This is a genomic window from Streptomyces sp. P6-2-1 (assembly GCF_050613165.1).
Classification (GTDB): Bacteria; Actinomycetota; Actinomycetes; order Streptomycetales; family Streptomycetaceae; genus Streptomyces.
In genome coordinates this window covers 6,988,030-7,101,154 of sequence record NZ_CP192513.1, presented here as the reverse complement: position 1 = coordinate 7,101,154, position 113,125 = coordinate 6,988,030, and the positions used below count along the sequence as shown (strand labels likewise).

Genomic DNA, 113,125 nt, shown 5'->3' with positions numbered 1-113,125 from the left:
GCGACGGCGCTCGCGGGCGGACTCGCGTGGCTCGTGATGGCGGGCACGTACCTCCCGATGCTGCGCTACTACCGGCAGCCGTGGTGGCTCGCGCCGCTGCTCCCGGTGACGGCCTTCCTGTACCTCCTGATGACGGTGGACTCGGCGGTGCAGCACTACCGGGGTCGTGGCGCGGCGTGGAAGGGCCGGACGTACGCGGCGCCGGAGCCGGTGGACGCGCGCGAGGGCTGAACTCCCCGTCCGTGGCGGCGCGTCCTGCCCTCGTCCGTACACGGCCCGCGAGCCGGTCGAAAGGCGTCCCGCACGCGGGCTCACGGACGGGTGGCCGCCTGCGGGAACCGGGGCTCCGGAAGGGGTCGGCGAGGCGCCGGGCAAACCCCGGGTAACCCCGTGGGAACATGCAATTCACGTTAATTTTCGGCAATCTGATGACCGTTTTGGTCGCCTTCGATCGCATTGCGGGCAGGGACCCGACAGGGACGCACAAAACAACCGTCTTATCGGTCTCCCCAACCAGCACATCGTGGGCTTAACTTATGTGCCATGACCTCCCCCCGCCCCACCTACGGCAGCGGCTACTATTCCGCGCCGTCTTTCCCGGACACTCCGATCTACGACTCGCTCGTAGCGGAGCGGGGCACACCGCAGATCGCGCCGATCCGGGTGCCGTCCCTGTACGAGCCGAGCGGGAGTTCCCTGCCCGCGCTCCCCCCGGCGCTGCCCGCCCTCCCGGCCGCGCCCGCCCCCGTACCCCCGCCTCCCCCGGCGTACTACGGCCAGCCGCCGCAGCAGCAGCCGGCGCCGCAGCAGCCCGCGCCGCAGCCGTACATCCCGCAGCAGCCCGCGCCGCAGCGCGGCGGCTACCCGGGGGTCCCGCAACAGGGCGGCTACCGGCCGGCGCCGCAGCCCGCGACGGGGTACGAGGCGATGCGCCCCGCGGCCCCGCGCCCGCCGCAGCCCGCCCCCGCCCCGTACCAGGACCCGTACCAGAGCGGCCCCTACCGGCCGTACTGAGCGCGGCGACCGCCGCCACCGTCCGGGAAGCGCGACGCCCGGCACCGTTCCGCCCCCACGGCGCGCGGTGCCGGGCGTCGCGCGTACGGCGCCGCGGTGAACGGGCGTCGCACGGCGGAGGAAGGCGCGCCGCACGGCGGGCGGACAGCGTGCCGCCCGGCCGGGGATCACGCCCCGCCCGGTGGGAAAATGACCCTCATGCCCGCAGTCTCGCTCGTCTCCGTCCATGTCCACCCGCTCAAGGCCGCCCGTGCCCTCGATCTCCCCGAGGCGGTCGTGGAGCCCTGGGGGCTCGCCGGTGACCGCCGCTGGATGCTCGTGGACGACGAGGCCCGTCAGCTGACCCAGCGTGAGGAACCGCGCCTCGCGCTGCTCGACGTGCGACGGGCGGACGGCGGGGGCCTCGTGCTGAGCGCGCCGGGCCGCACCCCCTGCCACGTCCCGGTCCCTGCCGCGGACAGCGTCGTCGTGCAGCTGTTCCGGAACAAGGTCGAGGTCGTCCCGGCCGCGGCCGTCGCGTCCGCGTGGTGCACCGCGTACCTCGGCCGCCTCGTGCGGCTCGTCCACCTCGCCGCGCCCGCGACGGCACGTCCCGTGGACCCGGCGTACGCGCGGCCCGGCGAGACCGTGAGCCTCGCGGACGGCTACCCGCTGCTGCTCACGAGCCTGTCCTCGCTGGACGCGCTCAACTCCCTCATCGCCACGGACGGGCTGAGCGCCGAAGGCCCGGTACCGATGAGCAGATTCCGGCCCAATCTCGTCGTCTCGGGTGCGGCACCGTGGGCGGAGGACGGCTGGGGCCGGGTGCGGATCGGCGAGGTCCTCTTCCGGGTGACGAAGCCGTGCGGGCGCTGCGTCGTGACGACCGTCGACCAGGACAAGGGCGTGCGCGGCAAGGAGCCGCTGCGGACCCTGGCGCGGCACCGCAGGAGGGGGGGAAAGGCGATGTTCGGCATGAACCTCGTTCCGGAGTCGGCCGGTTCGGTACGGGTCGGTGACCGGCTGACGGTGGTCGAGGCGGGCGGCGCCGAGACGGTCGCATAGCCTGCTGCCCGCCGGGAACGGGTACGGCGGGACGAGACCGCGGGGGCGGGGAAGGGGGGGGCACGTCGTGCGAGCCGTGTTCGGGCTGTGGGCCTGGCGGCACAATCCGCTGTGGCGCACGAGCGACCGGGTCGAGGGCTGGGCGGGCCTGACCACCGTCGTGCTGCTCCTCGTCCTCGTCCCGTTCGCCGGGGCGCAGGCGGCGCTGCACACACGCACGGCGCTCCTGCGGACCGTGGAGGAACAGCGCCACGACCGGGTGCGGGTGAGTGCGACGGTGCTGAGCCCGGAGCGCGGCACGCGCTTCGACACCGATCCCGAGACCGGCCCCGGCCGGGTCGGCGAGGTCCGGGTACGGGCCGCGTGGACGGGCCCGGACGGGGTGCGCCGCACCGGGCTCGCCAACGCCACGCTGTCGGCGCCGCGCAAGGGCGACACCTTCCCCGTGTGGACGGACGCGCGAGGCCGCCTGATGCCGCGTCCGCTCGACGCGGCGAGCGCCGACGCGCACGCCCTTCTCGCGGGCGTGGGGGCGGGCACCGCGGCCGTCGTACTCCTGGAGGGCGGGCGGCGGGTCCTGGTATGGCGGCTGCGGCGGGCCAGGCTCGTGGCCTGGGAACGCGAGTGGCGGCGCACGGGCCCCGACTGGGGGCGCGCGGGCACCGGGAGCTGACGGGGCGCACGCCCTGCCGAGCCCGGGCACGTGCCGGTGGCCCGGGGCAGGACACGGTCAACTCCCGCTGTCCGCACACGCTACGGTGGACCGCGCGCCGTCCGCAGGACACGCGTCATACTTCCCGCGTACGCACGAGGTGGGGGCACAGCAGCACATGGCACAGGGCACGGTCCAGGTGACGCACACCGGTACGTCGCGGTGGCGGCGCCGCACGGGCGAGTACGCCTCGCTCTCCGCCGCCCTGGAGGCCGCGGGGGACGGCGACGTCCTCAGCATCGGTCCGGGCACGTACCGGGAGAACCTCGTGGTGCGGCAGGCGGTGACGCTGCGCGCCGTGGACAACGCGGCGGGCCCGGTCAGGATCGCGCCCACGGACGGCATCCCGCTCACCGTGCGCGGCGCCGCGCTCGTCCAGGGGCTGCACATCGAGGGGCAGGACTCTGCCGTACCCGCCGTGCTCGTCGAGGACAGCGCGCCCGAGCTGGAGGGCCTGCGGATCATGACGCGGTCCGCCGTCGGCCTGGAGGTGCGCGGCGGGGCACGGCCCACCGTCCGTGCCGTCACGGTCGACAACGCGGGCGGCCTCGGGATCGCCGTGCTCGCCGGGGCGAGCGGCATCTTCGAGGACTGCGAGGTCGTCGCCGCGGGGCAGTCGGGCATCGTCGTACGGGACGGGGCGCACCCGCGTCTGGAGCGCTGCCGGGTGCACCACGCCTCGGGGGCGGGCTTCGCCGTGACGGGTGAGGGCAGCGGCCTGGAGGCGATCGGCTGCGAGGTCTACGAGATCAAGGGCTCGGCGCTCCAGCTCAGCCAGCGCGGCACCGCCCACCTGACGGACTGCGCGCTGCACCGTACGACGGCGAACGGCGTCACGCTCGACACGGACGCGGTGCTCACGCTCGCCGACTGCCGCCTGCACGACATCCCGGAGAACGCGGTGGACCTGCGCTCGCGCTCGGTCCTCACGCTGACCCGCTCCTCCGTCAGCCGCTTCGGGCGCAACGGGCTCTCGGTGTGGGACCCGGGTACGCGCGTGGACGCCAACCAGTGCGAGATCCACGAGTCGACCGGCGACTACCCGGCGGTGTGGGTGAGCGACGGCGCGACGGCGGTGCTCGACTCCTGCCGGGTGCACGACGTGCCGGACGCGCTCTTCGTCCTGGACCGTGGTTCGCGCGTCGACGTCGTGGACAGCGATCTCGCACAGGTGCGCAACACGGCGGTCTCGGTGAGCGACGGGGCGATCGCCCAGCTCGACGACTGCCGGATCACCAAGGCGTCGACGGGGGCGTGGTTCCGCGACCACGGCAGCGGCGGCACGCTGAGCGGCTGCACGGTCACGGACGTGCAGACCGGCGTCATCGTCACGAAGGGCGCCGATCCCGCGGTGGAGCGGTGCACCGTGGCGGGGGCCGCCGAGTCCGGGTTCTACGTCTCGGCCGACGGGCGCGGCACGTTCACCTCGTGCAAGGTGAGCGACAGCGCGGGGTACGGCTTCCACCTCATCGGCGGCGACCGCACGACGCTGCGCCGCTGCCGCACCGAGCGGTGCGCGCGCGGCGGTTACGAGATCGCGGAGGGCAGCGGGGGCAGCCCGGTCGTCGAGGACTGCGCGAGCGACGAGAGCGCGGCGGCCCCGGCAGCGCCCGCCGCGACGACTCCCGTACTGCCGCCGGTGGGCGGCGAGACGCGCGTACGCGAGACGGCCCCCGTCGGGCTGCTCGGCGGCGTACCCGCACCGCGTCAGGAGACGGCGGGGACCGTCGCGGACGAGAAACCCGCGCGCTCGCCCGAGGACGTGCTCGCGGCGCTGGACGCGCTCGTGGGGCTCGACAGCGTCAAGCGCGAGGTGCGCGCGATGACGGACATGATCGAGGTCGGCAGACGGCGCCAGGCCGCCGGGCTCAAGGCGGCATCGGCCCGCCGCCACCTCGTCTTCACCGGCTCACCGGGTACGGGCAAGACGACGGTGGCGCGCCTGTACGCGGAGATCCTCGTGGCGCTCGGGGTCCTGGAGAAGGGACACCTCGTGGAGGTCTCCCGCGTGGACCTGGTCGGCGAGCACATCGGCTCGACGGCGATCCGCACCCAGGAGGCGTTCGGGCGGGCGAAGGGCGGGGTGCTCTTCATCGACGAGGCGTACGCGCTCTCCCCGGAGGACTCCGGGCGCGATTTCGGGCGCGAGGCGATCGACACGCTGGTCAAGCTCATGGAGGACCAGCGGGACGAGGTCGTCGTCATCGTCGCCGGCTACACGGCCGAGATGGAACGCTTCCTCGCGGTCAACCCGGGTGTGGCCTCCCGCTTCTCGCGGACGATCACCTTCGGCGACTACGGCCCTGAGGAACTGCTGCGGATCGTGGAGCAGCAGGCCGAGGAGCACGAGTACGAGCTGGCGGACGGCACCGGGGAGGCGCTCCTGAAGTACTTCACCGCGATCCCCAAGGACGCCGGTTTCGGCAACGGCCGCACGGCCCGGCAGACCTTCGAGGCGATGGTCGAACGCCACGCGGGCCGGGTGGCCCAGCTCCCCAGCCCGGACAAGGCGGACCTGACCCTGCTGTACCCGGAGGATCTGCCGGAACTGGGGTGAGGGCCCGCGGGCAGGTGGTCGGAAGCTGACGGACGGGTGCGCGTGCGTGTCCGCGTCGTGCGTCACGCAACGCTCGTGGACACCCTCGTCCTCGTCTCCGCGGCCGCCACTGGGCCACACCACCAGGAGGAATCAGTGTCCAACTCCCGACTGCGCACCCCCGAGGAGAAACTCGCCGAGGCGAAAGAGCTGTCGAGCCTCCCGCGCATCGTCGTGATCTGCGGCTCCACCCGTTTCATGACCGAGATGAACGAGGCCGACCTGCGGGAGACCGCCGCCGGGAAGATCGTCGTCAAACCGGCCTGTGACATGAAGGCGCCGCACGAACTGTGGTCCGATCCCGCCGATGCCGAGGCGCTGAAGGCTCGACTCGACGATCTGCACCGGGCGAAGATCCGGCTCGCCGATGAGGTGCTCGTCGTCGGCGACTACGTCGGGGACAGCACCCGGGCCGAAATCGCCTACGCCCGGGCGCTGGGCAGGCCCGTACGGTTCACGCATCCCGGGGTCGACCCGGGCACCTGACCGCTCCCGGCGGGCGGGGCGGACCGGGTGTTCAGGTCCCGGCCGCCCCTCCGCCGGGCTTCGCGCCCTCGGCCTGCGTCCGCGTGCGGTCGGGCTGGCGCGGGACGGGGCCGGTGGGGCGGAGGCGCTGGAGCAGGGCGGTGCGGGCCTCGGCGAAGGCGGGGTCGCAGGGGTAGTCACCGTGGCCGTGGATGGGGGGCGGGAGGGGTTCGTCGGGGGTGCGGCCGTAGACGAGGGGGTCGTGGAGGGGGGTGTGGTCGACGTCGGGGACGCGGACCGGACCGCCGATGGGGTCGGTGGCGCGGTAGAGGTTGGTCCACTGGGCGACGTCGGTACGGAGCCCGGCGAGGGCCGTGGGGCCGAAGTGGGCGGGGAACCAGCGGCCGTAGAGGCGTTCGAGGGGGGAGCCGTAGGTGAGCAGGGCGATCCTGCCGCGTGCCCGCGGCGGCAGTTGCCAGGCGGCAGCGGCGGCGAGCACGCTGCCCTGGGAGTGGCCGGAGAGGACGAGTCGGCCGCCCGTGCGGGCGGTCCACGTCGCCATGCGCCACGTGAGGTCGGGGACGGCCCGCTCGGCGTAGCAGGGCGGCGCGAAGGGGTGCGCCGCACGCGGCCAGAACGTGCCGACGTCCCACAGGATGCCGATCGTGCGGCGGGCGTGCGGATCGCGGTAGGCGCGGCGGCCGAAGGCGAGGAAGAGGAGCGCGGCGAGGCCGGTGAGCCAGGAGCCGAGCGCCTGGCAGGTCTGCGCGAGACCGTGCACGGCGGCGGGCAGTCCGCTCGTCGCCTCGCCCGGCACCTCGCCGCTCGTCCAGGCGCCGACGAGCGCCGCGGCGCCGAGAAGGAGGGTCCCTGCCGCGCCGAGGCCGAGCAGGGCGGGAGCGCGGTCGGTGAGCGCGGCGGCGGCGCGGGTCAGGGCGATCGCGCGCGTACGGGCCTCGTCGTGCCGTACGCCGGGGTAGTCCGCGTCGACCCGCGCGGCCTCGGCACGCGCGCGGCGCCACGTGGCGATGCCGAGCCGGGCGGCGAGCAGGAGCAGGAGGAGCAGCATCGGCGGAAGCACGGCGGCCTGCCAGGAGAGCAGGACGGGCGGTCCCGCCAGCGGGCTCGCGCCTTCGCCCGGGGTCGCGGGGCCGTCGAGCCAGTCGGCGACGCGCTGGGCGAGACCGCCGGTGAGGACACCGCCGAGGGCGCAGGCGAGGAGGGCGGTCGCGGGGCCGCCGTAGCCGCTCAGCGCGGTGCGCGAGTCGGGGGCGCTGCGGTGGAGGAGGGCGGCGACGACGGCGAGGGCGAGGACGAGGAGCCCTTGGGTGAGGGTCAGGACGCGGAAGAGCGCGTCGCCGGGGAGGGTTCCTGCGGAGCGGTCGGCGGGGCGGTCGGCGAGGGCGTAGCCGAGGGTGGCGAGGAGGAGGGCGAGGGCGGCGAGCGGGAGGGCGCGGACGGTGAGGCGGTCGAAGGCGAGGTCGACGCGCCGCTCGCTGCGGCCCCTTCGGCAGACGGCGGCGAGGACGACGGCGCCGAGGGCGACGTACAGGGCGCACAGGAGGCGCCCGGCCAGGACGGGCCCGTCGTGCGCGGCGTCCTGCGCGGTGACGGCGGTGCCGACCCCGGCCGCGATGGTGAGGAGGGCGGCGGCGGTGTGGGCGGCGCGCAGCCTGGCGACGATGCGGCGGCCGTACCAGAACCCGGGGCGGGCCAGGGCCGGCGTGTCACGCGGGACCTTCGCGCCCCGGGCCGTGGGGGTCGCGGCGGCCGCGTGGCCGGTGCGCGCGGAGTCGTTGTCGTGCTCGGCGTGGTCGGGGTCGTCCGTCGTGGGAAGGGGCCGCTGGTTCTCGTACGCGCTCCATGTCTTGTGCGCGAGGAACCACAGGAGCAGCACGAGCGCGGCGGGGACGAGCGCGGCGAGGGCGAGGCGGCGGCCCGGCTGGGTCCACCAGTCGCCCGGTGAGGTGTGCGGGGAGAGGAAGCCGAGCCAGGCCCGGCCCTCGGCGCAGGCGGCGGTGCCCGCGCACTGCCAGGCGGTGAGGTCCAGGGCGACTTCGCAGGCGGCGGCGACAAGGAGGACGGTGAGGCTGAGGCCGATGAGGCGGACGAGAGCCCCGTAGAGGCGCACGAGGCGCGGGCGGCGCAGGGCGCGCGGACGCATCCAGTGCGCGAGGTTGACGATCATGAAGGGCAGGAGGAGGAGCCACAGGGCGCGGCTCGCGTCACCGGAGGTGAGGTCGCACCAGACGTACGCCTCCTGGACCGGTGCGTCCTCGCCGGACCCGGCGGCCTTCGGCGCGTCCTCGCGGGCACGTTCGTCCTCGCGCGCGGGCGGCGTCTCGCGCGCGGGCGGCGTCTCGCGCGCGGGCGGCGTCTCGCGCGCGGGCGGCGCGTCCTTCGCCCGGCGGTAGAGGGCTGCCGTGTCGTCACCTGCGACGCGGACCGTGTGCGGATCGTCGAGCATCTCGGCGGGGGTGGTGCCCCCGACTCCGTGGACCAGCAGTTCGAGGGCGGGCTGCTCCCCCGGGGCGGACTGCACGCGCGGTTCTCCCTGTGAACGGACGGACGGGCGGGGCGGGTTCTCGTACGGGCGGGTTCTCGTACGGGGCGGGTGGTGCGCTCGGCGTACCGTACCGCCCGAGGCTGTCATGTCCCGTACGAGCATGGCGGGGCGGGGGCGTGCCCGGAAGGGGTCCGGCGCAGAGTCCCCCGGTCGGGTGAAGAGCGGAGGGGAACAGGCCCGCCGGGGTGGGGGTCCCGACGTGGGAGGATGGCGGGGGCGCGACGGAGGGGGCGGGACGCGCCGGGGCACGGCGGGGGCGCCCCCACGCTCCGTCGCGCGGGGCGGAGCCGGGCGCGGGACCACAGCAGCGGAAGGACCGGGCGGACGTGAGCGAGAACCTGAACCTCCTCGCCGAACAGCGCCGGGCCGTCATCCTCGACGAGGTGCGGCGGCGCGGCGGAGTACGGGTCAACGAGCTGACGAAGCGGCTCGGCGTCTCGGACATGACGGTGCGCAGGGATCTCGACGCGCTCGCCCGGCAGGGGGCGGTGGAGAAGGTGCACGGCGGGGCGGTGCCGCCGGCCGAGGCGAGCAGTCACGAGCCGGGCTTCGAGGCGAAGTCGGGCCGGGAACAGGGTGCCAAGGAGAACATCGCGCGCGTCGCCGCCGAACTCGTCACCCCCGGTACCGCGATCGCGCTCTCGGGCGGCACGACGACCTACGCGCTCGCGCAGCGGCTCGTCGAGGTGGCGGAGCTGACGGTGGTGACGAACTCGGTCCGGGTCGCTGATGTCTTCCACCGGGCGCAGGAGGGGTGGCAGGGGCGGGCGACGGTCGTGCTGACCGGTGGGGTGCGTACGCCGTCGGACTCGCTCGTGGGCCCGGTCGCCGATGCCGCGATCGCCTCCCTCCACTTCGATCTGCTCTTCCTCGGCGTGCACGGCATATCCGGGCGCGCGGGACTGTCGACGCCGAACCTCGCGGAGGCGGAGACGAACCGGCGGCTCGTGGCGGCGGCGCGGCGTGTCATCGTCGTCGCTGACCACACCAAGTGGGGGACGGTGGGCCTGAGTTCCTTCGCACCACTGAGCGCGGTGGACACGGTGGTGACGGACGAGGGGCTGCCGGACGAGGCGCGCGAGGAGTTGGCGGAGCGGGTGGAATCGGTACTGGTCGCGGGCACGCCGCCTCCGGCCTGAGCCCCTGCGGGCGCGGCCGCCCCCACCCGTTGGGGAAGACGCCGCTCAGCTCGCGGGGCCGCCCGGCCACGTACCGCTCGCCAGGAACGTCTCCAGGGTCGCGGTGTACGGGGTGATGTCGAGCCCCTGCGCGGCCAGCCACTCGTCCGCGTAGTACTTGTCGAGATACCGCTCGCCCGGGTCGCACAGGAGCGTGACGACGCTGCCCCGTTCGCCGTGCGCGACCATCTCAGCGACGATGCGCAGGGCGCTCCACAGCCCGGTCCCCGTGGAACCGCCCGCCTTGCGGCCGAGGACACGTTCGAGGAAGCGCACGGCGGCGATGCTCGCGGCGTCGGGGACCTTCATCATGCGGTCGACGGCGCCGGGCACGAAGCTCGGTTCCATGCGCGGGCGGCCGATGCCCTCGATGCGCGAGGCGCGGTCGCTCACCGCGTCCGGGTCGCGGTGGGTCCAGCCCTCGTAGAAACAGGAGAAGTCGGGGTCGGCGACGCAGACCCGGGTGTCGTAGCGCATGTAGTGGACGTAGCGGCCGAGGGTCGCCGAGGTGCCGCCCGTGCCCGCCGTGGCGACGATCCAGGCGGGTTCGGGGTAGCGCTCCTCGCGCAGTTGCTGGTAGATCGACTCGGCGATGTTGTTGTTGCCGCGCCAGTCGGTCGCGCGTTCCGCGTACGTGAACTGGTCCATGTAGTGGCCGCCGGTCTCGGCCGCGAGGCGGGCGGATTCCGCGTAGACCGTCCGGGGGTCGTCGACGAAGTGGCAGCGGCCGCCCTGGAACTCGATGAGCCGGCACTTCTCGCGGCTCGTGGTGCGGGGCATGACGGCGATGAAGGGAACGCCGATGAGGCGGGCGAAGTACGCCTCGGAGACCGCGGTGGAGCCGCTGGACGCCTCGACGACGGGGGCGCCCGGCCTGATCCAGCCGTTGCACAGCGCGTAGAGGAAGAGCGAGCGGGCGAGGCGGTGCTTGAGGCTCCCCGTGGGGTGCGTCGACTCGTCCTTGAGGTAGAGGTGCACGTCCCAGTGGGCGGGGAGCGGGAAGCGGAGCAGGTGGGTGTCGGCGCTGCGGTTGGCGTCGGCCTGCACCTGCCGGACGGCTTCCTTGAGCCAGGCGCGGTAGGAGGGGTCACTCCGGTCGGCGTCGAGAGTGCGGGCCGGGGCGTCGGGCGTGGACGCCGGGGCCTCGGGGGTGTGCGCCGGGGGGCCGGGGCGGTTCTGCTCGGGGGTGGGCACGACGCCGCTCCTGGGGAAATGGGCGCGGGAGGCCGCGCGCGGGCTGATGGGGCCCGATCCTAGACCCCCTCGCACCACTTCTCACCTGCATAAACACCTCTTTGAGCGACCGAAGCACGGGCTTGGGGGCACACGGTCTGCGGGCGGGAGCACGACGGGCTCACGAGGACGTCCGCAGTGCGCGCCGGGGCTCGCTCCACCCCGTACACATGCGCCCGCGCGCGCCTCCACCAGGGGTCCCGGGCCCTGGTGCGGGGCCCCTGGGCCGTGCAGACTGCACCACGGACGCGCGCCCCGTGGCCACAGCCGACGGGGGTCGCCGCGCGTGACGCGGGAGGCGTGTGGTGGTACGGGCCGTGGCGACGAGTTGCGGGGTCCGCTGCCCCGGGTCACCCTGGACTCACCTCACTCTGGGTCAACCGGCGATGACGCTGTGAACCAGCCGCCGTACCGGTCCCCCTGTACGTCGGCGGGAGTGGGAACCGCCGGCCGCGAGCATCGTCTTCTTCCGGACTCACCTCGGGGAGTGACAGCCGTGATCAGCCAGCCCAGCAGGCACTGCGCGGTGGAGCTTCAGGCCCTGCCGTCGCGGATCGGCCAGGTCCGCAGAATCGTGTCCGCCCAGTTGCGTTACTGGCACCTCGACGCCTTGATCGACCAGGCGACGCTCGGGGTGACCGAATTGCTCACCAACGTGCACCGGCACGCGGAGCCCGACAAGACGTGTGCCGTGGAGATCGAGTTCCTGCTCGGGGTGCTCACCGTCTCGGTGCGTGATCGCGACCCGAAGGTGCCTCAGCTGCGGCGCGCCCCTGACACGGAGACGTGCGGACGCGGCCTCGCGCTGGTCGCGGCCGTGAGCGAGAGCTGGGGCGTGCGCCCCGACGAGCGCGGCAAGGTCGTGTGGTTCACGCTCGCGGCCGCCGACGAGGGGGCGCCGGTCCCCGCGGTGGCTCCGCGCCACCCGTACGGGGCGGGCGCGGAGCCGTTCGCGGAGGTACGGGCGGAGGAGCACGCCGCACGGCGGAGCATGCGGGCGGCCGCGCTGGGGTGAGCGCGGCAGGCCGGGAACCGTCGAGGGGCCGAGGGGCGGGTCAGCCGGACGCCGCCTTCCCGCCCAGCGGAGCCCGACGCGGCGACACCCTGCGGCGGCTGATCCGCCAGCCCTCCGCGGTGCGCACGACCGTGTCGTGGTAGGTGACGGAGCCGCAGGAACCGTCCGCCAAGACGCCCAGTCCCTTGGAACGGGCCTCCACCCGGCCGTCCGGCGCCACCGTGACGACGATGTTGGTGACGTGGTGCGCGACGGGGTTGCCCTCTCCCCGTGCCCATGCGGCGTCCCGGAAGGCGGTGATCCCGGTCAGCGACTCGCCGCCGAAGTCGGTGAGGTCGTAGACCACGTCGGCCGTGAACAACTCCTCCAAACGGTCCAGGCTGCCCTCGTCGACGAGGTGACCGTGCAGGGAGATCAGTTCGGTGATGGCCAGGCGGTCTTCCAGTGCGAGTGACACAGGACTCCTCTCCGGTCAGGGCTCCCTCCGGCCCGAGCCGAAGAGCGCCGGACCGGTAGCGATGCGGCGTCGGCACGGCTCCGCTCCGCCACCGCTGCTCGGGTACCGGGGCGGGGCCGTGGAGATCGTGATGGTCCCTTACCGAGGACCAGCCTGCCACCGACTTCGTGTCCCCGTACCCCGATGTGCCCCGGTCCCCGCCTTCGGCGCCCCGGCCCGCTCCCCGGACGGTCAGCCGCCCAGGGCGGTGAGCGGGTCGTCGAGGACCGGTTGCCACGCGAGTTCGGCGGCGCCGACGAGGCTGCCGCGGTCGAGCGCGGTGGCGAGGACGGGGACGCTGCCGCTGCGGCCCCACAGGCTCCGGTCGGCGACGACGGCGTGGAGGCGGTCGGGCGCCGCGGTGAGAAGGGTGCGGTGGAGGCCGCCGAGGAGGATGCGGTCGGGGTTGAGGATGTTGACGAGGCCCGCGAGACCGAGGCCGAGGCGGTCGGTGAGCATCTCGACGGCGGCGCGCACGGCGGGCTCCTCGCCGTGCGCGGTGATGAGGTCCTGGGCCTCTTTGAGCTGCGAGTCGCCCGGGGTCCTGCCGAGGGCGAGGAGGAAGGCGCGCGGGTCGGTCTCGACGTCGAGGCAGCCCCGCGATCCGCAGTAGCAGGGGTGTCCCCCGGGGCGTACGACGAGGTGTCCGACCTCCAGGGCGAGTCCCGAACCGCCGGTGTGCGGGCGCCCGTCGACGACGAGGGCACCGCCCACGCCGCGGTGCCCGGTCGCGACGACGAGCAGGTGGCGCGCGCCGCGCCCGGCACCGTGGCGGTGCTCGGCGAGTGCCATCAGGTTGATGTCGTTGCCCGCGAAGGCGGGGACGTCGAGTCCGGCGGCGCGGACCTGCGCGGCGAAGATGTCGCGTACGGGGGCGCCCGCGGGCCAGGCGACGTGCAAGGGGTTGAGCGCCGTGCCCTCGGGTTCGGCGACGGCGGACGGCACGGCGAGCCCCGCGCCCACGCAGCGCCGGCCGGTCTCGCGCAGCAGGGCGAGGCCCGCGGCGACGACGGAGCCGAGCACGTCGGCGGGATCGGCGCCGACCATCGCGCACCCGGGCGAGGTCGCGACGAGCTGCCCGCCCAGGCCGACGAGAGCGGCACGGTAGCCGTCCGCGTGCACCTGCGCGGCGAGGACGACGGGGCCCTCGGGGTCCAGCGCGAGCCGGTGCGAGGGGCGGCCGTGCGAGCCTGCCGGGGCGGCGGGACGCGCGTCGACCCTGATCAGACCGAGGGACTCCAGCTCGGCGGCCACGGCGCCCGCGGTGGCGCGCGTGACACCGAGCGCGGAGGTGAGGACGGCGCGGGTGGGGGCGCGCCCGGTGTGGACGAGTTCGAGCGCGGGCCCGAGCGCGCCGCGACCGCGTTCGAGACGGGTGCGCTCCCCCCGTGCCCGCTCCGCCGGGGTCCGTCCCCGCGCGGTGAGTTCCCCCGGGGCCCGCTCCCGCGCCGCGCGCTCCTCCGGAGTCCGCTCGCCCCGGGTACGGTCCACGGCCGCACCGTCGACCCGCACGCTGTCCGGGGTGCGGGCCCCTGCCTCCTTGCCGTTCATGTCGGCGAGTCTGTCATGCCCCGTCACCCGCGCACCGCGCCCCACCTGTGCCGCTCCGTGCCGCGCTCACCCGGGCAGGCCCGTCATGCGCAGCGTGATGTTGAGCCGTCCCCGGGCCAGTCCGTCGCCCGGGTCCCCCGTGCCGGGACGGACCTTGGGGACGCCGTGGTACGCGAAGCGGGAGGGGCCGCCGAAGACGAGGAGGTCCCCGGACTCCAGCTCGACGTCCTGCCACGGCCTGCCCCGCGTCTCGGTGTTGCCCAGGCGGAAGACGCACGTGTCCCCCAGGCTCAGGGAGACGACGGGCGCGGAGGCGCGCTCCTCCTTGTCCTGGTGCATCCCCATCGTGGCCCCCGGTCCGTAGAAGTTGACGAGGGCGACGTCGGGCTCGAAGCGCGTGGCGGCCTCCTCGTCGTCGTACGCGGCGGCGATCGCGCGCCTGCCCAGGTCGCCGAGCCAGCCGGGCAGCGGGAGGACCGGGGCGCCGTTGACGTCGTCCGCGGTGCGGCTGTACCGGTACGGAATCCAGTGGCGGCCGAGGCAGAGGCTGTCCACCGACATGACGCCTCCGCGCGGCAGCCGCGCCTTGCGCATCGGCACGGGCCCCCGCGCCCAGTCCCTGCATGCCTCGACGAGCGCGCGGCGCCGCTCGGGCGGCAGCCAGTCGGGCACGTGGACGGCGCCCGGGGCGAGCGTGGTGCGAAAGCGCGGCAGGAGCGTGGCCATGCCGTCCATGCTCGCACCCGGGTACGACAACGAGCCGGGCCCGCGAGGGGCGAGAGGGGGCACGGCGCCCTCGTACCGCCGGCCCTTGTTCGCGCCCCCGATGCGCCCCCTCCTCCCCCTTGTGAGCCGTCCGCACCCCCCGTACGCTGATTTTGTGTCGCTCCTGAACAAAGTAGGCCGCGCGCGTTCCGGCCGCCCGCGCCCCGTCATCGCCGACGGCTCCCCCGGCTCGCTGCTGCGGCTGCGCGCCGCGATCACCGTCTTCTTCGCGCTCGACGGCTTCGTCTTCGCGGGCTGGGTGGTGCGCATCCCTGCCATCAAGGAGCAGACGCACGCCTCGGCGAGCGCGCTCGGTCTCGCCCTGCTCGGCGTCTCGGCGGGCGCGATCGTGACGATGGCGCTCGTGGGGCGCGCGTGCGGGCACTTCGGGAACCACCCCGTCACGGCCGCGTGCGCGGTGCTCGTCTCACTCGCGATCGCGCTGCCGCCGCACATGCACACGGCGTGGTCGCTCGGTGCCGTCCTGCTGGTCTTCGGGATCGGGTACGGGGGGATCAACGTCGCGATGAACAGCGCGGCCGTGGACCTCGTGAACGCGCTCGGACGCCCCGTCATGCCGAGTTTCCACGCCGCCTTCAGTCTCGGCGGGATGCTCGGCGCGGGCCTGGGCGGTCTCGTCGCCTCGCACCTCTCCCCCTCCTGGCACCTCGCGATGCTCGCGCTGATCGGCCTCCTCGTCACCGCGGCGACCACCCCGGCCCTGCTGCGCCACCGCGCCCCGGGCACCCCGGCCCCGTCCCGCCTCGCCGAACCCGCTCCCGGCGCCGGCCTGCCGGAGCCGACCGGCGGCGGGGCGGCGGCGAAGGCGCCCGCGCGCGGCAGGATCACGGGCGTCGTCGTCATCCTCGGCGTGGTCGCGCTCTGCTCCTCGTACGGGGAGGGCGCGATGGCCGACTGGGGCGCGCTCCACCTCGACCAGGACCTGGACGCGAGCGCGGGCACGGCCTCGGCGGGGTACTCGCTCTTCGCGCTCGCCATGATGACGGGGCGGCTCTCGGGCACGGTGCTCCTCGAACGGCTGGGCCCGACCGTCACCGTCGTCGGCGGCGCCTTCGTCTCCGCGGCGGGGATGCTGATAGCCGCGCTCGCACCGACGCTGTGGCTGGCGCTGGTCGGATTCACCGTCATGGGCCTCGGGGTCGCGAACATCTTCCCCGCCACGATCGGCCGCGCGGGCACCATCGCGGGTCCGCAGGGCGTGGCGACCGCGTCGACGCTGGGCTACGGCGGTCTGCTCCTCGGACCCCCTGTCATCGGTTTCATGGCCGACTGGTTCTCGCTGCCGACCGCGCTGCTCAGCGTCTCGGTCCTGGCGGCGCTGGCGGGCGTCGTCGCGTGGACGACGCGACGGGCGGGCGAGCCCCGTACGGGGCGCGAAGACGCGGCGGCCGCGGAGACGGCCTGAGCCGCGGGGCCGCCGCGAAGGGCTCCGGGCCCCGTCGGAGGCACGAGGCCGTAGCGGGCCGGCCCTTGGACCGGCGGGCTATCCCGAGGAAGCCGCTGGGACGGACCCGGCCGAGGTGTACCTGCGGTGCGCGGGGCGGTGCGCCGCGTACGAGACGCGCGCCGGAGCCCTCGCCGGGGACGGCGGCGCGCTGACGCTCCCGGCGAACCGCCGCCCCACAGGCACCGATCGTGTTCCTCGGTGTGCCGGGGCCGCTCACGCCCGTCGACGCGGGTGCGTCAACGGGGCTCGGCCTCTGCCCGGACCGCCGCGACGAGCGGGGCGGGGCTCGGACCGCCGGGCGGCACCGGTGTCGTCCCGGGCCGCGCGGCGGCGGACCCCGTACCGCTGTCCGAGAGGCGGCCGGGCGCGTGGGCGCGGTCCTGAGGGGGCTCGGCGTCGTCGCGGACGCGCGCGGGCAGGAGTGCCTGGTGCGGCCGGGCAGGCAGGGCGCCGGTCCGGCGGCGGAACGCGAGGGCGGTCCCGCGCGAGGAGCCGCCGCTGCCGCGCCTCGGGGGCCCGCGCGCGTCGGTGCGGGAACTCATCGCCGCCGTGCCCGCGGGCGCGCCACCGGTCGTCCGGCCTGCCGCCCGCAGAGCGGGCGGAGCTTCACCGCGCCGACGCGGGAACCGGGCCGCCGTCGGTGTCCGGCCAGGCGCCGGGCATGCTCGCCGGGGTGGACAGCGGTCTTCCCGCTGCCCCGTCTCCGGTGGGCATCGCGTCGGAACGGGAGCCGCCGCGGGGCGAAGGCGGCCCGGGCCTCGCGCGGGGGCTCCGTACGAGAGCGCCTCCGTTCGCGCGCCCCGACGCCTTCTCGTACGGGGGCGTCCCGGCCCCTTTCCCTGCGGGAGGGGCCGGGACGCCCGGCGTCGTGTCAGCCGCGGGCCCCCGCCCCCGTGCCGTCCGGGGTCTCCTCGGCCGCCGTGTCGGCGGCCGGGCTCGGCTCGCTGCCCGAGGCGGAGGCGCCACGCTTGCGCGGCTGCGGGTCCAGGCGCTGGAGGGCGCGGTTGGCGAGCGGGTGGTTGCGGACCAGCTCGGCGAGGGTGAGGGAGCCGCGTGTGATGCGCGCGAAAGCGCTCCACGCGGGGCGGACGGTGGTGAGGGCGGTGTGGAAGAGGCCGGGGCGCCGCTCGAAGATGCCGAGCAGACGCTGGCCGACCGCCATCTCGACGCCGAGGCCCGCCTTGATGGCGAAGGCGTAGTTGAGGGCCTGGCGGCGGGCGTCGACCGCGTCGTGCGCCTCGGAGACGCGTACCGCCCATTCGCCCGCGAGACGGCCCGAGCGCAGCGCGAAGGAGATGCCCTCGCGGGTCCACGGCTCCAGGAGCCCGGCCGCGTCCCCTGCGACGAGGACACGGCCGCGCGAGAGCGGCGAGTCCTCGGTGCGGCAGCGCGTCAGGTGGCCGCTGGAGACCTTCGGTTCGAAGCCGGAGAGCCCGAGACGGGCGACGAAGTCCTCCAGGTACCGCTTGGTCGCCGCGCCCTCACCGCGCGCGGAGATGACGCCGACCGTGAGGGTGTCCCCCTTGGGGAAGACCCAGCCGTAACTGCCGGGCAGGGGGCCCCAGTCGATGTGCACCCGGCCCTTCCAGTCGGCGGCGACGGTCTCGGGCACCGGGATTTCCAGTTCGAGGCCGAGGTCCACCTGGTCGAGTTTGACGCCGACGTGCGCTCCTATCCGGCCCGCGCTGCCGTCCGCGCCGACGACGGCCCGCGCGAGCAACGTCTCGCCGCCCTGGAGGACGAGGGCGACCGTGCGCCGGTCGGGCACCGCAGGGCCGTGCTGCTCGACGCGCTGCACGACCGCTCCGGTGCGCAGTTCGGCGCCCGCCTCCTGCGCGGCCTCGACGAGCTTGAGGTCGAACTCGGGCCTGTTGACGAGGCCGAAGAGCATGTGCCTGGCCTTGCGCGTGCGCTGGTACTTGCCGTCGAGGCTGAAGGTGACGGCGTGCACCCTGTCCTGGAGCGGCAGGTCGAAGCCCGGTGGCAGGCTGTCCCTGGACGGGCCGATGATGCCGCCGCCACACGTCTTGTACCTCGGCAGCTCCGCCTTTTCGAGGAGCAGGACGCGCCGCCCCGTGACGGCCGCCGCGTAGGCCGCCGAGGCTCCGGCGGGACCCGCGCCGACCACCACCACGTCCCACACCCGTGAGGTGGCCGCCGAGTCCTGAGCTGTGTTGTCGCTGCTCACGATGTGCTTCCGCTCCCCATCCCGCTGTTGACTGCTGTGCGTGACCCCGGTTTCCCGGGGCATCCTACGGCCGGGCGGCAGGTGGTCCGGCTGTGGGAGTATCGAGAGATCGTTCGCTGTGCACACACTCGCGCGCGAGCCCTGTACCCGCTACAACGTCGCAGCCCCCTGGAGGGTGCCCATGTCGCCGAATCCGCTCGCGGAATCCGTCGCTTCCCTGATGCCGCACGCCCGGGAGGAACTGGCGCGGTTGGTGGCTTTCCGGTCGGTGGCGGACTTCGAGCAGTTCCCGCGCTCCGAGTCGGAGGGCGCGGCCAGCTGGGTCGCGGACGCGCTGCGCGCGGAGGGCTTCGACGACGTCGCCCTTCTCGACACGCCGGACGGTACGCAGTCGGTGTACGGCAGGCTCGCGGGCCCCGAGGGCGCGCCGACGGTGCTGCTCTACGCGCACTACGACGTGCAGCCGCCGCTCGACGAGGAGGCGTGGCGGACGCCGCCCTTCGAGCTGACGGAGCGCGAGGGGCGCTGGTACGGGCGCGGCACGGCCGACTGCAAGGGCGGTGTCCTCATGCACCTCCTCGCGCTGCGCGCGCTCCAGGCGAACGGCGGCGTGCCCGTCACGGTGAAGGTCATCGCCGAGGGCTCCGAGGAGCAGGGCACGGGCGGCCTGGAGCGCTACGCGGAGGAGCACCCCGAGCTGCTGCGCGCCGACGCGATCGTCATCGGCGACTCCGGGAACTTCCGGGTGGGCCTGCCGACCGTGACGACGACGCTGCGCGGCATGACGATGGTGCGGATCTCGGTCGACACGCTGGCGGGGAACCTGCACTCGGGCCAGTTCGGCGGGGCCGCGCCCGACGCGCTCGCGGCGCTCGTGCGCGTACTGGACTCGCTGCGGGCCGAGGACGGCTCGACGGCCGTCGACGGGCTCGAAGCGGACGCCGAGTGGGACGGGCTCCAGTACGCGGAGGAGGACTTCCGCGCGGACGCGAAGGTCCTCGACGGCGTGGAGCTGATCGGTTCGGGGACGGTTTCCGACCGTATCTGGGCGCGCCCTGCCGTGACGGTGCTGGGCATCGACTGCCCGTCGGTCGCGGGTGCCACCCCGTCCGTGCAGGCGGCGGCGCGTGCGCTGGTGAATCTGCGCGTGGCGCCCGGGCAGGACACCGTGAAGGCGACGGAGCTGCTGAGGGCGCACATCGAGCGGCACACGCCGTGGGGCGCGCGCGTGGCGGTGGAGCAGGTCGGCCAGGGCCAGCCGTTCCGCGCGGACACGACGAGCCCGGCGTACGGGGCGATGGCGCGCGCGATGGCCGTCGCGTACCCGGGCGAGGAGATGCAGTACGCGGGGCAGGGCGGCTCGATCCCGCTGTGCAACACCCTGGCGGGGCTGTACCCGGAGGCGGAGATCCTGCTCATCGGGCTGAGCGAGCCCGAGGCACAGATCCACGCGCCCAACGAGAGCGTGTCGCCCGAGGAGCTGGAGCGGCTCGCGGTCGCTGAGGCGGTCTTCCTGACGGAGTACGCGACGAGCGGACGCTGAGGAGTACGGGGCGGGGGGCCACGCGCGCGCCGAGCCGCGCCGCTCGCGCACGTGACGGGCGGCCCGCCCACGTGACGGGCCGTGCCGCCGGGGCACGGCGCCGCGCCTTTGGGTGCCCGTGCCCGGCGCTCAGCCCTGAGCGTAGCGGCGTGTGAAGCGGGTCCGGGCCGCGCACGCTCCGGGCATGGAGATCTTGACGGTACGGCCCGGCTTGCATGTCTTCCGCTTCCCCGTGGGACAGGCATACCTGTGGCACGGAAGGGACGAGGACGACACGCTGACCCTGGTGGACGCGGGGCCGGTGGGCGCGGGTGAGGAGATCGCGGGGGGCATACGGGGGCTGGGGCTCGATCCCGCCCGTCTTGCGCGCGTCGTGCTGACGCACGCGCACGAGGACCACAGCGGCGGAGCGGCTGAACTGGCCCGCGCCTACGGGGCCGAGGTGGTCGCACACCGCTGGGAGGCCCCGTACGTACGCCAGGAGACGCCCTTGCCGCCGCCGGACCTGACCGAGGAGGAGCTGCCCCTCTGGGAGGCGACGCGGGGTCTGCCGCCCGCGCCACCGACGCGAGTGGACCGGCTGGTGGAGGACGGCGACCCGCTTCCTTTCGGCGGCGGCGCACGGATCGTGCACACACCGGGCCACACCCCGGGCAGCGTCGCGGTCCATCTTCCCCTGCACGGCGTCCTGTTCACGGGGGACACGGTGGCGGTGACGGACCGGGTGCGCCTCGGGGTCTTCTCCATCGACCGCGAGGCCGCCCGCGCCTCGCTCCGCCGCCTCGCGGTCCTGGGCCCGAGCGTGCTGTGTCCGGGGCACGGCGAGACGGTGACGGAGGACGCGGCGGCCGCGCTGGTGTACGCGGCGGAGCGGGACGGGGGGTTGTAGGCGGGGCGGGGGTGCAGGCGGGGCGGGGGCGACGCACGGCGGCGGCGCGGAGGCGATGCCGGCCCGGTGAGCCGCTTGCCGCCGTACCTGCGGACATCCGGGCGGGGAGCCGTTCCCCGGCTCAGTCGGGCAGCGGTGTCCCCCGCTCCAGGTAGGCGATCGTCCCCGTGCGCCGCGCGCGCAGGGCCCACCGGAGGCGCGCGTAGCGGACGGGGGGCAGGAGCTTCGCCGCTTCCTCCTCCGTGACGAAGCGCCAGTCGCGCAGTTCCGGGCCGGGGAGGGCCAGTGAGGCGTGCGCCGCGTCGGGGAGGCGGCCGCCGTCGAAGAGGAGACGCATCCCGCCGAAGGCGGGGGGTACCGGGGGTTCCCAGTCGACGACGAGGAGGCGGAGCGTGCCGCGCAGGCGGATGCCCGTCTCCTCCACGACTTCGCGCAGCCCCGCGAGCGAGGGTGCCTCGCCGCGTTCGACGACGCCGCCGGGGAACTCCCACCCGGGTTTGTACGTCGGGTCGACGAGGAGGAAGCGGCCGGTCTCGTCGAAGAGGAGCACTCCCGCCGCGAGTGTCTCCGCCGTGGGCTCGGCCGTCTGCACGATCGGGCAGGCGGGCAGGGCACCGGAGGCGAGCAGCCCCGCGAGCGCCTCGGCGGTGGGGCGGGGGCCGCGCGCGTCGGCGGGAAGCGGGTGCGCGTCGGCGGCGAGCCACTCGGCGAGCGCGGTCGCATAGGCGGTGTCGGCGGAGCCGATGACGCTCGCGGGGCGGGTACGGGTCGCCGTGACGGCGAGGTGGTCCCCCTGCGCCGCCTCGACCCGTACCGCCTCCGTACGCACCGGTTCCGCCCATGCGTGCAGGATCGTTTCGTCAGCCTCGATCCGCACATGGTGCACAGCGATCGCGCGCGAGGCGAGGCGACCGAAGAGGTGGTCGCGCCGCTCCTGCGCGTACAGCGGGAGCGGCACCACGAGCGCGCCGCCCACCTCGTCGAGCAGCGCGGCCGCCGTCTCGACGAACAGGCGGCGCCACAACGGCAGGTCGAGCGGGTCGCTCCCCTCGGGCGGCGGCACCGGGAGCCGCGCGAGGAGGTCGCGCGGGTCGAACAGCGTGCTGTCCGGGAGCACGGCGCACACCTCGCGGGCGACGGCCCGCACCGCCGCACCCGACGCCCCGTTGATCCAGACGATCACGGTCCCCCCTCTCTTCGTGGCCCCCTGTGGCTTGCCCGGTCCGCACAGGAACGAAAACCCCCGGGGGCGCGAGCCTCCCCGCGGGGGCACACGAGGGCGGGTGACGATCCGTTTCGGGGGCATACGCCTTGGCACGGACGAACGAGATCGGCTGGAGCGGGTGGAGGTGCGCCATGACGCACGCACAGGTACTGGAGCGTTTCCCCGCGGGCGGCCCGCGCGGCAGCTGGCCGGCGGAGGAGCGGGCGGCGCGGGAACGGGCGGCGGGCAGGGCGGCGACGGTCGTCATGGACCTCGCGTCGGACGACTACCTCGTGGTGGTCGAGACGGACGAAACGACCGGGAAGCTCGCGGCCTGACGGGCGCCACGGGCCGGAGGGACGCGTGGGGCCACGGCATGGACGGGTGCGGCCCCAGGGGGCGTGAAGCGGCGCGCGAGGTGCGAGTGGAAGCGCGGGGGCGCACCGGCGCACGCGGTGGGGCGCTCGGGGAGCGCAGGGCGTGTGCCCTGGTCGGCGCGGTGGTCAGGACCGTATCGCGTGTCCCACGGGAGACGGATGTTTTCCCCGATATCGCCCGAACGGCCCTCACGCACGGCAATCTGTCCCTCGCGGACTGTTCCCTTTCAACGCGAGGACGCACCATGTCTCAGGTTCCCGACGCGCCCCTTGGCATCGGCACCGGCCCGCTCAGCGCAGCGCTTCAGGAGGAACTCGCCCATCTGTGGCGGGACCTCGACGACGCGCGGCACGGAGCCGTCAACGGGTACTGGTCGATGCGCTGCGACTGGCTCGTGAGCCGTATCAAGCGGATCACGCCGCTCGTCGGCCCGACCCCCTATCAGCACATCCAGACCCCGCTCCTGGAGCAGGGCATCTACCAGCGCGTGCACGCCGAACTGGGGATGCCCGCGCCGGTGGACATGGACGAGGTGGCGGCCCGTCACGACACGGAGGAGGCGCTGCCGGCGAGCACGCGCTGACCGGGCCGGGCCCCCGGCGTCCCGACCGCACGTCGAAGCGTCTCTCGTCGTCCTGTCGAGGCATGCTTCGACGTCCGGTCGAGTCATGTTCGGCGCGGCCTCCGGCACGGCCCGGCCCACTTCCCGGTGCGGGTCCCGTCGGCATCCGTACGGGACCCGGCCGCGTTGCGGTGCGGGTTCGCCCCGGGCGGGACGGGTCCGCTCAGGCGGGACGGGTCCGCTCAGGCCGCCCCCGTCCCACTCCCTTCGAAAGGCCCCTGCGGGGCGAGGTGGCGCAGCGCGCCCGCCGCCGCGCCCACGAGGCCCGCGTCCGTGCCCATCTGCGCGGGGACGACCTCCAGGCCCTGGACGAAGGAGAGCGTCGCGTACTCCTTGAGCGCGGCGCGCAGCGGGGTGAAGAGCAGGTCCCCCGACTTCGCCACGCCGCCGCCGATGACGGCGATGTCGATCTCGACGAGCGTCGCCGTCGCGGCGATCCCCGCGGCGAGCGCCTGCGCCGCGCGGTCGAAGGAGGCCCGGGCCACGCGGTCGCCCGCACGCGCCGCCGCAGCGACCCCGGCGGCGGTCGCGTCCCCGTCGGCCCCCGGCTCCCAGCCGTCCGCGAGAGCACGCCGGGCGATGTTCGGGCCGCTCGCGATGCGCTCGACGCAGCCCCTGCCACCGCACGGGCACAGGTCCCCGTCGAGGTCGACGCTGATGTGACCGATGTGCCCCGAGTTCCCCGTGGGCCCCGGGCGCACCTGGCCGCCGAGAACGAGTCCGCCGCCCACTCCGGTCGAGACGACCATGCACAGCGCGTTGTCGTGGCCGCGCGCCGCACCCTGCCAGTGCTCGGCCGCCGCGATCGCGACGCCGTCCCCGACGAGGCTCACCGGGAGGTCCCCCGTCACCTCGCGGACGCGCTCGACGAGCGGGAAGCCGCGCCAGGCGGCGACGTTGACAGGGCTGACGGTGCCCTCGCTCGCGTCCACGGGCCCCGCACTGCCGATCCCGACCGCCCGCACCGCGTCCCAGTCGGAGGCGTTCCTGAGTTCGCCGAGAACCCCGGACACGGCACCCATGACCGTCTCGCCGTCCTCCTTGGCGAGCGTCGGCCGCTGCGCGCGGGCGAGGATGCTCCCCCGCCCGTCGATCAGGGCGCCGGCGATCTTGGTGCCGCCGATATCGAGTGCGGCGACGAGGTCCGTGTGCATAGGAGTCCGTATCTTCCTGGTGAAAGCGAGGAGACAGGGCGAGGGTCATTCTGTCCCCGATCATTCTCTCCCCGGACTGACAACGTTGTCTAGGTTCTATGCTCAACGCCACGGACTCCCGACCAGACAGGACCCTCTCGTGGCACAGACCGCCCGCCGACCTGCCCCGCGCTACGGCAACCGCCCGACGATGAAGGATGTCGCGGCCCGGGCGGGCGTGGGACTCAAGACGGTCTCGCGCGTGGTGAACGACGAGCCGGGCGTCACCCCGGACACCGAGCGACGGGTGCGCGAGGCGATCGCGGCGCTCGGTTTCCGCAGGAACGACAGCGCGCGGGTGCTGCGCAAGGGCCGCACGGCGAGCGTCGGTCTCATCCTGGAGGATCTCGCCGACCCCTTCTACGGACCGCTGAGCCGCGCGGTGGAGGAGGTGGCGCGCGCCCACGGCGCCCTGCTCATCAACGGGTCGAGCGCCGAGGACCCGGAACGGGAGCGGGAACTCGCGCTCGCGCTGTGCGCGCGGCGCGTGGACGGACTCGTCGTCATTCCGGCGGGTGACGACCACCGTTACCTCCAGCCGGAGATCGCGGCGGGGATGGCGGCGGTCTTCGTGGACCGCCCGGCGGGCGGCATCGAGGCGGACGTCGTGCTGTCGGACAGTTTCGGTGGGGCCCGCGACGGAGTACGGCACCTGCTCGCGCACGGGCACAGGCGCGTCGGCTTCATCGGCGACATGCCCCGTATCCACACCGCGGCCGAGCGTTTGCGCGGCTACCGCGCCGCGCTCGCCGAGGCGGGGATCACGCCCGACCCGGAGTGGGTCTCGCTGGGTGTGACCGATCCGGGGCGGGTAAGGGACGCGGCGCACGCGATGCTCGCGGGGCCCGAGCCCGTGACAGCGGTCTTCGCGGGGAACAACCGCGTGACGGTGACGGTGGTCCGGGTCCTGGCGGAGCACGTGCGCCCGGTGGCGCTCGTCGGCTTCGACGATTTCGAGCTGGCCGACCTGCTCGATCCCGGGGTCACGGTCGTGGCACAGGACGCCGCCCAGCTCGGGCGCACGGCGGCACAACGCCTCTTCGGCCGTCTCGACGGCGCGGCCCACGAGGCCGAGCGCTTCATCCTGCCGACGCGGCTCATCCCGCGCGGCTCGGGCGAGCTGCCTCCGGCGGTCTGAGGAAGTCTCATCCTTGAGTAGAGGGTGACTCTTCCCGCGTACGCCCCGCGAAGGCTTCGATGCGCTCCCTCTCCAGTCCGGTGCGCGTGGTGATCTCGTCGCTGCCGAGCGCTTCGCAGTCGGCGCCACGCAGGAGGTGGCTCGCGAGCGCGCGGGCGGTCGCGGGTTCGTCGAGGACGTCACCGCCGCTGCGGGCCGCGTAGGCGGCGAGGCGGTCGGCGGCGCGTTCCCAGTCGGCGCGATAGAAGGCGTAGACCGCCGCGTAGCGGGTCGGCAGGTGGGCGGGGTGCATGTCCCAGCCCTGGTAGTAGGCGCGGGCCAGTGCGCGCGTCACGAGGCGGTGGTGCAGGCGCCAGGCGGCGTGCACCTGCTCCGTGGGCCCGACGGGGAGCACGTTGGTGGAGCCGTCCGAGAGCCGCACACCCGTTCCCGCGGCGGCGAGTTGCATGACGGCCTTCGCGTGGTCGGCCGCCGGGTGGTCGGGGGCCTGGTGCGCGGCACTGACGCCGAGGGCGGCGCTGTAGTCGAAGGTGCCGTAGTGCAGCGCCGTGACGCGGCCCTGCCCGGCGTCGATCATGCGGGCGACGGTCGCGGCGCCGTCGGGGCCGAGCACGGCCTGCGCGGTCTCGATCTGGATCTCGAAGCCGATGCCGCCGGGTGCGAGTCCCCTGGCCTCCTCGAAGGCACCGAGGAGGCGCGCCACAGCGGTGACCTGGGGCGCGTACGTGACCTTCGGCAGCGTCAGGACGAGGCGTGCGGGCAGGCGGGGCGCGGCGTCGAGCAGCGCGGTGAGGAAGAGGTCGAGCGTACGGATGCCCCGCTCGCGCACGGCGGCCTCCATGCACTTGATCCTGATGCCGAGCCAGGCGGGGACGCGCGCGGGATCGGGATCGGCGCAGGCAGCGGCGACCAGGCGCGCCGCGCGCACCGCGTCGGCGTCCTCCTCGGCGTCGGGCCGCACCCCGTACCCGTCCTCGAAGTCGATCCGCAGGTCCTCGACGGGCTCACCGCGCAGTTTGGCGCGCACGCGCGGGTACACCTCCGCCGCGAGCGCGGGGGCGAGGCCCACGGCGGCGGCGAGCGAGGCGGCGTCCGGCGCGTGCGCGTCGAGCGCGGCGAGCGCTTCGTCGCCCCACGTACGGACGGTGTCCGCCCCGAAAGCGTCGGCAGGCACGTACACGGTGTGCACGGGCTGCCGGGTGCCGGGGTCGCCCGGGTAGCGCCTCGCCAGTTCGGCGTCGACAGGCGCGAGGAGGTCCGCGACCTCCTTCGCCGCGTGCGGGCCGAGCGTGCCGCGTACCGGCTCCTGCGGGTTCATGCGGCTGCCTCCCGTGCTCAACAATCCGTTGAGGGAAGGTAAGCGTGCCCGTACGAGGGCGTCAACGGCACACCGCGCGGCGGGTCCGTGGGCCACGGGGACGGCCCCGTGTCCGCCGGGGGGGCGGGACGCGGGGCCGTGGTCGCTCGTGCGAGAAGGTGTCAGCCCTTGCGGGCGTTGACCTCTTCGGTGAGCTGGGGCACGACGTTGAAGAGATCACCGACCACGCCGTAATCCACCAGCTCGAAGATCGGGGCCTCCTCATCCTTGTTGATCGCCACGATCGTCTTCGACGTCTGCATCCCCGCACGATGCTGAATCGCACCCGAAATACCCGAAGCGATATACAACTGCGGAGACACCGTCTTACCGGTCTGACCGACCTGGTTGGCGTGCGGATACCAACCCGCGTCCACCGCCGCACGCGACGCACCCACCGCCGCGCCCAGGGAGTCCGCCAGGGCCTCGATCAGGGCGAAGTTCTCCGCACCGTTCACCCCACGACCACCCGAGACCACGATCGCCGCCTCCGTCAGCTCCGGACGCCCCGACGACTCACGCGCCGTCCGCGACGTCACCCGCGTCCCCGACGCCGCCTCCGAGAACGACACCACCAGCTCCTCGACCACCCCAGCAGCCGCAACCGCCTCCACCGGCGCCGAGTTCGGCTTCACCGTGATCACCGGAATACCCCGGGACACCCTCGACTTCGTCGTGAACGACGCCGCGAACACCGACTGCGTCGCCACCGGACCATCCGCACCCGCCTCGACGTCCACCGCGTCCGTGATCAGACCCGAACCGATCCGCAGCGCCACACGCGCCGCGATCTCCTTGCCCTCAGCCGACGACGACACCAGCACAGCCACCGGAGACACCGCTTCCACCGCGGCCTGGAGCGCGTCCACCTTCGGCACGACGAGGTAGTCCGCGTACTCCGCCGCCTCCGACGTCAGCACCCGCGCCGCACCATGCTCACCCAGCACACCCGCCGTCTGCCCGGCACCCGCACCCAGCGCGACCGCGACCGGCTCACCCAGACGACGCGCCAGCGTCAGCAACTCCAACGTGGGCTTGCGCACCGCGCCATCCACGTGATCGACGTAAACAACAACTTCAGCCATGACAACGCTCCAGCCAGAGAGAGGGATTTCGAGAAGGGCTCAACAGAAGGGCTCAGATGAACTTCTGGCCCGCGAGGAACTCGGCCAGCCGCTTGCCACCCTCACCCTCGTCCGTCACGATCGTCCCCGCCGAACGCGCCGGACGCGCCGCCGCCTCCTCCACCCTCGACCACGAACCCCCGAGACCGACCTCGCCCGCCTCGACCTGAAGATCCTCCAGATCCCAGGACTCCACCGGCTTCTTCTTCGCCGCCATAATCCCCTTGAACGACGGATACCGCGCCTCACCCGACTGGTCCGTCACCGACACGACCGCCGGGAGCTGCGCCTCCAGCAGCTCCGACGCCGCGTCACCATCACGACGGCCCCTCACCACACCGCCCTCGACCGACACCTCGGACAACAACGTCACCTGCGGAACCCCCAGCCGCTCCGAGAGCAACGCCGGAAGCACACCCATCGTCCCGTCCGTCGACGCCATCCCGCACACCACCAGGTCGAACCCGGCCTTCTCGACCGCCTTCGCCAGCACCAGCGACGTGCCGAACACATCCGTGCCGTGCAAGTCGTCGTCCTCGACATGAATGCCCTTGTCCGCACCCATCGACAACGCCTTGCGCAACGCGTCCTTCGCGTCCTCCGGACCCACCGTCAACACCGTGATCTCCGCGTCACCAGCCGCGTCCGCGATCTGAAGCGCCTGCTCCACCGCGTACTCGTCCAACTCCGACAACAGACCGTCCACATCCTCACGGTCCAACGTCAGGTCATCGGCGAAACGCCGGTCACCCGTCGCGTCCGGCACGTACTTCACACAGACAACGATCCTCAAGCTCACGCCGGCTCTCCTACTGCATCGTCGGTTACTCGGCTGCGTCCTGCCCGCAGCATAGGCGCCTGAAGTGGCGAATCCCGGCTGGGGCGGCGGGCGCTCCGACCGAAATATTACTCACCAGTAGTACACAAAGAGCCTGCCCGCTGAGCAAGCGCTTTGTGCTGTGACCTTGCCAACGCCGCCCCGGCACCACGCCGCCGCCGCGCCGTGTCCGTACCGGCGCCGCGCCGACGCCACCCGAAGGGAAGATCCCGGCTCAGAACATCCGGGCGAGCGCAGTGAGGACCTGGTCGCGGTGCGGGGCGCCGCTCGCGCGGCGCACCTCGTGGCCGGTCGCGTCGAGGAAGAGGACGGTGGGGGTCGCCTCGATCCCCGCCGCCCGGACGAGGGCGAGGTGGTCCTCGGCGTCGATCTCCACGTGGGCGACGCCGGGGACGAGCCCGGCGACCTGGTCCAGCACGCGGCGGGTCGCCCGGCAGGGCTGGCAGAAGGCGGTCGAGAACTGCACCAGCGTGGCCCGCTCCCCCAGTCCCTCGCCCCCCAGCGCCCCACTCGCGAGCAACCGGGCCCAGTCCGGCGCCGACCCGTCCCCCGCAGCGCTCTCCGCCACGGCGCCGTCCCCCGCCTCCGTCACGCCTTCACCGTCCCGCTCCCGCACGTGTCTCGCGCCGCCTTCCCTCGTCATGAGCGTCATGAGCCTCTGCCCCGCCTGTCACTTTCTCAGCACCCGTCCCGTGCGGCCGATTCCCGGCCCTCGGGAACACTTCCGTCCCCGCGTGTCGCGCATGGCGCCGCGCGTTCGGGGAAAGGCAGGGGAAGGGCCCGATGGCCGGGGCGGAGTCCGGGTTCCCGGAGCGGACGTGACGTGAATCTCCCGCGGTTCGGGCACCAGGGCTGGCTCCTCGTTCGTTCATCGGGCACGATCTGCGCAATGCCGCAAACCTACGGCTGCGTAACTTCACGCCGGACCGCTCGTCCCCGGGGGCCGGCAGAGATGAAGGGTCCTCGCCACACATGGCAGAGCTCGTCTACCGTCCGGTCATCGGTCTCATGCGCACGATGTTCGCGGCGCTCGACCTCAAAATCGACTGCAAGGGCTCGGAGAACATTCCCCGGACCGGTGGCGCGGTCCTCGTCAGCAACCACATCAGCTACCTCGACTTCATCTTCGACGGCCTCGCCGCGCTGCCGCAGAAGCGGCTGGTGCGGTTCATGGCCAAGGAGTCGGTCTTCCAGAACAAGATCTCCGGACCGCTCATGCGCGGGATGAAGCACATCCCCGTCGACCGCAAGCAGGGCGAGAACGCGTACGCGCACGCGCTGGACTCGCTGCGCGCCGGAGAGGTCGTGGGGGTCTTCCCCGAGGCCACCATCTCGCCGTCGTTCACGCTCAAGTCCTTCAAGACCGGTGCCGTGCGGCTCGCCCAGGAGGCCGGGGTGCCGCTCGTGCCGATGGCCCTGTGGGGGACGCAGCGGATGTGGACGAAGGGGCGGCCGCGCAACCTGAAGCGGTCCCACCTCCCCATCACGATGCGCGTCGGGGAGCGCTTCCACGCTCCCGCCGACCAGTACGCGGGCACGCTGACGCGCCGCCTGCGCGAGCACGTGCAGGAGCTGCTGGAAGCGGCGCAGCGCGCCTACCCGGTGCGGCCGAAGGGCCCCGAGGACAGCTGGTGGATGCCGGCACACCTCGGCGGCAGCGCCCCGACGGCGGCCGAGGTGGCGAAGGCCGAGGCCCGCTGAGCGCCGCGCGGCGCCGTCGTCCCCGTACCACCGCTCGGTACGGGCGAAAGCGGAGCCGCGTACGAGAGAACGGCCTGACCCCCGACGTGGGGGTCAGGCCGTTCTCCGTGGTCGCACCGGGGTGCGCGGGTCAGCGCGTCATCTCCTCGCGCAGCGCCGCGAGGAAGCCGTCCACGTCGTCCTCGGTCGTGTCGAAGGCGCACATCCAGCGGACGGAGCCCGCGGCCTCGTCCCAGTAGTAGAAGCGGTAGCGCTTCTGGAGGCGTTCGGTGACCTCGTGCGGGAGGCGGGCGAAGACGCCGTTGGCCTGGACGGGGTAGAGGATCTCGACGCCGTCGATCTCGCGCACTCCGGCGGCGAGGCGCTGGGCCATCGCGTTGGCGTGCGCGGCGGAGCGCAGCCACAGGCCGTCGGCGAGAAGCGCCTCGAACTGGGCGGAGACGAAGCGCATCTTCGAGGCGAGCTGCATCGAGAGCTTACGCAGGTGCTTCATGTGGCGGATGCCGTCGGGGTCGATGACCACGACGGCCTCGCCGAAGACCATGCCGTTCTTCGTGCCGCCGAAGGAGAGCAGGTCGACACCCGCGTCCGTCGTGAACGCCTTGACCGGGGCGCCGAGCGCCGCCGCCGCGTTGGCGAGGCGGGAGCCGTCGAGGTGGACCTTCATGCCGCGCTCGTGGGCGTGCGCGCAGATCGCGGCGATCTCCTCGGGCGTGTAGAGCGTGCCCAGCTCGGTGGACTGGGTGATCGAGACGGCCTGCGGCATCGCGCGGTGCTCGTCGTCCCAGCCGTACGCCTCGCGGTCGATCAGCTCGGGGGTGAGCTTGCCGTCCGGGGTCGGCACCGTGAGGAGCTTGAGTGAGCCGACGCGCTCGGGCGCCCCGCCCTCGTCCACGTGGATGTGCGCGGAGTCGGCGCAGACGACGGCGCCCCAGCGGTCGGTGAGGGCCTGGAGGGAGACGACGTTGGCGCCGGTCCCGTTGAACACGGGGAACGCCTCGGCGCGGGGGCCGAAGAGGTCTCTGATGATCACCTGGAGGTGTGCGGTGTAGGCGTCGCCGCCGTACGCCACCTGGTGCCCGCCGTTGGCGACGGCGAGCGCGGCGAGCACCTCGGGGTGTGCGCCCGCGTAGTTGTCGCTGGCGAAGCCGCGTATCGCGGGGTCGTGGTGGCGGCGGGTCGCTGTGCCCGCCTCGGTCAGGGCTTCTTGGTCAGCCACAGGCGCTGTCCGTTCACTTCCTGTGCGGGGCGGTCCCAGACGCCTGCCACGGCCTCGGCGAGGTCCTTGACGTCCGTGAAGCCCGAGAACTTCGCGCTGGGGCGTTCGGTGCGCATCGCCTCGTTCACCAGCGCCTTCACCACCAGGATGGCAGCCGCGGCGTTCGGCCCGGCCTCGCCCCCCGCCTTGCGGAAGGAGTCGGCGAGCGCGAGGGTCCACGCCTCGGCGGCTGCCTTGGCGGCCGCGTAGCAGGCGTTGCCCGATGTGGGCCTGGAGGCACCGGCGGCGCTGATGAGGACGTAGCGTCCCCGGTCGCTGCGGCGCAGGGCCTCGTCGAAGGCGAGTGAGGTGTTCTGGACGGTGCGGATCAGGAGCTTCTCCAGGAAGTCCCAGTCGGCGAGGTCGGTGGTGTCGAAGGAGGAGGAGCCGCGCCAGCCGCCGACGAGGTGGACGAGGCCGTCGATGCGGCCGAATTCCTTCTGGATGCCCTCGGCCCACGCGGTCGTCGCCGGGCCGTCCAGCAGGTCGACGGTGTCGGCGGTGACCGTGGCCCCGCCGTGGGCGTAGCGGGCCGCGTCGACGCCCACGGCGAGGCGTTCCGGGTCGGCGTCGGCGCCGACCACGATGGCGCCCGCCTGCGCGAGGCGGAGCAGGGTCGCGTGGCCCGCGGGCCCGCCCGCTCCGGCCACCGCGATGACGGCGCCCTCCAGCGAACCGTTCCCGGTGCTGTTCCCGATACCGTCCATGCCGGTCACCTCCAGGCCGTCCTCACTCATGCGGCGGCGCCTTCCGTGCTCGTCGCCGTGATGCCGCGGGTCGAGGCGATCACGCGCTTGAGCTTCTTGGAAAGGGCCTCGTAGAACATGCTGAGCGGAAACTCGTCGGGAAGCACGTCGTCGACGAGTTTGCGCGGGGGCAGCGACAGGTCGAGGGCGTCCGGGCCCTTGGCCCAGCGCGAGCCGGGGTGCGGGGCGAGGTAGCGCGAGACCAGCTCGTACCCGGCGAACCAGTGGACGAGCTTGGGGCGGTCGATGCCGTCCCTGTAGAGGGTCTCTATCTCGGTGCACAGGGCGTTGGTGACCTGCGGCGCCCGTTCCCAGTCGATCTTGAGCTTGTTGTCGGTCCAGCGCACGACGTCGTGCTTGTGGAGGTACGCGAAGAGGAGCTGGCCGCCGAGGCCGTCGTAGTTGCGCTGCCGCTCGCCCGTGACGGGGAAACGGAACATGCGGTCGAAGAGGACGGCGGTCTGCACGTCACGTGCCTGGGCGACCCCGTCGGCCTCCAGGGCGACGGCCTCCTTGAAGGCGGTCAGGTCGCAGCGCAGCTCTTCGAGCCCGTACATCCAGAACGGCTGCCGCTGCTTGATCATGAACGGGTCGAAGGGCAGGTCGCCGTGGCTGTGGGTGCGGTCGTGGACCATGTCCCACAGGACGAAGGCCTCCTGGCAGCGGTCCTGGTCGGCGAGGAGGGCGCGGACGTCGTCGGGCAGTTCGATGCCGAGGACGTCGACGGCGGCCTCGCTCACGCGGCGGAAGCGGGCGGCCTCGCGGTCGCAGAAGATGCCGCCCCAGGTGAAGCGCTCGGGGGCCTCGCGGACGGCGATCGTCTCGGGGAAGAGGACGGCCGAGTTGGTGTCGTAGCCGGCCGTGAAGTCCTCGAAGGTGATGCCGCAGAAGAGCGGGTTGTCATAGCGGGTGCGCTCAAGGTCGGCGAGCCACTCGGGCCAGACCATGCGCAGGGCGACGGCCTCGAAGTTGCGGTCCGGGTTGCCGTTCTGCGTGTACATGGGGAAGACGACGAGGTGTTCGAGGCCGTCCTCGCGGCGCGCCGCGGGCTGGAAGGCGAGCAGCGAGTCGAGGAAGTCGGGCACCTGGAAGCCGTCGTCGGCCCAGCCGCGCAGGTCCTTGACGAGCGCGGTGAGGTAGGCGGCGTCGTGCGGCACGCGGGGCGCCAGCTCCTCGATCGCCCGCACCATGTCGTCGACGGCCGCGCGGACGTGCTCGGCGCGGGGCGCTTCCTCGGCGTCGAAGTCGACCGAGCCGTCCTTGCGCTGCCAGGGGCGGATGCGCTCGACGGCGTCCTTCAGACGGCTCCAGGCAGGCTGGTCGGCGAGCCGTTCACCGGAAGCCTTGCGCCCTCCCTCGGTCGCCCGCTCAAGAATCTCCGTCATGCCACACCCTCCACAGAAGAAACCGCTGTACTCACCACCGTAGGGGGCCGAACGGGACCTCCACAAGGTCACCCCGGGAAATAATCCCGTCCACACGGCCGTCCGCCGATGTTTTTCCGGCGACCTCAGGGTTCATACGCGCGTTCCGTCAGTTTTCCGCCGTATACATGTCTCCGGCTCCACCCTGGTCGCTTCCGCCGGTACGGGGGCCGGGCGGCCCGGCGTCAAGGGCGGTACGGGACGCGCCCACGTACGGGCGAGGTCACGGCTCGCACCCCCGTGGCGGCGGTACGACGCACGGCGACGCACCCGTGCCGTACGCCCCGGAGGCCCCCTTGACCCGCCGCACCCTCGTCCTCAGCGCCGTCGTGACCGGTGTCCTGCTCGGCATCAGCGGACTCGACGCGCACGGACGCGCCGCCTCCCCGCCACCCGCCCGTTACGCGCCAGGGCCTAGGGTCGAGCGGGACGCCCGTACGGACAGCAGGGCGGCGTCCCGCAGCGAGCGCCAAGCGCCTGAACGGAAAGCGAGTCCACCGTGTCCTTCCTCGCCATCGGCCATCGCGGAGTGATGGGCGTCGAGCCGGAGAACACCCTCCGCTCCTTCGTCCGCGCCGAGCGGGAGGGGGTCGACCTCGTCGAACTCGACCTGCACCTGAGCAAGGACGGGGCGCTCGTCGTGATGCACGACGCGGAGGTGGACCGCACCACGGACGGCAGCGGGCGCATCGCCGAGCGGACCCTGGACGAGCTGCGAGCGCTCGACGCGGGGCTCGGCGAGCGCGTACCGGTCTTCGAGGAGGCGCTCGACGTGCTGCACGGGCCGCTCCAGGCCGAGATCAAGGACGTCGCCGCCGCCCAGGCGCTCGCGGACGTGATGCACGCGCGGGGCCTCGTGGAGCGCGTCGAGGTGATCTCCTTCCACGACGAGGCGCTCGTGGAGATCTCGCGCCTCGTGCCCGGGGTGCGGACGTGCCTCGTGGCGAGCCGCTTCGGGCCCGAGGTCGTGGAGCGGGCGACGGCGTGCGGGGCGATGGGACTCGTGCTGAACATCCGGCGGCTGACGGTGGAGACCGTGGAGCGGGCGCGCGAGGCGGGGCTGCGGGTCACGGCGTGGACCGTGAACACGCCGGAGCGTTTCGCGCTCGCCCGCGCGCTCGGGCTCGACGGTGTGACGACGGACGAGCCGGAGATCGTGCGGGAGGCGCACAAGGCGGCCTGAGCGGCCCCGGGTGGTACGGGACGGGGGCGGCCCACGCGCGTGGCGCGCCGCCCCCGTACCGGGCCCGCGGTTCAGACCAGCGGCTTGACCAGCAGCTCGAAGGCGAGCCCCGCCCGCTTCGGGACCCCGAAGCGCTCGTCGTCGTACGGGAAGGGCGTCAGCTCGCCGGTACGGCGGTAGCCGCGCCGCTCGTAGTAGGCGATGAGTTCCTCGCGCGCCGAGATCACCGTCATGTGCATCTCGGTGACGCCCCAGTCCTCGCGCGCGATGCGCTCGGCCTCGGCGAGCACGGCCTTGCCGAGGCCCGCGCCCTGGAGCCCGGGGCGGACGGCGAACATGCCGAAGTAGCCGTGCCCCTCCTGGCGGGCCACCTGGCAGCACGCGACGAGTTCGCCGTCGCGCTCGACGGCGAGGAGCAGCGTGCCCGGCGTCTCCATGACCTCGCGCAGCGACTCCGGGTCGGTGCGCTGCCCTTCGAGGAGGTGCGCCTCCGTGGTCCAGCCCGTCCGGCTGCTGTCGCCCCGGTAGGCGGACTCGACGAGCGCCACGAGGGCGGGGACATCGGCGGGCCCCGAGGGGCGGAAGGCGAGACCGGCGGGTGCGGGAAGGGTCGTCATGACGGGCTGGCCTTTCGGGGCGGAGGTACCGGGAGGTGGCGGCGGTACGCGGACGGGGCGCCGTCCAGGGTAACGAGCCAGGGTCTGGGCGTACCGGGCGCCCGAACGGCGGTCCCGCCGGCCCGTACCGCGGCCACGCGGACCCGTGGCGCCGCCCCTCGTCACCCCTCCACCGCCACTCCGCGCGACATCACCCGATCGGAGCGATACGGTCGAAAAGTCATAAATGGGACGTACGCCACACCGGCGCCGTCGTCGTTGACGCGCGCCGCTCGCTCGTCCCGGCTCTCGCTCGCCCTCGAAGGGGATGTCATGAGCACAACTGCCACCCGGGACGCGCCCCCGGCCACGAGGGGCCACCGGGCCTCCCTCGCCGTCGATCCGCACGCACTCGCCGCCGAGTTCTTCGGCACCCTGGCGCTGGTGTTCTTCGCGGTGGGCGTGGCGATCTTCGCCAAGCCCTTCGTGGGGGTGCTCGGCATCGCGCTGGCCTTCGGCTTCGTCCTGCTCGCCCTCGTGTACGCGATCGGCCCGGTCTCGGGCTGCCACGTCAACCCGGCGGTCACGCTCGGGATGGTGCTCGGCAAGCGGATCTCGCCGCTGACCGGCATCTGCTACTGGGTGATGCAGCTCGCCGGTGGTGCCGCTGGTGCCGCGCTCCTGGCCTGGCTCGCGAACTCGGTACCGATCTTCAAGGCGGACGGGCGCGGGTCCTTCGGGACCGACGGGTACGGGGCGAACTCCCTCGTGCACATCTCGGCGGGCGGCGCCTTCCTCGCCGAGACGATCCTCACCGCGCTGCTCGTCTTCGTCGTGCTGTGCACGACGCACGGCAAGGGCGCCAAGGGCCCGGCGGGGATGGCGATCGGTCTGAGCCTCGCGGTGATCCACCTGCTCGGCATCCCGCTCACGGGGACCTCGGTCAACCCGGCGCGGGCGCTCGGTCCCGCGATCTTCGCGGACAACAACGCGATGAGCCAGGTGTGGCTCTTCCTCGTCGCCCCGCTCGCGGGCGCGGTGATCGCGGTGGTGGTGCACTTCCTGACGCACGGGCTGCCGGCCGAGCACGAGGCGGGGAGCCCGCCGGTACCGGCCACCGAGAGCCCCTCCGGCTCCCCCGCGGGTGCGGCGGGCGCGGCGGAGACCGAGGCGGAGCGTCGCGACAAGGACCTGGAGTGAGGCACACGCGCGCCGGTGCGGCGCACGGGCGGGAGGGCCCGCTTCCCGAGGGGAGGCGGGTCCTCCCGTGCGTCCACGCCGTCAGTCCCCCGCGGCCCGCGCCGGGGCCCTGAGCGGCGCCGCGGGGCGCAGCGCCGTGATCGCGAGGGTCACGAGGAGGTTCGCCACGAAGGCTATGAGGCCTCCGTTGACGCCGTGCCAGGGGTCGTGGTCCGTGGCCCACAGGAGCGTCATGACCGCGAGTCCGACGAACATGCCGCTGACGGCCGCGCTCTTGCCGAGCCGGGGCCAGAAGAGTGCGAGCAGCGCCGTGGGCACGAGCTGGGCGATGCCCTCGTACGACAGGACCGAGAGTTCCACGAGCGTGCTCGGGTGGATGAGGGCGCCGAGGAGGGCGAGCAGCCCGGCGAGGAGGCAGACGAGCTGCGAGAGGGTCTTGGCGCGCTGGTCGGCGCGCGTGGCCTCGGCCTCGTCGCGGTGGCGCAGCGGGTGGCGCGGGTCGGCGCCGTTGCCGCCGCCGAGGACGGTGCGGCCCCACAGGGTGCCGATGGACAGCATGAAGACGCTCATCGGCACGATCGCCGACAGCGCGCCCGCGACGCCGATGACGGCGACGGCCCCGGCCGGGAGCGAGTCGGTGACGAGCCGGTAGAGGGCCAGGTCGGGGTTGCCGAGCTGCGGCAGCGCGAAGAGCGCGACCGCGCCGACCGTCATGGGGATGAAGAGCAGCAGCTGGTACCAGGGCAGCAGGATCGAGTTGCGCCGCAGGGCGTTGGCGCTGCCCGCGCTGAGGTAACCGGAGACCGTGGTCGGGAAGACGGTGATCGTGACGGCGTTGAGGAGCACCGTGCTGATGAACCACGCGGCGCCCTTGCCGCCCGACGCGTGCCCGGGGAAGGTGAGCCACTCGGGCTTCTCCGCGACCATGCGGTCGAGGAGGTGGCCCACGCCGTCGGTGTAGTGGGCGGGGATGTAGACGAGCAGGAAGACGACGCTGCCGATGACGAGCACATCCTTGAAGACGCTCACCCACGCCGAGCCGCGCAGCCCCGAGACGAGGACGAACAGCTCGGCGACGACGAAGGAGACGACGGCGGCGACCTTGAGGTCGACGCTGCCGTACGTCATGGCGTTGACGACGACGCCCATGCCCTGGATCTGCACCTGGATGTACGGCACCAGGAAGACGGTCGCGACGAGGGCGACGAGGATGCCGAGCGGGCGGGAGCGGAAGCGGTGCTCGGCGATGTCGGCGATCGAGACGAGGCGGTGGCGGCCCGCGTAGGTCCACAGCGCGGGGCCCGCGAGGTACGCGACGGCGAAACCGACTGTCAGGTAGGCGACGAGATAGAGGATCGGCGAGCCCATCGAGTACGTCCACCCGGCGGTGCCGAGGAACGAGAAGCTCGTGTACGTCTCACCCGCCATGAGGACCCAGACGAAGAGGACGCCGAGGCCGCGCCCGGACAGGGACCACTCGGCGAGGCCCTTGGCGCGTCCGCGCGCGCTCCACAGACCGATGAGGACGGTGGCGAGCATGGCGAGGCCGAAGACGGTGGTGGCGAGGACCGCGGAGCCGCTCATGGCCTGCGCCCTTCCGTGCCGGGGTCGCCCGCGAGCGGCTCGGGGGCGTCGGCGCGGTAGACGGGGTCGAGACGGGCGGTGAGCCAGATGACGAGGGGGCTCAGGAACGTGGCACCGATGACCCAGGCCCACAGGAAGGGCAGGCCGAGGACGCGCGGTTCGACGCGGTTGGCGACGAGTGGGGCGAGGACGTAGAGCAGGGCGGGCACGAGCAGCAGCCACAGTGCGGGACGGCGCACGCGGGCGGTCTCGGGCGCCTCGTCAGGAGGTGCGGGGGGCATGGGGATCGGGGTCCTTCGTCGGCGGGCCTGCGGGGGTGTGACGGCCTCGCGGGGAGCGGGGCCGGGCGTACTCTTCCCCGGCGCGGGGGCGGGGTCAACCCGACGATCTTGGCCCGGCGGTCTTGGTACGGGGCGGCGGCTCAGCCGTCCGGTGTCCAGCCGCTCGCCCGCACCACCTCGGCGGCGATGTCCGGCACGGACCGGCCGTCGGTCGCGATCCGCACCGTGCCCGCGGGGGCCTGTGCGTCCAGGCGGCGCGCCATGCGCAGGCTGCGCTCGATGTGCGCCCCGGCCTGGGAACCGGCCTCGCGCGCGGTGAGCCGCTCGCGCACGGTGGACTCGGTGGCGGTGAGGAGGACCAGGGTGGTCCTGACCTCGTCGCCGCGCATGGCCCGTACGAGCATGGGTGCTTCGATGACGCTCACGGTGTTCGTGTAGATCAGGCGGCGCCGGCCGAGAGCCGCGTAGTTCGCCCAGACGGCGGCGGTGTTGCGCTCGGTGACGGCGGAGCGGTGCGGGTCGTCGGCGGGGGCGGGGTGGATCTGGTCCATGCAGTCGCCCTCGATGAGGCAGTGGGCCGCCCCCGCCTCGCGCAGGAGGACGGAGACCTCCTGCCCGACGCTGGTCTTGCCGACACCCGCGCCGCCGCCGATGAGGAGGAGTTCGTACGTGATCACGGCGGGCCACTCTCGCAGACCCGTCCCCGTGCGTCAGCCGGTTTTCCGGCCCCGGCTCAGTAGCGGGGTCCGCCCAGGCGCCCTTCGAGCTGGCCGAGGAGTTCGCCGAGCAGTCCCACGAGCCGCTCGCGCTCGTCGTGCGGCAGTCCGCTCAGGACGGTGGACTCGAAGGCGAGCTGGTCGGGCAGGAGGTCGTCGACGAGCGCGGCGCCCGCCCCGGTGAGCGTGACGCGGCTGACCCGCCGGTCGTGCGGGTCGGTCCTGCGCTCGACGAGGCCGCGTTCCTGAAGCCTGCGCAGCCGCTTGGTGACGGCCGCGCCCGACGAGTACGTCTCGCGGGCCAGCTCACCGGGGGTCAGTTCGTCGCCGGTGCGGCGCAGCGCGCCGAGCACGTCGAACTCGGCGCGGCTGAGCCCGCCGCGCCGCAGCGGCGCGTCCTCGGCCTGCTGGAGGAGGGCGGCGCAGCGATTGACCCGGCCGATCAGCTCCATCGGCGCGGTGTCGATGCCGGGGTGCACCGAGCGCCACTGCCGTACGACGGTGGCCACCGAGTCGTGGTGAGCGCCCGTGGGGGCCGCGGGCGGGTCGTTCGCCGTGGTCATACCGGTGTGTCCTCCTCGTGGGACCGCTCGTGGGGTACGGGCCGCGGGTCCTGGGGGGCGGGCCGCCGGGCGAGCAGGCCCTGCCGTGTCACTGTCGCCGCGAGCGTACGGTGTCCCGCGCGCTCGGCGTCGAGCACCCGCCGTTCGGGCACCGCGCGCTGCCACCACTCACCCGCGGCCGTGTCGGCCGCCGCGCGCAGCGCGACGAGCGTGGCGGCGAGGCGGCGGCGCGCCCGCTCCAGGTCGACGGCGCTCGCCCCCGTACGGGCCAGGAGCGCGTCGGTCTCCTCGCGCACCGCTTCGGCCCCGGCGAGCGAGCGCTCCAGTGCGGCGCTCGCGCGGCGGTTGGTGACGAAGAAGGCGACGACGAGGCCGACGACGGCGCCGACGACGGTGTCGCGTACGCGGTCGCCGACGAGCGGGCCGGTGCCGTGGTTGCCGCCGAACTCGCCGATCAGGAGTGCCATCGGGGTCACGCAGAGGGTGCCGAGCCAGTAGTTGCGCGGCATGAGGGCTTCCGCGCCGAAGGCCAGGACGATGATCAGGACGACGATCGCGGCCGGTGTCGCGTGGGCGAGGGGCGCGATCAGGGCGAAGACGCCGACGCCGACGACGTTGCCCACGGTGCGCTGGATCGCGCGGGTCCAGCTGAGGGTCACGTTGATCTGGAAGATCGCGACGGCGGTGACGATCGCCCAGTACGGGCGGTCGCTGCCGAGTCCCCGGGCGAGGAGCCCGGCGAGGAGCGAGCCGAGGAAGGCGCGGGCCATGACGGGGAGCAGCGGGGAGCCGGGGGCGAAGGCGCGCAGGACGGGGTGGGCGGCGCGCGGGCGGCGGGCGCGCTCGATGTCGATGCCGGCCAGTTCCTGGAGAGCGGCCTCATCGAGGTCGGTGGGCCGGGGCAGTGGCCCGGTGCCGCGTATCCCGCCCGCCTGTTCCCTCAGGAGCGCGGCGTCCGCCTCGTGCGGCGCGGCGAGCGCGGTCTCGGCGCGGACGAGGAGTCGTTCGAGGTCGCGGCGTACGGGGGTGCGGCGGCCTGTCGCGTAGAGGGACTGCCAGCCGGCGTGGAGCGCGGTGACGGCGGCGGCCCGGGCGCGGTCGCGCGCGGGGGTCGCGCCGGTTTCGGCCGGGGTCGTGAGGAAGGCGGCGACGGCTTCGAGCGCGCGGGCCGTGGCGCGGCGCTCGGGTCCTGTGGGGCGCAGGAGTGCGGGGGCCATCGTGACGCACCAGGAGAGCGCGGCCGCGCCGACGGTCAGGGCGAGGTGTCCGGGGATCGCGGCGAAGGTCTGCGGCACGAAGAGGGTCGCCGAGCTGACGAACGCGAAGATGACGGGTCCTGGGGCTCCGATGCCGGTGCTCTCGCACAGGGTCTTCTGGACGGCGGCCATCGCGGCACCGACCGCGATGAGCAGCGGGACCGAGCTTGTCGCGGCGGAGGTGACCATCGCGAGGGCGACTCCGGCGACCATGCCGAGGATGACCCAGAGGACGGCGCGGGCGCGGCGCGCGTAGGGGAGGTGGTGGCCGTAGAGGGCGCACAGGGAACCGGCCATCGTGTAGGCGGCGAGGTCGAGCCGGTCGAGGGCGAGGAGGGTGAAGAGCGGGATGATCGCGGCCGATGAGGCGCCGGTGGCGGGCTTGAACCACATGTCGTTGAGCCCGCCGACGCGGAGCGCGCCGGCGAGGGGGAGTTTCCTCGCGCGGGGTCCTGGCGCCGGACGCGTGGCCGGGTGCTGCCCGGTGGGGGTGGAGGGGACGGGGCGGGGACGACTCATGACCACAAGCTTAGCAAGTGTTTTACTAGTAAATGATTACGGCACGGAGTGCCAGTCTCGCGGCCCGCTCGGGGCACTCCCCGCACCCCGTCACGGCGGGAGTGCCGGACGACCGGGGCCCAACACCCCCGAAAATCACTCGTAGGGGCCGGGGTTTCCCCAGTTGAGCGCGCCGAAGTTAGGATGAGCCTTGTGTCCTACGAGCTGACCCTCAGTGCCCAGACTCTTCGTGCCGTGCCCTTCGGCACCCGGGTGGGGGCTGCCGCCGAGGCCGGCTTCCAGGGCCTCGGCCTGTCCGTGGAGCAGTACAGGGACGCGCTGGAGGCCGGCTGGACCGATCGCAGGATGGTCGACCTGCTCGCCGCGCGCGGCCTGCGCGTGACGGAGATCGAGTTGCTCACCGCCTGGGGCGGGGGCGCCGACCGGCGGGCCAGGGAGGACGACCTGCTCGCGCGACGGCTCGTCGCGCTGTTCCGTCCCGAACGCGTCCACGCCACGGTCTTCGCCGCGCGCCCGCTCGACGAGCTGGCCGCCGGTTTCGCCCGCGTGTGCCGCGAGGCCGCGGCGAGCGGGGCGCGCGCCGCGCTCGAGTTCCTCCCGTACGCGGGTGTCCCGACGATCGGCGCGGCCTGGGAGATCGTCGACGCGGCGGGGGACGCGAACGGTGGCGTCCTCGTCGACTGCTGGCACTGGGCGCGCTCCGGCGCGACCGCAGCCGACCTGGCCCCCGTCCCGGCGGAGCGGATCATCGCCGTCCAGCTCGCCGACGCGCTGCGCACCCCGCTGCGCGACCCCCGCTACGAGGCCCGCCACCACCGGCTCCTGCCGGGCGAGGGCGGCGGACACGTGGCGGGCATGCTCGACACGCTGCGCGCGCACGGCGTACGGGCCTCGCTCGCCGCCGAGGTCGTCTCGGACATGCTCGACGTCCAGGACCCCCGTCTCACGGCGCGCCAGGTCCACCGCGCCTGCGTCGGCGTCCTGGAGGAGGCCGATTTCCCTGGCCTCCCCGTCGACGGCGTCCCCGCCCACTCCCCCGCCCCACCGGCAGACGACCCCGCCCCTGCGGGTCCCCCCGCGCCCGCGCCGCACGGCCGCCGCCGGATGCCCGGGGCGCTCTGAGCGGGAGATCCCCGGACCCGTGGCGCGCGCACGGCACGGATCACGTTCCGCCCACCGCGCCACGCGCCCCCTCGCACTCCCCCGTGTACCTCCGTGCGACCCCTTGGGTGCCGCCTGCCGTGGGCAGGTCCTCCGCGTCACGACTCTCGGCTCCTGACGCTCTCGACGGGGAGGTTCGCCGTGCACGCTCCGGGACCGGCCGCCTGGCTGCTCGTCGCGCTGTGCGCGGCCACCTCGGCGTACTGCCTCCTGCGGATGCGCGATCCGGCTCAGGGCGTGCGGGGCACGGCGGGCGGGGAAGCGCTCATGGGGTTCGCGATGGCGGTCATGGCGGTGCCCGCGGCCGTGCTCGAACCACCGGCGTGGGCCTGGCTCTGCTACACGGTCGTCTTCGGGGCCGCCGCGCTGCGCGCGCTGTGGGCGGCACGCGCGGGCTCGGCCCACCACGTGCACCACCTCGTCGGCACCCTCGCCATGATCTACATGGCCTGGGCGATGGCGAGCGCCCCCGCCGGGCACGCGGGCCACGGCGGCGGGCACGTCCCCGGCGGTGTCCCCCTCGTCACCGGGCTCCTGCTCGCCTACTACGCGGTGTACATGCTCTGGACCGGCGCCCGTCTCGTCCCCGCCGGTGGCCCAGCGGGCCCCGCGCCCACCCACTGGACGGGCCGCACCGAGGTCGTACGGGCCTGCCGGCTCGCGATGGCGACGGGGATGCTCGCGATGCTGCTCGCGGTGTGAGCCCGTACGGCGCGTCGGCCGCGCGGGCCCGGGGTGCGGGGCCGTACGGCGCGTGGACGGGTGAGCACGGAGTGCGGGGCCGTACGGCGCGTCGACCGGGTGAGCACGGAGCGTGCGCGACGGGTGGCGGAACCGGGGGTGTCCGTGGCGTGCGTCACTTGCCATGAAAGCCTGTATCTTCCGAACCGGCCGCCCCCATAGGCTGGACGCATGATGGTCCCGGTGGCCCTGCTCGTGCTCGGCGCGCTCACCGCTGTGCTCGCACCCCGCGTGATCGCCCGTGTCCCGTGGACGGACCGCGAGCCGATCGTGGCGCTGTGGCTGTGGCAGTGCGTCGTGGGGGGCGTGCTCATGTGCTGCGCCCTCGCGATGGCGCTCAGCGCCGCGGCGGCCTGGAAGGCGGTGCGCGGGCAGCTCTTCGCCTCCGCGCCGCACGGGGTGATCGACGCCTACGCGCTCGGCACCACGGGCCCCTGGGCGGGGGCGACCGCGCTCGTTCTCGCGGCGGGCGGGGCCTGGACGGCGGCGATGCTGACCCGGGAGATCCGCGAGAGCAGGCGGCGACGGCGCGCCGAGCGCGCGGCGCTGCGGACGCGCTCGCCGCGGCTGCCCGGCGAGGGCCCCGCCAAGGAGCGGCTGCGGGTCCTTGAGGGCGAGAAGCCGGAGGCGTGGTGGCTGCCCGGCACTCCCCCGCAACTCGTCATCACCACCGCGGCGCTGCGCCGCCTGGAGGGCCGCAAGCTCGACGCGGTCCTCGCCCACGAACTCGGCCACGCGCACGCGCGCCACGACTGGCTCCTGTACTGCTCGGGGGCGCTCGCCAGAGGATTTCCGCAGGTCCCCGTCTTCGCCGCGTTCCGCGACGAGATGCACAGACTCGTCGAGCTGGCGGCCGACGACGTCGCCTCGCGCCGCTTCGGCCGGCTGACCACGGCGCTCGCGCTCGTCGAGCTGAACGAGGACCGGGGCGTCTTCGGCCCGGCGCCCACGCCGCACGCCGACGTGCCCCGCCGCGTCGACCGGCTCCTGGAGGCCCACCCGCGCCTGACGGCCGGGCGCCGGCTCCAGTGGACGGCAGCGGGCGCGCTCGTCCCGCTCGTCCCCGTCCTCGTGGCGCTCGTCCCCGGCCTGCGCGCGCTCGGCTGAGGCGAGGGGGGGCGAGGGGTACGGGCCGTAGGCTCTGCGGACGTACGGGCCGCACGGTTCCCGCACGCCGGGCACACGTGGTGCGTGTCCCGATCCGCAGCCGCCCACCGAGGAACCCCTATGGCTCCAGCGACCGCCCGCACCCGGCCGGGGCACGGGACGCCCACGCGAGCACGCGGGCGCAGGGACACGACCGCCTTCGTCCTCGGCGTGCTCTCGGCGCTGCTCCTCGCGCTCGTCGCCGCCTCGTGGCGGCCGCTGGTCTCGCTCGATTCCTCGCTCGCCCGCTCCGCGCACCGCGCCGCCGTGCGGGACGGGGCGTTGACGCACACGTGCCGGGTGCTGAGCGACTGGGTGTGGGACCCGTGGACGTTCCGGCTGCTCGCCGCGCTCCTCGTGGTGTGGCTGCTGGGCCGCGGGGCGCGGGAACGCGCCGTGCGGATCGCGGTGGTGTGTCTCGCGGGCACGGCGCTCCAGCAGTTGATCAAGGCGGCCGTGGGCCGGGAGCGCCCGGTGTGGCCTGACCCGGTGGACTCGGCATCCTTCGCCGCGTACCCCTCGGGCCACGCGCTGACGGCGACGGTGGTGAGCGGGCTCCTGTGGTGGGTGCTGCGGGGCTACGGGGTGCCGCGTCCGTTGCTGGGGGCGGTGGGCGCGGTGCTCGTGGTGAGCGTGGCCGGGGTGGGGCTGACGCGGGTGTGGCTCGGGGTGCACTGGCCGAGTGATGTGGTGGGCGGCTGGCTGCTGGGGGCACTGCTCGTCGTGCTGGGGACACGGGGGTGGCGCGGGCGGGGGTCGCCTTGACCGGGTCCCGGGTCGCCCCGAGGATCTTCGTATGACGATCAAGACGGTCCTTTTCGACTTCTCCGGCACGCTGTTGCGCATCGAGTCCGCCGAGGAGTGGCTGCGCGGGGCGCTCGCCGCGACGGGGCACGTCCTGCCGGAGGCGCGACTCGTGGAGCTGGCGGCCGCGCTGGAGCGGGTGGGGGCACAACCGGGCGGCGCTCCGGGCGCGCCGGTGCGGTTCCCCGACGCGCACACGGCGGAGCTGTGGCCCGTACGGGACGAGAGCGCGGCGGCGCACCGGGCGGCGTACACGGGGCTGTCCCGGCACGTACCGCTGCCGGACGACGCGCTGCACGAGGAGCTGTACGCGCGGCACATGCGGCCCGAGGGCTGGCGGCCCTACCCGGACGCGCACGACGTCCTCGCGGGGCTGCGGGCGCGGGGGGTCCGGGTCGGTGTGGTGAGCAACGTCGGCTGGGACATCCGCCCGGTCTTCCGGGCGCACGGCCTGGACGCCTTCGTGGACGCGTACACGCTCTCGTTCGAGCACGGGGTGCAGAAGCCGGACGCGCGCCTCTTCGCGACGGCGTGCGCGGTACTCGGCGCGAGCGGCCCCGAGACGCTCATGGTGGGCGACAGCCGCGAGGCCGACGGCGGCGCGACCGCCCTCGGCTGCGCGGTCCACTTCGTCGACCACCTCCCGGTGACGGCCCGCCCGGCGGGACTGCGTCCGGTGCTGGGGCTGGTGGACGCGGGGGCCTGAGGAACGGCGGCCAGCAGCACCACGGAGGAATCCCCTCGCGCTAGCCGAAGTCCGAGCTGCCGTCAGTGAGACAGCAGTTTTTCACCATTTCGGTCGGTGAGTAGGTGCTCCAGGCAACTGTGGCCGACGGGGAGGGGTTGTTCATTTCGCCCCCCAGCCATCGGTCATCTTTCCTGCCCATCGGAGTCCCTATGAGCCACCTGCCGCCCGAGACGCACGCGCCCGTCCCGTCCACGCCGCCCGTCGGCCGACCCGGCTGGACCCGCAAGCGCGTCCTCCTCCCCGCCGCCGCAGTCGTGTTCCTCGCCGGAATCGGCATCGGGGGCTCCGGCGGTGGAGCGGACGAAGCGAAGACCACGTCGGACGCCAAGCCCGCTCCCACCGTGACCGTGACGAAGGCCTCGGAAGGCGGAACGAAGTCAGGGAGCGGTGACGCGGAGAAGGCGGGCACGGAGAGGGCGGGCGCGCCGGAGGAGGCCACCGCGAGGAAGAACGTTGACGAGGTCGTCTTCAAGGTGTGGGGCAGCGCCCCCTCCGGCGCCAACATCACCTACGGCAGCGACGGCGAGAACATCGAGGGCCACGGACTGCCGCTGACAAAGACACTCCCCTTCAAGGGCGATGCCCTGTATTACGTGGTCACCGCCCAGTTGGCCGGCGGTGGCGACATCCACTGCTCGGTGACGGTTGCCGGGAAGACGAAGCAAGGACACGCGCAGGGCGGCTACAACATCTGTTCCGCCCAGCTCGGCGGAGGTCCGCTCGGGGGCTGGAGCTAGCCGCCCGAGACCACTCCACGGTGGTGGCCCGCGCCGAGGACGCGGGCCACCACCCATACCGTTCGAAGGACGGCGGGGATCACCGGGGATGAGCCGGCCACATCCGCGACTCAGTCGAAGTAGTCCGGCTGGGTCTGGACGTTCAGTTCGCTGACCTTGATCTTCTTGGCGGGGTCGGTGCGGCGGTCGGTGATCTTGAGGACGTCGAAGCCCTTCTCGATGTCGTTCGAGTAGATCAGGCCGTTGTAGTAGTACGCGGACCAGGAGCCGCCCAGCGCGAGCTGGTCGGTGCTGAGCGGGCCGCGCTCGAAGTAGGCGATCTCCTGGGGCTTGCGGGAGTTGGTGAAGGCCCAGACGGAGACGCCGCCCTGGTACCAGGCCTGGACCATGAGGTCCTTGCCCTTGACCGGGATGAGCGAGCCGTTGTGCGCGACGCAGTTCTCGGTGTCGGCCTGGTGGCGCGGGATCTTGTAGTAGGAGCGGAAGACGAGCTTGCGCTTGTCGCCCTTGCCGACGATGTCGTAGATGCCGTCGGCACCCTTGTCAGGACCGACCTCCGCGTTGCAGGTGGCCGCGCCGCCGCCGCCGAGTTCGTCGGTGAAGACGACCTTGTCGGCCTTCTGGTTGAAGGTGGCGGAGTGCCAGAACGCGAAGTTCTTGTTGTCCTGGACCCGGTCGATGACCCGCGGCTTCGCCGGGTTCTTGATGTCGAGCAGGATGCCGTCACCCATGCAGGCCCCTGCGGCGAGGTCCTTCGAGGGCAGCGTGGTGATGTCGTGGCAGCCCGTCGTGGCCGAGACGCCCGGGTTGACGGGGCTGCCCGGGTTGCCGCCGTCCGGGAAGAGGACGGGGAAGTCGATGACCTTCGCCTGCTGCGGCGCCTTGCGCGGCACCTTGATGACGGAGATCCCGTCGTGCGGCGGCTGGCAGTCCGGGAAGCTGGCGCTCGGCGAGTACGAGGACACGTACACGTACACGTCCTTGCGCTCGGGGACGAGCGTGTGGGTGTGCGAGCCGCAGGCGGTCTCGACGGAAGCGACGTACTCGGGGTGCCGCACGTCGCTGATGTCGAAGACCTTGATGCCCTCCCACGAGGACTTCTCGGTCGCGGGCTGCGTCGTGCTGTTGCAGGAGTCGTCGCTGCGCGAGGAGTCCGTGGACAGGAAGAGCAGGTCACCGGAGACGGAGATGTCGTTCTGCGAGCCGGGGCACAGGACCTGCGTGACGGTGCGCGGCTTCTTCGGGTTGCTCAGGTCGAAGACGCGGAAGCCGTCGTAGTTTCCCGCGAAGGCGTACTTGCCCTGGAAGGCGAGGTCGGAGTTGGTACCGGCCAGCGCGTCCTTGGGGGTGTTGCTGAGGTGCTCGATGTTACGGGAGTGGACTATCTCGTCCTGGCCCGGTATCTCGCCCGTGGCCACGTCCTTCTTGGCGGACGCGGCGGCTTGGGAGCCGGCCGCCGTGCGGGACGCGCTCTCGTCGCCTGGCCCCGGCGTCGCGGCCGCGGGGCTCACGGCGAGCAGCGCGGCGAGCAGTCCCGCCGCCGCGGCGCCGACGCCGAGGCGTCTGCGCCGGGTGTGGGGGTGGTTGGACAGGGTCACTGCTTCCTCTTCTCCCTCTTCTCCGTTCGCCCACCGCGGCGGTCCCGCACTGACGGTGCGTGATCTCCGCGGTGGGCGAACGGAGTTGAATGGTTCGGGGACTGATCGAAGTATGGTGCTCCTCATGCACATATCAAGAGCGGGTAACAGGATCGTCATGGAATCTTCTGGTTCTCCTGGTGTCCGATGGGGCGTGTGGGGCCTGCGGGGTGTGCTCCCGCTGGCCCTGTGCCTGGGACTCGCGGCGTGCGGAGGGGGAGGTCAGGAGCCCGATGGCGGGGTGAAGGACCCGAAGGCGTCGGCCAGTTCGGTGATCGCGCCGGGGAAGCCCGGGGAACCGGCGAAAACGCTGTCACCCAAGGAAGCGGAATCGGCCAAGAAGGAGGACGACCGGCCCAACACGGCCGACTTCCGCTACGTGGCGATGATGACCACGCATCACGCGCAGGCGATCGAGATGAGCAGGCTCGCGCCGGACCGGGCGTCCTCGGCGGGGCTGAAGGCACTGGCCGAGCGGATCGCGGACACGCAGGGCCCGGAGATCGACGCGATGAAGGGCTGGCAGGCCACGTACGACCCGAAGGGGACCCGTGCTCCGCGGCACGAGCACGGCGCGATGCCCGGCATGGCGACGAAAGCACAGCTCGCTCAGTTGAAGGCGGCGCGCGGCGAGGACTTCGACCGGCTCTTCCTGCGGCTCATGACGAAGCACCACGAGGGCGCGATCGACATGGCGGGGGACGTCCTCGCGGGCGGCAACAACCTGCGGGTCGAGGAGATGGCGAACGACGTGGTGGCACAGCAGAGCAGCGAGATCCATCGCATGGAGGCGCTGGCGAAGGACTGAGCGGGTCGCTCGCGAAGGCACGAGGGGGCCGGCGGGCCGAGCGGGGAGCGGGGCGTCGGCGGGACCGAACCGTGGCCCGCCAGGGCGCGAGGACACGGCGGCAAGCGGCAGGCGGCGAGCGGTAGACGGCAAACAGCAAGCGGCAGGCGGCAAGCGGCAAGCGGCAGGCGGCAGGCGGCAGGCGACGAGAGCCGGGGGCGGGGGCGGGGAAACGGCACGGAAACCCCGCGGACATCAACAGAATGTTTAAGTTCCCTACGGTTCCAGCCAGTTGAACCGTCCCCCACACTCTGCCCTGTCCCCGTCCGCGCGGGCCCGTACCGGTCCGCCGTTCCCCAGGAGTGCCCATGCCGAGCGCACCACCGGCCGCCGCGCGGCCCGCGAAGGCCGTTCACCCCGTGGACGAAGTACCGCCGCCCGTCCAGCTCTTCGCCTTCGGGCTCCAGCACGTGCTCGCGATGTACGCGGGCGCGGTCGCCGTCCCGCTGATCGTGGGCGGGGCGATGAAGCTGCCGCCCGCCGATCTCGCGTACCTCATCACCGCCGATCTGCTCATATCCGGGATCGCGACGCTCATCCAGTGCGTGGGTGTGTGGCGGTTCGGGGTGCGTCTGCCGCTCATGCAGGGCTGTACGTTCGCCGCCGTCGCGCCGATGGTGCTCATCGGTACGGGCTCGGGCGGTCTCCCCGCGATCTACGGCGCGGTGATCGTCGCCGGACTCGCGATGGTGCTGCTCGCGCCGGTCTTCGGACGGCTGCTGCGTTTCTTCCCGCCGCTCGTGACGGGCACGGTCATCCTCGTCATCGGTCTCTCGCTCATGCCGGTCGCGGGGGCGTGGGTCGCCGGTGGCGAGGGCGCCAAGGACTTCGGCGCGCCGAAGAACCTCGCGCTCGCCCTCTTCGTACTGCTCGTCGTGATCGGCGTGCAGCGGTTCGCACCGGCGTTCCTGAGCCGGATCGCCGTGCTCGTCGGGATCGTCGTGGGCGTCCTGGTCGCCATCCCCTTCGGGTTCACGGACTTCGGTGGGGTCGGTGACGCGGACTGGGCGGGGATCAGCACCCCGTTCCACTTCGGCGCGCCCACCTTCGAGGCGGGCGCGATCGTCTCGCTGCTCATCGTCTCGCTCGTGTCGATGACCGAGACCTCGGGGGACATCATCGCGGTCGGCGAGATGACGGGCCGCAGGGCGGAGCCCGCCACGCTCGCCGACGGGCTGCGCGCGGACGGGCTCTCGACGGTGCTCGGCGGTGTCTTCAACACCTTCCCGTACACGGCCTTCGCGCAGAACGTGGGGCTCGTGGGGATGACGCGGGTGCGCAGTCGCTGGGTCGTCGCGGCGGCGGGCGGGATGCTCGTCCTGCTCGGGCTGCTGCCGAAGCTCGGCGCGGTGGTCGCCGCCGTGCCCGCGCCGGTGCTCGGCGGGGCGGGGCTCGTGATGTTCGGCACGGTCGCGGCGAGCGGGCTGCGCACGCTCGCCGAGGTCGACTTCAAGGGCAACCACAACCTCACCGTGGTCGCGGTCGCGCTCGCGGTGGGGCTGCTCCCGGTGGGCGTGCCGACGGTCTACGACCGCTTCCCCGACTGGTTCCAGACGGTCATGCACAGCGGGATCAGCGCGGGGTGCCTCACCGCGCTCGTCCTGAACCTTCTCTTCAACCACCTGCCGGGCGGAGGGCGGTCGCCCCATGCCCCTGAGCCGGCGGCCGGCGAGCCCGCCGAAGCCGCGGCGGACGGACTCGCGAAAGCCTCAGCGGACGGGCTCGCCGAGTCGCCCGGCCTCGCGGGCGGCGGCGTCGAGGACGTGGTCGAGAAGCCCGGGGAAGAGCGCGTCTAGGTCGTCCCTGCGCAGCCCGTTGAGCTTCGCCGTACCCCGGTAGACCTGGCGCACCACTCCGCTCTCGCGCAGGACGCGGAAGTGGTGCGTCGAGGTCGATTTGGTGACCGGGAGGGGGAACTCGGAGCAGTTCAGCTCCCGCTCCCGCGCGGCGAGTTCGCGCACGATGCGCAGCCGCAGCGGGTCGGCGAGCGCGTGGAGCACCGCGTCGAGCCGGATGTCGGCGCGCTCGGGGTGCGGCAGGTCGCGGCTTCCGGCGGCGGGGGTCGTCACTGCGGACTCCAGGCGGTGGCTGAACGGGGCGGGCACGGTACGGGCGGGCGTCGGGTGGCCCATCGTACGACGCGTGCCGGTGCCGCTCCCCTGCTGACGGGGGCGGCACCGGCACGCGCGGCCACCGGGCCGGGGGCGCGCGAGTGGCCTCAGTAGGCGCGGTGGTAGGGCTGCGCCACGTACGGCTGCTCGCCGAGTTCCGTCGCGGCGTGCGCGGCGAAGTACGGGTCGCGCAGGAGTTCGCGGCCGAGGAGGATCGCGTCGGCCTGGCCGTCGGCGAGGATCTTCTCGGCCTGGCGGGCCTCCGTGATGAGCCCGACGGCGGCGGCCGCGAGGTCCGTCTCGTTCTTGACCCGCTCGGCGAAACGCACCTGGTAGCCGGGGCCGGCCGCGATCGGCGCGGTGGGCGAGATGCCGCCGGTGGAGACGTCGAGGAGGTCGACGCCGTGCTCCTTGAGGGTGCGGGAGAAGGCGACGGTCTCGTCGGCCGTCCAGCCGGTGCGCGGGTCCGCGGGGTCCTCCTCGAACCAGTCGCTGGCCGAGATCCGGAAGAGCAGCGGCAGTTCCTCGGGCCACACGGCGCGTACGGCGTCGACGACCTCGCGCGCGAAACGGGTGCGGTTCTCGTAGGAGCCGCCGTAGGCGTCGGTGCGGTGGTTGCTGTACGGGGAGAGGAACTGGTGGATGAGGTAGCCGTGGGCGCCGTGGATCTCGACGGTACGGAACCCGGCGTCGAGCGCGCGGCGCGCGGCCTCCGCGAACTGGCCGACGATCTCGCGGATGCCGTCCTCGGTCAGCTCCGCGGGAACGGTGTGGGCGTCCGTGAAGGCGAGCGGGCTCGGCGCGACGGGCGTCCAGCCGTGCTCGGCGCCGACGGGGATCGGGGCGCCGCGGTCGACCCACGTGCGCTCCGTCGAGGCCTTGCGCCCGGCGTGGGCGAGCTGCACCCCCGAGAGCGCGCCCTGCTCGTCGAGGAAGCGCGTGATGCGGCGGAAGCCTTCGACCTGGGCGTCGTTCCACAGCCCGAGGTCGTACGGACTGATGCGGCCCTCGGGACTGACGCTTGTCGCCTCGGTGATGATGAGCCCGGTGCCGCCCACGGCGCGCGCGGCGAGGTGCTGGAAGTGCCAGTCGGTCGGCACTCCGCGCTCGGGCCCGTCCGGAGCGGCGCTGTACTGGCACATGGCCGCCATCCAGAGCCGGTTGCGTGCGGTCAGCGAACGAAGGGCGTAGGGCTCGAAGAGCGCGCTCACGCGGTTCCCCTCTCCTCGTGAAGTGGTGAAGTGGTGGGGTGGTGAAGTGGTGGGGTGACGCGGTCGTGGTGGAGCGACGCGGCGACCTGGGCGAGCATAGTACGAACACTCTCGTAATACGAATGTTCTCGTACGAAGGGCCCCGGGAACGTGCTCCGGCGGGGGCCCGGCGTCGCCGCTTAGCCTGGGGGCATGGACGGTACCGGTACGCACCAGACCGACTCCGATGGGCTCGTCCGGGCGCTGCGCGAACGGGCCGTCGTCCTGGACGGCGGCCTCTCGAACGAGCTGGAGGCCGCCGGGCACGGCCTCGCGGACGCGCTGTGGTCGGCGCGGCTGCTGCGCGACGAGCCCGCCGCGCTCACCGAGGCGCACCGCGCCTACGCGGAGGCGGGCGCGGAGATCGCGACGACGGCGAGCTACCAGGCGAGCTTCGAAGGCTTCGCACGCCACGGGATCGACGCGGCGCGCACGCGCGAACTGCTCGCGCTGTCGGTGACGGCCGCGCGCGCGTCCGGGAGCAGGTGGGTCGCGGCCTCGGTGGGGCCGTACGGAGCGATGCTGGCGGACGGCTCGGAGTACCGGGGGCGGTACGGCGTGAGCCGGGCGGAGCTGGAACGCTTCCACGGGCCGCGTGTCGATGCCCTGCTCGCCGCCGGGCCCGACGTTCTCGCGCTGGAGACCGTCCCGGACGCCGAGGAGGCCCGGGCACTGCTCGCCGTGGTGCGCGGGTGCGGGGTGCCCGTGTGGCTCTCGTACAGCGTGGCGGGCGGCAGAACCCGGGCGGGGCAGCCGCTCGACGCGGCCTTCGGGCTCGCGGCGGACGCGGACGAGGTGGTCGCGGTGGGGGTCAACTGCTGCGAGCCGCTGGAGGTGACGGACGCGGTGCGCACGGCGGTCGCCGCGAGCGGGAGGCCGGGCGTCGCGTACCCGAACAGCGGGGAGCGCTGGGACGCGCACGCGCGCGGCTGGCGCAGCGACCCGAGCTTCGTGCCCGGCCTGGCCGCCGAGTGGTACGCGGCGGGGGCGCGGCTCATCGGCGGGTGCTGCCGGGTCGGGCCCGGCGAGATCGGGGGCGTCGCTGACGTCCTGCGCGCAGGAGCGTGAGTCCTGCGACGAGGCTCACGAGACCGCCGGCGAGGAAGGTGGCGCGTACCCCGGCGCGGGCGAGGACGAGCCCGCCGAGCGCGGCGCCCGCGGCGATGCCCGCGTTGTAGGCGCCCGAGTTGGCGGCGAGCGCGAGGTCGGTGCGGCGGGGCGCGTAGCGCAGCATGGCGTTCTGCGCGGCGAGGAAGACCGGGCCGAGCGCGAGGCCCAGCAGGGCGAGGAAGCACACCGCGAGGACCTGGTGGCGGGCGGCGGCGGAGAGCCCGATGAGCGCGGCGGACTGTGTCACGACGGCGGTGGTGAGCGCGGCCCAGGGGAAGCGGTCGAGGAAGGGGCCCGTGGCGGCCACCCCGGCGAGGCAGCCCAGACCGAGGCAGAGGAGCAGGACGCTCACCGTGCCCGGGGCGAAGCCGCTCTCGGTGCCGAGGAGCGCGACGACGTACGTGAATCCGGCGAAGCCACCGGTCGCGGAGAGCGCGACGGCGACGAGTACGGTGCCGAACCGGCGCGCGTCGGGCTCGCTCGCGTAGGCGGCGGGGGCGGATTCGGGCGCGGCGGTGGGCAGCAGCGCCGCGATCGGCAGCAGTGCCACGAGGGCGAGAACGGCGAGCAGCCCGAAGGGGAGCCGCCAGTCGCCGTGCCGCCCGACCCACGTCCCCGCGGGCACCCCGAGGACGAGTGCGAGGGAGCCGGCGACCGACACGGTCCCGAGCACGCGCCCCCGTACCCGCGGCGCGAAGAGCCCGACGGCGACCTGTCCGAGCACGGCCCAGAAGAGGGCTTGCGCGAGCGCGGTGACGAGCCGTGCCGCGAGGAGCGGAAGGTAGGCGGGCGCCCACGCGGCGGCGAGGCTGGAGACGAGGAGGGCGACGAGGACGCCGGTGAGGAGGTGGCGGCGGGGGACGGCGCGGGTGAGATGGGCGAGCGGCACGGAGACGGCCGCGACAGTGAACCCGTAGCAGGAGACGAGCAGGCCGACCGCCCACAACGGCACGTCGAGACCGCTCGCGATCCGGCCGAGCAGCCCGACGGGCAGGTTCTCGGCCGTGTTGAAGCCGAAGGCGGCGAGCATGAGCCCGAGGAGCACGGCGGGAGCGCGCCACCGGCCTTCCGCGAAGACGTTCACGGGGCCACACCACACGCCGTGCCGGGAGGGGCGCAAACGGTTTCCGCGCCCCTCGTCGCCGGCTCCCTCGCGGGCTACGGCAGGCGCCAGTCCACGGGCTGGGCGCCCTGCTTGAGGAGCAGGTCATTGGCGCGGCTGAAGGGGCGGGAGCCGAAGAAGCCGCGGTCGGCGGACATCGGCGAGGGGTGCGCGGACTCGATGGCCGGGTAGTCGCCGAGGTGCGGGCGCAGATTGCGGGCGTCGCGGCCCCACAGGATGGACACGAGCGGCTTGCCGCGCGCGACGAGGGCGCGGATCGCCTGCTCGGTGACCTCCTCCCAGCCCTTGCCCCGGTGTGCGGCCGGGCTGCCGGGAGCGGTCGTGAGTGCCCTGTTGAGGAGCAGGACGCCCTGCCTGGTCCACGGCGTGAGGTCGCCGTTGGAGGGCTGCGGGACGCCCAGGTCGGCCTGGAGTTCGCGGTAGATGTTGACCAGCGAGCCCGGCAGGCGCCGCACGTCGGGGGCGACGGCGAAGCTCAGGCCGATCGCCATGCCGGGGGTCGGGTACGGGTCCTGACCGACGATCAGCACCTTGACGTCGTCCAGTGGCTGCTGGAACGCGCGGAGGATGTTCTTCCCCGCGGGGAGGTACGTGCGGCCCGCGGCGATCTCGGCGCGGAGGAAGTCCCCCATCGCGGCGATGCGCCCGGCGACCGGGGCGAGGGCATCGGCCCAGCCCGCTTCGACGACTTCGTTCAAGGGTTGTGCTGGCACGGCGTCACTCTATCGGCGCAGTGACGTACGTCCCAATCCGGGCTCCGCGTCCTGCTCCCCGGCGGGGGCGTCCCGCGCGCGGAGGGCTAGGCTGCCGCCCGCCCCGTCCCCAGCCGAGGAGATCCGCTCATGCCGCCGTACGACAGCACAGGCCGCGAGCCCGTCGTGGTGGGCGTCGACTCGGGTGGTTCCGGGGTCCGCTTCGCGGTGGCAGGGGGCCCGTACAGGGAGCCGAGGGTGCTCGTCTCGCGCGTACCCGTACGGACGGGGCCCGAGGGGATCTCGGCGGCGCACCTGCTCGAACAGCTCCTGCCCGCGGTGCGCGGCGCACTGCCCGAGGGGGCGCGGCCCGCCGCGCTCGTGGTGGGGGCCGCGGGGATGGCGACGCTCGGCGCCGACCTGCGGGGCGTGCTTCCCGGGGCGCTCGCCGATGCGCTCGGGCTGCCCGTGCTCGGGCTCGCCTCGGACGCGGCGACGGCCTACGCCGGGGCGCTCGGGCAGCGGGCGGGCGCGGTCGTCGCCGCCGGTACGGGGATGATCGCGCTCGGCACCGATCTGCGGGCCTGGCACCGCGCCGACGGCTGGGGGCACCTGCTCGGGGACGCGGGGAGCGGGGCGTGGATCGGGCGGGCCGGGCTCGACGCAGCCCTGCGCGCGCTCGACGGGCGGCCCGGGGGCTCGGCGGTGCTGCGGCGCCGGGCCGAGGCCGAGTTCGGGGCGCTGCCGGGGCTGCCGGCGCTGCTGTACCCGCGTACCGACCGAGCGGCGGTCCTCGCCTCCTTCGCGCCGCAGGTCGCGGCCGCGGCGGGCGAGGACGGCGATCCCGTGGCGACGGAGGTGCTGCGCGAGGCGGCGGGCCACATCGCGGCCTCCGCCGCGGCCGTCTGCCCTGCGGACGGCGTCGTCGCGCTCACCGGCGGCCTGTTCCGGACGGGTGCGCCCCTGCTCGGACCGCTCGACGCGGAACTGGCCCGCGTCCTGCCGGAAGCGGCGCGGGTGCCCGCGGCGGGCGATCCGCTGGACGGGGCCCTGCTGCTCGCGCGGGCCCTCGCGGGCGATGGCCTTCGACTGCCCGTGGACGACACGCACCTGACGGTGCGCCGGGCGAGCGCCTGAGCCCTCGCGGGCCGTACCCGAGGGGGCCGCGCGGCGCCAAGGACGAGGGAAGAAAGGGCAGGACACCGGCCCGTTCCCGTACCGACCGGAAAAATACGGACGGATACCGCGCACGCTCCCCCTGCCCGAACGACGAGCCGGTGGAAACCAGTACCATGCGGCGCCATGAGCACCCCCTCTGGGCCCGCATCCGGCCTGCCCGTACGCATGCCCCGTCCGCGCCAGTCGGGACGGCACCGCCGTCCCGAACCGGTGGTGGCGCCCGACAACGCCCCCGCCCTCGTCCTGGCCGTGCCAGGGACGCCGGGCAAGGAGGTCCGGCAGCTGGCGGACGAGGTCACCAGCATCGCCCGTTCCGAGCTGCCGGGACTCGACGCGCACGTCGGCTACCTCGACAGCGAGGAGACCGATCCGATCCAGGCCGAGTACCCGCAGTTGAGCGCCGTGCTCGCGCACGTCTCCGCGCAGCGCGCCGAGCGCCGCGCGCGGGCCGCCGAGGCGGGCGCCGACGTGCCCGCCGACGACGGCCCCGCCGCCGTCGTGGTGCCGCTGCTCGCGGGGCCCGACAGCGCTCTCCTGCGCCGCGTGCGGCAGGCGGTGAACGACAGCCGCGCGGTCGCCGAGCTGACCGCCGTGCTCGGCCCGCACCCGCTGCTCGCCGAGGCCCTGCACGTACGCCTCTCCGAGGCCGGTCTCGCGCGCGCCGACCGCGCGCGCCTGTTCACCGTGGCGACGGCGGCCGACGGCATCATCCTCGCCTCGGTGGGCGGGGACGAGGCCGTGCAGGCGGCCGGGATCACCGGCATGCTGCTGGCCGCGCGGCTCGCCGTGCCGGTCATGGCGGCGGCGCTGGACCAGGAGGGCGAGATCGCGGCGAAGGCCCGTGAGCTGCGCGAGGCCGGGGCGACCCAGCTGGCGCTGGCCCCGTACCTCGTCGGGCCCGAGCTGGACGAGGGCCTGCTGCGCGGCGCCGCCGAGGAGGCAGAGTGCCCTGCGGCCGAGCCGCTCGGCGCCTACCCGGCGATCGGCAAGCTCGTCGTCGACAAGTACACGGACGCGCTGGGCATCAACCAGGCCCGCCCCCAGGGCTTCCCGCAGCACTGACCCGCAAGGGCCCCCTGTCCGCCCGTCCGCCCCGTTGCCGCCCCGCGCGGCACGTGCTCATCCATCAGGGCCCGCTCCTGGCGTCGTACGCGCCGGAGCGGGCCCTGCGGTGTGTGCGGGTGGGCGGGGTGCGGTCGGCCGACGCCGGGCGGCCCCGTGCCCGGCGTGCTGCCTCAGGCGAAGACGACGCAGGAGGCGGCGGGCACCGCGACGGAGCCGGTCTCGCGGAGCAGCCCGGTGTCGGGGTCGACGGCGAAGCAGGTGACGTTGCCGCTGTGCTCGTTGGCCGTGTAGAGGAAGCGGCCGCTGGGGTGCACGGCGAGGTCGCGCGGCCAGGTGCCGCCGCACGGCACGGTGGTCACGAGACGTGCCTCGTCGCCCGCGAGCGCGAAGACCGAGACGACGTCCTCGCCGCGCACGCCGGCCCACAGCCAGCGTCCGTCGGGCGAGACCCGTACTCCGGAGCCGTAGGCGTCGCCCTGTGGCGCGAGCGGAAGGAGCGCGCTCTCCATGACCGCCTTGAGCGTGCCCTCCTCCGCGTCCCAGCGGCACACCGTGAGGGTGGGTGACAGTTCGTTGAGGAGGTACAGGTGTCCCCCGTCCGGGTGGAAGGCGAGGTGCCGGGGGCCCGAGCCCGGGCGCAGCGCGAACTCGCGGTGCACGACGGGAGCGCCGTCCACGAGCTTCAGGACGCGCACCGAGTCGGTGCCGAGGTCGACGGTGACCGCCCAGCGGCCCGACGGGTCGGGCAGCACCTGGTGGGCGTGCGGCTCCTGCTGGCGCTGCGGGTGCGGGCCCGAGCCCTTGTGCGTGAGGACCCCCGAGACGGGTCCGAGGCCGCCGTCGGCGCGGACGGGGAGCGCGGAGACGCTGCCGGAGTCGTAGTTCGCGGTCAGGAGGTGCCCGTCGTACAGCGACAGGTGCGTGGGGCCTTCACCGCGTACGGGGACGGGCGGGCCGAGCGGCACGGGCGCGTCCCCCGTGACGTCGAGCGCGACGGCGGCGCCCTCGCTCGTCTCGCTGACCGCGTAGAGCCGCTCCCCCCTCGCGTCGAGCGCGAGGAAGGAGGGATCGGGGACCGTCCCGGTGACGCTCCGCACGGTGAGCGCTCCGGTCTCCGCGTCCACCTCGGCACGCGTGATGCCCTGGCCGCCCCCGGCCGTGAATGATCCGATGTACGCCCGCGCGGCCCACGTACCGTCCACTGTTCCACCCCTCTTGACCCGGCGAACGCCCCCCTCCGGGACGCCCCGGGCGACGGTAGCAGCCGGGGGCGCGAGGGTCGGCGCTGGTGAGGGAAGGGATGCGGCGGGTACGTGGCGGGGCGCCGTCGTGCGGGACGCGGACCCGCCCGCTCGGGGCGACCGGCGGCCCCGGCCCGTACGGGAGGACCGCCGCGCGGGGCCCCGCACACAATCCCTCCCCAAACCGGCTCTCCGCCTGAGCCGCGGTCAAGGGCATACTGTTTCCCGTACAGCACAGGTGTACGACCACCCCTCAGCGGTCACACGACCAGCACGGAAGCCGCGCGGGCCTCCACGACGGAAAGGCGGCGATGGCCGTGACTCTTCTCGGCGTGATCCTCGTCGTCCTCGGGGCATGGCTGCTCGCCTCGCTGGTGCTCGGCCTCGTCCTCGCCCGGCACACCCACCGCGGTCTGCGCCGCAGGCTCGGCGCCGCTCGCGGGCTCGTGATGGTGAAGGTCCCCGACGCGGCCCCCGAGCGGACCGCCGGCCGCGCGCACCAGCCCCCGGCGACCACGGGGCGCGGCACCCGCTGACCTGCCTTCCCCCTGTCGTGCCGCCGCGTGGGGTCGCCTGATGACGAACCGCTTGATCGACCGGGCGCCCGGCGGGCTCACCTCGCGTGCGCGGCTCTTCGTCGCGACCCACGGCGTCCGGCTGGACGTCCGGCCGGTGGAGGGCAACCGGCAGTGGTGGCGCGAGCGTGGCGTACCCACCGAGGTGGTCGACCGCATGGCGGCGTACCAGGACAGGTGGGGCGGCGTGGTCCTGCCGCCCGCGCCGGAGTACGACGGCGGCCCGCGGTACTTCGATCCCGACGTCCCCGAAGCCGACGGGAGCGGCTGGTGGTTCGAGGCCGGGACGCAGCGCACGGCCGTCCCGTATTCCTTCCTGATCGCGCCGGACGGCGCCTTCGGCATCCAGGCGGAGCGCTGGGCGCCGCTTCACGCGAGCGTCGATGGCTGGGTCGAAGCGCTGGCGCTCGCCCAGCACGCGGCCGCGCACGCCAAGCGGATCACGCGGTTCACCGGTGACGAGGCCGAGGGGGTGGCGCTCGACGACTGCGAACCCGTGCGCGAGGTACAGGGGCTCGCCGACACCTGGTGGCGGGGACCCGACCGCCTCGTGGCCGTCCACAGGGGCGAGGCGGTCGCTCTCGACTTCCCGCGCGGGCGCGTCGCACGGGTCTACTCGGGGCTGGACGACTGGGGGCTGTACGGAGGCGTCCGTCCCGACGCGGGCTGAAACCCGCAAAGTCGCCCACTCCGTTCACTTCAGCAAATGGCCATGAAGCACCTCGCACACCCCACCGAGGCCGTCCGCACCCGGCGACACCGGCCCCTCACAGCCCGCACGCCCCGCACCCCCGCCCCCTTCCCTCGCACTCGCGAACGCCGCGCCCCTGAACGACCTCGCACACCCGATGTCCTGACCCCGCCTCACCCTCTCCCCCACCCAGGTCACCGTTCCCAACCGTCAGGTCCTGAACGTGGCCTCTTCGTGACCCCCCGGCTACCAAAGCGAGGCCATCGGCCGCAGCGGACGGCGTGAGCTGGGCTTTCCGGGCCGCACAGGGCCCCGTACGGCCCCCGCGGGACCCGAATCGGACCCCTGCGCGACATACGCCGGCAACAGAACCGACTTCATCTCTTGACAGGCCGCCAGCCCAGGCAGCACCCTTCCGGCATCAGCACGTGGGAACGCTCCCACGTCGGGCGTGGGAGCGCTCCTCCGGTGAGCCGCACGCATTCGCGCAGCTCGGCACGCCCGGCGGCCCGCTTCACCACCCGCTCCCACACGCCGCTTTCTCGACCCGGCACCGTTGCCGGAACCTAGGAGTAGTGGAATGCGCATTACCCGCACGGCCCCGGGCCGCGCCAGGAAGAGCGTGGTCCTCGCGACCACGACCCTGACGGCCTGTGCCCTCGTACTGACCGGTTGCAGCGACGACTCCGACTCCTCGGACAAGGCGTCCGACGGGGCGATCACCCTGACCGTCGCCGACTACGGCCAGTTCGGGTACAAGGAGGCGAAGCTCTTCGACGAGTACCACAAGCTCCACCCGAACATCACGGTCAAGGAAGACACCACGGCCAACGAGGCGGACTACTACCCGAAGCTGCTCCAGCAGCTCAACAGCAACAGTGGTCTCGGCGACGTGGTCGGCGTCGAGGTGGGGCGCATCAAGGAGGTCACGGACACCCAGGCGGACAAGTTCGTCGACCTCAGCAAGTCGATCAACGTCGACGACTGGGTCTCCTGGAAGGAGAAGCAGGCCACGGCGAAGGACGGCGCGGTGATCGGCGCCGGCACCGACATCGGCCCGATGTCGTTGTGCTACCGCAGGGACCTCTTCGAGCAGGCCGGGCTGCCCGCCGACCGCGAGACCGTGGCCAGGGCCGTCGCCGGTGGCTGGGAGGACTACATCAAGCTCGGCCAGGAGTACCAGCAGAAGGCGCCCAAGGGCACGTACTTCATGGACTCGGCGAGCGCCATGTTCAACGCCGTCGTCTCCTCGAACGCCGAGCAGTACTACGACAAGAGCGGCAAGGCGATCTACAAGGACAGCGCCAGCGTCAAGCAGGGCTGGAACCTGGCCGCCGAGGTCGCCGACAAGAAGCTGAGCCAGGGACTCGCGCAGTTCCAGGACCCGTGGACGGCCGCATTGCGCAAGGGCACGATCGCCACCGTGGCCTGCCCCGCGTGGATGGCCGCGCAGATCTCGACGAACTCCGGTGACGCCTTCAAGGGCAAGTGGGACATCGCCAAGGCGCCGGGCGACACGGCGGCCAACTGGGGCGGTTCCTTCCTGAGCGTCCCCAAGGGCGGCAAGCACGTCAAGGAGGCCACCGCGCTCCTGAAGTGGCTGACCGCGCCCGAGCAGCAGGCGAAGACCTTCAAGGCCGTCGGCATCTTCCCGTCGAACAAGAAGGCGTACGACATCGCCGACGTGAAGAGCGCGACGCTGCCGTACTTCAACAACGCGCCGATCGGTGAGATCTACGCCGCCGAGGCGCAGGCCATCCCCGAGGCCGTCCTCGGTGCGAAGGACGCCTCCATCAAGGACGAGATCTCGAAGCAGATCAACAACATGGAGCAGCGCGGCACCAAGCCGGCGGACGCCTGGAAGGCGGCCACCCAGACCATCGACAAGTCGATCGGCTGACGGCCCGCCCGGGGTGGCCCGCCGCGCGGCGGGCCACCCCGGGCGCCCCCTTTCCCCGTCCGTCCGTCCTTGAAGGAAAGGACAACCGTGGCCACCTCAACCCCCACCAGGCCGTCCGCCACTCCCCCGCCCCGAGCGGGGGACGAGGCACGCGCCGAGGCACGCCGCCGGCTGCGCAGCCGGTTGTGGCGCCTGGACGACAAGGCGTCCCCGTACGCCTACATCGCCCCGTTCTTCCTCGTCTTCGCCGCCTTCGGGCTCTACCCGCTGCTCTACACCGGCTGGATCGCGCTGCACCGCGTCGAGCTGACCGGGCTCGACCAGTCCACCTGGATCGGGCTCGACAACTTCCGGCGCGTGCTCGGGGACGGCGAGTTCTGGGACGCGGTCGCGAACACCTTCGTCATCGGCGTCATCTCGACCGTGCCGCAGCTCCTCGTGGCGCTCGGTCTCGCGCACCTGCTCAACTACCGGCTGCGCGCCTCGACGTTCTGGCGCACGGTGATCCTCACCCCGTACGCGACCTCGGTCGCCACGGCGGCGCTCGTCTTCGCGCTCGTCTTCCGCCCCGACGGCGGCCTGCTCAACTACCTGCTGCACTTCGTGGGCCTGGGCGACACCAACTGGGCCAACGGCCACTGGACATCGAAGATCGCCATCTCGGTCATCGTCATCTGGCGCTGGACGGGCTACAACGCGCTCATCTACCTCGCCGCGATGCAGGCCGTGCCCAACGACCTCTACGAGGCGGCATCGATCGACGGGGCCTCGCGCTGGCAGCAGTTCCGCAAGGTGACGATCCCCTCGCTGCGCCCGACGATCCTCTTCACCATCGTCATCTCGACGATCGGCTCGATGCAGCTCTTCGGGGAACCGCTGCTCCTGGAGGGCGGCACGCTCGGCTCCACAGGGGGCAGTGAGCACCAGTACGAGACGCTGAGCATCTACCTCTACAACTACGGCTGGAAGCTCGGCCACCTCGGCCCGGCGGCCGCCGTGGCCTGGTCGATGCTCGGCCTGCTGCTGCTGATCGCGCTGATCCAGTGGCTGATCGGCCGCTTCCTGCGCAAGAGCGCGGGCTGAGAGGGAGCGAATCCATGACCACGACCACACCCACTCCTTCCGTGCTCGCCCCTGGGAGCGCCGGCACCCCCGCGCCCCCAGGACCCGAGACCTCCGGCAAGAGCCGCTTCCGGATCGGCGCGGGCGAGCAGCTGCGCGGCGGCCCGTTCACGTACCTCGCCCTCGTGGTGGTCGGCCTGCTCTCCGTCTTCCCGCTGTACTGGACGCTGGTGGCCGCCTCGCACGATCAGCAGCGGGTGCTCGACAGCCCGCCGCCGTTCCTGCCGGGCGGCCGCCTGTGGCACAACCTCCAGGCGGCCTGGGAGCAGGCCAACCTCGGCAAGGCGCTCGTGAACACGCTCATCGTCGCGGGCTGCATCACCGTGGCGACGCTGTTCTTCTGCACGCTGGCCGGCTACGCCTTCGCCAAGCTGCGCTTCCGCGGCCGCGGAGTCCTCATGACCGCCGTGATCGCGACCCTCACCATCCCGCCGCAGCTCAGCGTCGTCCCGCTGTTCATGCTGATGTCGGACATCGGCTGGGGCGGGAAGCTGCCCTCGGTCATCTTCCCGACGCTCGTGAGCGCCTTCGGCGTCTTCTTCATGCGGCAGTACCTGATCGAGGCGCTGCCGTACGAGCTGATCGAGGCCGCCAAGGTCGACGGTGCGAACAATCTGCGGATTGTACGAAGTGTCGTCCTTCCCGCCGCGCGGCCCGCCATGATGGTGCTCGGCATGCTCACCTTCGTGCAGGCGTGGAACGACTTCTTCTGGCCCTTCCTCGCCCTCAACCAGGCCAATCCGACGGTCCAGGTGGCGCTGGGCCAGCTCAGCGCCTCGTACACACCCGACCAGTCGATCGTGATGGCGGGGGCGCTCATCAGCACCCTGCCGCTGATCGTGGTGTTCATCGTGTTCGGCAAGCAGATCGTGGGCGGCATCATGGCCGGCGCGGTCAAGGGCTGAGCCTCTTCCTCCTTTCCCCTCCACATCATGGGAGCGCTCTCATATGACCGCTGTACGATCCGAGTCCGGCTCTCGGCCGGGCGCGACGCCCGCTGTCTCGCCCGCCGTGTCCCCCACCGGCTTCCCCGCCGGTTTCCTGTGGGGCGCCGCCACCGCCTCCTACCAGGTGGAGGGGGCCGCGGCAGTGAACGGCAGGACCCCTTCGATCTGGGACACCTTCAGCCACACCCCCGGCAAGGTGCGCAACGGCGACACCGGTGACATCGCGGCCGACCACTACCACAGGTACCGCGAGGACGTCGCGCTCATGAAGGAGCTGGGGCTCGGCGCGTACCGGTTCTCGGTCTCCTGGTCGCGCGTGCAGCCCACCGGGCGCGGCCCGGCCGTAGAGCGGGGGCTCGACTTCTACCGGCGCCTCGTGGACTCGCTCCTGGAGGCCGGGATCGCGCCGGTGGCGACGCTCTACCACTGGGACCTCCCGCAGGAGCTGGAGGACGCGGGCGGGTGGCCGCTGCGCGACACCGCCGAGCGTTTCGCGGAGTACGCGGCACTCGTGGCGGGCGCGCTCGGCGACCGCGTGAAGATGTGGACGACGCTCAACGAGCCCTGGTGCTCGGCGTTCCTCGGCTACGGCTCCGGGGTGCACGCTCCCGGGCGTACGGAGGCGGCGGCGACGCTGCGCGCCGCGCACCACCTCAACCTCGCGCACGGCAAGGGCGTTCAGGTGCTGCGCGGGCTGCTGCCCGCGGACGCGCAGACCTCGATCACGCTCAATCTGCACCAGGTGCGCCCGCTCACCACGAGCCCCGAGGACGCGGACGCGGCGCGGCGGATCGACGAGGTGGGCAACCGGATCTTCACCGGGCCCTTGCTCGACGGCGGTTACCCGGAGGACCTGCGGCGGCGCACCGCGCCGCTCGTGGACTGGGACCAGCTCGTCAGGCCGGGCGACCTGGAGACGATCGCGACACCGTTCGACGTGCTCGGCGTCAACTACTACACGCCGACGATCGTGTCCGCCTCGGACGGCGCGGGCGACGCGCGCGACGACGGGCACGGGGCGAGCGACCACTCGCCGTGGACCGGTTCCGAGGACGTCGCCTTCCACCTCGCCCCCGGCGCGCGCACGGCGATGAACTGGGCGGTGGACGCCTCGGGCCTGCACACGCTGCTGACGCAGCTCCACGAGGAACACCCCGAGCTGCCGCTCATGGTGACCGAGAACGGCGCGGCGTTCGACGACTACGTCTCGCCCGAGGGACGGGTCGACGACCCGGAGCGCATCGCGTACCTGCACTCCCACCTGGAGGCGGTGCGGCAGGCGGTCGCGGACGGCGCGGACGTGCGCGGCTACTTCCTGTGGTCGCTGCTCGACAACTTCGAGTGGTCCTACGGGTACGCGAAGCGCTTCGGCGCGGTGTACGTGGACTACGCCTCGCAGCGGCGCATCCCGAAGGCGAGCGCCCGCTGGTACGCGGAGGTGATCCGGCGCGGCGGGCTGCCGGACTGAGGCCGAAGGGCCGCGAGGCCACCTGGCCGGGGGCCGGGACGGAGCGGGCGGGCGCCGTGGGGGTCGCCCGCCCGCTCCCCGGAGCAGGGGCGGGCGTCACGTGGGGGCGCCCGCCCCTCTTCCGTACGTGCGCCGGCTCTTGGTACGGGCCGGGCTCCTGCTTCTCGGCGGGGACGCGGCCGCGCTCAGCTCGCCGGGCACCCCCGTACGGTGTCCCGCGAGGCGTCGTCGATCAGGGCGCGCTGGGCGGCGCGGACCGTGGCGACGTCGGCTTTCATGACGGTGCGGTCGTAGGTCATGAGGCCGTTCAGTTCGCCTTCGACGTCGGCGATCTGGGTGTAGACGGCGCCGTTGCTGCCCTTGCAGGCGAGGGCGTGGACCTCGTCGATCTTCTTCAGGTACTCATCGGTGTACGCCTCCTTCTCGACGCCGATGTAGCTCTGCTGGACCGGCCAGGCATGGCCCGGTACGGCGAGTCCGAGGCCGCCGTACTCGCCGCTGACGAGGGCGCGGGTGCCGTCGGGTGCGGGGAGGTCGGGGCTCGGGTAGCCGTGCGCGTCGGCGATGTCGCCGTTGCCGCCGTCGACGGCGCCGCAGCAGTTGAGTCCGCTCATGTTGTTGACGAGGCGGCTCGGGTCCCACTTCTTCGCCTGGTCGGCGACGCGGGCCTGGTCGTACTGGCCCCAGCCCTCGTTGAAGGTGACCCACATGATGACCGAGGGGCTGCTCGCGTGCTGGTCGATCATCTGCTTCATCTCGTGCTCGTACTCGGCCTTCTCGCTCGCGTTGTCGGGCACGGCGGACATGGCCGGCATGTCCTGCCACACGAGGAGGCCGAGCGTGTCGGCCCAGTAGAACCAGCGGTCGGGCTCGACCTTGATGTGCTTGCGCACCGAGTTGAAGCCGAGGTTCTTGTGCTGGACGAGGTCGTACTTGAGGGCCTCGTCGGTGGGCGCGGTGTGCAGGCCGTCCGGCCAGAAGCCCTGGTCGAGGGTGGCCATCAGGAAGACGGGCTTGCCGTTGAGCACGGTGCGCGGAGTGCCGTCGACGTTCTGGACGGCGATGTCCCGCATACCGAAGTAGCTGCCGACGCGGTCGTTCCCCGTGGTGACCTCCAGGCGGTAGAGGTGGGGGTCGTCGGGTGACCACAGGTGCGGGTTCTTGACGGGGAGCCGGAGCGTGGTCCCGGTGCGGCCGTGGACGGTGGCGACCTTGCGCTTGCCGTCGTAGGCGGTCGCGGTCACGGGGAGTCCCGCGCGGGTGCCGTTGACGTCGACGGCGAGACGCTCGTTCTTCACGTCGGGCGTGAGCTTGAGCGAGTCGGTGTGCTCGGCCGCGACGGGCTCCATCCAGACGGTCTGCCAGATGCCGGAGCTGGGCGTGTACCAGATGCCGCTGGGGTCGAGGCGCTGCTTGCCGACGGGCGGGTTCTCACCGTTCTTCGCGTCGGTCGGGTCGTGGACGCCGACGACCAGTTCCTGGGTGCGGCCGGGCTTGAGCGCGTCCGTGACGTCCGCCGAGAAGCGGTCGTAGCCGCCCTTGTGGCTCGTCACCTTGTGCCCGTTGACCCAGATGTCGGCCTGCCAGTCGACGGCGTCGAAGTTGAGCTGGAGCCGCTGGTCGCGTCCGACCTTCCAGTTCGCCGGCACGGTGAAGGTGCGCCGGTACCACATGCGGTCCTCGTGGCGCTCGATGCCGGAGAGCCGCGACTCGATCGGGTAGGGGACGAGGACGCGCTCGGCGAGGTTCTTGCCGAGCGGCGGGGCCTCGCCCTCCTTTGCCGCGGCGAACTGCCAGGTGCCGTTGAGGTTCTGCCAGCGGTCGCGGGTGAGCTGGGGGCGCGGGTACTCGGGGTGCGCGTTCTTCGGGCCGACGTCCTTGGCCCAGCGGGTGCTGAGCTGGTACGTGGACTCGTTGGCGCCACCCGCCCAGAAGGCGCCGATCGCGGTGCCCCCGCCGTCGGCCTTCGTGCGCAGGCCGCCCTCGCCGTCGTAGCGCACGTCGACGGAGCCGCCCGCCCCGACGACGGGTTCCTTGAGCGACACGAGGAGTTTCGCCGGGTCGGCGGGGTCCTTGCGGACGGCGCCGAGGGGCCAGTCGGCGCCGCCGATGTTGGCGCTGAGGTGCTGGGCCACGGTGCTCGGCGGGGTGGCGAGGGAGTGGGGGAAGCCGAGTGCGAGGGTGCGGCCGGTGCTGGTGACGGTCGCCGATGTGGCGCCGTCGTAGGCCCAGTTCTCGGGGGTGAGGAAGGCGGACGGCGGGACGGGGGCCCGGGTGCCGCCGGGCGGGGTCCAGGAGAAGTGGAGGTTCGAGCCGCCCTCGTGCTCGAAGTACTCCAGCTTGATGTCGTACGCCTTGCCCGCTTCCAGTGTGACGGGCCGGGAGACCTGCTCCTTGTCCCAGTCGTCGACCCAGTGGTCGATGACGAGTGCGTCGCCGACCCAGAGCCGGAATCCGTTGTCGCCCTTGATCTGGAAGGTGTGCTCGCCGCTCCGCTCGGGGACGAGGCGGCCCGTCCAGCGGACGCTGACGTCGTCGGCCTGTCCTGTGGCCTGTTGCAGGCGGGACTCCAGGCTGTCGAAGTCGAGCGAGGGGTCGAAGGCGGTGGCCTTGAGCTGGGCGAAGTCGAAGGCGCCGGGGGCGGACTGGGTGTAATAGTCGCCCCGGAGGCCGTGCAGTGCCGCCGGGTCGGCGGTGCTGCTTTCCTGGGATGTGGAGGTGGGGTGGGGGGTGAGGGTGCCTGCCGCTGAGAGAGTGCTCCCGGCGCCCGCCGCGCTCGCGGTGGGTGTCGCCGACAGTCCGGCGACGCCCAGCAGCGCCGCTGCGCACAGGGCGAGGGACGAGAGTCTTCTGCGGTTGCGCACGTGCTCCTCCTTCTTGCCGTGAGGCATTGCCACGGGGGACCTCGTCCAAGGTCTCCCGATGTCATGTCGAGGAAGGGTGGCGGCTCGCCGCTCCAGTCTGTACAACGTTGCAAGGAGCGGCAGTTGGCATGAGAGCACGCCCTCTCGCCTACTGTCCAGGGTCATGACGGACGCGCCCGGTGCCGGACGCGGAGTGAAAGCGGAGGGGTTTTCGTGCGGGTGAGCCTCAAGGACGTCGCGCAACTGGCGGGCGTGTCGATCAAGACCGTCTCGAACGTGGTCAACCACTACGAGCACGTCACGCCGGCCATGCGGGAGCGGGTCCAGCGGGCCATCGACGAACTGGGGTACCGCCCCAATCTGACCGCCCGCAACCTGCGCAAGGGCCGGACGGGGATCATCGCGCTCGCGGTGCCCGAGCTGGGCAATCCCTATTTCGCCGAGCTGGCGGGGGAGGTGATCGACGCGGCCGCCGAGCACGAGCTGACGGTCCTGCTCGACCACACGCGGGGCGAGCGCGAACGCGAGGTGCTGGTCAGCCAGGGTTTCCGGGCGCGGGTCATCGACGGGCTGATCCTCTCGCCGCTGGAGCTGGAGCCCGAGGATCTCGCGGCCAGGGCGGACGACGTGCCGCTGGTGCTGCTCGGGGAGCGGGAGTACGCGCTGCCGTACCCGCACATCGCGATCGACAACGTGGCGGCGGCGCGTTGCGCCGTGCGGCACCTGATCCGCCTCGGCCGGACGCGGATCGCCTTTCTCGGGGCACGTACGGATTCCCCGAACAGGCCCGCCCAGCTGCGGCTTCAGGGCTGGCGCGAGGAGCTGAAGGCGGCCGGGCTCGAAGGCGGGGAGCGGCTCGCCGCGCCGACCGGGGGCTGGGACCGCGGTGACGGGGCCGAGGGCATGGCGCGGCTGCTCGACTCGGGGACGCGCCCTGACGCGGTGTTCGCTTACAACGATCTGGTAGCGGTGGGCGCGATGCGGGTGCTGCACGAGCGGGGCCTGCGGGTCCCGTGGGACGTGGCGGTCGTCGGCTTCGACGACGTGCCCGAGTCGCGGTACGGCGCCGTGACGCTCACGACGATCTCGCCGGACAAGAAGGCCATCGCGCGACTCGCCGTGTCCTCGCTGGTCAGCTCGCTGGAGCGGGCAGCGGCGCGGCGCGGGGGCACGGACGGGGACGCGCCGCCCGAGCAGCAGCCGTCCGTTCTCGCCCCCTTCCGCCTCCTGGAGCGCGAGAGCACACTCGGACGGCGCTGAGCGCAGCCCGCGGGGCGCCCCGTCCCGGCACCTTGGCCGGGAGGGGTTTACAGCCACCTTCCAACGATGTAAAAACCAGACGCACAAGCGGAGTCGGCCCCGCGAGGGGCCGACCGCAGTACGACCACGTTCCTTTCCCTTGTGCCCGTGTGCTCGCACGGGTCCGTGCCGCTACGGGAGAACACCATGAAGTCGTCCGCGTACCACCGCACCACCCTCAAGGCCCTCGTGGCCGTCTCCCTGACCGCGAGTCTCGCCCTCGCCACCGGCTGCGCGAAGTCGGAGGACGACGACAGCGGCTCGAAGGACAAGACCTCGGCAGGGACGGAGAGCAAGGACGCGGGGCAGGTCGTCGAGACCCCGGCGGCCGGCGGCGAGGGCTGCACGCTCGACGCCTACGGGGCGAAGAAGATCGACCTCGCCTCGGCGACGGTGGGCTTCTCGCAGTCCGAGAAGGAGGCCAACCCCTTCCGTATCGCCGAGACCGCCTCGCTCAAGGCCGAGGCGAAGAAGCGCGGCGTCAAGCTCCTCGCCGTCAACGCGCAGTCGCAGTTCTCGAAGCAGATCAGCGATGTGCAGGACCTCATCGCGAAGGGCGCCGACCTGCTCGTCATCGCCCCGCTCAACTCCGACGGCTGGGAGCCCGTGCTCAAGGCGGCGAGCGCCAAGAAGATCCCGATCGTCACGATCGACCGCAAGATCAACGCCGATCCGTGCAAGGACTACGTGAGCTTCATCGGCTCCGACTTCGTCGAGCAGGGCAAGCGCGCGGCGGACAAGATGATCGAGGCGACGGGCGGCAAGGGCGAGGTCGCGATCCTGCTCGGCGCGGCGGGGAACAACGTCACGACCGAGCGCACCAAGGGCTTCAAGGACCGCATCGCCGAGAAGGCCCCCGACCTCAAGGTGGTCTTCGAGCAGACCGGTGACTTCGCCCGCGAGAAGGGCCAGTCGGTCACCGAGCAGCTCATCCAGTCCAAGCCCGGGATCAAGGGCATCTACGCCGAGAACGACGAGATGGGGCTCGGTGCCGTCAACGCCCTGAAGGGCGCGGGCAAGAAGGCGGGGGCCGTCAAGATCGTGACGGTCGACGGGACGCGCAACGCGGTCCGGCAGATCGTGGACGGCTGGATCTCCGGGGTCATCGAGTCCAACCCGCGCTTCGGGCCGCTCGCCTTCCAGACCCTCGACACCTTCACGAAGGGCGAGGAGGTCCAGCAGGACATCGTCATCAAGGACAGCGCCTACGACAAGACCAACGCCGAGGCCGACCTGGGCAAGGCCTTCTGATGCTCTCCGTCACGGGACTGACCAAGGTCTTTCCCGGGACGCGTGCCCTCGACGGCGTGGACTTCACCGCCCGCGCCGGGGAGGTGCACGCGCTCATCGGGGAGAACGGCGCGGGCAAGTCCACGCTCATCAAGGTGCTCACGGGGGTCTACCGGGCCGACGGCGGCAGCATCGTCCACCAGGGCGAGGAGGTGCGGTTCGCGACACCGCTCCAGGCGCAGGAGGCCGGGATCTCCACGATCTACCAGGAGGTCAACCTCGTCCCGCTCATGAGCGTGGCGCGCAATCTTTTCCTGGGCCGCGAGCCGCGCCGGGCGCTCGGACTCGTGGACTTCGGCCGCATGCACCGCGAGGCCGCGCAGGCGCTCGCGGGTCTCGGGGTGCGGGTGGACGTGCGCCGCCCGCTCGGTGAACTGAGCGTCGGCACCCAGCAGATGGTGGCGCTCGCCCGCGCGGTCTCGGTCAACGCGAAGGTCGTCATCATGGACGAGCCGACGTCGTCGCTCGAACCGCGCGAGGTGGAGACGCTCTTCGGCGTCATCCGGATGCTGCGCGAGCGGGGCATCGCCGTGGTGTACGTGAGTCACCGGCTCGACGAGCTGTACGAGGTGTGCGACCGGGTGACGGTGCTGCGCGACGGCAAGGTGGTGCACACCGGGCCGCTCGCCGAGCTGGAGCGCCTGCGCCTCGTGTCGCTCATGCTGGGCAGGCAGCTGGGCGAGGTGCGTGCCGAGGGGGTCACGAAGTTCACGGGCCATCACGGGCGGGACGCGCGGCCGGTGCTCGCCGTCGACGGCCTGTCGGTGCGCCACCAGCTGGAGAAGGTGTCGTTCGGCGTCCGTCCGGGGGAGGTCGTCGGGCTCGGCGGGCTGCTCGGCTCGGGCCGCAGCGAGACCGTACGGGCGGTGGCGGGCGCGCTGCCCCCGGACGCGGGCGCGGTCACGGTGGACGGGACGGCGGTACGTACCGGGTCGACGCCCGCCGCGATCCGCGCGGGGATCAGCCTGCTGCCCGAGGACCGCAAGGCCGAGGGCATCGTGCCGGGCCTCTCGGTGCGCGAGAACATCGCGCTCGCCGCGCTGCCCGGGCTCTCGCGCTTCGGTCTCGTCGACGAGAAGCGCGTCGACAGGATCGTGGACACCTTCGTGAAGCGGCTGCGCATCAAGACCTCCGGCGTCGGCCAGAAGGTCGGCGAGCTGTCCGGGGGCAATCAGCAGAAAGTGCTGCTCGCGCGGTGGCTCGCGATGCACCCGAAGGTGCTGCTCCTCGACGAGCCGACGCGGGGCATCGACGTCGGCGCGAAGGCGGAGGTGCAGCGGCTCGTCGACGAACTGGCCGAGGAGGGGCTCGCCGTCGTGCTCATCTCCTCCGATCCCGAGGAACTCGTGGAGGGCTCGGACCGCGTGGTGGTGCTCAAGGACGGCGCGGTGGTCGCCGAGCTGTCGGGAGAAGCGGTGAGCGAGGACCGCCTCATGGCCGCGATCGCAGGCGAGGCGGGAAAGGGGGAGGGGGATGACTGAGCTGACGCTGCGCGCCACGCTCGCCGACCGGCAGCGGCTGCGGCAACTGCTCCAGGAGTACGGGGTCTACGCGGGCGTCGTCGTCCTCCTCCTCGTCAACATCGCCTTTACGCCGCACTTCCTGTCCACCGAGAACTTCCGCACCCAGGCCGTGCAGGTCGCCCCGATCGTCATCGTGGCGCTCGGCATGGCGCTCGCGATCGGCACCGAGGGCGTGGACCTGTCGGTGGGCGCCGTGATGGCGCTCTCGACGTCGTTGCTCTCGCTCTACCTCGGGTACGGGCTCGTGCCCGCGCTGCTCGTGGCGGCGCTCGGCGGGGTGCTCGCCGGGCTCGCGAGCGGGGCGCTCGTCGCCTTCGTGGGGGTGCAGCCGATCGTGGCGACTCTCGCGTTGATGGTGGGCGGGCGCGGTCTCGCGCTCGTGCTGCTGCCGCAGCTCAAGGACGTGCGCAACTCCGGGATGAACACGCTCGGCACGGGCTCGGTGCTGGGTGTCCCGTACCTCGTGATCATCGCGGCGGTGCTCGCGGTGGTGGTGGCCTTCGTGGTGCGGCGCAGCACGTTCGGGCGGCAGTTGCTCGCGATCGGCGACAGCCGGGCCGCCGCGAAGCTCGCGGGGCTCCCCGTGCGGCGCGTGCTCGTCGTCGTGTACGTGGTGTCGGGGCTGCTCGCGGCGGTGGCGGGCATCCTCGCGACCGCGCGGCTCCAGGCGAGCGACCCGACCTCGCTCGGCACGCTCATGGAACTCTCCGCGATCACCGCCGTCGTGGTGGGCGGCACCCCGTTGTCGGGGGGCCGGGTGCGGATCGGCGGCACGGTCGCGGGGGCGGTGCTCATCCAGTTGCTGACGGCCACGCTCATCAAGCACGACCTGCCGCCCTCGTGGACGCAGATCGCGCAGGCGGTCGTCATCGTGCTCGCGGTCTACGCGGCGCGGGAGAGGGGGAAGCGGTGAACGGCACGGTCGCCGAGGTCCCGGCCGAGGAGAAGCAGGTGCCGCCCGAGGAGCGGGGGCCCGGGCGCGGGGAGCGGCTGAGCGCGCTCGCGCAGCAGCACGGGGCGCTGCTCACGCTCGTCGTGGCGGTCGTCGTCGCGAGCCTGTGCTTCGACACCTTCCTGACCGGGGACAACCTGGAGAGCATGGCGCTGTCCTCCTCGTTCCTCGCCGTGGTGGCGCTCGGCATGACCTTCGTCATCGTCACGGGCGGCATCGACCTCTCGGTCGGTTCGCTCTTCGCGCTCGGCGGGGTGCTCGCCGCGTGGGGCTCGCGGTACGGGACGGCGGTGGCGCTGCTCCTGCCGCTCGCGGTGTGCGGCCTCATCGGCCTGGTGAACGGGCTGCTCATCGCGCGGGCGCGGCTCGCCCCGTTCATCGTGACGCTGGCCTCGATGCTCGGCGCGCGGGGGCTGCTGCTCGCGGTGACGGACGAGGGCGCGAACACGTATCTCGTGGACAAGTCGACGTGGTTCACGCACCTCGGGCAGAGCAAGCTGCTCGGTATCGGGGTCCCGGTGTGGATCACGGTGGCGCTGTTCCTGCTCGGCGGGGTCGTGCTGCGCCGCAGCCGCTTCGGGCAGTACGTGTACGCGGTGGGCGGCAACGAGGACGCCGCCGCGCTCATGGGCGTCCCCGTGGCCCGGACGAAGACGTACGTCTACACGCTCTGCGGGTTGTGCGCGGGCCTCGCGGGCGCGCTCAACGCGGCGTGGCTGGTGTCCGGAGTGACGATCCTCGGCAACGGCATGGAGCTGGACGCGATCTCGGCGGTGGTGATCGGCGGGACGCTCCTGAGCGGTGGTTCCGGCTTCCTGAGCGGCTCGCTCGTCGGCGTGCTGCTCCTGAAGGTCATCCAGAACATCATCAACCAGATCGGCTCGCTCGACTCGGCCTACCAGCAGGTGGTCTCCGGGGCCTTCCTGGCGGTGGTGGTGATCGCGCAGACGTGGCTGGCGCGCAGGAGGCGGCGGCTGGGGTGAGGCCGACGGGGGGCAGGGGGCGGGCAGCGGGCTCAGGCGCAGGTAGGCGGTGCCGCCGGGGCCGGGCCCGCGCCGCCCGTCCGGGCACCACCCGTAGCGGGCGTGGAAACCGGGTGCGCGCTCGTTGCCTTCCCACGCCTCCAGCACTCCGCCCGCTCGTCCCGCGTCCGCGAGAGGTCCACGGATGCCGCGCTCAGCGGGCCGAGGAGTTCGCCGCCTCGCTCGGCGCACAGGAGGCGGCGGTCGGGCGCACGCACCGCCCGCGCCCAGGCGGCGCGCCGCTCCTGGTACGCCTCGGCGGGCTCGGGCGTGGTGACGGGCAGTCCGCCCGCGCGCCGGCAGGCGGTCCTCGCCCGGGTGTGCGGGGCGAGGAGCGCGCCGGTGGCGGCGGGGAGGGCGGGCCGCAGGGCCGACGGGACGGCTTCGCTCATACGGGCGGCGACCCGGCGTCCCTGCGGCCTGTTCCCCCGTCCTCGTGTCCCGGCGGTGTCACTCCCCCAGGGCCCCCGCGACAAGCGCCGCCCACTGGCGCACCACGCGTTCCCTGCGCGGGGCGTCGTCCGTGAGGAGGCCGGCGAGGCCGAGGCCGCGGCACATGTCGAGGAGGCCCTGGACGGTTTCGCGGGTGCCGGGGCGGGATTCGTCGGCGTCGAGGAGGGTGACGGCGATGCGGTGGGTCTCGCGGCCGACGCGGGCTTCGAGTGCGACGACGTCCTCGCGCAGGGTGTCCTCCTGCGAGGCGACGACCCAGAGCTGGAGGGCGGCACGGAAGAGGGGCCCCGTGTAGAGCTCGGCGAGGGCGGCGACGACGGCGTGGCGGTCGGGCGGTGGCCCGGGGAAGAGGGCGCGCAGCGCCGCGGAGCGTTCTTCGGCCATGTAGGCGACGGCGGCCGTGAAGAGGTCCTCACGGGTCGGGAAGTGGTGCTGGGCCGCGCCGCGCGAGACGCCCGCGCGTTCCGCGACGACGGCGACGGTGGAGCGGGTCCAGCCGTGTTCGGCGACGCACGTGACGGCGGCTTCGAGGAGGCGTTCGCGGGTGGCGCGGCTGCGGTCCTGGCGGGGTGGTCCGCCGCGTGCCGTGCGTGTCACCGTGCCCATGCGGGGTCCCGTCGTTCGAGGAAGGCCGTCATCCCTTCGCGTGCCTCGGCGGAGGCGAAGAGCCCGGCCGAGAGGGCGAGCATGTCCGCGCCGCGCGCCGCGAAGTCCGCGAGCACTGTAGCGGTGGCGAGCCGCTTGCTCTCGGCGAGGCCCTGCGGGGAGCAGGCGCGCAGGGCGTCGAGTACGGGCCCGAGCGCGGCGTCGACGTCGTCGACGGCCTCGGTGACGAGCCCGACGCGGGCGGCCTCGGCGGGTCCGAAGCGCTCCCCCGTGAGGTAGTAGCGGCGGGCCGCCGTGTGGTCGATGCGGGTGGCGAGCGGGAGCGAGATGACGGCGGGGGCGAGGCCGAGGCGTGCTTCGGTGAAGGCGAAGTCGGCGCGGGGCCCGGCGAAGGCGAGGTCGCAGGCGCCGAGGAGGCCGAGGCCCCCGGCCCGTACGTGCCCGGTGACGGCGGCGACGACGGGCTTGGGCAGGGCGACGACGGCGTGGAGCAGGGCGAGGATCGCGGCGGGCTCGGGGGGTTCCCTGAGGTCGGCGCCCGCGCAGAAGGCCGTTCCCGTGTGGCCGAGGACGACCGCGCGGACGCCGGGGTCCGCTCCGGCCTCGGTGAGAGCCGTCGTGAGCGTCGCGACGAGGGGGGCGGAGAGGGCGTTGCGCCGCTCGGGCGCGTCGAGCAGCACGGTGCGCACGCCCCGCTCGTCGGGGCGCATCAGGAGGGTCACGACAACTCCGGTTCGTTCGAGGGGACTCGGTCAGTAGGACTTGGGCAGGCCGAGGGTCTGGTGGGAGACGTAGTTGAGGATCATCTCGCGGCTCACGGGAGCGATGCGCGCGACGCGGCTCGCGGTGAGGAGCGAGGCGAGCTGGAACTCCTGCGTGAGGCCGTTGCCGCCGAGGGTGTGCACGGACTGGTCGACGGCGTGCGCGCAGGCTTCGGCGGCCGCGTACTTGGCCATGTTGGCGGCCTCGCCCGCGCCGATGTCGTCGCCCGCGTCGTAGAGGGCCGCCGCGCGGCGGGTCATGAGGCGCGCGAGTTCGAGTTCGATGTGGGCCCGGGCGAGGGGGTGGGCGATGGCCTGGTGGGCCCCGATGGGCGTCTTCCAGACGGTGCGTTCCTTCGCGTACGTGACGGCCCGCCCGAGGGCGTAGCGGCCCATGCCGATCGCGAAGGCGGCGGTCATGACGCGTTCGGGGTTGAGCCCGGCGAAGAGCTGGAGGAGTCCGGCGTCCTCGTCGCCGACGAGCGCGTCGGCGGGGAGCCGCACGTCGTCGATGGTCAGCTCGAACTGCTTCTCGGCGGCCTTGAGTTCCATCGCGATGGCGGTGCGCGTGAACCCTGGCGCGCCGGTCGGGACGATGAAGAGGCAGGGCTTGAGCCGGCCGCTGCGCGCGTCGGCGGCGCGCCCGACGACGAGGACCGCGTCGGCGAGGTCGACGCCCGAGACGAAGACCTTGCGCCCGGTGAGCACCCAGTCCCCGCCTTCGCGGCGCGCGGTCGTGGTGATGCGGTGGGAGTTGGAGCCCGCGTCGGGTTCGGTGATGCCGAAGGCCATGACGCGGCTGCCGTCCGCGAGCCCGGGCAGCCAGGCGCGCTTCTGCGCCTCGGTGCCGAAGCGGGCGATGACGGTGGCGCAGATCGCCGGGGACACGACCATCATGAGCAGCGGCGAACCGGCGGCACCCAGCTCTTCCAGCACGAGGGCGAGTTCGCTGATCCCGCCGCCTCCTCCTCCGTACTCCTCGGGGATGCTCACGCCGAGGTATCCGAGCTTGCCCGCCTCGCGCCACAGCGCGCTCGGGGGTTCCCCGGCGCCGAGGGCGCGGGTGAGGTAGTCGCGGCCGTAGGAGCGGGCGAAGGCGGCGACGGCGGCGCGCAGGTCCTGGTGCTCCTGGCTCTCCACGATGTCGGAAGCGCTCATGGTGCGGGGTCCTCCTTCGGGGAACGGGGGGTGTCCTGCGTCTCGGCGGCGGGTTCCGTGTCCTCGATGACCGCGAGGAGTGTGCCGACGTCGACCTGCTGTCCCGGCTTGACGGGCAGCCGGGTGAGAACCCCGGAGCGCGGCGCGCTCACGCGGTGCTCCATCTTCATCGCCTCCAGCCACAGGAGTGGGGCTCCCTCGGCGACGCGGGTTCCCTCGCCGAGTCCTTCGGCGAGGCGGACGACGGTGCCGGGGAGCGGCGCGAGGAGGGAGCCGGGCGCGGTGGCCGCCGCGGGCGCGGGGAAGCGGGGCAGGGCGGTGAAGGCGTGCGCGGAGCCGCCGGGGGTGTCGACGTACACCTCGGCGCCGTCCTCCGCCCCGTAGACGGTGACGTGGTACGTGTGGCGGACGCCCTCTCTCGTGAGGTGGACGGTGCCGGGGCGCGCCTCCGGCTCCACGGTGACGCCGGGGTGGTCCTCGGGGTGGATGCCGTCGCGGGTGGTGCGGTAGCGGATCTCGTGGACGGTGCCCGCCGGCTCGGCGCGGTAGGCGCGCAGCGCGGGGGCCGAGGCGATGTTGCGCCAGCCGCCGAGACCGCCGGGAGCGCTGCCGCCGGGCGGTCCTGCGGCGGCGCGGGCCTGGGCGACGGCCGCGGCGAGCGCGGCGAGGTCCTCCCCCGCGGCGTCCTCGGGCGTGGTGAGTGCGGCCAGGTGGCGGTCGTAGAAGGAGGTGTCGGCGCCGCCCGCGACGACCTCGGGGTGCCGCAGGGTGCGCACGAGGAGGTCCCTGTTGGTGACGGGGCCGTGCAGTGTGGTGCGGGCGAGTCCGTCGGCGAGGGCGCGCAGCGCGGCCGTGCGGGTGGGGGCGTGGGCGATGACTTTGGCGAGGAGCGGGTCGTAGTGGACGCCGATCGTGCCGCCGTCGGTGACTCCGGCGTCGGTGCGCAGGTGGGCGGGGGTGCGGAAGCGGTGCAGGCGTCCGGTGCGGGGGCGCCAGTCGTCGGCGGGGTCCTCGGCGTAGAGGCGGGCCTCGACGGCGTGCCCGCTCGGCGCGGGCGGGACGGGCGGCAGGGGTTCGCCCTCGGCGACGGCGATCTGGAGGGCGACGAGGTCGATGCCGTGGACGGCCTCGGTGACGGGGTGTTCGACCTGGAGGCGGGTGTTCATCTCCAGGAAGTGGGCGCGGTCCTCGTCGACGAGGAATTCGACGGTCCCCGCGCCTGTGTACGCGACGGCGCGCGCGGCGGCCTCGGCGGCGCGGTGCAGGAGCGCGCGCTGTGCGGGCGGCAGGTGGGGCGCCGGTGCCTCCTCGATGACCTTCTGGTGGCGGCGCTGGAGCGAGCAGTCGCGGGTGCCGAGGACCCACACGGTGCCGTGGCGGTCGGCGAGGATCTGCACTTCGACGTGCCGGCCCCTGGCGAGGTACGGCTCGGCGAAGACCTCGTCGTCGCCGAAGGCGGCGCGGGCCTCGGCGCGCGCCGCGGTGAGTGCGGCGGGCAGCTCGGCGAGGTCCCGTACGAGCCGCATGCCGCGCCCGCCGCCGCCCGATGCCGCCTTGAGGAGCAGTGGGAGGTCCTTCTCGGTGGCGTGCGCGGGGTCGACGGCGGTGAGGAGCGGTACGCCCGCGCGGGCCATGAGGTCCTTGGCGCGGGTCTTGGACGCCATCGCTTCGATGGCCTCGGGCGGCGGGCCTATCCAGGTGAGCCCGGCGTCGGTGACGGCGCGCGCGAAGGCGGCGTTCTCGGAGAGGAAGCCGTAGCCGGGGTGCACGGCGTCGGCGCCCGAGGCGCGGGCCGCGTCCAGGACGAGGTCGGCGCGCAGGTAGGTGTCGGCGGGCGCGGCGCCGGGGAGGCGGATGGCGAGGTCGGCCTCGGTGGTGTGCGGGGCGTGCGTGTCGGGATCGGAGTGGACGGCGACGGTGGTGATGCCCAGCGTGCGGCAGGTGCGCTGGACGCGGCGGGCGATCTCGCCGCGATTGGCGACGAGGAGGCGGGTGACGGGGCGCGGGGTGACGGTCATGGGGTGGCTCCTCTCGCGGGGTCGTCGGGGTGTGCGGGCGGACGCGGCGCTCCGCCCCGTGCCTCACATGCGGAAGACACCGAAACCCCCGCGGTTGCCCCGGACTTCGGCGGTGTGGACGGCGGAGAGGCACAGGCCGAGCACGGTGCGCGTGTCGCGCGGGTCGATGATGCCGTCGTCGTAGAGACGCCCGGAGAGGAAGACGGGCAGCGACTCGGCCTCGACCTGTTGCTCGACCATCGCGCGGAGCGAGGCGTCCGCTTCCTCGTCGTACGGGCGGCCCTTCGCCGCCGCCGAGGCGCGGGCGACGAGCGAGAGGACCCCGGCGAGTTGCTGCGGGCCCATGACGGCGGACTTGGCGCTGGGCCAGGCGAAGAGGAAGCGCGGGTCGAAGGCGCGCCCGCACATGCCGTAGTGCCCGGCGCCGTAGGAGGCGCCGATGAGGACGGAGAGGTGCGGGACGCGGGAGTTGGCGACGGCGTTGATCATCATGCTGCCGTGCTTGACGATGCCGCCCTGCTCGTACTCCTTGCCGACCATGAAACCGGTCGTGTGGTGGAGGAAGAGGAGCGGGATGTCGCGCTGGTTGGCGAGCTGGATGAACTGGGCGGCCTTCTGCGACTCCTCGCTGAACAGGACGCCGCGCGTGTTGGCGAGGATGCCGAGCGGGTAGCCGTGCAGGCGCGCCCAGCCGGTGGTGAGGCTGGTGCCGTAGAGCGGTTTGAACTCGTCGTAGTCGGAGTCGTCGACGAGGCGCGCGACGACCTCGCGCGGGTCGAAGGGCTCGCGCAGGTCCTCGGGGACGAGGCCGAGGAGTTCCTCGGGGTCGTACCGGGGCGGCGCCACGGGTCCCGGCGCCGGGTGCGCCTTGCGGTGGTGGAGACGCGCGACGATGCGGCGGGCGAGCCGGAGCGCGTCGGGCTCGTCGCGTGCGAGGTGGTCGGCGAGACCGGAGGTGCGGGCGTGCATGTCGGCGCCGCCGAGCGATTCGTCGTCGCTCTCCTCGCCCGTGGCCATCTTGACGAGCGGCGGGCCGCCGAGGAAGACCTTCGCGTGGTCCTTGACCATGACGACGTGGTCGGACATGCCGGGGACGTACGCGCCGCCCGCCGTCGAGTTGCCGAAGACGACCGCGACGGTGGGGATGCCCTCGGCGGACAGGCGCGTGAGGTCGCGGAAGAGCGCGCCGCCCGGGATGAAGATCTCCTTCTGCGAGGGCAGATCGGCGCCGCCGGACTCGACGAGGCTGATGACGGGCAGCCGGTTGGCGCGGGCGATCTCGTGGGCACGCAGGGCTTTGCGGAGCGTCCACGGGTTGCTCGCGCCGCCGCGCACGGTCGGGTCGTTGGCGGTGACGACGCACTCGACGCCGCTGACGGTGCCGATGCCCGTGACGAGCGAGGCGCCCACGGTCCAGTCACTGCCCCAGCCGGCGAGCGGGGACAGTTCGAGGAACGGCGTGTCGCGGTCGAGGAGGAGTTCGACACGCTCGCGGGCCAGGAGTTTCCCGCGCTGGTGGTGCCGTGTCACGTACTTCTCGCCGCCGCCCGCGAGGGCCTTGGCGTGCTCCGCGTCGAGCGCGGCGAGCTTGTCGAGCTGGGCGGCGCGGCGCGCGAGGTGGGCGGGTGCGGCGGGGTCGACGAGGCTGGGCAGGAGGGTCACGCGCGGGTCTCCTCGGGGGACGCGGGTACGGGGCCTTGCGGCGGGGCGTCGTCCGGCGCGGCTACGGGGCCGGGGTCGGCTTCCGGCTGAGGTACGGGCCCTGGCGCGGTCTGCGACGGCGGTACGGGTCCCGGCGTGTCGCCCGGCTCCTCCCGTACGGACCCGCGCGGCGGCCGCGCCCCGGCCCCGAGCAGCGCTTCCGGTACGTCCACGTGGCGGGCGCGCAGCCACTCCCCCAGCGCCTTGGCCTGCGGGTCGAAGCGCTCGCGTGCCGCCGCGCCCTCGCCGAGCAGGCCCTCGATCACGAAGTTGACGGCGTGCAGGTGGGGCAGGACGTGCCGGGTGACGGTGAGCGGCGCGGTCTCGGGCAGGAGGGCGCGCAGGCGCTCGGGGGTGAGGTGGTGGACGAGCCAGGGCCATGCGGCGGGTTCGCGCGCCCATACGCCGAGGTTGGCGTCGCCTCCCTTGTCGCCGCTGCGCGCCCCCGCGACGTACCCGAGCGGGACCCGGCGCACCGGCCCGGGCGCGGGCGCCGGGGGCAGCGTGACGGCGGGCGGGGCGGCCGGGGGTAGGGCGGTGAGCGGGGGCGGCGGGATGTCGCGCGTGGTGCCGTCGGGCAGGTGCGCGGTGTGGCGCACGGCGGTCTGCGGGACGGCCGCCGCGCTGAACACGCCGTACGGGGACGGCTTTCCGGGGGGTGCGGTGAGGTGGAAGCCGGGGTACCCGGCGAGGCCGAGTTCGACGGCGGCCGCGCCGATCCTGCGCCCCACGGCCTCGGGGTCGGGGTCGCGCACGACGAGGCGGAGCAGGGCGCTCGCGGTCTCCTCGGTGGCGGCGTCGGGGTGGTCGGTGCGGACGAGTTCCCAGTCGGCGCGGGCGGGCGGGCGCTCGGCGAGGGCTTCGGTGAGCTGGGCGCGGACGAGCGCGGCCTTCGCGGGGATGTCGAGCCCGGTCAGCACGAAGACGATCTCGCCCCGGTGGCCGCCGAGGCGGCTGAGCCCCACCTTGAGCGTGGGCGGCGGCGCCTCGCCCCGTACGCCGTGCACACGGACGCGATCGGGGCCCTCCTGGGCGATCCGTACGGTGTCGAGGCGGGCCACGACGTCGGGGCCGAGGTAGCGCGCGGGCCCGGTCTCGTAGAGGAGCTGGGCGGTGACGGTGCCCCGCGTGACGGCGCCGCCTGTGCCGGGGTGCTTGGTGAGGACCGCGCTGCCGTCGGCGGCGATCTCGGCGAGCGGGAAGCCGGGGCGGCGCACGTCGTGGGCGGTGAAGTCGCTGTAGTTGCCGCCGGTGACCTGCGCGCCGCACTCCAGGAGGTGGCCGGCGACGACGGCGCCCGCGAGGCGGTCGTGGTCCGCGGGGTCCCAGCCGAAGTGCGCCGCTGCGGCGCCGCTGACGAGGGCCGCGTCGGTGACGCGCCCGGTGACGATGAGCTGGGCGCCGGCACGGAGGCACGCGGTGATGCCTCGGCCGCCGAGGTAGGCGTTGGCCGTGAGCACGCCCTCGCCCCAGGATTCGCGGCCCGCCGCCTCCGGGTGCGCGAGGAGGTCGTCCCCGGTCACGTACGCGACGGGAATGGCGAGCCCTTCGCGGCGCACGAGCCGCCGCAGTGCCTCGGCGAGTCCCGCGGGGTTGAGGCCGCCCGCGTTGGTGACGACGCGGACACCGCGCTCGGCGAGGAGGTGGAGGCACTCGGCGAGCTGGCGCGGGAAGGTGCGGGCGTACCCGGCGGCGGGGTCCTTGAGGCGGTCGCGGCCGAGGATGAGCATCGTCAGCTCGGCGAGGTAGTCCCCGGTGAGCACGTCGAGCGGGCCGCCGGTGAGCATCTCGCGCACGGCCGAGAAGCGGTCCCCGTAGAAGCCGGACGCGTTGCCGACGCGGAGCGGGCCGGGTGGGGCGGAGGGGGTCAACGCGGTTACTCCTCACCGGGGTTCGGGAGACGTGGGGCCTCGCAGAGTGCAGCATCACAGCGCACCAGGAAACAAGCAAGCGCGCTTGCATGATTTTCTGTGAGTCGGCGAGGGCGGCGTACGGGGCGGCTCGTGCGGAATTCCGCTTGCCCCCGGGCCGCCCCGGCCCCGAGGATCGGCCGGGTTCGCCCGCCCCTCGCCCGCCCCCGGAGCCGCCCCGTGGACCTCCTCGCCTCCCTCCCGCTGCGCACCCCGCGCCTGACGCTGCGCCCCTTCGCGCCGGAGGACACCGACGCGGTGCACGCCTACCAGCGCCTCCCGGAAGTGGCGCGCTACCTGTACCGCCCGCCCCGCACCCGCGCCGAGTGCGAGGCGACGATCGCGGTGCCGCCCGCGTGGGAGAACGACGGCGACCGCGTCCTCCTCGCGGTGTGCCCCACACGCCCGGCGCCCGGTGTGCCCGCGCTCGCGGGCGAGGTGAGCCTCAACCTGCGCGACACGCGCGCCCGTCAGGCGGAGATCGGCTGGACGCTCCACCCGGCAGCGGCGGGCCACGGCTACGCGACCGAGGCCGCCCGCGCCCTCGCGGGGCTCGCCTTCACCACCCTGGGCGCCCACCGCGTCCACGCCCGCGTCGACACGGAGAACACCGCGTCCGTCCGCGTCTGCGCACGCCTCGGCATGCGCCGCGAGGCCCACTTGGTGGAGAACGACGTGCGGGAGGGGGAATGGGGCAGCGAGTTCGTGTACGCGCTGCTGGCACGGGAGTTCGCGGCCGCCGGGGAGTGAACGCGGACCGAGGCGGTGCGGGGGCGCTACCGGGCCGCCCGGCACCAGCGTGCGGGCCGCCGCGGGCCCGCCCAGCGTGGGACCGGGGGAGGCACGAGCGCGAAGGAGCGGGGCATGCGGGCGACGGGCTCGTCGGTGTGGAGCGGGACCTTCCACGAGGGCAGCGGTTCGCTCTCGGCGGGGTCGGGGGTGGTGCGCGAGGCGCCGTACACCTTCGCGAGCCGCTTCGAGGGCGCGCCGGGCGCGAGCCCCGAGGAGCTGCTCGCCGCGGGGCACGCGGGCTGCTACAACCACGCCCTCGCCAACATCCTGGACAAGCGCGGCAAGCCCGCCGGCTCCTTCCGCACCCGTGTGGACGTGGACCTGGGCACCGAGGTCGTCAGCCCGCGCGTCCTCGGCGTGCGCATCACCGTGGACGCGGAGATCCCCGGGCTCTCCGATGCGGAGTTCCAGGAGTACGCGGCGCGCGCGGGCCGCACCTGCGCCATCTCCCGCGCGCTCGCGGTCGAGGTGACGGTCGAGGCCGCGCTGCGCTGAGCGCGGGCGCCTCCCCACGGGACACGCGCGCCGCCGCGCACGTCCCGCCCCGTACGCGCGCGTGGCCGCGGTGGGCGGCCACCGCGTGGACACCGTCTTGACGGTCCGTCGTGGCGCCGTGACACTGAGGGGGACGGTCACGATCGTCAGCGCCCGCGCGGAGTGTTCCGCGCGTGGTTCATCGGCCCCGGCCCGCTGACAGGCAACCCTTCGACCGCGATGGGGTGCCCCGGGTGACGACCTGGTCCCGCCACGGCGGCGGGACAAGCGCGGCCCCCGTGGGGTGGCCGGGAGGGGTGGGTGTCATGTCCGGAGTTCTGGCCCGGCGCCGCGCCGACCGCTTCCCCGCGCCCGTACGCCCCCGGCGCCGCACCCTCACCCGCAGGCTCCACATCGACCTGCTGCGCGTGTGCGGGGCGACGGGCCGTCCCGCCCGCTGACGGACCCCCGCCCCCGTCACCACCCCCGGCGCCCCGTGCGCCCCCTGTGCCGTGTCTTCCTCCCCCCTCGTCACCTGGGAGAACCATGTCCGGAACCCTTGCCCCCTCCTCGCCCGCCCTCCCTCTCTGTACCCCCGCGCCCGCCCGGCGCGGCAGTGGCCTGCCGCGTGTGCGCGAGGCGGTCGAGCCCGTCGAGCGGCAGCGCATCGGCGTCGCGGGCGGCCACGGCTTCTACCCGGCCCCGCACCGGTACGCCCTGTACCTGACACCCCGGCGCGCGGACGCGCTGCGCGTCGCCGTGACGGTGCGGCTGCTCGGTCTCGGTGAGACCCTCGCGGTCGTCCCGCTCGAAGGGCCGGGCACACCCGCGTACGAGAACCTGCGCTGCGCCTACGAGGCGACGCGCAGGCACTACGCGGGACCGCTCACCGTGCCCGCCCTGTGCGACCGCTGGACCGGGCGCGTCGTCAGCAACCACACGCCCGACATCCTGCGCGATCTGCACGGCCGCTTCGGGCCCGCGGAGACGGCCGAGTGCGGGGCGTGCGCGCTGCGTCCGGCCGCGCTCGCCGCCGAGACGGACCGGCTCGAAGCGGAGTGGGACTTCACGGGCGCGGTCCCGGGTACGGGGCCGCTCGACGCCGTCGCGGCGCGTTTGCGGCGCGACCCGTACGTGTGCGGCGAACGCCTGACGGCGGCGGATGTCGACGCGTGGTCGGCGCTCGTCGCGCTCTGCGCGCTGCCGGAGACGGGCGGCACACCGCACGAGGCACTCGCGAGGCACTCCGGGCGCGAGGTGCTCACCGCGTGGGCGCGCGGCCTCGCGGGGCGCCCGGCGTTCAAGGAGGCCCTCGCGGAGGCGTACGGGGTGGCGTGAGCGGAGGAGGTACGAGGTGGGGCGAGCGGGCCCGTGCGTGCCGCTCGCCCGGCCCCGTTCACCCCACGACCGCGCCCCCGCGGTCCCTGACCAGCGCCGCGAAGCGGTGGGCGACGGTGCGCCAGGCGGCCTCCGCCTCGGGGGCCTCGCGCTGGGCGTGGGCGTGGAGGCGCGCGGGGTCGGGGGCGCCGTGGCGGGCGAGGCGTTCGGGGTTCCACCGGGCGATGCGCGCGGCGCGGGCCTCGGGGTGGAACTGGACGCCCCAGGCGGCGGTGCCGAGGCGGAAGCCCTGGTAGGGGCAGTCGCGGCTGCTCAGGAGCCAGTGCGCGCCGGGCGGGAGCGCGGTGATGGCGTCGACGTGGTTCTCGATCGCGGGCGGGTGCGGGGGCAGCCCGTGGAAGAGCGGGTCGTCGGCGGCCTCGGGGCGCAGCGTGAGCCGGACGCTGCCGAACTCGGGGGTCCCGTGCTCCCCGCGCACCTCTCCCCCGGCGACGTGCGCGAGGAGTTGCCCGCCGAGGCAGATGCCGAAGTAGGGGACGCCTGTGTCGAGCGCCTGTCGGGCGAGCGCGCGGGTCGCCGCGAGCCACGGGGCGCGGGTGTCGTCGTCGGGGAGGTAGGCGCCGCCGAGGACGAGCAGCCCGTCGTGCGCGAGCCGTTCGGGCAGGGGTTCGCCCTCCCAGGCCCGTACGGCGTCGAGCCGCACCCCGCGCTCCGCGAGCCACGTCCCCCAGTTCCCGGCCCCGTCCCCGTCGAAGTTGCGCACCACGAGCACGCGCGGCTCCCGCCCCTCGCCGCCGTCGCTCTCCTGCCGCGTCCCGTTCACCACGTGCGCTCTCCGTCCCTGTCGGCCGTGCCGGTCGGGCCGAGCCTAGGCGGTTCGGGCGGAACGAGGCCGGGCGGCCGTGCCGCCGGAAATCCCGTGTCCGCGCGGCGGCGCCGGGGTATCGTGCGCGGCATGTCGAGTCCCGAGTCGGACAGGCCGGGGGCTTTCGGTCACGCCGTCAGCCCCCTGCGCCACTGAGCTTCCGCACCACCGTGCCGTGCGCTTCCGCGCCGTCGTGCCGCCGTGCTTCCGCACCGCCGGCCCGGTGAGCCGCTGAGCCGCCGCTTCCGCCGCTCCGGGGACCGACGGCGATGACGAGACGCCCTCTCGTACCTCGCCACTCCCCCGGAGCCGCTCGATGCCCTTCGCCCTGTACCTCCTCGCCCTGGCCGTCTTCGCCATGTGCACTTCGGAGTTCATGCTCTCCGGCCTGCTGCCCGGCCTCGCACCGGATCTCGGTGTCACGGTCGGGACGGCGGGCCTGCTCACACCGGCCTTCGCCGTCGGCATGATCGTCGGCGCCCCGCTCGTCGCCGCGCTCGCCCACGCCTGGCCGCGGCGCGCCTGTCTCCTCGCGTCGGTCCTCGTGTTCGGCGCCGCGCACGCGGTGGGCGCCCTCACGACGAGCTTCGCCGTCCTGTGCGGTACGCGCGTGGTCGCGGCGCTCGCGAACGCCGGTTTCCTCGCGCTCGCGCTGCCCACGGCGGCCGCACTCGTGCCACCGGACCGTACGGGGCGCGCGCTCGCCGTGCTGCTCGCGGGGACGACGGTGGCCACGGTCGCCGGGGTGCCCGGCGGCGCGGTGCTCGGTGCGCTGTACGGGTGGCGGGCGGTGTTCTGGGTGCTCGCCGCGCTGTGCGTGCCGGCCGCGCTCGGTGTGTTCAAGGGGGTGCCCACAGGGCGCGGCACAGCGAACGGACCGGGGCTCCGTGCCGAGGCGGTGGCGCTCCGCGGGGGGCCGCTGCTTGTGACGATGCTGGTCGGCGCGCTGGTCAACGCGGCGACCTTCGCGAGCTTCACCTACCTCGCGCCCGTCGTGACGGGTCCCGCGGGGCTCGGGGAGCGCTGGGTCCCCGCGGTCCTGATGCTCTTCGGGGCGGGGTCGTTCGCGGGGGTCGCGCTCGCGGGCCGTTTCGCGGACCGGCGTCCGGGACTCGTCGTGGCGGTCACGGGCCCGGCGCTGCTCGCGGGCTGGCCCGCGCTCGCCCTCGGGGCGGGGGCACCGGCCGCACTGCTCCCGCTGGTCTGCGTCCTCGGCGCGTTGTCGTTCGCCCTCGGCAGCACGCTGGCCACGCGGGTCCTGTACGAGGCGCAGGGCGCACCGGCGCTGGCCGGGGCCTGCGCGACGACGGCGCTCAACGCCGGCGCGGCGCTCGGCCCGCTCCTGTCCGGCCCCGCGCTCGCGACGGCGGCCGGCCCGCGCGGCCCCCTGTGGGTGAGCGCCGTCCTGGTCGCCTCGGCGCTGCTCCTCGCCTCGGCCACGTACCTCCGCGGCGGGTTGCCGGCCCTCGTGCGCCACGAGTTGCCCGAGCGGTGACCACGGCCCGCGAGGTGGGCGTGTACTCGCTCACCTCGCGGGGTCCGCTCCCGGCTCAGCCGGTGAGCGCGGCTCCCTCGTCCTTCTCCGCCGCGGGCACGGGCTGTTCGGGGGTGTCGGGCGTGCCCCAGATCATCCGCTCGGGGACGCGGGCCGCGCGGTCGCCCCTGGCCAGGACCGCGTAGAGCGCTGCCGGGATGACCAGGCCGATGATCCAGGAGATGTCGGCGCCGCCGAGCGGCTCCACGAGGGGGCCTGTGGAGAACTCGGTGGAGATGAAGGGGAGCTGGATGAGGATGCCGATGACGTAGGTGAGGATCGCGCGCCAGCGCCAGCCGCCGTAGCGGCCGTTGGGGTCGGAGAGGGCCGGGAGGTCGTACCGCTCCCTGGCGATGACGTAGTAGTCGACGAGGTTGATCGCGCTCCACGGCGTGAAGAAGATCAGCAGGAAGAGCAGGAACGTCGAGAACGAGTCGAGGAAGTTGCCGCGCCCGAGGAGCGCGACGACCGTCCCGGCGAGCATGATCGCGAGGACGTATCCGGCACGGCCCCGCTGGCTCAGCGTGCGCTGGGCGCGGAAGCCGGTCACGCCGGTGAGGACCGACATGAAACCGCCGTACGTGTTGAGCACGTTGATGGTGAGTTTGCCGAGCGCGATCACGAAGTAGAGGACGGAGGCGATGATCCCCGTGCCGCCGAGCCCGACCACGTAGCCGACCTCGTCGCCCGCGATGGCCCCGGCCGACGCGGCGGCCGCGAGCGCGCCGAAGGCCATCGACCACTGCGAACCGAGCACCGTGCCGCCGAGCGTGCACCAGAAGGTGGCGCGCGGGGAGGTGTCGCGCGGCAGGTAGCGCGAGTAGTCGGCGACGTAGGGGCCGAAAGCGAGTTGCCAGGAGGCGGAGAGCGAGATCGCGAGGAGGAAGGCGGGGAGGTGGAAGGAGTGGTCCCCGAGGAGGTCTCCGAGCGAGGCGCGCTGGAGGAGGCGGATACCGAGGTAGAGGAAGGCGAGCGCGCCGACGACGCTCGCGACGCGGCCGAGCCGGTGGATGACGCGGTAGCCGATGACGGCGGTGAGCGCGGTGGCGAGCGCGAAGACGACGATGCCCGTGACGTCGCCGAGGTGGGTGAGGTGGCCCACCGCCTGCCCGGCGAGGACGGTGCCGCTGGCGAAGAAGCCGACGTACATCACGACGACGCACACGAGGGGGACGATCGCGCCGTACACGCCGAACTGGGCGCGGCTGGAGATCATCTGCGGCAGGCCGAGGCGCGGTCCCTGCGCGGAGTGCAGGGCCATGACGGCGCCGCCGAGCAGGTTGCCGAGCAGCAGGGCGATGAGCGACCAGAAGGCGTCGGCGCCGAGGACGACGGCGAGCGCGCCCGTCACCACGGCGGTGATCTGGAGGTTGGCGCCGAACCACAGCGTGAACTGGCTGAAGGGGCGGCCGTGCCGCTCCGCGTCGGGGACGGCCTCGATGGAACGGCGCTCGACGAGTCCGCCGGGGGCGGGGGCGGCGGCGGGGGGCGGGGTGGTGCCGGTGGAACGGGGAGCTGACATGAGCGGGCTCCTGGTGACGGTCGGCGAGAGGCGGTGGCCGGTCGGCTGGGGGCGTACGGCGAAAGGGAGCCCGCGAAGAGGCCCCCACGTTGAATAAATATTTCCATTCAGGCTATGGACTGTTGAATGGATGTCAATACTCCGGCCGTTTCCGCGCCGAAAACCCCGCGCTACGCACTCGGGCATTTCGGTACGTACCCCCGCAGCTCGCGGGCGCGGGGCCGGATCGGTCACCATGTACGACGTGTCCGCCCTGCTCAACGACCTTCTCGCGGAGCCCGCCCTGCGCCTGCGCCCGCTCACCTCGCACTGCCACGCGGGCCCCCGCCCGATCAGCTGGGTGGCGACCACCGAGCTGCCCGATCCGCTGCCGTTCCTGCGGGCAGGCGAGCTGATGCTCACGACCGGGATGCTGGAGCGCTCGCGGCGCGAGTGGGACGCACTGCTGCGCCGGCTCGCCGCGCTGCCCGTCGCGGGTCTCGGCTTCGGCACCGGGCTCGTGCACCAGGAGGTGCCCGGGTACGTGGTCGAGCGGGCCGAACGGGCGGGGCTCGCGCTCTTCGGCTCCCCCGTCGAGGTGCCGTTCGTGCAGATCAGCCGCTGGGTCGCCGACCGCGTCTTCGCCGAGCGGTACGCGCAGGTGCGCCGCACAGCCGACGTGCAGGACGCCCTGCTGCGCGAGCTGCTCTCCGGGCGCGGCCTGCCGGGTCTGCTGCGGCGGCTGCACGGCCACCTGGACGCGGGCGCCGTCTCGGTGACGGCACCCGACGGGAGGCTCCTCGCGCGGCACCCGGCGGTGCCCGAAGCCCCGCCGCCCGCGACGCCCGGCACGCCCGGCACGCCCGGCACGCCCGGCACGCCCGGCACGCCCATCATGGTCGACGGGGCCCCCGTGGCACGGCTCGCGACCGAGCGGGCCACGGCGAGGCAGGACCTGCTCTCCTTCGCCGCCTCCGTCCTCGGTCTCGAAGTGGCCAGGCGGCAGGCCGTGCTCACGGGGCGCCGCGAGCTGCTCGGGCAGGTCGTGGAGGACGTCGTGCACCGCGCGGTGCCCGACGCCGAGGCCCGGCGCCGCCTCGCCGCGCACGGCATCGACCCGGCGGCCCCGCACGCCGTCGTGCTCGCGCGCGTCCCCGCGGGACCCGCGCGGCTGCGCGCGCTGCCGTGGACGCTCGGCCCGCTCCTGGACCGGGGCGGCGACGTACTGCCCACCGCGCTCGTCGAGGACAGCGTCGCCGTGTTCGTGCCCGAGGGCGTCGACGCCGACGCCACCGCGCACATCGTCCTGGAACGGCTGCGCGCGGCGGGTCCCGGGGTACGGGTCGGGGTCGGTGCCCTGCGTTCCGGGGTCGCGGGGCTCAGGCTCGGCTGGTTCGAGGCCCGGCAGGCGGGGAGCACGGGGGCCGGGGTGCGCACGGCGGCGCCGCTGAGCCTGACGGGACTGCTCCTCGGCAACCTCGACCTGCCGCTGCGCGAACTGGGCGACTCGGTGCTCGCACCGCTCCTGCGGTACGACGCCGAGCACGGCGGGGAACTCCTGCGCACCCTGCGCACGTACCTCGCCCACGACGCCCGCCCCGCGGCCACGGCCGAGGCACTGACCCTGCACCGCAACAGCCTGCGCCACCGCCTGCGCCGCGTCGAGGAGCTGACCGGGCGCTCGCTCGACCGGCTCGACGACCGCATGGAGCTGTGGCTCGCGCTCCACGCGCGCGAGGCGGGCGGTGAGGGCGCGGACTGAACCCTCGTACGGCACGGTCTAGTCGCCGAGCAGGTGGCGCGCGACGACGACCCGCTGGATCTGGTTCGTGCCCTCGTAGATCTGGGTGATCTTCGCGTCACGCATCATGCGCTCGGCGGGGAAGTCGCGCGTGTAGCCGTAGCCGCCGAGGAGCTGGACCGCGTCCGTCGTGACGGACATGGCGGTGTCGGAGGCGAGGCACTTGGCCGCGGCGCCGAAGTAGGTGAGGTCGGGGGCACGGCTCGCGGAGCGCGCGGCGGCCGCGTACACCATCTGGCGGGCGGACTCGACCCGCATGGCCATGTCCGCGAGCATGAAGCGCACGCCCTGGAAGTCCGCGATCGCCTGCCCGAACTGCCGCCGTTCCTTGACGTAGTCGACGGCGCAGTCGAGCGCGCCCTGCGCGATGCCGAGGGCCTGGGCGCCGATCGATACGCGCGTGTGGTCGAGCGTGCCGAGCGCGACGCGCATGCCCCGGCCGCGTGCGCCGAGGAGGCGGTCGGCGGGGACGCGGGTCCCGTCGAAGTAGACCTCGCGCGTCACCGAGCCCTTGAGGCCCATCTTGCGCTCGGGTTCCCCGTAGGTGATGCCCGGGTCGTCGGCGTGCACGACGAAGGCCGAGACGGAGCGCGAGCCCGCGCCCGGGTCCGTGACCGCGAAGACGATCAGGTAGCGCGCGACGCCCGCCGACGTGATCCACGTCTTGACGCCGTCGAGCACCCAGCCGCCGCCGTCCTCGGTGGCCCGGCAGCGCATCGCGCCGACGTCGCTGCCCGCCTCGCGCTCGCTGATCGCGTACGCCATGAGTGCCTCGCCCGCGGCGACCTCGGGCAGGTAGCGGCGCTTCTGCTCCTCGGTGCCGTGCAGGAGAAGGGGCGTGACGCCGAGCTTGTTCGAGGTGAGGATCGTCGACGAGGAGGCGCAGGCGCGGGCCACCTCCTCGACGGCGAGCGCGGCGGCGAGCGCGTCGACGCCGTCGCCGCCGTACTCCTCGGGGATACCGGGGGCGTGCAGCCCGGCGGCGGTCAGGACAGAGTACGTGTCGTGCGGGAAACCGCCGCGCTCGTCGACCTCGGCCGAGCGCGGGGCCAGCTCCTTGCGCGCGAGTTCGCGCGCGGCCGCCCGGAACTCCTGGTGCAGCGCGGAGAGTTCGTAGGTCGGCGCCTCGACGGCGGGGTCCTGGGATGCGGTGTGCGCCATGTGCGGTGCTCCTCGGTGGTACGGGCGGTGCGCGTCGGGCGGGGGCGGCGGGAACAGGCCCCGCCGACCGCTCCATTGGGCGCCGAACGACGCCCGGCGGCCAAGGTGCGCCCGCACAGCACCCGCCCGGTTCCTTGTGCACACGCACCTCGCGCGAGGGTGCGCGTCCGGCCTAGCGTCACCACCCCGAGGCCCCCGCACGGCCTCCCCCGCCCCCGCAGGAAAGGCACCCGATGACGCCGCCGCCCCGTGACGACCTCCCCTACCAGGGCCTGCGGGTCCTCGACCTGAGCCGGGTCCTCGCCGGTCCGTACTGCACGGCGCTGCTCGCCGACCTCGGCGCGGACGTCGTCAAGATCGAGCCTCCGCACGGCGACGACGCACGGCACCTGGGCCCCTTCAAGGAGGGCGAGAGCGTGTACTTCGCACAGCTCAACCGGGGCAAGCGCAGTCTGGCCCTGGACCTGAAGGACCCGGCCGACCACGCGCTCCTGCTGCGGCTCGCCGCGCGGGCCGACGTGGTCGTGGAGAACTTCAGGCCCGGGGTCGCCGCGCGGCTCGGCGTGGACCAGGAGACGCTGCGGACCCGCGATCCGCGGCTCGTCTACGCGAGCATCTCGGGGTTCGGGCAGAGCGGGCCGCTGCGCGAGGCGCCCGCGTACGACCTCGTCGTGCAGGCGATGTCCGGGCTCATGGCGGGCACGGGCACGCCCGAGGGCGGTCCCACGCGCGTCGGCGAGTCCCTGGGTGACCTCGTGGCGGGGATCTTCGCCTCGTGGGCGATCGGCTCGGCGCTCTTCGCGCGCGAGCGCACGGGCCGGGGGCGGTACGTGGATGTCGCCATGTTCGACGCGCTCGTCGCCCTCCAGGTCACCTCGCTGAGCCTGCTCAGCGCCACCGGGGCGCTTCCGGGGCGCGTCGGGAACCGGCACCCGGTGTCCTCGCCGTTCGACACGTATCCCACGGCGGACGGCAGCATCGCGCTCGCGGTCGCGAGCGACGGCGTCTTCGCGCGCTTCGCCGCGCTCGTGGGCCGCCCCGGCCTCCCCGCCGACCCGCGCTTCGCGGACGACACGTCCCGCACCGACAATCTCGCCGCGCTCCAGGAGATCACCGAGAAGTGGTCCCGCGCGCGAACGACAGGGACGGCACTCGCCGAGGCCCGCGCGGCAGGGGTCCCCTGCGCCCCGCTGTGGGACCTCGAAGAGGCCCTGCGGAGCGAGCAGATACGCGAACGGGGCGTCCTCGGCACCTTCACGCACCCGGTCCTGGGCCCCACTCCGTACCTGCGTCAGCCCGTCCGCTTCGGCACGGAGGCACCGACGACCGAGGCGGCTCCTTCGCCCGGCCTCGGGGCCGACCGCGACGGCGTTCTCGCGGAGTGGCTGGGGTAGCCGGTCGCCTCATCGTGACGGTCGCCCCCTCGTGACGGTCGCCCCTCGCGGCCGTCCCCTCATCGCGGCCGTCCCCTCATCACGGCAGTCGGCGGGGCGTCCCCGGGCCGAACGCCCGCCGGACGCCCCCGACGTTCCGGGTGTCAGGCCGCCGCCAGCACCGCGTCGATCTCGCGCAGGAAGGCGTCCAGGTCGCCGGGGTTGCGCGAGGTGATGAGCGTGAAGCCCTCCGCGTCGCAGCGGACGGCCTCCTTGTCGGCCCACTCGGCCGCGCCCGCGTTGCGGATGTCGGTCCGCAGCGAGGGGTACGAGGTGAGGGTCTTGCCCCTGACCGCGCCGGTCTCGACGAGGAGCCACGGGCCGTGGCAGATCGCGGCGACGGGGCGGCCGCCGGAGGTGAAGTCCCCGGCGATGCGCAGGGCGTCCTCGTCCAGGCGCAGGGAGTCGGCGTTGAGGGTCCCGCCGGGGACGAGGAGCAGCGCGTACTGCCCCGGGTCGACGTCGGCGAGCTTCGCCGTCGGCCGGACGGTCCTGCCGGGGTCCTTGTCGCCGACGAGGGTCCTGACCGGCCCGTCGTCCGCGGCGGCGACGGTCACGTCCGCCCCCGCGTCCCGCAAGTGCTCCACGGGGACGACGAGTTCGTCCTGTTCGACTCCGTAGTTCGTGACGACGGCGAGTACCTTGTGCCCGCTCAGGTCGGGCGTGTTCTCCGCCATGACGCTCCTCTCTCCTCGGGCGGGCTCAGCGGCCGACGGCCTTGCGCAGTTCCTGCTTGTTCATCGCGGAACGCCCGTGCACGTTCTTCTTCTTGGCCTCTTCGTAGAGCTGGTCGCGCGTGGGGCCCTCGGCGCCGCTGTGCGAGCGCTGCCCACCGCGCTCGTAGCTCGACTTCGGGTCGCGCGTGGAGACCTTGCTCGCGGAACGGGACTCGCCGGAGCGGGCCCGCTCCTTGTTCACGGTCCTGGCCGCGATCTCCTCGGCCCTGCCCTCGGAGGCGCCCCGCCGCTCCTCGCTCTCCTTGATGTGCTCGTACTGGCGCTCGCGTTTGCGGTCGGAACCTGCCGGCATGGTGCTCACCTCTCTCGGTTCGTGCGTCTCGGGTACCCCGCTCAGGGCTTGAGGATCACCTTCGTCCAGCCCGCCTCGCGGTCGTCGAAGTTGCGGTACGCCTGCGGGGCGTCGGCGAGGGGGAGTTCGTGCGAGACGAGGAAGGAGGGGTGGGCGCGGTCGTGGTGGATGAGCTGGGCGAGCTGCCTGTTGTACGCCTTGACGTTGGCCTGGCCCGTACGGACGCTCTGGCCCTTGAACCAGAACTGCCCGAAGTCGAACGGCAGCTTGCCCTCGCGGGTGAGGTCCGTGGGGGCGCCGTCGTCCTGGGGCAGGAAGACGCCGACGACGCCGATGCCGCCCGTGGCCCGTACCGAGGCGACGAGGTCGTTCATCGTGGACTCGGGCTTCTCGTGGCCCTGCGGGTCGTGCGCCTGGTAGCCGACGCACTCGCAGCCCCGGTCGGCGCCGCCGCCGGTGCGCTCCAGGATCTCCTCGATGTGCTCCCCCTCGCTGTCGTCGACGGGGATCGCTCCGGCGGCCTCGGCGAGCCGCAGCCGGTCGGGGTGGCGGTCGACGACGAGGACCTGGCTCGCGCCGCGCAGGACGGCCGAATAGGCGGCCATGATGCCGACGGGGCCCGCGCCGTAGACGACGACGGACTCACCGGGCGAGACGCCCGCGAGTTCGGTGGCGTGGTAGCCGGTCGGGAAGATGTCCGCCAGCATCACGTAGTCGTTCTCCTTCTCGGCGGCGTCCTCGGGCAGCACGAGGCAGTTGAAGTCGCCCCACGGGACGCGCAGGTACTCCGCCTGGCCGCCCGCGTAGTCGCCCATCGCCGCGAAGCCGTAGGCGCCGCCGGGTGTGTCGGAGTCGACGGAGAGGCAGAAGCCCGTGTAGCCGCGCTCGCAGTTCTCGCAGAAGCCGCAGCCGATGTTGAAGGGCAGGCAGACGCGGTCGCCGACGTGCACGCCGTACACCCCGTCGCCGGTCTCGACGACGACGCCGAGGTTCTCGTGGCCGAGGATGCGGCCCTGCTCCATCGTCGTGCGGCCCTCGTACATGTGGAGGTCGGAGCCGCAGATATTGGTGGACGTGACGCGGACCAGCACGTCGGTGGGGCGTTCGATGCGGGCGTCGGGTACGTCCTCCACCGCCACCTGCCGGGGGCCTTCGTAGACGAGTGCCTTCATCTCGTGATCACCTGATTCCGGCCAACGGCGACGGTCGTACGGGGTGGGCGGGGCGCCTCGCCGAAAGACTCGTCCGGCTCCTCGCGTCCCGTGGCCCGCCGTCGGGGGCCGCTCGCGTGCGGTTGTCGTGCGCTCGGGTGCCCGCGCGGCGCCCGTGCACACAGGACACGGCCGCCCCTCGCGGCACCTCCCTCCACCGTGCACCCGCACACCTCGGGCCGCATCCGCCGGGAGGTCCCGGACCGCGAAGGGCGCGAGCCCGGCGCGCGCGAGCCCGGGGTCCCGCACGCGGGTTCCGGCCCGCCCGCACCCCCGTGCGGCGCCCTCGCCGCCCCCGTGTCCCGGGCGCCTCCACCGTCGCTTTCACGCCAAGCTTCACTTCCGCCCGTACAGCCTCTTGATTCCTGGGCCCCCTCAGGGACCTACTGGTGGGCCGGACCCCGCACAGGGTCCTGACAACGTTGTCATAGGTGGGTTCCGGGCCGTGTCCCGGAGCCGGGGAGGACGATCCGATGCCGCACGGGTCCTTGGCCAGGACGCTCCGAGGGGGCAGACCCCCTTCGCACCGCCGCAGGTCGGGCGGGCTGGTCCTCGGGGCTGCCGCTCTGCTGCTCGTGGGGACGGCGCAGGGCGCGATCGCCGCGCCGCGCGAGGCCGCGCACGGCCCGCAGACCGCTTTCACCTCCTCCTTCGAGGACGGCGAGCACGCGCCCGACTGGCTCAGCACCGCCGATACCGACGCCTCGGGCACGCCGCGCCGCTCCGGCGTCGACGGCGCCTACAGCTCCGGAATCCCGGGGAACGTCACCGACCACGTGACGGCCGTGCGGGCGAGCGGCGAGAACACGGCGGGCGGGGAGGTGGCCGCGAACCTCGTGGACGGCCTGCCCGGCACGAAGTGGCTCGCTTTCGACACCGAGGGCTGGGCGGAGTTCGACCTCGACGCCCCGCAGCCCGTCACGCGGTACGCACTCGTTTCGGCCAATGACCACGACGAGCGCGACCCCCGCGACTGGACCCTTCAGGGCTCCACGGACGGCAAGGAGTGGAAGACGCTCGACACGCGCGCGGGCGAGAAGTTCACCGAGCGGGCGCAGTCGAAGACGTACGAGATCGGTGGCACGCCCGCCGCGTACGCGCACTACCGGCTCGATGTCACGGCGAACAACGGCGGCCCGGACGCGATCCAGCTCGCCGAGGTGCAGCTCTCCACGGGCGAGAGCGATCCCGAGCCGCCCAGGGACATGAGCACGCTCGTCGACCACGGCCCGAGCGGCTCGCCGACCGCGAAAGCGGGCGCGGGCTTCACAGGGACGCACGCGCTGCGGTACTCGGGCACGCACCGGGCGAAGGGGCGCGGGTACGCGTACAACAAGGTCTTCGACGTGAACGTCAAGGTCCGCAAGGACTCGGTGCTCTCGTACAAGATCTTCCCCTCCCTGCCCGAGACGGACCTCGACTACCCGGCGACGTACGTCGCGGTCGACCTGGCCTTCACGGACGGTACGTACCTGAGCGACCTGAACGCCGTGGACCAGCTCGGCTTCCGGCTCAGCCCGCAGGGGCAGGGCGCCTCGAAGGCGCTGTACGTCAACCAGTGGAACGACCGCAGCGCGCGGATCGGGAGCGTGGCGGCGGGCAAGACGATCGACCGCGTCCTCCTCGGGTACGACGCGCAGAAGGGGCCGCACGCCTTCCGGGGCTGGGTCGACGACATCAGCGTCAAGGAGCAGGCCGCGCCGCGGCCGAAGCCCTACCTCTCGGACTACGCGCTCACGACGCGCGGCACCAACTCCAGCGGTGACTTCTCGCGCGGCAACAACATCCCGGCGACGGCCGTCCCGCACGGCTTCAACTTCTGGACCCCGGTCACGAACGCGGGCTCCACGAGCTGGCTGTACGACTACGCGCGCTCCAACGACTCCGACAACCTGCCGACCATGCAGGCGATCTCGGCGAGCCACGAGCCGAGCCCGTGGATGGGTGACCGGCAGACCTTCCAGGTCATGCCCTCGCTCGCCAAGGGCACCCCGCCGACCGGGCGCACCGAGCGCGCGCTGCCCTTCCGGCACGAGAACGAGTCCGCGAAGCCGTACGAGTACTCCGTGACGTACGAGAACGGCCTGCGGGCCCAGGTCACCCCGACCGACCACGCGGCGGCGCTCCGCTTCACGTATCCCGGCGACGACGCCTCCGTGATCTTCGACAACGTCTCGGAGCAGGGCGGGCTCACGCTCGACAAGGAGCACGGCACCGTCACCGGCTACTCCGACGTCAAGAGCGGGCTCTCGACGGGGGCCACGCGGCTCTTCGTGTACGGGGTCTTCGACAAGAAGGTCACCGGCGGGGACTCCTCGGGCGTCAAGGGCTACCTGCGCTTCGCCGCGGGGCGGGACCGCACCGTGACGCTGCGCCTGGCGACCTCGCTCATCGGCGTCGACCAGGCGAAGGCGAACCTGGAGCAGGAGATCCCGGCGCGCAAGAGCTACGACGCGGTGCGTGCGGACGCGCGGGCGCAGTGGGAGAAGATCATGCGCACCGTGACGGTCGAGGGCGCGAGCGAGGACCAGCTCACGACCCTCTACTCCAGCCTGTACCGGCTCTACCTGTATCCCAACTCCGGCTTCGAGAACACCGGGAGCGGGAGCAAGCCGACGTACCAGTACGCGAGCCCGTTCTCCGAGATGCCCGGCCCCGACACGGCGACGCACACCGGGGCCAAGATCGTGGACGGCAAGGTCTACGTGAACAACGGCTTCTGGGACACGTACCGCACGACCTGGCCCGCCTACTCGCTCCTGACGCCGAAGAAGGCGGGGGAACTCGTCGACGGCTTCGTGCAGCAGTACAAGGACGGCGGCTGGATCTCGCGCTGGTCCTCGCCGGGTTACGCGGACCTCATGACGGGCACGTCCTCGGACGTGGCCTTCGCGGACGCGTACACGAAGGGCGTCGACTTCGACGCGAAGGCGGCCTACGAGGCGGCGCTCAAGAACGCGACCGTCGTGCCGCCGTCCTCGGGCGTGGGCCGCAAGGGCATGAAGACCTCGCCGTTCCTCGGCTACACCACGACCGACACGGGCGAGGGCATGTCGTGGGCGATGGAGGGTTACGTCAACGACTACGGCATCGGCCGCATGGGCGAGGCGCTGTACAAGAAGACCGGCGAGAAGCGCTACAAGGAGGAGTCCGAGTACTTCCTCAACCGGGCGCAGGACTACGTGAAGATGTTCGACAAGGACGCCGGTTTCTTCCAGGGCCGCAAGGCCGACGGCTCCTGGCGTCTTCCGGCCGACGAGTACGACCCGCGCGTGTGGGGTTACGACTACACCGAGACGAACGGCTGGGGGTACGCGTTCACCGCGCCGCAGGACTCGCACGGGCTCGCGAACCTCTACGGCGGGCGTGACGGGCTCGCGAAGAAGCTCGACACGTACTTCTCGACCCCCGAGACCGCGACCGCCGAGTTCACGGGCTCGTACGGCGGTGTCATCCACGAGATGACCGAGGCGCGCGACGTCCGCATGGGCCAGTACGGGCACAGCAACCAGGTCGCGCACCACGCCGCGTACATGTACGACGCGGCCGGGCAGCCGTACAAGACGCAGGAGAAGGTCCGCGAGGTCCTCTCGCGTCTCTACTCGGGCAGCTCGATCGGGCAGGGCTACCACGGTGACGAGGACAACGGCGAGCAGTCGGCCTGGTACCTCTTCTCCGCGCTCGGCTTCTACCCGCTCGTGATGGGCGGCCAGGAGTACGCGATCGGCTCGCCGCTCTTCACGAAGGCGACCCTGCGCCTGGAGAACGGCAAGAAGTTCACCGTCACCGCGCGCGGCAACAGCACGAAGAACATCTACGTGCAGAGCGTGCGGCTCAACGGCAAGAAGTGGGACTCCACCGCGCTCCCGAGCGACGCCGTCGCGAAGGGCGGCACGCTGGAGTTCGTCATGGGCCCGAAGCCCTCGTCGTGGGGCAGCGGGAAGAACGCGGGGCCGCGCTCGCTCACGCAGGGCGACGCGGTCGCGAAGCCCCGCAGTGACACGCTGCTCGACGGTCAGGGTCCGCTCACGGACAACACCTCGGCGACCGAAGGGCCGCTCACGCAGGACGAGTTGCCCGTGGGCGAGGCCGTGAAGGCGGTCCAGTACACGCTCACGTCGGCGGACCGTGCCAAGGCACCGAGCGGCTGGGTGCTCCAGGGCTCGGCGGACGGAACCTCGTGGCGGGACCTGGACAAGCGCGGGGGCGAGTCCTTCGCGTACGACCAGCAGACGCGCGTGTTCTCGGTCGCGCACCCGGGGACGTACCGGCACTACCGGATCGTGCCGGACGGCGGCGGGACGGGCGCGGCGGCGCCGCGCGTGGCGGAGGTCGAGCTGCTGGGCTGAGCGGGACGGCCGCGTGTCGCGACCCGGCCCCGGACCGTGTGGCGGTCCGGGGCCGGGTCGTGTGGCGGTCCGGGGCCGGGTCGTGTGCGGGACAGGGTCGCGTGCGGCCCGCGCCGGAGGCGGGGACGGTGTGCGGTCGCCGTCTGCGGCTCGGGTCAGCGTGCCGCCGCCTCCGGCTCCGTCCTCGCGAGGTCGGCGGAGTCCAGCGGAATCGGCGTGAACATCGCCGCCTCCTCGTCCGGGGTCAGCGCGGTGGGCCCGTAGATCCAGTCCGTGAAGGACCAGTCGTCGTGCGCCCGGGCCCGCAGGATCGCGTTGCGCCGCAGCCGCTCGGTGCCTTCCAGGTGCCACAGCGCGCCCCAGGCGCGCGCGGTGGTGAGGACACGGCGGCAGTGCTCGACGCGTACCGCCTCGTACGCGACGAGCGCGGCGTCCCAGTCGGGCGCGCCGTCGGCGGTGCGGAGCCGGTCGAGGTGCTGCCCGAGCACCCAGCCGTCCTCGATCGCCATGATCGCGCCCTGCGCCATGTACTGGAGCGGCGGGTGCGCGGCGTCGCCGAGGAGCGCGACGCGGCCGTGGACCCAGGTCTCGACGGGCTCGCGGTCGCGCATCGGCCACCGGCGGTCGCGCCACATGAGCGGGATGCCGTCGCGCACGGCGTCGCACGTCCCCGCGAAGGCGGCGTCCAGTTCCTCGGGCGTGCCGAACTCCTCAGCGCCGGCGAGGGCTCCGGGCGAGGCGAAGACGGCGACCTGGTTGAGCATCTCGCCACCGCGCAGCGGGTACTGCACGAAGTGGCAGTGCGGCCCGACGTGGACGACCACGGAGTCGAGCGCGAGCGCCTTTCCCGGCAGCTCCTCGCGCGGCACGGCCGCCCGGTAGGCGACGTAGCGCGAGTCCACGACGTCGTCGCCGACGAAGTGCTCGCGCGCCACCGAGTGGAGGCCGTCGGCCGCGACCACGAGCCCGGCTTCCTGCCGCGTGCCGTCGGCGAGCGTGACGCGCGCGCCGCCCGGCGTGTTCTCGTACCCCGTCACGGCGGCGTCGGTGCGCAGGTCGACCCCGGCGGCACGGCAGGCGTCGAGGAAGAGGCGGTGCAGGTCGCTGCGGTGGATGACGAGGTACGGGGTCCCGTAGCGGCGCTCCAGGGCACCGAGGTCGATACGGGTCAGTTCCTCGCCGTCGAGCGCGTCCTTCATGACGAGCGCCTTCGGCACGCAGCCGCGCGCCTTCGCCTCATCGAGGAGGCCGAACTCTTCAAGGATGCGGGTGCAGTTGGGAGCGAGCTGGATTCCGGCGCCGACCTCGCCGAACTCCTTGGCGCGCTCCAGGACGCGCACGGCGACGCCCTGCCGGGCGAGGGCGAAGGCGGTGGCGAGGCCGCCGATGCCGCCGCCGACGACAAGGACGTCGGGGGCGTCGCCGGGGTGTGCGGAGGGCGTGGTCTCCGGGGGTACGGGGGTGGTCATGGAACACGTCCTGTCAGGTACGGGGATGCCGGTACGGGGATGCCGGCGCAGGGGCTCAGAGCCAGGGGCCGAGGTCGGGGAGCAGCGCCCCGGCCGTGGTGGTGGTGAGCGGGTGCGGGCGGCCCGCGAGCCAGGCGGTGAGGGCGGCGAGCGGGCCGCGCACCTCGACGGCTTCGCCGCCGCCGGTGAGCGTGAACGCGTGCGCGGTGTCGTCCGCGTACAGCCGTACGGCCGGTCCCGGGGCGGCGGAGCGCTTGGCGGCGATGTCCTCGCAGAGCGCGGCGAGGAAGGGCGCGGGCAGCGCGTCGAAGCCGATGTCCGTGCCCAGGTCGACGGCGTGCACGCACACCTCGCGTGCCCGCATCCACGGCAGTTCGGTGGCCGGTACGGTACGCCCCTGCGCGGTGACGACGGGGGCGCTCCACTGCTCAGGGCCGAGCGCGTCCATCGCGCGGCCGAGCGCGGCCGCCGAGGAGCCGAGCCAGGCGACGAGGTCGGCGGGGGGCAGCTCCGCGCCGCGCGCGATGCCCTCGGCGCGCTCGTCGGGCGAGGCGTACATGGGTGTCGGCTCGCCCGTCGCCGCCCAGTGCGCGAGGTTGCCGAGCGCGTCGGCGTTCGCGGCGACGTGCGCGACGACATGGGCGCGGGTCCAGCCGGGCAGCAGGCTCGGCCCGGCGAGGCGCGCGTCGCCCGGGCCCGCGGCGGCGCGCAGGAGCGCGATACCGGCTTCCGCCCAGTCCCGGGCCTGTGCGGGAGTACGGGCCATCAGGCGGCATCCTCGGTGATGACGCGGTTCTCCAGCCTGCCGAGGCCCTCGATCTCGGTGACGACCGTCTCACCGCCGCTCAGGAAGCGGGCAGGCGTTTGGGCGTGGCCGACGCCGCCGGGCGTGCCGGTCGCGATGAGGTCGCCGGGGTTGAGGCGGACGACGGTCGAGACGTACTCGACGAGGGCGACCGGGTCGAAGAGGAGGTCGCCCGTGGAGTCGGACTGCATGGTCTCGCCGTCGACGCTGAGGCTCAGGCCGAGCTTCGGGCGGACGCCGCCGGGCAGTTCGTCGGGCGTGACGAGGTAGGGGCCGACCGGGGTCGTGGAGTCCCACGTCTTGCCCTGGAGCCACTCGCGGGTGCGGAACTGCCAGTCGCGGCACGTGATGTCGTTGAGGACGGTGAACCCGGCGATCGCGGCCTCCGCATCGGCGCCGCGCGCCCGGCGGACGGGTGCGCCCACGACGAGGGCGAGTTCGGCCTCCCAGTCGAACTTCTCCGTCTCGGCGGGACGCACGACGGCGTCGTTGGCTCCGACCAGCGAGTCGGAGAACTTCGCGAAGAGCGTGGGGTGTTCGGGCAGTTCCCGGCCCATCTCCTGGATGTGGTCGCGGTAGTTGAGACCGACGCAGACGACCTTCGACGGACGGGGCACGAGCGGCGCGAAGTCGGCGCCTTCGCGCGGGTACGAGGTGTCGCCCGCGGCGGCGGCGCGGCTCGCCCAGTCGCGCTCGGCGAGCAGGGCGCCGAGGTCGGGGGCGCCGAGGTCGACGAGGCGGTCGCCTTCGAGGCGGACGGCGCGGGTGGTGCCGCCGGTGCGGAGGGTGGCGAGCTTCATCGGGCGGGGGTTCCTTCCACGGGGGTGTGCGGTGCCGGGGTGTGCGGTGCGGGGCTGTTCTCCACGGTGCGGCGGTCGAGCCGCAGGGCTTCGAAGACGGGGGCGTCGCTGAAGCGAAAAAGGTCGAGCGCGCCGCCGTCGGAGTCCGTGCGGCCCGCTTCGGAGCGGACCGAGAAGGGCTGCCAGGAGGGGACGACGAAGAGGTCGCCCCGGCTCACCGACCAGCTGGAATCGCCGATCGTGACCGTGCCCGAGCCGTCGAAGACCTGGTGGACGGAGGACCCGGTCTCGCGCACGGGGGCCGTCTCGGCGCCGCGCCGTACGCGGTGCACCTCGGCGCGCAGCGTGGGCAGCACGTCGGCCCCGGTGGCGGGGTCGGTGAAGCGGACGGCGGCGTGCCCGGGTTCGACGGTGCCGCCGAAGCCCTCGGCCTCGACGGCGAGCTGGTCGGCGAGGGCGCGGTCGGTGTGCTCCCAGCGGTAGGCGAGCAGCGGGGTGCCCGGCCCGGCGGGGCGGGCTCCGAGGGGGCGCAGGCCGGGGTGGCCCCACAGGCGCTCGGAGCGGGAGCGCTCGGGCGTGGCGTGCTCGGCCTCGTCGAGCACGTCTCGGCCGAACTCGAAGAACTGGGCCTCGTTGGCGTACTGGAACGGGATGTCGAGGCCGTCGATCCAGGCCATCGGCTCGCTCGTCGCGTTGTGGTGGGCGTGCCAGTTCCACCCGGCCTGCGGCAGGAAGTCGCCGCGGCGCATCGCGACGGGGTCGCCGCCCACGACGGTCCACACGCCCTCGCCCTCGACGACGAAGCGGAAGGCGTGCTGCGTGTGACGGTGCTCGGGGGCGTCCTCGCCCGGCATGAGGTACTGGATCGCGGCCCACAGCGTCGGCGAGGCGAAGGGGCGGCCCCCGAGCGAGGGGTTGGCGAGCGCGATGGCACGGCGTTCGCCGCCCCGGCCGACCGGGACGAGGTCGCCCGCGGTCGCGGCGAGGGCGCGCAGCCGCTCCCAGCGCCACACGTGCGGACTCGCCTTCGACCGCGGGCTGAGCGGCATGAGGTCGCCGATCTCGGTCCACAGCGGGACGAGGAGTTCGCGCGCGAAGCCGCGGTACAGCTCTTCGAGGGCCGGGGTGACGTCGGGGCGGCCCTCGCCCGGCTCGGCGCGGAGGCGGACGGGCGAGGCGACGGACGGCTCGGGGGCGGTTTTCCGGACGGTCTCCGGGGCGGGCGGAGTGGCGGCTTCTTCGCCGCGAGGTGAGGTCGATGGCACGCCGCCAGACTCGTACGTGTCCGCGCTGCGAACCTGTAGATTCTGCTCTCCAGAATCCTTCGGCCCCAGGAGGTGCGGTGGAAGCGGTGGACAAGCCGTTCAAGGCGCCGCCCGCGTACGCGATCGCGAGCGTGGACCACGCGCTGCGGGCCGCGACGATGCTCCAGCTCGAAGGCGGGCTCACGGTCTCGGAGATCGCCGAGCGCCTCGGCGTGGCCCGCTCGACGGCGCACCGGCTGCTCGCGATGCTCGTCTACCGGGATTTCGCGGTACGGGACGCGCACCGCGTCTACCACGCGGGCCCCGTCCTGGAGCTGGCCGCGCACTCGCGCTCGCGTGTCGCGCGGCTCCGCGCGGCCGCGCTCCCCCACCTGCGGCGGCTCGTGGACCTGCGCGGCGAGACGGCGAACCTCACGATCCGTACCGGCGACACGGCCCGTTTCATCGCGAGCGTCGAGTGTGCGCGGGCGCTGCGGGTGGGTTCCCGCGAGGGGATGGTCTTCCCCGCGCACCGCACGACGGCCGGGTTGCTGCTGCTCGCGGAGCTGAGCGCGGGGGAACTCGCCGAACTGTACGCGCCGCGCGCCGCGGAGGAGCCGCACGACGGCCCCTCCGCCCGCCCCGAGGCGAAGGCGCTCTCCCGTGAGCTGGCGCGGGTGCGCCGTACGGGCTTCGCCGTGAACCGCGAGCGCTCGGAGCGCGGCCTCGTCGCCGTCGGCGTCCCGGTCCGCTCCCCCGACGGCACGGCGCTCGCCGGGCTCTCCTTCTCGCTCCCGCGCGTCCGCTACGAGCCGGGCGAGCTTCCCACGCTCGTCGCGACGCTGAACGCGGCGGCGCGGGCGGTGGAGGCCGGGCTGCGCGAGGAGGCGTGAGGCACACCACGCCGTACGCGCGAAGCCGAGCCCCCGCCCCGCGCTCAGGCCTTCCGCGCCACCGCCGCGTACGTCGAGCTGACCTGCCCCTCCTGCCCCGGCACCCGCTCGCCGAGTTCCGGGTGCCACTCCTCGGCGAGGACGACGCCCGGTGCGACGGTCTCGAAGCCGTCGAGGAAGCGGGTGAACTCGGCACGCGTGCGCAGCGCGGCGGTGAGGCCCTTCGCGCGGTAGGTGCCGCTCGCCTTCGCCACGTCCTCGGCCGAGTGGAAGTCGGCGGTGAAGTGCGACATCACGAGGTAACTACCGGGCGCCAGAGCGTCCTTGAAGGCGGTGACGAGTTCGTGGGCACCGTCCTCGTCGCGGATGAAGTGGAGCAGCGCGACGAGCGAGAGGGCGACGGGCCGGGAGAGGTCGAGGGTCTTGGCGGCGAGCGCGAGCACCGCTTCGGTGTCGTGCGCGTCGACGAGCGCGAAGTCGAGTGCGCCCTCGGGGGTGCCGTGGAGGAGCGCTTCGGCGTGGGCCATGACGATCGGGTCCCGGTCGCAGTAGACCACGCGGGCTCCTGGCCGTACTCCTTGGGCGACCTGATGCAGATTGGGTTCGGTGGGGATGCCGGAACCGATGTCGAGGAACTGGTCGACGCCCTGTGTGGCGAGCCAGCGTGTGGCGCGCCGCATGAAGGCGCGGTTCATACGGGCCATGAGCGGGAGCTGGGGCTCCAGGGCGACCATCTGGCGCCCGAGTTCCTCGTCGACCGGATAGTTGTCCTTGCCTCCGAGCATCCAGTCGTACATGCGCGCGGGGTGCGGCTTGCTGGTGTCTATCCTCGGCGCCGTGCCCGCGTCCTGCGATTCCGCCATCGTCAACTCCCTGCTTGCCCTGCCTTGTTGATCAAGGTGTCGCGATTCTAGGCGAGTTGGCCTGGCGGCGGGTGGGCGAGGGTGCCGCCCGCCGCCCGGACGGCACCCCGTTCCCTCGTACCCCCTGAGGTCAGTTGGGGTTGTCGCCGTGGGTCAGGGTCTCCCAGGCGACGAAGAGGTTGTTGCTGCCCGCGGGGCGCTGCTGCTCGGTGAGCCGCTGGGTGTTGGTCATGGCGATGCCGAGACGGTTGTGCAGGGCGTTGTAGCCCATCTCGGTGACCGGGCCGAGGCCGCGGTTCACGCTGCCGCCGCACAGCCAGCTCGGCGGCGCCTCGCCCAGCTCGTACTTCGACTGGAAGCCGAGCGCCTGCCGCAGGCGCTCGCCGACGTCGGTGCCGTAGAGGTCTTCGCCCTGGATGCGGCTGGTCTCCGCGACGTGCGAGATCGAGGAGATCCCGTACCCGGTGTGGGTGAAGTCGCGGCACGTCTCCTGCGTGAGCCCGGTGACGAAGGTCGACTGGCCCTGCCAGTAGTCGATGATCTTCTGGCGGGTGTCGAGGTTCTGGCTCGGGACGGTCTTCGGCAGGTCGCCGTCCGACTCCAGGTAGACGTAGGCGGCCGTCCGCGTGCGGAACTTGGACATGGCGGTGTCGTACGAGGCCTTGTCGTCGAGGTAGACGGAGATGCCGATCGCCGCCTCCAGGATCGTCAGCTCCCAGTTCCCGTTGGAGTTGGAGCCCTTGATGACGACGGGGAGGTAGACCTGCCTGAGCATCGTGTCGAAGCGGTCGCGCTGGGCCCACGTACCCGTGTAGGTGTGCTTGATGATCTCGGCGGCCTTGGGCCAGGAGGAGCCGGCCCAGCCGGTCTGGAGCGGGGCGTTGCTGTTGGTGTGGTCCTGGATCGTCCCGGACCAGGCGTCCATGAGCTGGATCGCCTTCTGCGCGTAGCGCTCGTCGCGGGTGAGGTACCAGGCGAGGGCGTCGGTGTACGCGGCGATCGCGTCCTCGCGCTCGTCGGTGCAACCGTAGTTGGGGTTGGAGTACGAGCCGCACTCGACCGTCGCGCGCGGCTTCGGCGTGCGGCCGAGATCGGCGTACTTGCTCGCCATCATCTGGTCGAAGGCGCCCTTCCAGGGCTGCGCCCCGGCCTGCACCTTGTCGCGCACGAAGTCGAGCTGGCTCTGCGAGACGGTGACACCGGGGTGCGTGAAGGAGGCGGGCGCGGCCTCGGCCCTGCCCGCGGCGGGGCGGGCGAGCAGCGCGGCGACGAGGGCGACGAGCGTCGCGGCGACGAGGAGGTGGGGGGAGGACCGGCCGCGGTGGGGGCGCCGGGAGAAAGCTTCCATGAGAACTCATTCCCGTATGTGAATGAAGTTCGCACGCTCGAATGCGTACGTTGTTGACAGACCATAGGTATGCACCAATGGGCCGTCAAGAAGCGTGCACCTCTTGAATACGGGGACACCGCGCCGCGTCCCTCCGCGGTCTTCCGTCCTCCGTGTCCGGCCGTCCCCTGAAGGGCCTCAGGGTCGGACGTCATACTCAAGGCGGAGAAGTGGTCCGGGGGTCCGACTCAAGTGCCTCGTGAAGACACCACTTGGGAGGGTCTTCACGAGGGGGCCCCGGCGGGAACGATGGCTTGTGTCGTCACCGTTCCGTTTCGCAGGAGTCCCCACCCGTGACCGCTTTCCCCCACGTCACCCCCGCCTCGCCCCCCACCACCGCCGTCGCCGCGCGCGCCACGGAGCTGTCCAAGGTCTACGGGACGGGAGACACCCGCGTGCTCGCCCTGGACCGCGTCTCGGTCGCGTTCCGGCAGGGCGAGTTCGCCGCCATCATGGGCCCTTCGGGCTCGGGGAAGTCCACGCTGATGCACTGCGTGGCGGGGCTGGACAGTTTCAGCGGGGGCTCCGTGCAGCTCGGCGGCACGGAGCTGTCGCGGCTCAAGGACAAGCAGCTCACCGCGCTGCGCAGGGACAAGATCGGTTTCGTCTTCCAGGCCTTCAACCTGCTGCCGACGCTGACGGCGCGGGAGAACATCACGCTGCCCCTCGACATCGCGGGCCGCAAGCCGGACAAGCAGTGGCTGGAGCGGGTCATCTCGCTGGTCGGCCTCGAAGGGCGCCTCAAGCACCGGCCGAGCGAGCTGTCCGGCGGCCAGCAGCAGCGCGTCGCCGTGGCCCGCGCGCTCGCCTCCCGCCCCGCGATCGTCTTCGGCGACGAGCCCACGGGGAACCTCGACTCGCGCTCCGGCGCCGAGATCCTCGGCTTTCTGCGCGAGTCCGTACGGGAGCTGGGCCAGACCGTCGTGATGGTCACGCACGACCCGGTGGCCGCCGCCTACGCGGACCGGGTCGTCTTCCTCGCGGACGGCCGCATCGTCGACGAGATGCACGGCCCGACGGCGGAGCGGGTGCTCGACCGCATGAAGGCGTTCGACGGCAGGGGCCGCGTCAGCTGACGCCCGCGCCGCCCCCCGCCCCGCAGGGACCCGCGAAGGTCCCTGTCCACCACGTCAGGAATCGCCCGCCCATGTTCCGTACCGCCCTGCGCAACGTGCTCGCGCACAAGGCCAGGCTCCTCATGACCGTGCTCGCCGTCATGCTCGGCGTCGCCTTCGTCTCCGGCACCCTGGTCTTCACCGACACCTTCGGCACCGCCTACAAGAACAAGTCCGCGAGGAGCTTCGACCACGTCTCCGTGGCCATCGAGCCGGACGGCCGCGCGGGCCCCGGCCAGGACGGCGGCACGAGCACTCCGCGGCTCACCGAGGCGCTCGTGCGGAAGGCCGCCGCGCTCCCCGGCGCGCGGTCGGCGCTCGGGAGCGTGAACGGCTTCACGGCCCTCGCCGGTAAGGACGGCAAGCTCGTCGGCGGCGACTGGGGCAGCAGGGGAGCCAATTACTACCCGGACGCAAAGGGGAACGACCCCCGCTGGGCCTTCGTCGGCGGCAAGGCACCGGCCACGGCGGACGAGGTCGCCCTCGACAGCCGGACCGCCGCGCACACCGGCTTCCGCGTCGGCGACACCGTCCGTTTCTCGACGAACGGCTCGGTCACGAAGGCCAAGGTCTCGGGCGTCTTCGACACCGACGAGGGGAACGTCCTGGCGGGCGGCAGCCTCGTACTCTTCGACAACGTCACGGCGCTGCGCGTCCTCGGTGACGGGGAGTACGACGAGATCGACGTCAAGGCCGCACCGGGCACCTCGCAGTCCACGCTGCTCCGCTCCGTACGCGGCATCCTCCCCCGGGACACCGAGGCCCGTACCGGGGCCGCGCTCTCCGCCGAGCAGGACCGGGTGATCGAGCAGGAGACCAGCTCGACGAGCCAGGTGCTCCTGATCTTCGCGGGGATCGCGCTCTTCGTCGGGATCTTCATCATCGCCAACACCTTCACGATGCTCGTCGCCCAGCGCACCCGTGAGCTGGCCCTGCTGCGCGCGGTCGGCGCCTCGCGCCGCCAGGTGACGCGCTCGGTACTGACCGAGGCCTTCCTCATCGGCCTCGTCGCCGCCGTCGCGGGAGGGGTGCTCGGGATCGGTGTCGCCGTCCTGCTCCAGACGCTCCTGAAGGCCGGAGGCGCGGGACTGCCGGAAGGGCCGCTCGTGCTCGCCCCGCGCACGGTGCTCGTCTCGCTGCTCATCGGCGTCGGCGTCACGATGGCGGCCGCGTGGCTGCCGGGCCGCAGGGCGGCGAGAATCCCGCCGGTCGCCGCGATGAACAGCGTCCACGCGGCGCCGAGCGTGCGCGGCCTCGTCGTCCGCAACACCCTCGGCTCCCTCGTCGTCGCCCTCGGCACGGTGCTGCTCTTCACGGACGACAACTACGTCGTCTCGGCGGGCGCGGGCATCGTCATGGTCGGTGTCATCATCCTGACGCCGCTGCTCGCACGCCCCTTCGCCGCCGCGGCGGCACCGCTCCTGCGGCTCTTCGGAGTCGCGGGAAGGCTCGCCAGGCTCAACGCGGTGCGCAATCCCCGCCGTACCGCCTCCACCGCCTCGGCCCTGATGATCGGCCTCACCCTCATCACCGCGATGACGGTGGTGGCGACCTCGACGAGCGGCGCGATCGACCGCATGGCGGCCGACTCGCTCAAGGCCGACTACACGGTCTCGATGGCGAACTACGAGGATCTCTCGCCGCAGGTGGCCAAGACCGTGGCCGGGCTCCCCGAGGTCACCGCCTCAAGCCCTGTGCGCACGGCGTTCGGCGAGGTCGGTGGCACCCCTTGGCGGCTCTCCGGCATCGACCCGAAGAGCTTCGGCAGCCTCGTCGACCTGGATCTCGACAGCGGCTCGCTCCAGGACCTCCGCGGCACGGCGGTCCTCGTGGACCGGGAGACGGCCGCGGAGCGGGGGCTGCGGACCGGTGACGACGTCACCGTCACGTTCGACGACGACGGCGGGAGGGCCCGCCTGCGCGTCGCGGGCGTCTACCGGCCGAACGACCTGCTCAACGGTGTCTACGTGCCGGCCTCCGTCATCGACCCGCACCTGTCGAGGATCACCGACGAGAAGGTCCTCGTCCGGATGCGGGGCGGCGCGAGCGACACCGCGGAGGACACGCTCGTCAAGGCCCTCGGCTCCAACCCCGCCCTCAAGATCCAGGACAGGGCCGCCATCAGCGGCGAGATCGGGGGCGCCATCGACATGCTCCTGAAGATGCTGTACGGGCTGCTCGCGATGGCCGTGCTCATCGCGGTGCTCGGCGTCGTCAACACCCTGGCCATGTCGGTCTTCGAGCGGCGGCACGAGATCGGGATGCTGCGCGCCATCGGCCTGGACCGGGCGAAGGTCAAGCGGATGGTGCGACTGGAGTCGGTGGCGATCTCCCTGTTCGGGGCGGTGCTCGGAGTCGCGCTCGGGCTCTTCCTCGGCTGGGTCGCCGGTGGCTCGATCAGCCGGGACGTCCCGACGTACCGCATGGACGTGCCCGTGACCCGCCTGCTCGTCTTCCTCGCGAGCGCGGCCGTCGTCGGTGTCCTCGCCGCGCTGTGGCCTGCCAGGGGCGCGGCCCGGCTCGACCCGCTCCAGGCCATCAAGACGGAGTAGGGCGGGAACGGTACGGGGCCGCTGCGGCCCGGAGCGCGGCACGCTCCGGGCCGCAGCGGCCTTGGGCCTCAGGAATGACGCGACCAGAAGACGACGAAAGCGACGTAGGCGATGGCCGCGGTGCCGACGAACCAGAAATAGGGATCGCCGCTTCGCCCGGAGGCCAGTTCACCGATGAAGGCGCCGAGATTCCCCACGGTGAGTACCACACCCGTACCCGCCCAGGCGCGCCCGGAGATCCGGGCGAAGCGCTCGTCGGGTTCCCTCTCCGTGAGGCCCTGGTAGGTCTCGCTCCGGCGCCCGAGGAGCGCCAGGACCAGACTGCACACCGCCAGGACGCCGAACGCCACGAGGCCGGGGACGAGGCTCCCTCCGCACACGGCGGCGACGAGGCAGGCGGCACCGAGAACGAGGAAGAAGCCGGGGACGGATCGCCCGGCCGCGTCACTGGTCATCTGCTGGGCCCTCTTGGGCATGGAACATCTCCTCGACGCCGACCTTGAAGAACGTGGCCAGAGAAAGGGCGAGCGGCAGAGACGGTGTGTACCGCTCGGTCTCGATGGCGTTGATCGTCTGCCTGGAGACTCCGAGCGCTGCGCCCAGTTGTCCCTGGGAGAGCCCTCGCGACGACCGCAGTTTCCTGACACTGTTTCGCACGTGTAAAGCTTACTTGTCACCCTGCGGGAACTGTCAAGCGCGCTTTACACCTCAGGGCATCGGCTGCCGGGGCCGCGCACCGTCCCGCCGCACTCGCGCCCCTCGCGCGGGCGCCGGCGGCCTCCGTTCGGCCGGGCAGTCCGGACGGCGTCGCGCAGGGCGGCACCGTCGGGTCCGTGGTGCCGGGCGCGGCGGGTGACGCCTCGTCGGGCGGGGACTCGCCGGCGCTCTCGGAGGGGCAGGGACTCGGCGAGGGAGTACCGGGGTCGTCGGTCGCCGAGGGGTCCGGGGTCTCGGAGGGCTCCGCAGGGGGCGTCGATCCGGTGGGCGAGGAGCCGGGGTCCGAAGGGCCCGGGGAGGGGTCGGGGCTGCCGCCGGAGGACGGGTCGGGGGACG

100 protein-coding genes and 1 riboswitch (1 of these 101 cut by a window edge) are annotated in these 113,125 nt (G+C 73.4%); of the genes, 50 read left to right on the top strand and 50 right to left on the bottom strand.

Features of this window, described 5'->3' with window-relative positions; genetic code table 11:
- The 6 genes from ACQYWQ_RS29850 to ACQYWQ_RS29825 all read left to right on the top strand — a co-directional run.
- Positions 1-231: the 3' end of a glycosyltransferase gene (locus ACQYWQ_RS29850; RefSeq protein WP_431039405.1), read on the top strand. Its footprint begins 939 nt before the window's first position; the window shows 231 of its 1,170 coding nt (coding positions 940-1,170); its start codon lies off the left edge, out of view; it ends in the stop codon at positions 229-231.
- A 312-nt stretch (positions 232-543) separates the two neighbouring features.
- Complete coding sequence (locus ACQYWQ_RS29845) at positions 544-1,014, top strand: DUF6643 family protein (protein WP_431038920.1); 471 nt, start codon at positions 544-546, stop codon at positions 1,012-1,014.
- Positions 1,015-1,212: 198 nt separating this feature from the next.
- Positions 1,213-2,058: an MOSC domain-containing protein gene (locus ACQYWQ_RS29840; protein WP_431038919.1), complete on the top strand. Its 846-nt coding sequence runs from the start codon at positions 1,213-1,215 to the stop codon at positions 2,056-2,058.
- 67 nt (positions 2,059-2,125) lie between these two features.
- Positions 2,126-2,731: an Rv1733c family protein gene (locus tag ACQYWQ_RS29835; protein ID WP_431038918.1), complete on the top strand. Its 606-nt coding sequence runs from the start codon at positions 2,126-2,128 to the stop codon at positions 2,729-2,731.
- Positions 2,732-2,888: 157 nt separating this feature from the next.
- Entirely contained in the window at positions 2,889-5,327 is a 2,439-nt protein-coding gene (locus ACQYWQ_RS29830; protein ID WP_431038917.1) for a right-handed parallel beta-helix repeat-containing protein, read from the top strand.
- A 135-nt stretch (positions 5,328-5,462) separates the two neighbouring features.
- Positions 5,463-5,852 carry a hypothetical protein gene (locus tag ACQYWQ_RS29825; RefSeq protein ID WP_431038916.1) on the top strand — a complete coding sequence of 130 codons (390 nt, stop codon included), beginning with the start codon at positions 5,463-5,465 and terminating at the stop codon, positions 5,850-5,852.
- Between the two features lie 31 nt (positions 5,853-5,883).
- On the opposite strand, the gene ACQYWQ_RS29820 is transcribed toward ACQYWQ_RS29825, so the two are convergent.
- Positions 5,884-8,373, bottom strand: a complete 2,490-nt coding sequence (locus ACQYWQ_RS29820) for a hypothetical protein (RefSeq protein ID WP_431038915.1) — start codon at positions 8,371-8,373, stop codon at positions 5,884-5,886.
- Positions 8,374-8,723: 350 nt separating this feature from the next.
- Here ACQYWQ_RS29820 and ACQYWQ_RS29815 point away from each other — a divergent pair, with 350 nt between their 5' ends.
- Positions 8,724-9,536 carry a DeoR/GlpR family DNA-binding transcription regulator gene (locus tag ACQYWQ_RS29815; RefSeq protein WP_431038914.1) on the top strand — a complete coding sequence of 271 codons (813 nt, stop codon included), beginning with the start codon at positions 8,724-8,726 and terminating at the stop codon, positions 9,534-9,536.
- Between the two features lie 45 nt (positions 9,537-9,581).
- Here the strand turns inward: ACQYWQ_RS29815 and ACQYWQ_RS29810 are convergent, their stop codons facing one another.
- The gene (locus tag ACQYWQ_RS29810; protein WP_431038913.1) at positions 9,582-10,769 is read right to left on the bottom strand and encodes a PLP-dependent cysteine synthase family protein; all 1,188 of its coding nucleotides are present in this window, start codon (positions 10,767-10,769) and stop codon (positions 9,582-9,584) included.
- Positions 10,770-11,304: 535 nt separating this feature from the next.
- On the opposite strand from ACQYWQ_RS29810, the gene ACQYWQ_RS29805 reads away from it, so the two are divergent.
- On the top strand, positions 11,305-11,823 hold the full coding sequence (locus tag ACQYWQ_RS29805; protein ID WP_431038912.1) for an ATP-binding protein: 519 nt from the start codon (positions 11,305-11,307) through the stop codon (positions 11,821-11,823).
- 40 nt (positions 11,824-11,863) lie between these two features.
- Here the strand turns inward: ACQYWQ_RS29805 and ACQYWQ_RS29800 are convergent, their stop codons facing one another.
- The 3 genes from ACQYWQ_RS29800 to ACQYWQ_RS29790 all read right to left on the bottom strand — a co-directional run bounded on the left by ACQYWQ_RS29800 (position 11,864) and on the right by ACQYWQ_RS29790 (position 14,596).
- Positions 11,864-12,280 carry a nuclear transport factor 2 family protein gene (locus ACQYWQ_RS29800; protein ID WP_431038911.1) on the bottom strand — a complete coding sequence of 139 codons (417 nt, stop codon included), beginning with the start codon at positions 12,278-12,280 and terminating at the stop codon, positions 11,864-11,866.
- A gap of 231 nt (positions 12,281-12,511) precedes the next feature.
- Positions 12,512-13,870, bottom strand: a complete 1,359-nt coding sequence (locus ACQYWQ_RS29795) for an ROK family protein (protein WP_431038910.1) — start codon at positions 13,868-13,870, stop codon at positions 12,512-12,514.
- A 66-nt stretch (positions 13,871-13,936) separates the two neighbouring features.
- Positions 13,937-14,596, bottom strand: coding sequence for an alpha-ketoglutarate-dependent dioxygenase AlkB family protein (locus ACQYWQ_RS29790; RefSeq protein WP_431038909.1), 660 nt, complete (start codon positions 14,594-14,596; stop codon positions 13,937-13,939).
- A gap of 163 nt (positions 14,597-14,759) precedes the next feature.
- Between ACQYWQ_RS29790 and ACQYWQ_RS29785 the strand changes: the two genes are divergently transcribed.
- On the top strand, positions 14,760-16,061 hold the full coding sequence (locus ACQYWQ_RS29785; protein ID WP_431039404.1) for an MFS transporter: 1,302 nt from the start codon (positions 14,760-14,762) through the stop codon (positions 16,059-16,061).
- Between the two features lie 278 nt (positions 16,062-16,339).
- Here the strand turns inward: ACQYWQ_RS29785 and ACQYWQ_RS29780 are convergent, their stop codons facing one another.
- Positions 16,340-16,645 (bottom strand): hypothetical protein, encoded by a 306-nt coding sequence (locus tag ACQYWQ_RS29780; RefSeq protein WP_431038908.1) that lies wholly within the window; start codon positions 16,643-16,645, stop codon positions 16,340-16,342.
- Between the two features lie 329 nt (positions 16,646-16,974).
- The gene (locus ACQYWQ_RS29775) at positions 16,975-18,291 is read right to left on the bottom strand and encodes a geranylgeranyl reductase family protein (protein ID WP_431038907.1); all 1,317 of its coding nucleotides are present in this window, start codon (positions 18,289-18,291) and stop codon (positions 16,975-16,977) included.
- Positions 18,292-18,472: 181 nt separating this feature from the next.
- Between ACQYWQ_RS29775 and ACQYWQ_RS29770 the strand changes: the two genes are divergently transcribed.
- Complete coding sequence (locus ACQYWQ_RS29770) at positions 18,473-19,834, top strand: dipeptidase (protein ID WP_431038906.1); 1,362 nt, start codon at positions 18,473-18,475, stop codon at positions 19,832-19,834.
- A gap of 184 nt (positions 19,835-20,018) precedes the next feature.
- Positions 20,019-20,723: an MBL fold metallo-hydrolase gene (locus tag ACQYWQ_RS29765; protein WP_431038905.1), complete on the top strand. Its 705-nt coding sequence runs from the start codon at positions 20,019-20,021 to the stop codon at positions 20,721-20,723.
- A gap of 121 nt (positions 20,724-20,844) precedes the next feature.
- On the opposite strand, the gene ACQYWQ_RS29760 is transcribed toward ACQYWQ_RS29765, so the two are convergent.
- Positions 20,845-21,906, bottom strand: coding sequence for an NUDIX domain-containing protein (locus ACQYWQ_RS29760; RefSeq protein WP_431038904.1), 1,062 nt, complete (start codon positions 21,904-21,906; stop codon positions 20,845-20,847).
- 173 nt (positions 21,907-22,079) lie between these two features.
- On the opposite strand from ACQYWQ_RS29760, the gene ACQYWQ_RS29755 reads away from it, so the two are divergent.
- Positions 22,080-22,265: a hypothetical protein gene (locus ACQYWQ_RS29755; protein ID WP_431038903.1), complete on the top strand. Its 186-nt coding sequence runs from the start codon at positions 22,080-22,082 to the stop codon at positions 22,263-22,265.
- Between the two features lie 284 nt (positions 22,266-22,549).
- On the top strand, positions 22,550-22,888 hold the full coding sequence (locus tag ACQYWQ_RS29750) for a hypothetical protein (RefSeq protein WP_431038902.1): 339 nt from the start codon (positions 22,550-22,552) through the stop codon (positions 22,886-22,888).
- 221 nt (positions 22,889-23,109) lie between these two features.
- On the opposite strand, the gene ACQYWQ_RS29745 is transcribed toward ACQYWQ_RS29750, so the two are convergent.
- Positions 23,110-24,081 (bottom strand): ROK family protein, encoded by a 972-nt coding sequence (locus ACQYWQ_RS29745; protein WP_431038901.1) that lies wholly within the window; start codon positions 24,079-24,081, stop codon positions 23,110-23,112.
- A 139-nt stretch (positions 24,082-24,220) separates the two neighbouring features.
- Between ACQYWQ_RS29745 and ACQYWQ_RS29740 the strand changes: the two genes are divergently transcribed.
- Entirely contained in the window at positions 24,221-25,258 is a 1,038-nt protein-coding gene (locus ACQYWQ_RS29740) for a LacI family DNA-binding transcriptional regulator (RefSeq protein ID WP_431038900.1), read from the top strand.
- A 7-nt stretch (positions 25,259-25,265) separates the two neighbouring features.
- Here ACQYWQ_RS29740 and ACQYWQ_RS29735 read toward each other — a convergent pair whose 3' ends face one another.
- The 4 genes from ACQYWQ_RS29735 to ACQYWQ_RS29720 form a co-directional block, all read right to left on the bottom strand.
- Positions 25,266-26,576: a DUF6986 family protein gene (locus ACQYWQ_RS29735; protein ID WP_431038899.1), complete on the bottom strand. Its 1,311-nt coding sequence runs from the start codon at positions 26,574-26,576 to the stop codon at positions 25,266-25,268.
- 161 nt (positions 26,577-26,737) lie between these two features.
- A complete protein-coding gene (locus tag ACQYWQ_RS29730; protein ID WP_431038898.1) occupies positions 26,738-27,700 on the bottom strand; it encodes an electron transfer flavoprotein subunit alpha/FixB family protein in 963 nt (320 codons plus the stop codon).
- 52 nt (positions 27,701-27,752) lie between these two features.
- Entirely contained in the window at positions 27,753-28,538 is a 786-nt protein-coding gene (locus ACQYWQ_RS29725) for an electron transfer flavoprotein subunit beta/FixA family protein (RefSeq protein WP_431038703.1), read from the bottom strand.
- 253 nt (positions 28,539-28,791) lie between these two features.
- The gene (locus ACQYWQ_RS29720; protein ID WP_431038897.1) at positions 28,792-29,169 is read right to left on the bottom strand and encodes a thioredoxin family protein; all 378 of its coding nucleotides are present in this window, start codon (positions 29,167-29,169) and stop codon (positions 28,792-28,794) included.
- Between the two features lie 380 nt (positions 29,170-29,549).
- Here ACQYWQ_RS29720 and ACQYWQ_RS29715 point away from each other — a divergent pair, with 380 nt between their 5' ends.
- Positions 29,550-30,278, top strand: coding sequence for a lysophospholipid acyltransferase family protein (locus ACQYWQ_RS29715; RefSeq protein WP_431038896.1), 729 nt, complete (start codon positions 29,550-29,552; stop codon positions 30,276-30,278).
- Positions 30,279-30,408: 130 nt separating this feature from the next.
- On the opposite strand, the gene ACQYWQ_RS29710 is transcribed toward ACQYWQ_RS29715, so the two are convergent.
- The 3 genes from ACQYWQ_RS29710 to ACQYWQ_RS29700 are packed head-to-tail and all read right to left on the bottom strand — an operon-like array spanning position 30,409 to position 33,667.
- Positions 30,409-31,479 (bottom strand): threonine aldolase family protein, encoded by a 1,071-nt coding sequence (locus ACQYWQ_RS29710; protein WP_431039403.1) that lies wholly within the window; start codon positions 31,477-31,479, stop codon positions 30,409-30,411.
- Positions 31,476-32,273, bottom strand: coding sequence for an SDR family NAD(P)-dependent oxidoreductase (locus ACQYWQ_RS29705; protein WP_431038895.1), 798 nt, complete (start codon positions 32,271-32,273; stop codon positions 31,476-31,478). Before ACQYWQ_RS29705 ends, ACQYWQ_RS29710 begins: the two co-directional genes overlap by 4 nt.
- Positions 32,270-33,667 carry a DUF6421 family protein gene (locus ACQYWQ_RS29700; protein WP_431038894.1) on the bottom strand — a complete coding sequence of 466 codons (1,398 nt, stop codon included), beginning with the start codon at positions 33,665-33,667 and terminating at the stop codon, positions 32,270-32,272. Before ACQYWQ_RS29700 ends, ACQYWQ_RS29705 begins: the two co-directional genes overlap by 4 nt.
- Positions 33,668-34,205: 538 nt before the next feature.
- Here ACQYWQ_RS29700 and ACQYWQ_RS29695 point away from each other — a divergent pair.
- Positions 34,206-34,889, top strand: coding sequence for a glycerophosphodiester phosphodiesterase (locus ACQYWQ_RS29695; RefSeq protein WP_431038893.1), 684 nt, complete (start codon positions 34,206-34,208; stop codon positions 34,887-34,889).
- Between the two features lie 71 nt (positions 34,890-34,960).
- On the opposite strand, the gene ACQYWQ_RS29690 is transcribed toward ACQYWQ_RS29695, so the two are convergent.
- Complete coding sequence (locus ACQYWQ_RS29690) at positions 34,961-35,506, bottom strand: GNAT family N-acetyltransferase (protein WP_431038892.1); 546 nt, start codon at positions 35,504-35,506, stop codon at positions 34,961-34,963.
- A 312-nt stretch (positions 35,507-35,818) separates the two neighbouring features.
- Between ACQYWQ_RS29690 and ACQYWQ_RS29685 the strand changes: the two genes are divergently transcribed.
- Positions 35,819-36,685 carry an aquaporin gene (locus ACQYWQ_RS29685; RefSeq protein WP_431038891.1) on the top strand — a complete coding sequence of 289 codons (867 nt, stop codon included), beginning with the start codon at positions 35,819-35,821 and terminating at the stop codon, positions 36,683-36,685.
- 81 nt (positions 36,686-36,766) lie between these two features.
- Here the strand turns inward: ACQYWQ_RS29685 and ACQYWQ_RS29680 are convergent, their stop codons facing one another.
- From ACQYWQ_RS29680 to ACQYWQ_RS29660, 5 genes are all read right to left on the bottom strand, one after another.
- A complete protein-coding gene (locus tag ACQYWQ_RS29680; protein ID WP_431038890.1) occupies positions 36,767-38,269 on the bottom strand; it encodes a sodium:solute symporter family protein in 1,503 nt (500 codons plus the stop codon).
- Entirely contained in the window at positions 38,266-38,550 is a 285-nt protein-coding gene (locus ACQYWQ_RS29675; RefSeq protein WP_431038889.1) for a DUF3311 domain-containing protein, read from the bottom strand. Before ACQYWQ_RS29675 ends, ACQYWQ_RS29680 begins: the two co-directional genes overlap by 4 nt.
- Before the next feature lie 140 nt (positions 38,551-38,690).
- Positions 38,691-39,227, bottom strand: coding sequence for an AAA family ATPase (locus ACQYWQ_RS29670; RefSeq protein ID WP_431038888.1), 537 nt, complete (start codon positions 39,225-39,227; stop codon positions 38,691-38,693).
- A gap of 56 nt (positions 39,228-39,283) precedes the next feature.
- On the bottom strand, positions 39,284-39,829 hold the full coding sequence (locus ACQYWQ_RS29665; protein ID WP_431038887.1) for a MarR family winged helix-turn-helix transcriptional regulator: 546 nt from the start codon (positions 39,827-39,829) through the stop codon (positions 39,284-39,286).
- The gene (locus ACQYWQ_RS29660) at positions 39,826-41,604 is read right to left on the bottom strand and encodes an FUSC family protein (RefSeq protein WP_431038886.1); all 1,779 of its coding nucleotides are present in this window, start codon (positions 41,602-41,604) and stop codon (positions 39,826-39,828) included. Before ACQYWQ_RS29660 ends, ACQYWQ_RS29665 begins: the two co-directional genes overlap by 4 nt.
- 183 nt (positions 41,605-41,787) lie before the next feature.
- Here ACQYWQ_RS29660 and ACQYWQ_RS29655 point away from each other — a divergent pair, with 183 nt between their 5' ends.
- The 6 genes from ACQYWQ_RS29655 (at position 41,788) to ACQYWQ_RS29630 (ending at position 46,941) form a co-directional block, all read left to right on the top strand.
- A complete protein-coding gene (locus ACQYWQ_RS29655; protein ID WP_431038885.1) occupies positions 41,788-42,726 on the top strand; it encodes a sugar phosphate isomerase/epimerase family protein in 939 nt (312 codons plus the stop codon).
- A gap of 180 nt (positions 42,727-42,906) precedes the next feature.
- Positions 42,907-43,467 (top strand): DUF5134 domain-containing protein, encoded by a 561-nt coding sequence (locus ACQYWQ_RS29650; RefSeq protein WP_431038884.1) that lies wholly within the window; start codon positions 42,907-42,909, stop codon positions 43,465-43,467.
- Positions 43,468-43,677: 210 nt separating this feature from the next.
- On the top strand, positions 43,678-44,613 hold the full coding sequence (locus ACQYWQ_RS29645) for a M56 family metallopeptidase (protein WP_431038883.1): 936 nt from the start codon (positions 43,678-43,680) through the stop codon (positions 44,611-44,613).
- 120 nt (positions 44,614-44,733) lie between these two features.
- Positions 44,734-45,417, top strand: a complete 684-nt coding sequence (locus ACQYWQ_RS29640; protein ID WP_431038882.1) for a phosphatase PAP2 family protein — start codon at positions 44,734-44,736, stop codon at positions 45,415-45,417.
- 31 nt (positions 45,418-45,448) lie between these two features.
- Positions 45,449-46,162 carry an HAD family hydrolase gene (locus ACQYWQ_RS29635; RefSeq protein WP_431038881.1) on the top strand — a complete coding sequence of 238 codons (714 nt, stop codon included), beginning with the start codon at positions 45,449-45,451 and terminating at the stop codon, positions 46,160-46,162.
- Positions 46,163-46,353: 191 nt separating this feature from the next.
- Complete coding sequence (locus tag ACQYWQ_RS29630; protein WP_431038880.1) at positions 46,354-46,941, top strand: hypothetical protein; 588 nt, start codon at positions 46,354-46,356, stop codon at positions 46,939-46,941.
- 110 nt (positions 46,942-47,051) lie between these two features.
- On the opposite strand, the gene ACQYWQ_RS29625 is transcribed toward ACQYWQ_RS29630, so the two are convergent.
- A complete protein-coding gene (locus ACQYWQ_RS29625; RefSeq protein WP_431038879.1) occupies positions 47,052-48,539 on the bottom strand; it encodes an LVIVD repeat-containing protein in 1,488 nt (495 codons plus the stop codon).
- 202 nt (positions 48,540-48,741) lie between these two features.
- On the opposite strand from ACQYWQ_RS29625, the gene ACQYWQ_RS29620 reads away from it, so the two are divergent.
- On the top strand, positions 48,742-49,386 hold the full coding sequence (locus tag ACQYWQ_RS29620; RefSeq protein ID WP_431039402.1) for a DUF305 domain-containing protein: 645 nt from the start codon (positions 48,742-48,744) through the stop codon (positions 49,384-49,386).
- Positions 49,387-49,733: 347 nt separating this feature from the next.
- Positions 49,734-51,221: a nucleobase:cation symporter-2 family protein gene (locus ACQYWQ_RS29615; RefSeq protein ID WP_431038878.1), complete on the top strand. Its 1,488-nt coding sequence runs from the start codon at positions 49,734-49,736 to the stop codon at positions 51,219-51,221.
- On the opposite strand, the gene ACQYWQ_RS29610 is transcribed toward ACQYWQ_RS29615, so the two are convergent.
- Positions 51,135-51,494 (bottom strand): ArsR/SmtB family transcription factor, encoded by a 360-nt coding sequence (locus ACQYWQ_RS29610; RefSeq protein WP_431039401.1) that lies wholly within the window; start codon positions 51,492-51,494, stop codon positions 51,135-51,137. The two genes, ACQYWQ_RS29615 and ACQYWQ_RS29610, sit on opposite strands and share 87 nt — an antisense overlap.
- Positions 51,495-51,643: 149 nt before the next feature.
- Complete coding sequence (locus ACQYWQ_RS29605; RefSeq protein WP_431038877.1) at positions 51,644-52,747, bottom strand: NADH:flavin oxidoreductase/NADH oxidase; 1,104 nt, start codon at positions 52,745-52,747, stop codon at positions 51,644-51,646.
- 192 nt (positions 52,748-52,939) lie between these two features.
- Here ACQYWQ_RS29605 and mmuM point away from each other — a divergent pair, with 192 nt between their 5' ends.
- Complete coding sequence (gene mmuM / locus ACQYWQ_RS29600) at positions 52,940-53,854, top strand: homocysteine S-methyltransferase (RefSeq protein WP_431038876.1); 915 nt, start codon at positions 52,940-52,942, stop codon at positions 53,852-53,854.
- Here mmuM and ACQYWQ_RS29595 read toward each other — a convergent pair.
- Together ACQYWQ_RS29595 and ACQYWQ_RS29590 are read right to left on the bottom strand one after the other, a co-directional pair.
- Positions 53,781-54,926 (bottom strand): MFS transporter, encoded by a 1,146-nt coding sequence (locus ACQYWQ_RS29595; protein WP_431039400.1) that lies wholly within the window; start codon positions 54,924-54,926, stop codon positions 53,781-53,783. The two genes, mmuM and ACQYWQ_RS29595, sit on opposite strands and share 74 nt — an antisense overlap.
- A gap of 128 nt (positions 54,927-55,054) precedes the next feature.
- Positions 55,055-55,717 carry a uracil-DNA glycosylase gene (locus ACQYWQ_RS29590; RefSeq protein ID WP_431039399.1) on the bottom strand — a complete coding sequence of 221 codons (663 nt, stop codon included), beginning with the start codon at positions 55,715-55,717 and terminating at the stop codon, positions 55,055-55,057.
- 144 nt (positions 55,718-55,861) lie between these two features.
- On the opposite strand from ACQYWQ_RS29590, the gene ACQYWQ_RS29585 reads away from it, so the two are divergent.
- Together ACQYWQ_RS29585 and ACQYWQ_RS29580 are read left to right on the top strand one after the other, a co-directional pair.
- On the top strand, positions 55,862-56,848 hold the full coding sequence (locus ACQYWQ_RS29585) for an N-acetylglucosamine kinase (protein ID WP_431038875.1): 987 nt from the start codon (positions 55,862-55,864) through the stop codon (positions 56,846-56,848).
- A gap of 165 nt (positions 56,849-57,013) precedes the next feature.
- The gene (locus ACQYWQ_RS29580; RefSeq protein WP_431038874.1) at positions 57,014-57,952 is read left to right on the top strand and encodes a sirohydrochlorin chelatase; all 939 of its coding nucleotides are present in this window, start codon (positions 57,014-57,016) and stop codon (positions 57,950-57,952) included.
- Between the two features lie 173 nt (positions 57,953-58,125).
- Here ACQYWQ_RS29580 and ACQYWQ_RS29575 read toward each other — a convergent pair whose 3' ends face one another.
- Positions 58,126-59,157, bottom strand: coding sequence for a lactonase family protein (locus tag ACQYWQ_RS29575; protein ID WP_431038873.1), 1,032 nt, complete (start codon positions 59,155-59,157; stop codon positions 58,126-58,128).
- Between the two features lie 350 nt (positions 59,158-59,507).
- Here ACQYWQ_RS29575 and ACQYWQ_RS29570 point away from each other — a divergent pair, with 350 nt between their 5' ends.
- The 6 genes from ACQYWQ_RS29570 (at position 59,508) to ACQYWQ_RS29545 (ending at position 65,899) form a co-directional block, all read left to right on the top strand.
- Positions 59,508-59,732 (top strand): hypothetical protein, encoded by a 225-nt coding sequence (locus tag ACQYWQ_RS29570; RefSeq protein ID WP_431038872.1) that lies wholly within the window; start codon positions 59,508-59,510, stop codon positions 59,730-59,732.
- Positions 59,733-59,772: 40 nt separating this feature from the next.
- Positions 59,773-60,441: a hypothetical protein gene (locus ACQYWQ_RS29565; protein WP_431038871.1), complete on the top strand. Its 669-nt coding sequence runs from the start codon at positions 59,773-59,775 to the stop codon at positions 60,439-60,441.
- A gap of 601 nt (positions 60,442-61,042) precedes the next feature.
- Positions 61,043-62,362 carry an extracellular solute-binding protein gene (locus ACQYWQ_RS29560; protein ID WP_431038870.1) on the top strand — a complete coding sequence of 440 codons (1,320 nt, stop codon included), beginning with the start codon at positions 61,043-61,045 and terminating at the stop codon, positions 62,360-62,362.
- A gap of 87 nt (positions 62,363-62,449) precedes the next feature.
- Positions 62,450-63,445 carry a carbohydrate ABC transporter permease gene (locus ACQYWQ_RS29555; protein ID WP_431038869.1) on the top strand — a complete coding sequence of 332 codons (996 nt, stop codon included), beginning with the start codon at positions 62,450-62,452 and terminating at the stop codon, positions 63,443-63,445.
- A gap of 14 nt (positions 63,446-63,459) precedes the next feature.
- Positions 63,460-64,389, top strand: coding sequence for a carbohydrate ABC transporter permease (locus ACQYWQ_RS29550; RefSeq protein WP_431038868.1), 930 nt, complete (start codon positions 63,460-63,462; stop codon positions 64,387-64,389).
- Positions 64,390-64,432: 43 nt separating this feature from the next.
- The gene (locus tag ACQYWQ_RS29545) at positions 64,433-65,899 is read left to right on the top strand and encodes a GH1 family beta-glucosidase (protein ID WP_431038867.1); all 1,467 of its coding nucleotides are present in this window, start codon (positions 64,433-64,435) and stop codon (positions 65,897-65,899) included.
- Between the two features lie 185 nt (positions 65,900-66,084).
- Here the strand turns inward: ACQYWQ_RS29545 and ACQYWQ_RS29540 are convergent, their stop codons facing one another.
- A complete protein-coding gene (locus ACQYWQ_RS29540; protein ID WP_431038866.1) occupies positions 66,085-68,790 on the bottom strand; it encodes a PA14 domain-containing protein in 2,706 nt (901 codons plus the stop codon).
- A gap of 192 nt (positions 68,791-68,982) precedes the next feature.
- Between ACQYWQ_RS29540 and ACQYWQ_RS29535 the strand changes: the two genes are divergently transcribed.
- The 5 genes from ACQYWQ_RS29535 (at position 68,983) to ACQYWQ_RS29515 (ending at position 74,810) form a co-directional block, all read left to right on the top strand.
- A complete protein-coding gene (locus ACQYWQ_RS29535; RefSeq protein WP_431038865.1) occupies positions 68,983-70,023 on the top strand; it encodes a LacI family DNA-binding transcriptional regulator in 1,041 nt (346 codons plus the stop codon).
- 186 nt (positions 70,024-70,209) lie between these two features.
- Positions 70,210-71,313 (top strand): ABC transporter substrate-binding protein, encoded by a 1,104-nt coding sequence (locus tag ACQYWQ_RS29530; protein ID WP_431038864.1) that lies wholly within the window; start codon positions 70,210-70,212, stop codon positions 71,311-71,313.
- Complete coding sequence (locus tag ACQYWQ_RS29525; protein WP_431038863.1) at positions 71,313-72,833, top strand: sugar ABC transporter ATP-binding protein; 1,521 nt, start codon at positions 71,313-71,315, stop codon at positions 72,831-72,833. Before ACQYWQ_RS29530 ends, ACQYWQ_RS29525 begins: the two co-directional genes overlap by 1 nt.
- A complete protein-coding gene (locus ACQYWQ_RS29520; RefSeq protein ID WP_431038862.1) occupies positions 72,826-73,788 on the top strand; it encodes an ABC transporter permease in 963 nt (320 codons plus the stop codon). Before ACQYWQ_RS29525 ends, ACQYWQ_RS29520 begins: the two co-directional genes overlap by 8 nt.
- Complete coding sequence (locus ACQYWQ_RS29515; RefSeq protein WP_431038861.1) at positions 73,785-74,810, top strand: ABC transporter permease; 1,026 nt, start codon at positions 73,785-73,787, stop codon at positions 74,808-74,810. Before ACQYWQ_RS29520 ends, ACQYWQ_RS29515 begins: the two co-directional genes overlap by 4 nt.
- 32 nt (positions 74,811-74,842) lie before the next feature.
- Here ACQYWQ_RS29515 and ACQYWQ_RS29510 read toward each other — a convergent pair whose 3' ends face one another.
- From ACQYWQ_RS29510 to ACQYWQ_RS29480, 7 genes are all read right to left on the bottom strand, one after another.
- Entirely contained in the window at positions 74,843-75,241 is a 399-nt protein-coding gene (locus ACQYWQ_RS29510; RefSeq protein WP_431038860.1) for a hypothetical protein, read from the bottom strand.
- Positions 75,242-75,299: 58 nt separating this feature from the next.
- Positions 75,300-75,908 (bottom strand): TetR/AcrR family transcriptional regulator, encoded by a 609-nt coding sequence (locus tag ACQYWQ_RS29505; protein ID WP_431038859.1) that lies wholly within the window; start codon positions 75,906-75,908, stop codon positions 75,300-75,302.
- The gene (locus ACQYWQ_RS29500) at positions 75,896-76,630 is read right to left on the bottom strand and encodes an enoyl-CoA hydratase family protein (protein WP_431038858.1); all 735 of its coding nucleotides are present in this window, start codon (positions 76,628-76,630) and stop codon (positions 75,896-75,898) included. The genes ACQYWQ_RS29505 and ACQYWQ_RS29500 overlap by 13 nt, the downstream gene beginning before the upstream one ends.
- Before the next feature lie 30 nt (positions 76,631-76,660).
- Complete coding sequence (locus tag ACQYWQ_RS29495; RefSeq protein WP_431038857.1) at positions 76,661-77,827, bottom strand: acyl-CoA dehydrogenase family protein; 1,167 nt, start codon at positions 77,825-77,827, stop codon at positions 76,661-76,663.
- A complete protein-coding gene (locus tag ACQYWQ_RS29490; protein WP_431038856.1) occupies positions 77,824-79,845 on the bottom strand; it encodes a biotin carboxylase N-terminal domain-containing protein in 2,022 nt (673 codons plus the stop codon). Before ACQYWQ_RS29490 ends, ACQYWQ_RS29495 begins: the two co-directional genes overlap by 4 nt.
- Before the next feature lie 63 nt (positions 79,846-79,908).
- Positions 79,909-81,507: an acyl-CoA carboxylase subunit beta gene (locus ACQYWQ_RS29485; protein ID WP_431038855.1), complete on the bottom strand. Its 1,599-nt coding sequence runs from the start codon at positions 81,505-81,507 to the stop codon at positions 79,909-79,911.
- Positions 81,504-83,417, bottom strand: a complete 1,914-nt coding sequence (locus tag ACQYWQ_RS29480) for an acyclic terpene utilization AtuA family protein (protein ID WP_431038854.1) — start codon at positions 83,415-83,417, stop codon at positions 81,504-81,506. Before ACQYWQ_RS29480 ends, ACQYWQ_RS29485 begins: the two co-directional genes overlap by 4 nt.
- Before the next feature lie 219 nt (positions 83,418-83,636).
- Between ACQYWQ_RS29480 and ACQYWQ_RS29475 the strand changes: the two genes are divergently transcribed.
- From ACQYWQ_RS29475 to ACQYWQ_RS29460, 4 genes are all read left to right on the top strand, one after another.
- Positions 83,637-84,206, top strand: coding sequence for a GNAT family N-acetyltransferase (locus tag ACQYWQ_RS29475; RefSeq protein WP_431038853.1), 570 nt, complete (start codon positions 83,637-83,639; stop codon positions 84,204-84,206).
- A 114-nt stretch (positions 84,207-84,320) separates the two neighbouring features.
- Positions 84,321-84,743: an OsmC family peroxiredoxin gene (locus ACQYWQ_RS29470; protein WP_431038852.1), complete on the top strand. Its 423-nt coding sequence runs from the start codon at positions 84,321-84,323 to the stop codon at positions 84,741-84,743.
- A 135-nt stretch (positions 84,744-84,878) separates the two neighbouring features.
- Positions 84,879-85,019: riboswitch (SAM riboswitch) on the top strand.
- A gap of 29 nt (positions 85,020-85,048) precedes the next feature.
- On the top strand, positions 85,049-85,183 hold the full coding sequence (locus ACQYWQ_RS29465; RefSeq protein WP_431038851.1) for a cell envelope biogenesis protein OmpA: 135 nt from the start codon (positions 85,049-85,051) through the stop codon (positions 85,181-85,183).
- Positions 85,184-85,352: 169 nt separating this feature from the next.
- A complete protein-coding gene (locus ACQYWQ_RS29460; RefSeq protein WP_431038850.1) occupies positions 85,353-86,060 on the top strand; it encodes a cell envelope biogenesis protein OmpA in 708 nt (235 codons plus the stop codon).
- Between the two features lie 58 nt (positions 86,061-86,118).
- On the opposite strand, the gene ACQYWQ_RS29455 is transcribed toward ACQYWQ_RS29460, so the two are convergent.
- Positions 86,119-86,886, bottom strand: coding sequence for a type 1 glutamine amidotransferase (locus ACQYWQ_RS29455; RefSeq protein WP_431038849.1), 768 nt, complete (start codon positions 86,884-86,886; stop codon positions 86,119-86,121).
- 355 nt (positions 86,887-87,241) lie between these two features.
- On the opposite strand from ACQYWQ_RS29455, the gene ACQYWQ_RS29450 reads away from it, so the two are divergent.
- Complete coding sequence (locus tag ACQYWQ_RS29450; protein WP_431038848.1) at positions 87,242-88,420, top strand: Cmx/CmrA family chloramphenicol efflux MFS transporter; 1,179 nt, start codon at positions 87,242-87,244, stop codon at positions 88,418-88,420.
- Positions 88,421-88,475: 55 nt separating this feature from the next.
- Here the strand turns inward: ACQYWQ_RS29450 and ACQYWQ_RS29445 are convergent, their stop codons facing one another.
- Positions 88,476-89,981 carry a purine-cytosine permease family protein gene (locus tag ACQYWQ_RS29445; RefSeq protein ID WP_431038847.1) on the bottom strand — a complete coding sequence of 502 codons (1,506 nt, stop codon included), beginning with the start codon at positions 89,979-89,981 and terminating at the stop codon, positions 88,476-88,478.
- A gap of 235 nt (positions 89,982-90,216) precedes the next feature.
- Here ACQYWQ_RS29445 and ACQYWQ_RS29440 point away from each other — a divergent pair, with 235 nt between their 5' ends.
- Positions 90,217-91,722, top strand: coding sequence for a PucR family transcriptional regulator (locus ACQYWQ_RS29440; protein WP_431038846.1), 1,506 nt, complete (start codon positions 90,217-90,219; stop codon positions 91,720-91,722).
- An 18-nt stretch (positions 91,723-91,740) separates the two neighbouring features.
- On the opposite strand, the gene ACQYWQ_RS29435 is transcribed toward ACQYWQ_RS29440, so the two are convergent.
- A complete protein-coding gene (locus ACQYWQ_RS29435; protein ID WP_431038845.1) occupies positions 91,741-92,922 on the bottom strand; it encodes an acyl-CoA dehydrogenase family protein in 1,182 nt (393 codons plus the stop codon).
- Positions 92,923-93,155: 233 nt separating this feature from the next.
- Between ACQYWQ_RS29435 and ACQYWQ_RS29430 the strand changes: the two genes are divergently transcribed.
- Positions 93,156-94,316 carry a CaiB/BaiF CoA transferase family protein gene (locus ACQYWQ_RS29430; protein ID WP_431038844.1) on the top strand — a complete coding sequence of 387 codons (1,161 nt, stop codon included), beginning with the start codon at positions 93,156-93,158 and terminating at the stop codon, positions 94,314-94,316.
- 143 nt (positions 94,317-94,459) lie between these two features.
- Here ACQYWQ_RS29430 and ACQYWQ_RS29425 read toward each other — a convergent pair whose 3' ends face one another.
- From ACQYWQ_RS29425 to ACQYWQ_RS29415, 3 genes are read right to left on the bottom strand one after another with little or no spacing between them, the layout of a single operon-like run.
- Positions 94,460-95,032 (bottom strand): type 1 glutamine amidotransferase domain-containing protein, encoded by a 573-nt coding sequence (locus tag ACQYWQ_RS29425; protein WP_431038843.1) that lies wholly within the window; start codon positions 95,030-95,032, stop codon positions 94,460-94,462.
- Positions 95,033-95,057: 25 nt separating this feature from the next.
- Complete coding sequence (locus tag ACQYWQ_RS29420; protein ID WP_431038842.1) at positions 95,058-95,384, bottom strand: plasmid stabilization protein; 327 nt, start codon at positions 95,382-95,384, stop codon at positions 95,058-95,060.
- Between the two features lie 41 nt (positions 95,385-95,425).
- Positions 95,426-96,556, bottom strand: coding sequence for a glutathione-independent formaldehyde dehydrogenase (locus ACQYWQ_RS29415; RefSeq protein ID WP_431038841.1), 1,131 nt, complete (start codon positions 96,554-96,556; stop codon positions 95,426-95,428).
- A 512-nt stretch (positions 96,557-97,068) separates the two neighbouring features.
- Between ACQYWQ_RS29415 and ACQYWQ_RS29410 the strand changes: the two genes are divergently transcribed.
- Positions 97,069-100,944 carry a GH92 family glycosyl hydrolase gene (locus ACQYWQ_RS29410; protein WP_431038840.1) on the top strand — a complete coding sequence of 1,292 codons (3,876 nt, stop codon included), beginning with the start codon at positions 97,069-97,071 and terminating at the stop codon, positions 100,942-100,944.
- Positions 100,945-101,099: 155 nt separating this feature from the next.
- Here the strand turns inward: ACQYWQ_RS29410 and ACQYWQ_RS29405 are convergent, their stop codons facing one another.
- Genes ACQYWQ_RS29405 through ACQYWQ_RS29390 form a run of 4 tightly spaced genes read right to left on the bottom strand, consistent with a single transcriptional unit; the run spans position 101,100 to position 105,283 of the window.
- The gene (locus tag ACQYWQ_RS29405; protein WP_431038839.1) at positions 101,100-102,413 is read right to left on the bottom strand and encodes an FAD-dependent oxidoreductase; all 1,314 of its coding nucleotides are present in this window, start codon (positions 102,411-102,413) and stop codon (positions 101,100-101,102) included.
- A gap of 55 nt (positions 102,414-102,468) precedes the next feature.
- On the bottom strand, positions 102,469-103,179 hold the full coding sequence (locus ACQYWQ_RS29400; protein WP_431038838.1) for a maleylpyruvate isomerase family mycothiol-dependent enzyme: 711 nt from the start codon (positions 103,177-103,179) through the stop codon (positions 102,469-102,471).
- Positions 103,179-104,018, bottom strand: a complete 840-nt coding sequence (locus ACQYWQ_RS29395; RefSeq protein WP_431038837.1) for a fumarylacetoacetate hydrolase family protein — start codon at positions 104,016-104,018, stop codon at positions 103,179-103,181. The genes ACQYWQ_RS29400 and ACQYWQ_RS29395 overlap by 1 nt, the downstream gene beginning before the upstream one ends.
- On the bottom strand, positions 104,015-105,283 hold the full coding sequence (locus ACQYWQ_RS29390; protein ID WP_431038836.1) for a cupin domain-containing protein: 1,269 nt from the start codon (positions 105,281-105,283) through the stop codon (positions 104,015-104,017). The genes ACQYWQ_RS29395 and ACQYWQ_RS29390 overlap by 4 nt, the downstream gene beginning before the upstream one ends.
- Positions 105,284-105,369: 86 nt before the next feature.
- On the opposite strand from ACQYWQ_RS29390, the gene ACQYWQ_RS29385 reads away from it, so the two are divergent.
- The gene (locus tag ACQYWQ_RS29385; protein WP_431039398.1) at positions 105,370-106,155 is read left to right on the top strand and encodes an IclR family transcriptional regulator; all 786 of its coding nucleotides are present in this window, start codon (positions 105,370-105,372) and stop codon (positions 106,153-106,155) included.
- Between the two features lie 44 nt (positions 106,156-106,199).
- Here ACQYWQ_RS29385 and ACQYWQ_RS29380 read toward each other — a convergent pair whose 3' ends face one another.
- Both ACQYWQ_RS29380 and ACQYWQ_RS29375 read right to left on the bottom strand, forming a co-directional pair.
- The gene (locus ACQYWQ_RS29380) at positions 106,200-107,018 is read right to left on the bottom strand and encodes an SAM-dependent methyltransferase (RefSeq protein ID WP_431038835.1); all 819 of its coding nucleotides are present in this window, start codon (positions 107,016-107,018) and stop codon (positions 106,200-106,202) included.
- A 130-nt stretch (positions 107,019-107,148) separates the two neighbouring features.
- Positions 107,149-108,366, bottom strand: a complete 1,218-nt coding sequence (locus tag ACQYWQ_RS29375; protein ID WP_431038834.1) for an alginate lyase family protein — start codon at positions 108,364-108,366, stop codon at positions 107,149-107,151.
- A 332-nt stretch (positions 108,367-108,698) separates the two neighbouring features.
- Between ACQYWQ_RS29375 and ACQYWQ_RS29370 the strand changes: the two genes are divergently transcribed.
- Together ACQYWQ_RS29370 and ACQYWQ_RS29365 are read left to right on the top strand one after the other, a co-directional pair.
- Positions 108,699-109,481 carry an ABC transporter ATP-binding protein gene (locus ACQYWQ_RS29370; RefSeq protein ID WP_431038833.1) on the top strand — a complete coding sequence of 261 codons (783 nt, stop codon included), beginning with the start codon at positions 108,699-108,701 and terminating at the stop codon, positions 109,479-109,481.
- Positions 109,482-109,552: 71 nt separating this feature from the next.
- Positions 109,553-112,072 (top strand): ABC transporter permease, encoded by a 2,520-nt coding sequence (locus ACQYWQ_RS29365; protein ID WP_431038832.1) that lies wholly within the window; start codon positions 109,553-109,555, stop codon positions 112,070-112,072.
- 68 nt (positions 112,073-112,140) lie between these two features.
- On the opposite strand, the gene ACQYWQ_RS29360 is transcribed toward ACQYWQ_RS29365, so the two are convergent.
- Both ACQYWQ_RS29360 and ACQYWQ_RS29355 read right to left on the bottom strand, forming a co-directional pair.
- Complete coding sequence (locus ACQYWQ_RS29360; RefSeq protein ID WP_431038831.1) at positions 112,141-112,548, bottom strand: hypothetical protein; 408 nt, start codon at positions 112,546-112,548, stop codon at positions 112,141-112,143.
- Positions 112,517-112,729 carry a helix-turn-helix transcriptional regulator gene (locus tag ACQYWQ_RS29355; protein ID WP_431038830.1) on the bottom strand — a complete coding sequence of 71 codons (213 nt, stop codon included), beginning with the start codon at positions 112,727-112,729 and terminating at the stop codon, positions 112,517-112,519. Before ACQYWQ_RS29355 ends, ACQYWQ_RS29360 begins: the two co-directional genes overlap by 32 nt.
- Between the last annotated feature and the right edge of the window lie 396 nt (positions 112,730-113,125).

Coding starts and splice junctions, on each gene's coding strand:
- ACQYWQ_RS29645 (WP_431038883.1), top strand. CDS start 43,678: ATGATGGTCCCGGTGGCCCTGCTCGTGCTCGGCGCGCTCACCGCTGTG.
- ACQYWQ_RS29365 (WP_431038832.1), top strand. CDS start 109,553: ATGTTCCGTACCGCCCTGCGCAACGTGCTCGCGCACAAGGCCAGGCTC.
- ACQYWQ_RS29660 (WP_431038886.1), bottom strand. CDS start 41,604: ATGAGTCGTCCCCGCCCCGTCCCCTCCACCCCCACCGGGCAGCACCCG.
- ACQYWQ_RS29435 (WP_431038845.1), bottom strand. CDS start 92,922: ATGGCGCACACCGCATCCCAGGACCCCGCCGTCGAGGCGCCGACCTAC.
- ACQYWQ_RS29530 (WP_431038864.1), top strand. CDS start 70,210: ATGAAGTCGTCCGCGTACCACCGCACCACCCTCAAGGCCCTCGTGGCC.
- ACQYWQ_RS29845 (WP_431038920.1), top strand. CDS start 544: ATGACCTCCCCCCGCCCCACCTACGGCAGCGGCTACTATTCCGCGCCG.
- ACQYWQ_RS29700 (WP_431038894.1), bottom strand. CDS start 33,667: ATGACGGAGATTCTTGAGCGGGCGACCGAGGGAGGGCGCAAGGCTTCC.
- mmuM (WP_431038876.1), top strand. CDS start 52,940: ATGGACGGTACCGGTACGCACCAGACCGACTCCGATGGGCTCGTCCGG.
- ACQYWQ_RS29655 (WP_431038885.1), top strand. CDS start 41,788: ATGAGCCTTGTGTCCTACGAGCTGACCCTCAGTGCCCAGACTCTTCGT.
- ACQYWQ_RS29360 (WP_431038831.1), bottom strand. CDS start 112,548: ATGCCCAAGAGGGCCCAGCAGATGACCAGTGACGCGGCCGGGCGATCC.
- ACQYWQ_RS29450 (WP_431038848.1), top strand. CDS start 87,242: ATGCCCTTCGCCCTGTACCTCCTCGCCCTGGCCGTCTTCGCCATGTGC.
- ACQYWQ_RS29565 (WP_431038871.1), top strand. CDS start 59,773: ATGACGAACCGCTTGATCGACCGGGCGCCCGGCGGGCTCACCTCGCGT.
- ACQYWQ_RS29440 (WP_431038846.1), top strand. CDS start 90,217: ATGTACGACGTGTCCGCCCTGCTCAACGACCTTCTCGCGGAGCCCGCC.
- ACQYWQ_RS29715 (WP_431038896.1), top strand. CDS start 29,550: ATGGCAGAGCTCGTCTACCGTCCGGTCATCGGTCTCATGCGCACGATG.
- ACQYWQ_RS29525 (WP_431038863.1), top strand. CDS start 71,313: ATGCTCTCCGTCACGGGACTGACCAAGGTCTTTCCCGGGACGCGTGCC.
- ACQYWQ_RS29790 (WP_431038909.1), bottom strand. CDS start 14,596: ATGGCCACGCTCCTGCCGCGCTTTCGCACCACGCTCGCCCCGGGCGCC.
- ACQYWQ_RS29795 (WP_431038910.1), bottom strand. CDS start 13,870: ATGAACGGCAAGGAGGCAGGGGCCCGCACCCCGGACAGCGTGCGGGTC.
- ACQYWQ_RS29470 (WP_431038852.1), top strand. CDS start 84,321: ATGCGGGCGACGGGCTCGTCGGTGTGGAGCGGGACCTTCCACGAGGGC.
- ACQYWQ_RS29420 (WP_431038842.1), bottom strand. CDS start 95,384: ATGCCGGCAGGTTCCGACCGCAAACGCGAGCGCCAGTACGAGCACATC.
- ACQYWQ_RS29665 (WP_431038887.1), bottom strand. CDS start 39,829: ATGACCACGGCGAACGACCCGCCCGCGGCCCCCACGGGCGCTCACCAC.
- ACQYWQ_RS29685 (WP_431038891.1), top strand. CDS start 35,819: ATGAGCACAACTGCCACCCGGGACGCGCCCCCGGCCACGAGGGGCCAC.
- ACQYWQ_RS29560 (WP_431038870.1), top strand. CDS start 61,043: ATGCGCATTACCCGCACGGCCCCGGGCCGCGCCAGGAAGAGCGTGGTC.
- ACQYWQ_RS29780 (WP_431038908.1), bottom strand. CDS start 16,645: ATGAGTTCCCGCACCGACGCGCGCGGGCCCCCGAGGCGCGGCAGCGGC.
- ACQYWQ_RS29595 (WP_431039400.1), bottom strand. CDS start 54,926: ATGCTCGCCGCCTTCGGCTTCAACACGGCCGAGAACCTGCCCGTCGGG.
- ACQYWQ_RS29580 (WP_431038874.1), top strand. CDS start 57,014: ATGAGCACCCCCTCTGGGCCCGCATCCGGCCTGCCCGTACGCATGCCC.
- ACQYWQ_RS29705 (WP_431038895.1), bottom strand. CDS start 32,273: ATGAGTGAGGACGGCCTGGAGGTGACCGGCATGGACGGTATCGGGAAC.
- ACQYWQ_RS29490 (WP_431038856.1), bottom strand. CDS start 79,845: ATGACCGTCACCCCGCGCCCCGTCACCCGCCTCCTCGTCGCCAATCGC.
- ACQYWQ_RS29680 (WP_431038890.1), bottom strand. CDS start 38,269: ATGAGCGGCTCCGCGGTCCTCGCCACCACCGTCTTCGGCCTCGCCATG.
- ACQYWQ_RS29410 (WP_431038840.1), top strand. CDS start 97,069: ATGCCGCACGGGTCCTTGGCCAGGACGCTCCGAGGGGGCAGACCCCCT.
- ACQYWQ_RS29510 (WP_431038860.1), bottom strand. CDS start 75,241: ATGAGCGAAGCCGTCCCGTCGGCCCTGCGGCCCGCCCTCCCCGCCGCC.
- ACQYWQ_RS29430 (WP_431038844.1), top strand. CDS start 93,156: ATGACGCCGCCGCCCCGTGACGACCTCCCCTACCAGGGCCTGCGGGTC.
- ACQYWQ_RS29495 (WP_431038857.1), bottom strand. CDS start 77,827: ATGAGCGCTTCCGACATCGTGGAGAGCCAGGAGCACCAGGACCTGCGC.
- ACQYWQ_RS29540 (WP_431038866.1), bottom strand. CDS start 68,790: ATGCCTCACGGCAAGAAGGAGGAGCACGTGCGCAACCGCAGAAGACTC.
- ACQYWQ_RS29675 (WP_431038889.1), bottom strand. CDS start 38,550: ATGCCCCCCGCACCTCCTGACGAGGCGCCCGAGACCGCCCGCGTGCGC.
- ACQYWQ_RS29400 (WP_431038838.1), bottom strand. CDS start 103,179: ATGGCCCGTACTCCCGCACAGGCCCGGGACTGGGCGGAAGCCGGTATC.
- ACQYWQ_RS29730 (WP_431038898.1), bottom strand. CDS start 27,700: ATGGCTGAAGTTGTTGTTTACGTCGATCACGTGGATGGCGCGGTGCGC.
- ACQYWQ_RS29585 (WP_431038875.1), top strand. CDS start 55,862: ATGCCGCCGTACGACAGCACAGGCCGCGAGCCCGTCGTGGTGGGCGTC.
- ACQYWQ_RS29690 (WP_431038892.1), bottom strand. CDS start 35,506: ATGACGACCCTTCCCGCACCCGCCGGTCTCGCCTTCCGCCCCTCGGGG.
- ACQYWQ_RS29520 (WP_431038862.1), top strand. CDS start 72,826: ATGACTGAGCTGACGCTGCGCGCCACGCTCGCCGACCGGCAGCGGCTG.
- ACQYWQ_RS29615 (WP_431038878.1), top strand. CDS start 49,734: ATGCCGAGCGCACCACCGGCCGCCGCGCGGCCCGCGAAGGCCGTTCAC.
- ACQYWQ_RS29395 (WP_431038837.1), bottom strand. CDS start 104,018: ATGAAGCTCGCCACCCTCCGCACCGGCGGCACCACCCGCGCCGTCCGC.
- ACQYWQ_RS29570 (WP_431038872.1), top strand. CDS start 59,508: ATGGCCGTGACTCTTCTCGGCGTGATCCTCGTCGTCCTCGGGGCATGG.
- ACQYWQ_RS29425 (WP_431038843.1), bottom strand. CDS start 95,032: ATGGCGGAGAACACGCCCGACCTGAGCGGGCACAAGGTACTCGCCGTC.
- ACQYWQ_RS29505 (WP_431038859.1), bottom strand. CDS start 75,908: ATGGGCACGGTGACACGCACGGCACGCGGCGGACCACCCCGCCAGGAC.
- ACQYWQ_RS29545 (WP_431038867.1), top strand. CDS start 64,433: ATGACCGCTGTACGATCCGAGTCCGGCTCTCGGCCGGGCGCGACGCCC.
- ACQYWQ_RS29840 (WP_431038919.1), top strand. CDS start 1,213: ATGCCCGCAGTCTCGCTCGTCTCCGTCCATGTCCACCCGCTCAAGGCC.
- ACQYWQ_RS29375 (WP_431038834.1), bottom strand. CDS start 108,366: ATGGAAGCTTTCTCCCGGCGCCCCCACCGCGGCCGGTCCTCCCCCCAC.
- ACQYWQ_RS29735 (WP_431038899.1), bottom strand. CDS start 26,576: ATGAACCCGCAGGAGCCGGTACGCGGCACGCTCGGCCCGCACGCGGCG.
- ACQYWQ_RS29765 (WP_431038905.1), top strand. CDS start 20,019: ATGGAGATCTTGACGGTACGGCCCGGCTTGCATGTCTTCCGCTTCCCC.
- ACQYWQ_RS29635 (WP_431038881.1), top strand. CDS start 45,449: ATGACGATCAAGACGGTCCTTTTCGACTTCTCCGGCACGCTGTTGCGC.
- ACQYWQ_RS29630 (WP_431038880.1), top strand. CDS start 46,354: ATGAGCCACCTGCCGCCCGAGACGCACGCGCCCGTCCCGTCCACGCCG.
- ACQYWQ_RS29830 (WP_431038917.1), top strand. CDS start 2,889: ATGGCACAGGGCACGGTCCAGGTGACGCACACCGGTACGTCGCGGTGG.
- ACQYWQ_RS29445 (WP_431038847.1), bottom strand. CDS start 89,981: ATGTCAGCTCCCCGTTCCACCGGCACCACCCCGCCCCCCGCCGCCGCC.
- ACQYWQ_RS29750 (WP_431038902.1), top strand. CDS start 22,550: ATGTCTCAGGTTCCCGACGCGCCCCTTGGCATCGGCACCGGCCCGCTC.
- ACQYWQ_RS29770 (WP_431038906.1), top strand. CDS start 18,473: ATGTCGCCGAATCCGCTCGCGGAATCCGTCGCTTCCCTGATGCCGCAC.
- ACQYWQ_RS29755 (WP_431038903.1), top strand. CDS start 22,080: ATGACGCACGCACAGGTACTGGAGCGTTTCCCCGCGGGCGGCCCGCGC.
- ACQYWQ_RS29465 (WP_431038851.1), top strand. CDS start 85,049: ATGTCCGGAGTTCTGGCCCGGCGCCGCGCCGACCGCTTCCCCGCGCCC.
- ACQYWQ_RS29745 (WP_431038901.1), bottom strand. CDS start 24,081: ATGCACACGGACCTCGTCGCCGCACTCGATATCGGCGGCACCAAGATC.
- ACQYWQ_RS29415 (WP_431038841.1), bottom strand. CDS start 96,556: ATGAAGGCACTCGTCTACGAAGGCCCCCGGCAGGTGGCGGTGGAGGAC.
- ACQYWQ_RS29405 (WP_431038839.1), bottom strand. CDS start 102,413: ATGACCACCCCCGTACCCCCGGAGACCACGCCCTCCGCACACCCCGGC.
- ACQYWQ_RS29550 (WP_431038868.1), top strand. CDS start 63,460: ATGACCACGACCACACCCACTCCTTCCGTGCTCGCCCCTGGGAGCGCC.
- ACQYWQ_RS29640 (WP_431038882.1), top strand. CDS start 44,734: ATGGCTCCAGCGACCGCCCGCACCCGGCCGGGGCACGGGACGCCCACG.
- ACQYWQ_RS29380 (WP_431038835.1), bottom strand. CDS start 107,018: ATGGCGGAATCGCAGGACGCGGGCACGGCGCCGAGGATAGACACCAGC.